This window comes from Amycolatopsis jejuensis (assembly GCF_000717335.1).
Lineage (GTDB): Bacteria > Actinomycetota > Actinomycetes > Mycobacteriales > Pseudonocardiaceae > Amycolatopsis > Amycolatopsis jejuensis.
In genome coordinates this window covers 1-115,343 of the sequence record NZ_JNYZ01000009.1, presented here as the reverse complement: position 1 = coordinate 115,343, position 115,343 = coordinate 1, and the positions used below count along the sequence as shown (strand labels likewise).

102 protein-coding genes and 1 tRNA gene (1 of these 103 running past the window's edge) are annotated in these 115,343 nt (G+C 67.7%); 45 read left to right on the top strand and 58 right to left on the bottom strand.

What is annotated here, in order from left to right; translation table 11 throughout:
* Positions 1-31, bottom strand: partial view of a PPOX class F420-dependent oxidoreductase gene (locus tag OO71_RS13065; protein WP_033290015.1) — the beginning only. Its footprint begins 392 nt before the window's first position; only the first 31 of its 423 coding nucleotides appear in the window; it begins with the start codon at positions 29-31; its stop codon lies off the left edge, out of view.
* Positions 32-307: 276 nt separating this feature from the next.
* On the opposite strand from OO71_RS13065, the gene OO71_RS13060 reads away from it, so the two are divergent.
* The 4 genes from OO71_RS13060 (at position 308) to OO71_RS13045 (ending at position 5,090) form a co-directional block, all read left to right on the top strand.
* Positions 308-835 carry a MarR family winged helix-turn-helix transcriptional regulator gene (locus OO71_RS13060; RefSeq protein WP_033290014.1) on the top strand — a complete coding sequence of 176 codons (528 nt, stop codon included), beginning with the start codon at positions 308-310 and terminating at the stop codon, positions 833-835.
* Positions 832-3,426 carry an MFS transporter gene (locus tag OO71_RS13055; RefSeq protein WP_033290013.1) on the top strand — a complete coding sequence of 865 codons (2,595 nt, stop codon included), beginning with the start codon at positions 832-834 and terminating at the stop codon, positions 3,424-3,426. Before OO71_RS13060 ends, OO71_RS13055 begins: the two co-directional genes overlap by 4 nt.
* The gene (locus OO71_RS13050; protein WP_033290012.1) at positions 3,423-4,247 is read left to right on the top strand and encodes a YceI family protein; all 825 of its coding nucleotides are present in this window, start codon (positions 3,423-3,425) and stop codon (positions 4,245-4,247) included. The genes OO71_RS13055 and OO71_RS13050 overlap by 4 nt, the downstream gene beginning before the upstream one ends.
* 165 nt (positions 4,248-4,412) lie before the next feature.
* Positions 4,413-5,090 (top strand): DedA family protein, encoded by a 678-nt coding sequence (locus tag OO71_RS13045; protein WP_033290011.1) that lies wholly within the window; start codon positions 4,413-4,415, stop codon positions 5,088-5,090.
* On the opposite strand, the gene OO71_RS13040 is transcribed toward OO71_RS13045, so the two are convergent.
* From OO71_RS13040 to OO71_RS13010, 7 genes are all read right to left on the bottom strand, one after another.
* A complete protein-coding gene (locus OO71_RS13040) occupies positions 5,087-5,497 on the bottom strand; it encodes a VOC family protein (RefSeq protein WP_033290010.1) in 411 nt (136 codons plus the stop codon). The genes OO71_RS13045 and OO71_RS13040 overlap by 4 nt on opposite strands.
* A gap of 133 nt (positions 5,498-5,630) precedes the next feature.
* Positions 5,631-6,377, bottom strand: coding sequence for an SDR family oxidoreductase (locus OO71_RS13035; protein ID WP_033290009.1), 747 nt, complete (start codon positions 6,375-6,377; stop codon positions 5,631-5,633).
* Positions 6,374-7,009: a nucleoside/nucleotide kinase family protein gene (locus OO71_RS13030; protein WP_033290008.1), complete on the bottom strand. Its 636-nt coding sequence runs from the start codon at positions 7,007-7,009 to the stop codon at positions 6,374-6,376. The genes OO71_RS13035 and OO71_RS13030 overlap by 4 nt, the downstream gene beginning before the upstream one ends.
* Entirely contained in the window at positions 7,006-7,872 is an 867-nt protein-coding gene (locus OO71_RS13025) for a PfkB family carbohydrate kinase (RefSeq protein ID WP_033290007.1), read from the bottom strand. The genes OO71_RS13030 and OO71_RS13025 overlap by 4 nt, the downstream gene beginning before the upstream one ends.
* A 1-nt stretch (position 7,873) precedes the next feature.
* Positions 7,874-8,692, bottom strand: a complete 819-nt coding sequence (locus tag OO71_RS13020) for an ATP-binding cassette domain-containing protein (RefSeq protein WP_033290006.1) — start codon at positions 8,690-8,692, stop codon at positions 7,874-7,876.
* Entirely contained in the window at positions 8,689-9,678 is a 990-nt protein-coding gene (locus OO71_RS13015) for an ABC transporter permease (protein WP_033290005.1), read from the bottom strand. The genes OO71_RS13020 and OO71_RS13015 overlap by 4 nt, the downstream gene beginning before the upstream one ends.
* Positions 9,675-10,694, bottom strand: a complete 1,020-nt coding sequence (locus tag OO71_RS13010) for a substrate-binding domain-containing protein (protein ID WP_033290004.1) — start codon at positions 10,692-10,694, stop codon at positions 9,675-9,677. Before OO71_RS13010 ends, OO71_RS13015 begins: the two co-directional genes overlap by 4 nt.
* A 142-nt stretch (positions 10,695-10,836) precedes the next feature.
* Between OO71_RS13010 and OO71_RS13005 the strand changes: the two genes are divergently transcribed.
* Positions 10,837-11,856, top strand: coding sequence for a LacI family DNA-binding transcriptional regulator (locus OO71_RS13005; RefSeq protein ID WP_033290003.1), 1,020 nt, complete (start codon positions 10,837-10,839; stop codon positions 11,854-11,856).
* Between the two features lie 779 nt (positions 11,857-12,635).
* Positions 12,636-13,502 carry a LacI family DNA-binding transcriptional regulator gene (locus OO71_RS13000; RefSeq protein WP_033290002.1) on the top strand — a complete coding sequence of 289 codons (867 nt, stop codon included), beginning with the start codon at positions 12,636-12,638 and terminating at the stop codon, positions 13,500-13,502.
* 491 nt (positions 13,503-13,993) lie between these two features.
* Here the strand turns inward: OO71_RS13000 and OO71_RS12995 are convergent, their stop codons facing one another.
* The 11 genes from OO71_RS12995 to OO71_RS12945 all read right to left on the bottom strand — a co-directional run bounded on the left by OO71_RS12995 (position 13,994) and on the right by OO71_RS12945 (position 23,889).
* Positions 13,994-15,028 (bottom strand): glycoside hydrolase family 76 protein, encoded by a 1,035-nt coding sequence (locus tag OO71_RS12995; RefSeq protein WP_051791510.1) that lies wholly within the window; start codon positions 15,026-15,028, stop codon positions 13,994-13,996.
* A gap of 630 nt (positions 15,029-15,658) precedes the next feature.
* A complete protein-coding gene (locus tag OO71_RS12990; protein ID WP_033290001.1) occupies positions 15,659-16,321 on the bottom strand; it encodes a TrmH family RNA methyltransferase in 663 nt (220 codons plus the stop codon).
* Positions 16,322-16,337: 16 nt separating this feature from the next.
* Complete coding sequence (locus OO71_RS12985) at positions 16,338-16,736, bottom strand: DUF2784 domain-containing protein (protein WP_033290000.1); 399 nt, start codon at positions 16,734-16,736, stop codon at positions 16,338-16,340.
* A gap of 687 nt (positions 16,737-17,423) precedes the next feature.
* Complete coding sequence (locus tag OO71_RS12980; RefSeq protein WP_033289999.1) at positions 17,424-17,720, bottom strand: hypothetical protein; 297 nt, start codon at positions 17,718-17,720, stop codon at positions 17,424-17,426.
* On the bottom strand, positions 17,717-18,079 hold the full coding sequence (locus OO71_RS12975) for an Asp23/Gls24 family envelope stress response protein (RefSeq protein ID WP_033289998.1): 363 nt from the start codon (positions 18,077-18,079) through the stop codon (positions 17,717-17,719). Before OO71_RS12975 ends, OO71_RS12980 begins: the two co-directional genes overlap by 4 nt.
* Positions 18,076-18,627 (bottom strand): hypothetical protein, encoded by a 552-nt coding sequence (locus OO71_RS12970; protein ID WP_033289997.1) that lies wholly within the window; start codon positions 18,625-18,627, stop codon positions 18,076-18,078. The genes OO71_RS12975 and OO71_RS12970 overlap by 4 nt, the downstream gene beginning before the upstream one ends.
* Positions 18,618-19,172, bottom strand: a complete 555-nt coding sequence (locus OO71_RS12965; protein WP_033289996.1) for an RNA polymerase sigma factor — start codon at positions 19,170-19,172, stop codon at positions 18,618-18,620. Before OO71_RS12965 ends, OO71_RS12970 begins: the two co-directional genes overlap by 10 nt.
* Before the next feature lie 107 nt (positions 19,173-19,279).
* A complete protein-coding gene (pyrE, locus tag OO71_RS12960; RefSeq protein WP_033289995.1) occupies positions 19,280-19,843 on the bottom strand; it encodes an orotate phosphoribosyltransferase in 564 nt (187 codons plus the stop codon).
* 40 nt (positions 19,844-19,883) lie between these two features.
* Positions 19,884-22,298 carry an ABC transporter permease gene (locus OO71_RS12955; protein WP_033290124.1) on the bottom strand — a complete coding sequence of 805 codons (2,415 nt, stop codon included), beginning with the start codon at positions 22,296-22,298 and terminating at the stop codon, positions 19,884-19,886.
* Positions 22,298-23,044: an ABC transporter ATP-binding protein gene (locus tag OO71_RS12950; protein WP_033289994.1), complete on the bottom strand. Its 747-nt coding sequence runs from the start codon at positions 23,042-23,044 to the stop codon at positions 22,298-22,300. The genes OO71_RS12955 and OO71_RS12950 overlap by 1 nt, the downstream gene beginning before the upstream one ends.
* 77 nt (positions 23,045-23,121) lie before the next feature.
* A complete protein-coding gene (locus OO71_RS12945; RefSeq protein WP_033289993.1) occupies positions 23,122-23,889 on the bottom strand; it encodes an SDR family NAD(P)-dependent oxidoreductase in 768 nt (255 codons plus the stop codon).
* A gap of 61 nt (positions 23,890-23,950) precedes the next feature.
* Here OO71_RS12945 and OO71_RS12940 point away from each other — a divergent pair, with 61 nt between their 5' ends.
* Complete coding sequence (locus tag OO71_RS12940; RefSeq protein ID WP_211260518.1) at positions 23,951-24,793, top strand: hypothetical protein; 843 nt, start codon at positions 23,951-23,953, stop codon at positions 24,791-24,793.
* A gap of 138 nt (positions 24,794-24,931) precedes the next feature.
* Complete coding sequence (locus OO71_RS12935; protein ID WP_211260509.1) at positions 24,932-28,114, top strand: arabinosyltransferase domain-containing protein; 3,183 nt, start codon at positions 24,932-24,934, stop codon at positions 28,112-28,114.
* 40 nt (positions 28,115-28,154) lie between these two features.
* Here the strand turns inward: OO71_RS12935 and OO71_RS12930 are convergent, their stop codons facing one another.
* From OO71_RS12930 to OO71_RS12910, 5 genes are all read right to left on the bottom strand, one after another.
* A complete protein-coding gene (locus OO71_RS12930) occupies positions 28,155-29,036 on the bottom strand; it encodes a type III secretion system chaperone family protein (RefSeq protein ID WP_033289990.1) in 882 nt (293 codons plus the stop codon).
* 371 nt (positions 29,037-29,407) lie between these two features.
* A complete protein-coding gene (gene clpB / locus OO71_RS12925) occupies positions 29,408-32,008 on the bottom strand; it encodes an ATP-dependent chaperone ClpB (protein WP_033289989.1) in 2,601 nt (866 codons plus the stop codon).
* A 96-nt stretch (positions 32,009-32,104) separates the two neighbouring features.
* Entirely contained in the window at positions 32,105-33,292 is a 1,188-nt protein-coding gene (locus tag OO71_RS12920) for an MFS transporter (RefSeq protein WP_033289988.1), read from the bottom strand.
* A gap of 33 nt (positions 33,293-33,325) precedes the next feature.
* Positions 33,326-35,158, bottom strand: a complete 1,833-nt coding sequence (locus tag OO71_RS12915) for an MFS transporter (RefSeq protein ID WP_245633656.1) — start codon at positions 35,156-35,158, stop codon at positions 33,326-33,328.
* Between the two features lie 34 nt (positions 35,159-35,192).
* Positions 35,193-35,666, bottom strand: a complete 474-nt coding sequence (locus OO71_RS12910) for a MarR family winged helix-turn-helix transcriptional regulator (protein ID WP_033289987.1) — start codon at positions 35,664-35,666, stop codon at positions 35,193-35,195.
* Positions 35,667-36,005: 339 nt separating this feature from the next.
* Between OO71_RS12910 and OO71_RS12905 the strand changes: the two genes are divergently transcribed.
* Entirely contained in the window at positions 36,006-37,181 is a 1,176-nt protein-coding gene (locus tag OO71_RS12905) for a globin domain-containing protein (protein WP_211260508.1), read from the top strand.
* Between the two features lie 6 nt (positions 37,182-37,187).
* Here OO71_RS12905 and OO71_RS12900 read toward each other — a convergent pair whose 3' ends face one another.
* The 6 genes from OO71_RS12900 to OO71_RS12875 form a co-directional block, all read right to left on the bottom strand.
* Positions 37,188-37,622: a heat shock protein transcriptional repressor HspR gene (locus OO71_RS12900; RefSeq protein WP_033289986.1), complete on the bottom strand. Its 435-nt coding sequence runs from the start codon at positions 37,620-37,622 to the stop codon at positions 37,188-37,190.
* Positions 37,623-37,627: 5 nt separating this feature from the next.
* Entirely contained in the window at positions 37,628-38,806 is a 1,179-nt protein-coding gene (gene dnaJ, locus OO71_RS12895) for a molecular chaperone DnaJ (RefSeq protein WP_033289985.1), read from the bottom strand.
* A gap of 33 nt (positions 38,807-38,839) precedes the next feature.
* Positions 38,840-39,547, bottom strand: a complete 708-nt coding sequence (gene grpE / locus OO71_RS12890) for a nucleotide exchange factor GrpE (protein ID WP_033289984.1) — start codon at positions 39,545-39,547, stop codon at positions 38,840-38,842.
* Positions 39,544-41,412: a molecular chaperone DnaK gene (gene dnaK, locus OO71_RS12885; protein ID WP_033289983.1), complete on the bottom strand. Its 1,869-nt coding sequence runs from the start codon at positions 41,410-41,412 to the stop codon at positions 39,544-39,546. Before dnaK ends, grpE begins: the two co-directional genes overlap by 4 nt.
* A 233-nt stretch (positions 41,413-41,645) precedes the next feature.
* On the bottom strand, positions 41,646-41,846 hold the full coding sequence (locus OO71_RS12880; protein WP_033289982.1) for a hypothetical protein: 201 nt from the start codon (positions 41,844-41,846) through the stop codon (positions 41,646-41,648).
* Between the two features lies 1 nt (position 41,847).
* A complete protein-coding gene (locus OO71_RS12875; RefSeq protein ID WP_033289981.1) occupies positions 41,848-42,618 on the bottom strand; it encodes a DUF4097 family beta strand repeat-containing protein in 771 nt (256 codons plus the stop codon).
* A gap of 148 nt (positions 42,619-42,766) precedes the next feature.
* Between OO71_RS12875 and OO71_RS12870 the strand changes: the two genes are divergently transcribed.
* Entirely contained in the window at positions 42,767-43,306 is a 540-nt protein-coding gene (locus OO71_RS12870) for a YbhB/YbcL family Raf kinase inhibitor-like protein (RefSeq protein WP_033289980.1), read from the top strand.
* Positions 43,307-43,389: 83 nt separating this feature from the next.
* Here the strand turns inward: OO71_RS12870 and OO71_RS12865 are convergent, their stop codons facing one another.
* The 3 genes from OO71_RS12865 to OO71_RS12855 are packed head-to-tail and all read right to left on the bottom strand — an operon-like array spanning position 43,390 to position 44,726.
* Complete coding sequence (locus OO71_RS12865; RefSeq protein WP_033289979.1) at positions 43,390-43,824, bottom strand: GNAT family N-acetyltransferase; 435 nt, start codon at positions 43,822-43,824, stop codon at positions 43,390-43,392.
* 18 nt (positions 43,825-43,842) lie between these two features.
* Positions 43,843-44,403 carry a TetR/AcrR family transcriptional regulator gene (locus OO71_RS12860; RefSeq protein WP_033289978.1) on the bottom strand — a complete coding sequence of 187 codons (561 nt, stop codon included), beginning with the start codon at positions 44,401-44,403 and terminating at the stop codon, positions 43,843-43,845.
* On the bottom strand, positions 44,400-44,726 hold the full coding sequence (locus OO71_RS12855; RefSeq protein ID WP_033289977.1) for a DMT family transporter: 327 nt from the start codon (positions 44,724-44,726) through the stop codon (positions 44,400-44,402). The genes OO71_RS12860 and OO71_RS12855 overlap by 4 nt, the downstream gene beginning before the upstream one ends.
* Positions 44,727-44,895: 169 nt before the next feature.
* Between OO71_RS12855 and OO71_RS12850 the strand changes: the two genes are divergently transcribed.
* Both OO71_RS12850 and OO71_RS12845 read left to right on the top strand, forming a co-directional pair.
* The gene (locus tag OO71_RS12850) at positions 44,896-47,169 is read left to right on the top strand and encodes a (Fe-S)-binding protein (RefSeq protein ID WP_033289976.1); all 2,274 of its coding nucleotides are present in this window, start codon (positions 44,896-44,898) and stop codon (positions 47,167-47,169) included.
* Positions 47,170-47,231: 62 nt separating this feature from the next.
* Positions 47,232-48,269 (top strand): cation diffusion facilitator family transporter, encoded by a 1,038-nt coding sequence (locus OO71_RS12845; RefSeq protein ID WP_051791509.1) that lies wholly within the window; start codon positions 47,232-47,234, stop codon positions 48,267-48,269.
* Here OO71_RS12845 and OO71_RS53100 read toward each other — a convergent pair.
* The 3 genes from OO71_RS53100 to OO71_RS12830 form a co-directional block, all read right to left on the bottom strand.
* On the bottom strand, positions 48,205-48,507 hold the full coding sequence (locus tag OO71_RS53100) for a CAP domain-containing protein (RefSeq protein WP_342669925.1): 303 nt from the start codon (positions 48,505-48,507) through the stop codon (positions 48,205-48,207). The genes OO71_RS12845 and OO71_RS53100 overlap by 65 nt on opposite strands.
* Positions 48,508-49,003: 496 nt before the next feature.
* A complete protein-coding gene (locus OO71_RS47330; RefSeq protein WP_084144913.1) occupies positions 49,004-55,360 on the bottom strand; it encodes a DUF7507 domain-containing protein in 6,357 nt (2,118 codons plus the stop codon).
* A 63-nt stretch (positions 55,361-55,423) separates the two neighbouring features.
* The gene (locus OO71_RS12830; RefSeq protein ID WP_033289975.1) at positions 55,424-55,894 is read right to left on the bottom strand and encodes a MarR family winged helix-turn-helix transcriptional regulator; all 471 of its coding nucleotides are present in this window, start codon (positions 55,892-55,894) and stop codon (positions 55,424-55,426) included.
* A 72-nt stretch (positions 55,895-55,966) separates the two neighbouring features.
* Here OO71_RS12830 and OO71_RS12825 point away from each other — a divergent pair, with 72 nt between their 5' ends.
* The gene (locus OO71_RS12825) at positions 55,967-57,169 is read left to right on the top strand and encodes an FAD-dependent oxidoreductase (protein WP_033289974.1); all 1,203 of its coding nucleotides are present in this window, start codon (positions 55,967-55,969) and stop codon (positions 57,167-57,169) included.
* Here the strand turns inward: OO71_RS12825 and dcd are convergent.
* Both dcd and OO71_RS12815 read right to left on the bottom strand, forming a co-directional pair.
* The gene (gene dcd, locus OO71_RS12820; RefSeq protein WP_033289973.1) at positions 57,166-57,747 is read right to left on the bottom strand and encodes a dCTP deaminase; all 582 of its coding nucleotides are present in this window, start codon (positions 57,745-57,747) and stop codon (positions 57,166-57,168) included. The genes OO71_RS12825 and dcd overlap by 4 nt on opposite strands.
* Before the next feature lie 37 nt (positions 57,748-57,784).
* Positions 57,785-58,936 (bottom strand): oxygenase MpaB family protein, encoded by a 1,152-nt coding sequence (locus tag OO71_RS12815; RefSeq protein ID WP_033289972.1) that lies wholly within the window; start codon positions 58,934-58,936, stop codon positions 57,785-57,787.
* Positions 58,937-59,056: 120 nt separating this feature from the next.
* Between OO71_RS12815 and OO71_RS12810 the strand changes: the two genes are divergently transcribed.
* The 3 genes from OO71_RS12810 to OO71_RS12800 all read left to right on the top strand — a co-directional run bounded on the left by OO71_RS12810 (position 59,057) and on the right by OO71_RS12800 (position 60,255).
* A tRNA-Gly gene (locus OO71_RS12810) sits at positions 59,057-59,127 on the top strand.
* Positions 59,128-59,280: 153 nt separating this feature from the next.
* Positions 59,281-59,598: a DUF6966 domain-containing protein gene (locus OO71_RS12805; RefSeq protein WP_033289971.1), complete on the top strand. Its 318-nt coding sequence runs from the start codon at positions 59,281-59,283 to the stop codon at positions 59,596-59,598.
* Positions 59,599-59,856: 258 nt separating this feature from the next.
* On the top strand, positions 59,857-60,255 hold the full coding sequence (locus OO71_RS12800) for a MucBP domain-containing protein (protein ID WP_033289970.1): 399 nt from the start codon (positions 59,857-59,859) through the stop codon (positions 60,253-60,255).
* 326 nt (positions 60,256-60,581) lie between these two features.
* Here the strand turns inward: OO71_RS12800 and OO71_RS12795 are convergent, their stop codons facing one another.
* Entirely contained in the window at positions 60,582-61,190 is a 609-nt protein-coding gene (locus OO71_RS12795; RefSeq protein ID WP_245633652.1) for a hypothetical protein, read from the bottom strand.
* Positions 61,191-61,320: 130 nt separating this feature from the next.
* Here OO71_RS12795 and OO71_RS12790 point away from each other — a divergent pair, with 130 nt between their 5' ends.
* Both OO71_RS12790 and OO71_RS12785 read left to right on the top strand, forming a co-directional pair.
* Positions 61,321-61,698, top strand: a complete 378-nt coding sequence (locus tag OO71_RS12790; RefSeq protein WP_033289968.1) for a nitroreductase family deazaflavin-dependent oxidoreductase — start codon at positions 61,321-61,323, stop codon at positions 61,696-61,698.
* Between the two features lie 10 nt (positions 61,699-61,708).
* Positions 61,709-62,239 (top strand): GNAT family N-acetyltransferase, encoded by a 531-nt coding sequence (locus OO71_RS12785; protein WP_033289967.1) that lies wholly within the window; start codon positions 61,709-61,711, stop codon positions 62,237-62,239.
* A 4-nt stretch (positions 62,240-62,243) separates the two neighbouring features.
* Here OO71_RS12785 and OO71_RS12780 read toward each other — a convergent pair whose 3' ends face one another.
* The 3 genes from OO71_RS12780 to OO71_RS12770 all read right to left on the bottom strand — a co-directional run bounded on the left by OO71_RS12780 (position 62,244) and on the right by OO71_RS12770 (position 65,473).
* Complete coding sequence (locus OO71_RS12780; RefSeq protein ID WP_033289966.1) at positions 62,244-62,519, bottom strand: GlsB/YeaQ/YmgE family stress response membrane protein; 276 nt, start codon at positions 62,517-62,519, stop codon at positions 62,244-62,246.
* 164 nt (positions 62,520-62,683) lie between these two features.
* A complete protein-coding gene (locus OO71_RS12775) occupies positions 62,684-64,525 on the bottom strand; it encodes an acyl-CoA dehydrogenase (RefSeq protein ID WP_033289965.1) in 1,842 nt (613 codons plus the stop codon).
* Positions 64,526-64,684: 159 nt separating this feature from the next.
* Positions 64,685-65,473, bottom strand: coding sequence for a response regulator transcription factor (locus OO71_RS12770; RefSeq protein WP_051791507.1), 789 nt, complete (start codon positions 65,471-65,473; stop codon positions 64,685-64,687).
* Positions 65,474-65,917: 444 nt separating this feature from the next.
* Here OO71_RS12770 and OO71_RS12765 point away from each other — a divergent pair, with 444 nt between their 5' ends.
* Positions 65,918-66,406 (top strand): hypothetical protein, encoded by a 489-nt coding sequence (locus OO71_RS12765; RefSeq protein WP_033289964.1) that lies wholly within the window; start codon positions 65,918-65,920, stop codon positions 66,404-66,406.
* On the opposite strand, the gene mug is transcribed toward OO71_RS12765, so the two are convergent.
* Entirely contained in the window at positions 66,394-66,945 is a 552-nt protein-coding gene (gene mug / locus OO71_RS12760) for a G/U mismatch-specific DNA glycosylase (RefSeq protein WP_033289963.1), read from the bottom strand. The genes OO71_RS12765 and mug overlap by 13 nt on opposite strands.
* Positions 66,946-67,309: 364 nt before the next feature.
* On the opposite strand from mug, the gene OO71_RS51260 reads away from it, so the two are divergent.
* A complete protein-coding gene (locus OO71_RS51260; protein ID WP_169776530.1) occupies positions 67,310-67,486 on the top strand; it encodes a hypothetical protein in 177 nt (58 codons plus the stop codon).
* On the opposite strand, the gene OO71_RS12750 is transcribed toward OO71_RS51260, so the two are convergent.
* Complete coding sequence (locus OO71_RS12750; RefSeq protein ID WP_033289962.1) at positions 67,427-68,068, bottom strand: VanZ family protein; 642 nt, start codon at positions 68,066-68,068, stop codon at positions 67,427-67,429. The genes OO71_RS51260 and OO71_RS12750 overlap by 60 nt on opposite strands.
* Positions 68,069-68,459: 391 nt before the next feature.
* On the opposite strand from OO71_RS12750, the gene OO71_RS12745 reads away from it, so the two are divergent.
* Together OO71_RS12745 and OO71_RS12740 are read left to right on the top strand one after the other, a co-directional pair.
* Positions 68,460-70,145 carry a bifunctional metallophosphatase/5'-nucleotidase gene (locus OO71_RS12745; RefSeq protein WP_033289961.1) on the top strand — a complete coding sequence of 562 codons (1,686 nt, stop codon included), beginning with the start codon at positions 68,460-68,462 and terminating at the stop codon, positions 70,143-70,145.
* Between the two features lie 104 nt (positions 70,146-70,249).
* Positions 70,250-70,582 carry an MmcQ/YjbR family DNA-binding protein gene (locus OO71_RS12740; protein WP_033289960.1) on the top strand — a complete coding sequence of 111 codons (333 nt, stop codon included), beginning with the start codon at positions 70,250-70,252 and terminating at the stop codon, positions 70,580-70,582.
* On the opposite strand, the gene OO71_RS12735 is transcribed toward OO71_RS12740, so the two are convergent.
* Genes OO71_RS12735 through OO71_RS12725 form a run of 3 tightly spaced genes read right to left on the bottom strand, consistent with a single transcriptional unit; the run spans position 70,572 to position 74,547 of the window.
* Positions 70,572-72,359, bottom strand: coding sequence for a VanW family protein (locus OO71_RS12735; protein WP_033289959.1), 1,788 nt, complete (start codon positions 72,357-72,359; stop codon positions 70,572-70,574). The two genes, OO71_RS12740 and OO71_RS12735, sit on opposite strands and share 11 nt — an antisense overlap.
* Positions 72,360-72,383: 24 nt before the next feature.
* Positions 72,384-72,716, bottom strand: a complete 333-nt coding sequence (locus OO71_RS12730) for a GroES family chaperonin (RefSeq protein ID WP_033289958.1) — start codon at positions 72,714-72,716, stop codon at positions 72,384-72,386.
* A 1-nt stretch (position 72,717) separates the two neighbouring features.
* On the bottom strand, positions 72,718-74,547 hold the full coding sequence (locus OO71_RS12725) for a thioredoxin-like domain-containing protein (RefSeq protein WP_033289957.1): 1,830 nt from the start codon (positions 74,545-74,547) through the stop codon (positions 72,718-72,720).
* 180 nt (positions 74,548-74,727) lie between these two features.
* On the opposite strand from OO71_RS12725, the gene OO71_RS12720 reads away from it, so the two are divergent.
* Positions 74,728-75,297: a hypothetical protein gene (locus OO71_RS12720; RefSeq protein ID WP_033289956.1), complete on the top strand. Its 570-nt coding sequence runs from the start codon at positions 74,728-74,730 to the stop codon at positions 75,295-75,297.
* Positions 75,298-75,942: 645 nt separating this feature from the next.
* On the opposite strand, the gene OO71_RS12715 is transcribed toward OO71_RS12720, so the two are convergent.
* Positions 75,943-76,398 carry an SRPBCC family protein gene (locus OO71_RS12715; protein WP_033289955.1) on the bottom strand — a complete coding sequence of 152 codons (456 nt, stop codon included), beginning with the start codon at positions 76,396-76,398 and terminating at the stop codon, positions 75,943-75,945.
* A gap of 17 nt (positions 76,399-76,415) precedes the next feature.
* Entirely contained in the window at positions 76,416-78,722 is a 2,307-nt protein-coding gene (locus OO71_RS12710; protein ID WP_033289954.1) for a hypothetical protein, read from the bottom strand.
* A gap of 343 nt (positions 78,723-79,065) precedes the next feature.
* Between OO71_RS12710 and OO71_RS12705 the strand changes: the two genes are divergently transcribed.
* From OO71_RS12705 to OO71_RS12690, 5 genes are all read left to right on the top strand, one after another.
* Positions 79,066-79,575, top strand: coding sequence for a PE domain-containing protein (locus OO71_RS12705; RefSeq protein ID WP_033289953.1), 510 nt, complete (start codon positions 79,066-79,068; stop codon positions 79,573-79,575).
* Between the two features lie 30 nt (positions 79,576-79,605).
* Positions 79,606-80,211 (top strand): DUF3558 domain-containing protein, encoded by a 606-nt coding sequence (locus tag OO71_RS48195; protein WP_156096276.1) that lies wholly within the window; start codon positions 79,606-79,608, stop codon positions 80,209-80,211.
* Positions 80,212-80,213: 2 nt separating this feature from the next.
* The gene (locus OO71_RS12695) at positions 80,214-81,479 is read left to right on the top strand and encodes a hypothetical protein (protein ID WP_033289952.1); all 1,266 of its coding nucleotides are present in this window, start codon (positions 80,214-80,216) and stop codon (positions 81,477-81,479) included.
* Between the two features lie 148 nt (positions 81,480-81,627).
* Positions 81,628-82,227 (top strand): DUF3558 domain-containing protein, encoded by a 600-nt coding sequence (locus tag OO71_RS48755; RefSeq protein WP_084144912.1) that lies wholly within the window; start codon positions 81,628-81,630, stop codon positions 82,225-82,227.
* 681 nt (positions 82,228-82,908) lie between these two features.
* Positions 82,909-83,655, top strand: coding sequence for an ESX secretion-associated protein EspG (locus tag OO71_RS12690; RefSeq protein WP_033289951.1), 747 nt, complete (start codon positions 82,909-82,911; stop codon positions 83,653-83,655).
* 54 nt (positions 83,656-83,709) lie between these two features.
* Here OO71_RS12690 and OO71_RS12685 read toward each other — a convergent pair whose 3' ends face one another.
* Genes OO71_RS12685 through OO71_RS12675 form a run of 3 tightly spaced genes read right to left on the bottom strand, consistent with a single transcriptional unit; the run spans position 83,710 to position 86,374 of the window.
* The gene (locus OO71_RS12685) at positions 83,710-84,483 is read right to left on the bottom strand and encodes an amino acid ABC transporter ATP-binding protein (RefSeq protein WP_033289950.1); all 774 of its coding nucleotides are present in this window, start codon (positions 84,481-84,483) and stop codon (positions 83,710-83,712) included.
* Complete coding sequence (locus tag OO71_RS12680; RefSeq protein WP_033289949.1) at positions 84,480-85,415, bottom strand: amino acid ABC transporter permease; 936 nt, start codon at positions 85,413-85,415, stop codon at positions 84,480-84,482. Before OO71_RS12680 ends, OO71_RS12685 begins: the two co-directional genes overlap by 4 nt.
* 53 nt (positions 85,416-85,468) lie before the next feature.
* The gene (locus OO71_RS12675; RefSeq protein ID WP_033289948.1) at positions 85,469-86,374 is read right to left on the bottom strand and encodes an ABC transporter substrate-binding protein; all 906 of its coding nucleotides are present in this window, start codon (positions 86,372-86,374) and stop codon (positions 85,469-85,471) included.
* Positions 86,375-86,540: 166 nt separating this feature from the next.
* Between OO71_RS12675 and OO71_RS12670 the strand changes: the two genes are divergently transcribed.
* Genes OO71_RS12670 through OO71_RS12660 form a run of 3 tightly spaced genes read left to right on the top strand, consistent with a single transcriptional unit; the run spans position 86,541 to position 90,002 of the window.
* On the top strand, positions 86,541-88,202 hold the full coding sequence (locus tag OO71_RS12670) for a circularly permuted type 2 ATP-grasp protein (protein ID WP_033289947.1): 1,662 nt from the start codon (positions 86,541-86,543) through the stop codon (positions 88,200-88,202).
* Between the two features lie 13 nt (positions 88,203-88,215).
* On the top strand, positions 88,216-89,163 hold the full coding sequence (locus OO71_RS12665) for an alpha-E domain-containing protein (RefSeq protein WP_033289946.1): 948 nt from the start codon (positions 88,216-88,218) through the stop codon (positions 89,161-89,163).
* A complete protein-coding gene (locus tag OO71_RS12660; RefSeq protein WP_033289945.1) occupies positions 89,160-90,002 on the top strand; it encodes a transglutaminase family protein in 843 nt (280 codons plus the stop codon). Before OO71_RS12665 ends, OO71_RS12660 begins: the two co-directional genes overlap by 4 nt.
* 40 nt (positions 90,003-90,042) lie before the next feature.
* Here OO71_RS12660 and OO71_RS12655 read toward each other — a convergent pair whose 3' ends face one another.
* Positions 90,043-91,464: a M20/M25/M40 family metallo-hydrolase gene (locus OO71_RS12655; protein WP_033289944.1), complete on the bottom strand. Its 1,422-nt coding sequence runs from the start codon at positions 91,462-91,464 to the stop codon at positions 90,043-90,045.
* 360 nt (positions 91,465-91,824) lie between these two features.
* On the opposite strand from OO71_RS12655, the gene pdhA reads away from it, so the two are divergent.
* The 8 genes from pdhA (at position 91,825) to OO71_RS12615 (ending at position 100,221) form a co-directional block, all read left to right on the top strand.
* Positions 91,825-93,030 (top strand): pyruvate dehydrogenase (acetyl-transferring) E1 component subunit alpha, encoded by a 1,206-nt coding sequence (gene pdhA / locus OO71_RS12650; RefSeq protein WP_033289943.1) that lies wholly within the window; start codon positions 91,825-91,827, stop codon positions 93,028-93,030.
* The gene (locus tag OO71_RS12645; protein WP_033289942.1) at positions 93,027-94,019 is read left to right on the top strand and encodes an alpha-ketoacid dehydrogenase subunit beta; all 993 of its coding nucleotides are present in this window, start codon (positions 93,027-93,029) and stop codon (positions 94,017-94,019) included. Before pdhA ends, OO71_RS12645 begins: the two co-directional genes overlap by 4 nt.
* A gap of 16 nt (positions 94,020-94,035) precedes the next feature.
* Complete coding sequence (locus tag OO71_RS12640) at positions 94,036-95,397, top strand: dihydrolipoamide acetyltransferase family protein (RefSeq protein WP_033289941.1); 1,362 nt, start codon at positions 94,036-94,038, stop codon at positions 95,395-95,397.
* A 108-nt stretch (positions 95,398-95,505) separates the two neighbouring features.
* Positions 95,506-96,072 (top strand): TetR/AcrR family transcriptional regulator, encoded by a 567-nt coding sequence (locus OO71_RS12635; RefSeq protein WP_033289940.1) that lies wholly within the window; start codon positions 95,506-95,508, stop codon positions 96,070-96,072.
* Entirely contained in the window at positions 96,072-98,024 is a 1,953-nt protein-coding gene (locus tag OO71_RS12630) for an ABC transporter ATP-binding protein (RefSeq protein WP_156096275.1), read from the top strand. Before OO71_RS12635 ends, OO71_RS12630 begins: the two co-directional genes overlap by 1 nt.
* A complete protein-coding gene (locus OO71_RS12625; protein ID WP_033289939.1) occupies positions 98,021-99,202 on the top strand; it encodes a hypothetical protein in 1,182 nt (393 codons plus the stop codon). The genes OO71_RS12630 and OO71_RS12625 overlap by 4 nt, the downstream gene beginning before the upstream one ends.
* 9 nt (positions 99,203-99,211) lie before the next feature.
* Entirely contained in the window at positions 99,212-99,709 is a 498-nt protein-coding gene (locus tag OO71_RS12620; RefSeq protein ID WP_033289938.1) for a P-loop NTPase family protein, read from the top strand.
* A 44-nt stretch (positions 99,710-99,753) separates the two neighbouring features.
* A complete protein-coding gene (locus tag OO71_RS12615) occupies positions 99,754-100,221 on the top strand; it encodes an FxsA family protein (RefSeq protein WP_033289937.1) in 468 nt (155 codons plus the stop codon).
* 26 nt (positions 100,222-100,247) lie between these two features.
* On the opposite strand, the gene OO71_RS48750 is transcribed toward OO71_RS12615, so the two are convergent.
* On the bottom strand, positions 100,248-101,438 hold the full coding sequence (locus OO71_RS48750) for a YDG/SRA domain-containing protein (RefSeq protein WP_162186067.1): 1,191 nt from the start codon (positions 101,436-101,438) through the stop codon (positions 100,248-100,250).
* 117 nt (positions 101,439-101,555) lie between these two features.
* Here OO71_RS48750 and OO71_RS12610 point away from each other — a divergent pair, with 117 nt between their 5' ends.
* Genes OO71_RS12610 through OO71_RS12595 form a run of 4 tightly spaced genes read left to right on the top strand, consistent with a single transcriptional unit; the run spans position 101,556 to position 109,643 of the window.
* Positions 101,556-103,100 carry a TIGR02677 family protein gene (locus tag OO71_RS12610; RefSeq protein WP_033289936.1) on the top strand — a complete coding sequence of 515 codons (1,545 nt, stop codon included), beginning with the start codon at positions 101,556-101,558 and terminating at the stop codon, positions 103,098-103,100.
* Positions 103,097-104,290: a TIGR02678 family protein gene (locus tag OO71_RS12605; RefSeq protein ID WP_033289935.1), complete on the top strand. Its 1,194-nt coding sequence runs from the start codon at positions 103,097-103,099 to the stop codon at positions 104,288-104,290. The genes OO71_RS12610 and OO71_RS12605 overlap by 4 nt, the downstream gene beginning before the upstream one ends.
* Entirely contained in the window at positions 104,287-108,402 is a 4,116-nt protein-coding gene (locus OO71_RS12600; RefSeq protein ID WP_084144909.1) for a TIGR02680 family protein, read from the top strand. The genes OO71_RS12605 and OO71_RS12600 overlap by 4 nt, the downstream gene beginning before the upstream one ends.
* On the top strand, positions 108,399-109,643 hold the full coding sequence (locus OO71_RS12595) for a TIGR02679 family protein (RefSeq protein ID WP_033289934.1): 1,245 nt from the start codon (positions 108,399-108,401) through the stop codon (positions 109,641-109,643). The genes OO71_RS12600 and OO71_RS12595 overlap by 4 nt, the downstream gene beginning before the upstream one ends.
* Before the next feature lie 2 nt (positions 109,644-109,645).
* Here the strand turns inward: OO71_RS12595 and OO71_RS12590 are convergent, their stop codons facing one another.
* A complete protein-coding gene (locus OO71_RS12590) occupies positions 109,646-110,191 on the bottom strand; it encodes an SCP2 sterol-binding domain-containing protein (protein WP_033289933.1) in 546 nt (181 codons plus the stop codon).
* Positions 110,192-110,249: 58 nt separating this feature from the next.
* Positions 110,250-110,885, bottom strand: a complete 636-nt coding sequence (locus OO71_RS12585) for an SCP2 sterol-binding domain-containing protein (protein WP_033289932.1) — start codon at positions 110,883-110,885, stop codon at positions 110,250-110,252.
* Positions 110,886-111,005: 120 nt separating this feature from the next.
* On the opposite strand from OO71_RS12585, the gene OO71_RS12580 reads away from it, so the two are divergent.
* Positions 111,006-111,665, top strand: a complete 660-nt coding sequence (locus tag OO71_RS12580) for a TetR/AcrR family transcriptional regulator (RefSeq protein WP_033289931.1) — start codon at positions 111,006-111,008, stop codon at positions 111,663-111,665.
* Here the strand turns inward: OO71_RS12580 and OO71_RS12575 are convergent.
* Entirely contained in the window at positions 111,654-112,481 is an 828-nt protein-coding gene (locus OO71_RS12575) for a MaoC family dehydratase (protein WP_033289930.1), read from the bottom strand. The two genes, OO71_RS12580 and OO71_RS12575, sit on opposite strands and share 12 nt — an antisense overlap.
* A 3-nt stretch (positions 112,482-112,484) precedes the next feature.
* Complete coding sequence (locus OO71_RS12570) at positions 112,485-113,819, bottom strand: 3-oxoacyl-ACP reductase (protein ID WP_033289929.1); 1,335 nt, start codon at positions 113,817-113,819, stop codon at positions 112,485-112,487.
* Positions 113,820-113,913: 94 nt separating this feature from the next.
* Between OO71_RS12570 and OO71_RS12565 the strand changes: the two genes are divergently transcribed.
* On the top strand, positions 113,914-115,203 hold the full coding sequence (locus OO71_RS12565) for an acetyl-CoA C-acetyltransferase (RefSeq protein ID WP_033289928.1): 1,290 nt from the start codon (positions 113,914-113,916) through the stop codon (positions 115,201-115,203).
* Positions 115,204-115,343: the final 140 nt, after the last annotated feature.

Sequence of the window (115,343 nt, the reverse complement as noted above, 5' to 3'; positions counted from 1 at the left end):
TGAGGTCCAGTAGCGCCGTGTCGTCGGTCATACCCACCTCAAGGCCGCGCGAGCGCGTTCTGTTCCCGACTTGACCAGCGAAAACCCTAGATCAGGAGAAAACGGACGAACCCCATCCGGTTGAAATCTGCTTGCATGCGGCAACTAAAGTGTGATGTGACACAACCTCGGGTCGCGCGCTTGCGGAATCGGCTGGACGGGCACACTCTTGCCTAAGGCAACTAGTTGCACTCGCCAAACAACGATCCACCGCGAGAGCAACACCCGACGCACCACCCCGACGCACCACCACACGAAAGACCCGTACATGGCACCGAACAGCTCCACCGTCAGGCCACAGGCCGAACTCGACCTGGCCGACCGGCTCAGTTACGAGCTGGTCCGGTTCATGCGCTTGCTCACCAAGGTGAAGGCCCAGGTCGCCAAGCAGGGTCCGGACGGCATCGAGAGGGCCGCGTACGCGATCCTCTTCTGCCTCGTCCACGAAGGTCCGCAACGCACCAGCAAACTCGCCGAATTCCTGCACTCCGAGATCTCCACGATCAGCAGGCAGTCGAGCTCACTGGTGCAGCACGGGCTGGTCGAACGACAGGCCGACCCCGAAGACGGCCGCGCCTGCCTGCTCGCCCCGACCGCCGAGGGGCTCCGGGTCTTCGACGAGAACCGCAAGCAGCGGGCCCGTTGGATGGCCGACGTGCTGAGCGACTGGAGTCCGGAGGACCGCGAAACGCTCAACCACCTCCTCGCGCGGCTCAACACAGGTATCGAAACGAACAATCCGTCACTGTCCGACACCGGAGGGGTGTCACAGGCCAAGGGGGCCTCGAACGCATGACGTCCACCGTTGAAAAACCACCTCAGCCCCAAGGGGGAGCGCCCGCCGCAAGCGACGGCGCCATGGGGCTGAGCCACCGCCAGATCGTCACGATCATCAGCGGCCTGATGTGCGGCATGTTCCTTGCCGCGCTCGACCAGACGATCGTGGGTACCTCGATCGTCCGGATCGCCAACGACCTGCACGGCTTCGAGCTGCAGGCGTGGGCGACCACGGCGTACCTGATCACGTCCACGATCGCGACGCCGATCTACGGCAAGCTGTCCGACATCTACGGGCGCAAGCCGTTCTACCTCGCCGCGATCGGCATTTTCGTCGCCGGTTCGCTGGCTTCCACGTTCTCGCAGTCGATGTACGAGCTCGCCGCGTTCCGTGCGGTGCAGGGGCTCGGCGCCGGCGGTCTGATGTCGCTGGCCATGACGATCATCGGCGACGTCGTCCCACCGCGCGAACGCGCCCGTTACCAGGGTTACTTCCTCGCCGTGTTCGGTCTCTCGACCGTGCTCGGCCCGGTGCTCGGCGGCTTCTTCGCCGACTTCGACTCGCTCGGCGGCATCGCAGGCTGGCGCTGGGTCTTCCTGATCAACGTGCCGATCGGCATCGTCGCGCTCTTCGTGGTCGCGAAGGTGCTGAACGTCCCGCACACGAGGCATGACCACAAGATCGACTGGTGGGGCGCGCTCACCATGGTGATCGCGGTGGTGCCGTTCCTGATCGTCGCCGAACAGGGCCAGAAGTGGGGCTGGGGCGACCCCAAGTCCATCATCTGTTACGCCATCGGCGGTCTCGGCGTCGTGCTGTTCATCGTCGTCGAGAAACTGATGAAGGACGCGGCGCTGATCCCGTTGCGGCTCTTCAAGAACTCCACCTTCACCGTCGCCATCGTCGGCGGCGTGATCGTGGGGGTCGCGATGTTCGGTGCGATCACCATGATCCCGCAGTACCTCCAGGTGGTGCAGGGTTATTCGCCGACGCAGTCGGGTCTGCTGATGCTGCCGCTGATGGTGGGCATCATGACCGCGTCGATCGTGTCCGGCCGGATCACCTCGAAGACCGGGCGCTACAAGGTCTTCCCGGTCGTCGGCACCCTGCTGATCGCCGTGGGCGCGTTCTTCTTCGCCCAGGTGGACTACAACTCGCCGCTGTGGCACCCGCTCGTCGCCGCGCTGCTGATCGGCCTCGGTCTCGGCCAGTGCATGCAGACGCTGATCATCGCGGTGCAGAACGCCGGCCCGCGCAAGGACATGGGTGTGTCCACCGCGTCGGCCACGTTCTTCCGGCAGATCGGTGGTACCGCGGGGGTTGCGGTGTTCCTGACGATTCTGTTCAACGTGCTGCCGGGCAACATCACCAAGGCGTTCGGCGGGAACCTCCCGCCGGGGGCCGGCGGCCAGCTCGGCAATCTCCAAAGCAACACCAGCATCATCCAGACGCTGCCGGAAGCGGTCCGCACACCGATCCTGGTCGGCTTCACCGAGTCGATCACCACGGTCTTCTACGTGGCAGGCGGGGTGGCTCTGCTGGCGACGCTCGTGCTGCTGTTCATGAAGGAGATCCCGCTGGCGGGGATGAACCCGGCGGCGGCCGCGGTCGAGGGCGGCGAGGCGTTGCTGGACGACGTCGAAGAAACGCCGGTCGCGGCGGAGAAGCCGGTCGTCGAGGAGCGCGAGCCGGTGCTCGTCGGAGCCGGAGGAAGGCACTCATTGAGCAACGGCCATGGTGACGCCCAGGCGGTCACCGACGCACTGCCCATGCCGATCACCAACTCGATGGCCGACGCCGGCCTGGGCGCGGCGAACGGAGCAGGTGGCCTGCCGGTCACCGGGCACGTGCGCAGGCAGGACGGCAGCCACGTGAGCGCAGCCGCGCTGACCCTGATCGACCAGCAGGGCCGTCAGGTCGCGCGGGCGACCGGCAACGGCGACGGCAGCTACTCGATCCCGACCCAGGGCCCGGGTACGTACGTGCTGATCGTGTCCGCGCCGGGGCACCAGCCGCAGGCCTCCAGCGTGGTGGTCGGCGGGCATCCGGCGAACCTGGACGTCACGCTCACCGGCTCGGGCGAGCTCACCGGCGTGGTGCGCTCGATCGGGACGGCGGCCCCGCTGGCGAACGCCACGGTCACGCTCACCGACTCGCGCGGTGAGGTCAACGGCGCGTTCATCACGGCCGAGGACGGCGTGTACACCTTCAACGGCGTCGGCGCCGGGCAGTACACGCTGGTCGCGAGCGGCCCGCACTACCGCCCGGTCGCGGTCACGCTCACGGTGCCGGACAGCGGCATCCTGCGGCACGACGTCGAGCTGGCCGGTGCGGTGCTGCTGCAGGGCGTCGCGCGGACCGAGGGGGACCGGATCGTGCCGGACGCGCGGATCACGGTGCTCGACGCGAACGGCAACGTCGCGGCGGTCGCGCGCACGGACAGTGAGGGCCGGTACGTGGTCAGTGACCTGCCGATCGGTTCCTACACGGTCGTGGCGAGCGGGTACCCGCCTGCCACCAGCCAGGTCACGCTCAGCGACGGCGAGGCACAGCACGACGTGCGGCTGAGCTACGACCAAGCGCTCGACGAGCTGGTCGACCGCTCATGAGCGGGGGCCTGCGCGCACTGCTGCGCTCGAACGGCGGCTGGCCGGTCGAGAACGCGGTGCTCACGGTCACCGATCTGAACGGACGCCAGGTCGCGCGGCAGGTCACGGACGGCAAGGGGGCAGTGGTCACCGACCCGCTGCCCCCCGGCGTCTACACCGCGGTGATCACCGCGCCCGGGTACACGCCGCTGGCTCGCACTGTGCAGATCGGTTCCGACGGCGCCGGGCTGCTCGGTGACATCGCGCTCGCGCCGGTCGACGGTGCGGTCGAGCTGCCGCCCGCCGGGCCGTGGACGATCGATCCGATGCACTCGTCGGTGGTCGCCACGGCGCGGCACATGGGGATCGCGAGCATCAAGGTGCGGTTCCCGGACCTGGCCGGGCGGATCGACGTCGCCCGGCCGGTGGAGCGGTCGAGCGTGCACGCCGAAATCAAGGCGGGCAGCATCGAAAGCGGCATCAAGATGCGCGACGACCACCTGCGCTCGGCCGAATTCCTCGACGTCGACGCGTATCCGCTGATCACGTTCGAAAGCACCGGCCTGTCCCAGCGCGGGACGGACACCTGGGCGCTCGCCGGAGTGCTCACGCTGCACGGTGAACGCCGGGACGTCGTGCTGGATCTGCGCTACACCGGGCACGGTCCGGACCCGTGGGGCGGCGTGCGTGCCGCGTTCCACGCCGAAACGCAATTGCACCGCAACGATTTCGCGATCAATTACAGCGCGATGGTGCGCGCGGGAGTCGCCGCGATCGGCACGACCGTCAAGGTGGAGCTGGACATCGAGGCCGTACAGGGCGAGTCTCTGCCACAGTTCTGACCCACCCGCGAACGGGCCGCCCGGGAACCTTTCCGGGCGGCCCGTTCGTTGATCAAGGGGAAAAGGGTGAACAACCCGTTTATGGCGGCAATACCCAAAGTCACCGAAGGCGGAGGATTCGATGGTTGCGTGCTGCGGCCGGTTCCGGCCACGTAGGCTCCTCGCGTGAACCTCCACAGCATCCAGCCTGCTCAGGCGTCGGGTCTCGGCCTGAGCTGGCTGGACACGGCCGGGCCGCTGCTCGTGTGGGTCATCGTGCTGTCGTTCGTGTTCATCGAATGCGCGCTGATCGTCGGGCTGTTCCTGCCGGGTGATTCGCTGTTGTTCGGCGCTGGTGTGGTGCTCGCCCAGCACGGGTCGGATCTCAACGCGTGGCTGCTGTCCGCGGCCGCATTGGTCATCGCGGTGGTCGGCAACCAGGTCGGCTACTACATCGGCCGCAGCACCGGCACGCGGCTCATCGCCCGCCGCGGCGGGCGCATCCTCAACCGGCACAACCTCGATCGCGCGCAGAACTTCCTCGACCGCAGAGGGTTCTTCGCCATCGTCGCGGCGCGCTGGATCCCGTGGATCCGCACGCTGGCGCCGCTCATCGCCGGTGCCGCGCGGATGGATTCGCGGCGCTTCCTGCTCGCCACCGCCACCGGCGGCCTGCTGTGGGTACCCACGCTGGTGCTGCTCGGGTACTACGGCGCCGGGCTGCTCGACGCGATTCCGTGGGTCAAGACCGCGGCGCTCTGGGTGAGCGTGGCGTTCTTCGTGGTGGGCACCGCATACGGGGTGCTGCGCTACCGCCAGGAAATGCGCCGTCCGGTCGACGAGACCGAAGACGCGAACGCCTAGGCCGGGTCCGACCAGATTTCCAGCTGGATCCCGTCCGGGTCACGGAACACGATCACCGACGAACCTTCGAACGTCTGCGATTCCGCGGCGGGCAGGTAGGACACGCCGTATTCCTGCAGGCGCTGTTCCCATTCGGCCACCTCGGCGCGCGACGACACCGAGAACGCCACATGGTCCAGACCAGTGCGGCGTTCGTCGAACGGCGGTCGTTCGGTGTCCGGATGCTGGACAAGCACCACCGAGAACCCGTCGCCCGCGGAGCGCAGCACCACCTTGCGGACCCCGGTTTCCGGATCCTCGCGACGGTGGCTCTCCTCGAGGTCGAGCACTCGGACGTACCACGGAACACTGCGGTCCACATCGGTCACGGTGAGCGCCAGATGGTGCACAGACGTGAGCTTGGGCATGACTTTTCCGGCCGTCCTTTCGAAACCCCGGACCCAGCCTGACACACCATGACAACGGCTACGGACGAGTACACCGACATCCGCCACCAATCGTGATCTGCCCGTCTCCGGGCGTCCCACAGTCCGGGATCGATCACCGCCCGCCGCCGACCTCCAGCACCGCGCCCACCGTGTAGGACGCCTCGGGGGACAACAGCCACAGCACGGCCTCGGCGATTTCCGGCGGCTGCCCTGGACGGCGCAGCGGGATGCCGGGAGCGAGCCGGGTCGTCCGGTCCGGCATGCCCGCAGCGGCGTGCAATCCCGTGTCGACCAGGCCGGGAGCGACGACGTTGACCCGGATTCCCTCGTCGGCGACCTCCTGCGCGAGCCCGAAGCTGAGCGTGTTCACCGCCGCTTTCGACGCCGCGTAGTGCACCCATTCCCCGGCCGACGCGGACCGCGCGGCCGTGGACGAGATGTTCACGATCGCCCCGCCGGACCCGCCGTACCGGGTCGACATCCGTCGTACGGCCTCGCGACAGCACAGGAAAACGCCGCCGACATTGACGTCCAGTACGCGCCGCACGGTGTCCGCGCTCTGCTCGTCGAGGCGGCCGGGAGTGTTGCCGGTGATGGCTGCGTTGTTGACCAAAGCGGCGAGCGGCCCGAGCTCGGCGGCCGCCGCAAAGAGGTCGCTTACCTGCTGTTCGTCGGACACGTCCGCGCGGACCGCAAGCGCTTGCGTGCCATGCTCCCGGACCCGCGCAGCGACCTCCTCAGCCGGTGCGGGATCGCCGGAGTAGTTGACCACCACGTCGTAACCGCGGGTGGCAGCAAGCTCGCAGACCGCAGCGCCGATCCCGCGGCTACCCCCGGTGACGACGAGAACTCCGGTCACAGCGCGAAGTTCTGCAGTGGCAGGTTCTCCAGCACCAGGTCGGCGCGGTCGCGGGTGCTTTCGATGAGGTCGGCGTTGCGCTGGTCGGAGCCGAGCGCGCGCTGCCGGGCCTCGACGAGTGACCGTCCGTAGCGGCGATGCCGGGAAACCAGCCGTTCGATGCGCTCCGGCTCGTCCGGCGCGAGGTACCAGGCCTCGGTGAGGTACTGCCGGACGCCGCTCCACGGATCGTCCGGCACCAGCAGGTAGTTGCCCTCGGTGATGACGAGCTGCACCTCCGGCGCCACCGGCACCGCACCGGCGATCGGTTCCTCGATCTCGCGGCGGAATTCCGGCGCGTACACCGTCTCGCGGCCCTCGGCGAGCCGCCGGATGAGGTGCACGTACCCGGCGGCGTCGAACGTGTCCGGCGCGCCCTTGCGGTCGGTGCGCCCGAGCCGCTGCAGCTCGACCTGTGCCAGGTGGAACCCGTCCATCCCGACGACCGCGGCGCGCGAGCCGAGCGCGTTGGCGATCGCCCAGGCCAGCGTGGTCTTGCCGGACGCGGGCGCGCCGATGATGCCGAGCACGTGCCGTTCCCGCGGTTTGGCCAGTCCTTCGGCACGGGCCAGGAGGTCCTCGAACGCCGTCATCGCACTCCTTCGTCTCTGCTCAGTTCTCCGACGCGCGCGGTCCACGAACGCGGACCGACGTGCCGGACCCGTTCCGCGGCCACCGCATTCGCGTATCCGATCCAGCCGGGAACCGATTTTTCCCGCGTCGCCACCGCATACGCCAGCGCGCCGTGCCACACGTCGCCGGCCCCCAGCGTGTCCCGCGCCTCGACGAGCGGTACGGGGACCTGACCGGAATCTTCCCCTACGCGCCAGCGCACCGGCTCCGGACCCGCCGTCGTGATCACCACCGGCACCCCGCGCTCGGCCAAATCCGGTGCGGGCGCCCGGAACCGCGCGGCGCATGCGGCCACGTCCACCAGCGGCAACAGCTTGTCCAGCACGGGTTTCCAGCTGCCTGCGTCGAGGATCACCGGCACTTCTCGCCGTCGTGCTTCCTTCGCGACGGCGAGTGCCAGCTCGGGATGGTGACCGTCCACGAGAACGGCGTCGATGCCGTCGAAAAGTGCCGCTACGTCAGGTAAATCCAACTTCACGGCCTCGGCGGCGTTGCGGGAGACGACCGTCCGTTCGCCGTCTTCATCCCGGACCACAACCGCGCTCACCGGCGGTGCTTGCGTGCGCTGCGGGGCGAGGTCGACCAGGTCGACGCCGCATTTTTCGAGGTCGGCGCGCGCGAGTGCGGCCAGCGGGTGCGTACCGAGCGCCGTCACGAGGGTCGCTCCGGCACCGAGCGCGGCGACCGTCACCGCAGCGTTCGTCGCCGGTCCACCGGCCGCGACGTCCACGCGCAGTGACTGCACTTTTTCGCTCGGTGCCGGGAAATCCGTGACCCGCTGTACGACGTCGACAGTGCACAAACCCGCCAGCAGCACGCGCACGTCAGGTCAACCCGGCGTGCGTGGTGGCCGCGACCTCGACGACGTCGCCGCTCTCGTCGAGCTTCAGCGCGCCGGTCAGGAGGCCGACGACCTGGTTCATGCTGTGCGTTTTCGGCGACACCACGGCGACCCGCTTGCCGAGCCGGTGTACGTGGATCCGGTCGGCGATTTCGAAGACGTGCGGCATGTTGTGACTGATCAGCACCACCGGCAGGCCCCGGTCGCGGATCCGGCCGATCAGCTCCAGCACCTTGGCGGATTCCGCAACGCCCAGCGCGGCCGTCGGCTCGTCCATGATCACCGCTTTGGTCCCGAACGCTGCCGCCCGCGCCACCGCGACACCCTGCCGCTGCCCGCCGGACAGCGTTTCGACCAGCTGGCCGATGGACTTGATGTTGATGCCGAGGTCGTCGAGAATCCGCTGTGCTTCGGCCCGCATGGTCGCGGTGTCGAGCTTGCGAAACCCGATGCCGAACGGTCCCTTCAGCCGCTTTTCCCTGCCCAGGAACATGTTCGACGCGATGTCGAGCGCCGGTGCCACGGCCAGATCCTGGTACACCGTCTCGATTCCGAAGTGCCGGGCGTCCAAAGGGGATTTGAAGTGGACAGTCGCACCGTCCACTTTGATCTCTCCGGCATCCGGAATCACCGCGCCGGACAACGCTTTGATGAGACTCGACTTGCCGGCGCCGTTGTCGCCGACGACGGCGAGCACCTCACCCGGGTACAGGTCGAAGTCGGCGCCGTCGATGGCGGTGACCCGGCCGTAGCGTTTCACCAGGCCGCGCGCGGAAAGGGTGGGCTGCTGCGAATTCGTCATGACTGCTGCTGCCTCCGTGCGATCCGGTCCACCACCACGGCGGCGATCAGCAGCGCGCCGGTGGCGAGGTCCTGGTAGTTGCCGTCGACGCCCATCTGCGTCAAACCCGAGCGCAGTACCGCGACGACCAGCGCGCCCATCAGCGTGCCGAGCACCGAACCGCGGCCGCCGAACAGGCTCGTGCCACCCAGAACCACCGCGGTGATCGAGTCGAGGTTGCCGAGCTGGAACTGGTTCGGGTCGGCGTTCGGGGTGCGGCCGAGCGCCTGCCACGCGGCAATGCCGAAACACAGCCCGGCGACGAGGTACACGGACAACACGGTGCGGTTGACCTTGATCCCGGACAGCCGCGCGGACTCCGGTGCGTTGCCGACGGCGTAAACATGCTTGCCCCACGCGGTTTTCGTGAGCGCGTACCAGACGACGAGGAACATGATCAACGCGAGCGTCATGCCGTACGTGATGGGGATGCCGCCGAAGAGGTACCGCTTCGTGCCGAGCCAGGTGAGCAGGCCGTCGGACACCGGAACCGCCTGTCCACCTGCGATCAGCTTCGCGACCGCGGTGAGGCCGGTGAACGTGCCGAGCGTGATGATGAAGGCGGGCAGCTTGATCCGCGTCGCGAGGGTGCCGATGAAGAGGCCGACCAGGATGGTCAGCGCGACTCCGGCCAGCAGCGCGACGAACCCGTTGGTACCCGCGGCCAGTTTCGCCATCACGAGCGTCGCCACGACCATCGACGACGCGTTGGACAGGTCGATCCCGGCGATCAGGATGATCAGCGTCTGGCCGAGGGCGAGCGTGCCGACCACCAGTGACTGCTGGACCACTGTGGACAGATTGTCGAGGTCGAAGAACGTGTCCGTGGCAAAGGAAAACACCAGGATCGCCACGACCAGCGCGAGCGCCGGACCGATCGCGGGCGCGCGCAGGAAGAACTCGCCGAGCGTTTCCCGTTCCCGGTTGTTGATCGTCGCGGTCGTCATTTCCCGCCTCCCCAGCAGTTCTGCAGACCCCAGGTGGTGTCCTTGCTCGGCACCCCCGGCATCGGCCGGTCGGTGATCGCGGTCGACCCGGTGTTCACGAACCCGCTGGGCTTCTTGCCGGTCTTCGCATATTCGACCGCGGCGAGCACGCCCTGTTCGGCCATCTTCCGCGGGAACTGCATGACGGTGACGGCGAACTGGCCCGCCTTCACGTTCTGCACGCCCTCGCAGCCGCCGTCGATCGACCCGACGGTGAGCTGCCCGGTGAGCCCGCGGGCCTTCAGCGCGGCGTAGGCACCGCGGCCCATCGGCTCGTTCATCGTGTAGATCGCGTTGAGGTCGGTGGTGCGCTGCAACAGGTTTTCCATGCCTTGCTGGGCAAGGCTCTGGTCGCCGTTGGCGCTGGTGTGCCCCTTGATCTGGGGCGCGCCGTCGGTGAGCCCGATGCCCTTGAGGAACCCGCCGTGCCGCTGGGTGTCGACCGAGCTTCCGGCAGTGCCGTCGACCATCAGGAGCTTGGGATCGGCGCCCTTGAGCGCGGCCTTGACGTACGCGCCCTGCTGCTCACCGGCGGCGAAGTTGTCGGTGGCGAAGGTGGCGTCGACCGCGTCCGGCGGATCGGTGGCGGTGTCGAGGGCGATGACCAGGATGCCGGCGTCACGTGCGTCTTTGATGGCCTTGAGCACGCCGGTCGACGAGCTCGGCGTGATCAGGATGGTGTTGACGCCCTGCTGCATCAGGTTCTCGATGGCGCGGACCTGGCCGTCGTTGTCGCCGTCGAACTGACCGGCGAGCGCGCTGAAGTCGGCCCCGTTGGCCTTGGCCGCAGCGGCCGCGGCGCCCCGCAGCTCGACGAAGTACGGGTTGGTGTCGGTCTTGGTGACCAGTCCGACCTTGGCCTTGCCGTCGCCACCGGTTTTCGAGCTGCCACCCCAGTGGCGCTCGACGGTGCACCCGGCGGTGGAAACCGCGACGGCGGCGACCAGCGCCAGCGCGGTGAGACTCCGCTGTCTCATTGGAGATGCCCCTCCCGAGGTTGCCGATGGACCGGAAGGTAGACAGACTCTCCAGGTTGGCGCAAGCGTTTGCGCAAACGCTTGCCGATACTGTTGAGGCTCTTGGTGCGCTTTCTGGTGAAGTTTCTGGTGAAGGACTGACATGCCGCGACCCCGTTCCACCCGCCCCACCCAGCGCGACATCGCCGAGATGGCGGGCGTGTCCATCACGACGGTGTCGCACGTCGTCAACGGCACGCGGGCGGTCGCCGAGGAGACGAAAGCCGCGGTCCTGCGCGCGATCGAGACCACCGGGTACACCGGCGACGCCATCGCCCGGTCGCTGGTCACCGGCGGTACGAGGTCGATCGGGATGGCGATTTCGCTGGTCGCGAACCCGTACTTCGCGGCGCTGATGCAGGCGATCGAGCGGGAAGCGTCGGCGAACGGGTACACGGTGCTGCTCGCGGACACGCACGACACGGTCGGTACCGAGCGAGACGTGGTACGCGCACTGCGGTCGCGCCGGGTCGACGGCCTGCTGATCACGCCCGCCCCCGGCGACGGCGCGGTACTGGGCGAACTCGTGTCTTTGGACGTCCCGATGGTGCTCATGGACCGGCTCACCACCCGGACGGACATCGACCAGGTAGGCGCGGAAAACATCCAGGCAACGTCCGCACTGACGGCCCATCTGGCGTCGCTGGGCCACCGCCGGATCGGCATGATCTCCGGCGCCCCGGGTCTTACGACGAGTGACGAACGTGTCCTGGGCTACCGCCTTGGCTTGGGCCGTTCGGGGCTGACGTGGTCCCCCGATCTGGTGGCCTGCGGTCACTCGTCCCGCGAGGGCGGCAGCCTGGCGTTGAGCACGTTGCTGGCCCTGCCGGACCCACCGTCGGCACTGGTGGTCGCCAACGACAGCATGATGGTGGGCGTCCTGCACGAAGCCCGCCGACGGGGGTTGCGCATCGGCCGAGACCTGCCGGTGGTGGTGTACGACGACGTCGAATGGGCGGATCTCGTGGACCCGCCGCTGACGACGATGGCGCAGCCAATCGAGGAAATCGGCCGCACGGCTGTCCGGTTGCTGCTGGGACGGCTTGCGGATCCGGGTCGAGCGGCGGAAACGGTGAGATTGCCGCCGACTTTGCGACACCGTGAATCCTGCGGTTGCGGGTGAGTTGGTCCGGGGTGGGGTTGGTCTGGTTTTCGGGCCGTGGCCGGGTGGGGTGTGGTCTGGTTTTCGGGCCGTGGCCGGGTTTCCTCGCCTGCCTTACCGAGCCTGCCTACCGAGCCCGACTTGCCAAGACTGCTTTGCCGAGCCTGACTTGCCGAGCCCGACTGGCTGCGCCCCGAGCGGCGCGGGCCACGCCGGGCCATGGCCAGAGGGTGTGATCACCCGGCCGGGAGTGGCAGCGATGTACGCAACCTGCAGGGGAGCCGCCACCTGACTTGCCTGCCGAGCCTGACTTGCCGAGCCTGCATTGCCGAGCCCGACTTGCCGAGCCCGACCTGCCTGCCGAGCCAAGCTTGTCGGTCCGAGCCTGCTTCGCCGAGCCTGCCGCGCCGATCAGGCGCCCCACCCAGCTCCTCCCGGACCCGCCACCGGATCAGGCCTTCCCGACTCGCGCCTCGTCCGCCGCCACCAGGCCCCCGCGGCACCACCCGGGTCGCCGCCTGCCCCGACCCACTTGCCCCGCCGCACCCACCAGAGCCCAGCCTTTCTTGGCCCCCCTTCGCCCCGCCGCCAACACCAGCTCGTCCCCCTCAACAACCCCGCGCCCCGACCAGCCCCGCCTGGCGCAACACCGAACCTCCAACGCATGCCCGCAGTAACCAAGCAGCCCCCGGGGTTCACTCACATCAGTGATTCTCGGAACTCGATGGTCGCGAGCGCTCTCGTCATCCGGCCAACAGTGGCTACTGTTGGGTAGGTATCGACGACGAGGGCCCTGAGAAATGACCGTTCTGGCGCCGGAGGTCTCCCGCAGGGACCTGCCCGTCACCCATCGGTTCGGGGTGGCGTTGGGGAGGCACGCCAGCCCGTACAACGACCAGTTGCTGCGCGCCATCCGCGGCGCCGCGGCGCGGGCGGGGTGCGACCTCCTGCTGGCCGACACCGGCGATTCCGTGCGCGAGGAAGCTGCGGTGCTGCGGGCGCTGCGGGCTGACCGCGTCGACGGAGTGCTGCTCGTGCCCGCGCCGGGAGACGACGCCGTCGTCACCGGGCTGATTCGGATGGGCGTACCCACGGTGCTGGTCGACCGGGTCGCCGGGCGCAACGACGTCGACCAGGTCGGGTCGGAAAACTTTCAGGCCATGTCCGCGCTCGTGCAGCACCTCGCGGCGCGACGGCACCGGCGGATCGCGCTGATCACCGGCGAGGAAGGGGCGACCGTCAGCGAGGAGCGCGCACTCGGCTACCGGCTCGGACTCGGTCGCGCCGGTCTGCGCTACAACTCCGAACTGGTCGCCTGCGGCCAGTCCACGGCAGGCGGCGCAGCACGAGCCGCGGCGAAGCTGCTCGACGGATGGCCGTCGCCGACCGCGCTCGTCGTCGCGGGCGAAGCAATGCTGATCGGCGTGCAGTGGGAAGCACATCGACGCGGCATCCGGATCGGGTCGGAACTGGCAGTCGTCGGCTACGGCGACATGGATTGGGCGCGCACGGTCTCCCCAGGCGTCACCACGATGGCACAACCAATCTCCGAAATCGGGCGGCGCGCAGTACAACTGCTGCTCGCCCGCTGCCGGGAACCGGAACGCCGCCCCGAATCGGTACGGCTCGCGCCACGTTTCCTACACCGCGCTTCGTGCGGCTGCTGACTTTCTCACCCGGCTTCACGGCCGCCCTTGCGCCCCGCTTCCAGCTGCTGACTTTCGCACCCAGCTTCGCTGCCGTCGGGGCCGCGCGTCCTGCCCATCCTGCTTCGCGCAGCACGTCCAGCTGCTGACCCTCGTACCCGCTTCGCGCCGCGCGTCCTGCCGACCTTCGCACCCTGCTTCGCGAAACAAGTCCAGCTGCTGACCTTCGTGCCCAGCTTCGCAGGAGCGCGTCCTGCCGACCTTCGTACCCTGCTTCGCAGCAGCGCGTCCTGCCCGCCTGCGCACCCCGCTTCGCACCCAGCTGCGACCTTCGTGCCCAGTTTCGCGCCGCCGTCGCGCAGCGCGTCCAACAGCCGACCTTCACAATCCTGCACCGCACAACCTGCCGCGCACCTTGCCCCCAGCTGCGCGGACACCCTTGCACCGCGCGCCTCCCACCACTGACTCTCACGCCGCCGCAACCCCTGCGCCGCGCGTCCGGCCACCCGCCTTCACGCGAGCGTCGCGGCTGCCTCCAGCAACATCCACGCTCCTGTTTGGACAGACAGGTCCCGCTCCGGTCCCCCCGGCTTCGACACCGGCTGGGACCATTCCGCACTGAACAGCGGTCCGCCGACCGTTTCCGTTGCGCCATCCCAACAAGCGTCGGCCGATGTCCGCACCAACCGCACGGCCGTATCGGCTTCCTGGCCGGGCAGCCGAGTCGCCGCGAGTGCGAGGTACCTGGCCAGGATAGCCGCGAAAAGGCCGCCGTCGCCACCATTTTGCCCGCGCAGCACACCGTCGGGGGCGAGATGTTCTTCCACTGCACGGACCGTACGCGCCGCACTGTCCCAAGAGGACTGTTCCAGGCAAGCGCCGAGGTAAACCCCTTGGCAATAGGTGAAAATATGCTTGACCAGTTCGCCGGTATCGGCCCGGACTCCGTCCCACACCAGCCCGGTCTGCGGGTCGACCAGAGTGTCGGTGAGCCATTGCGTCATCTCACGGGCGCGATCATGATCACCCACACGAGCGTGAAAGATGGCGGCGGGCCCGTTGGCCGGGGTATTCTTGAAGAAATCGCCACGCCTCCACCAAATACCCCCACCCAGGTCGTCCGTCCATCCTTCATGCAACCGCTCGTCGATGTCCGTGATCGCTGAGTCCACTCTGGACAGATCGAGGTCGCGTACTCGCTGCAGGGCAAGGCCCATCCAGGCAATGTCGTCGTAGTACTCGTTCACCCAGGTGCCGAAGTTGCGCCAGTGCACCGTGGTGACGAACTGCGCGATCAGCCGGGCTCGGTCGGCTGTCGGGTCGCGAAGCTGCGCGTCCACGAGGCTGTCCAGCAGATGGGCCTGCCACCAGTAGTTCCAGTGCCAATGGAGCCGCTGACCAAAGGTGGGTGGCCATCCGCTGCGGCCGAGTGCCGTGCCGGGCATCCCCCAAAGCCGGCGCAGATGCCGGGTGCGCACCGCGCGCTCGGCAGCGGTAGCGCGCGCTGCGGGATCGGTCACCGAAGCGCCAGCGGAGTGGGCAGTCATGAGCCGATTGTGTCTGCATTGCAGCGGTTTCGCCGACCTGGCGGTGCTCGCCTGGGTCCACGAGTGGTCCGTTCGCGCCATTCTGCCGGGGCCGAGTCACCGCGCTGTCCACCCGGGCATCGAACCGACGCCGCTCTCGACCCGAGAACGACATGGCCGGGTCACCTCGCTGTCCGGCCGAACCGTCAAACCAGCACCGACCTGAACCCGACAACGACACGGCCGGATCACAAGGACATCCACCGACGCATCAAACCAGCGCCGACCTCAGCCCGACAACGGCTTGACCGGACTACCGCGCCATCCGGCCAAGCATCGAACCAACGCCGACCTCAACCCAACAACGACATCACCGGACTACCGCGCCATCCGACCCGGGCATCAAACCGACCCCGAACCGGGAACAACAACGGCCGACTAACCGACGCCATCCAACCGAAGCATCGAACCAGCGCCACTCTCGACCCAGAACGACGTGGCCGAGTCACCTCACCGTCTGGCCGAAACAGCAAACCAGCACCGGTCTCGAGTCAGAATGAGCTGTTGCAACCAAAAGGTCCAACATGCGTTCCCTGAACACATGGCGAACGCAACCTCCGCGCGTTGGCAAGGCCCGGCGGGGGAACGGGTTCACCAAGCTTGGGTCAGGTCTGCGTGCTGCCGGATCCACGTGTGCATCACGATGCCTGCGGCCACGCCGGCGTTGATGGAGCGGGTGGTGCCGAACTGGGCGATCGACACCACCTGTGCTGCTGTGGATTGGGCGGCTTCCGAAAGTCCCGGGCCCTCCTGGCCGAACAGCAGGACGCACGCGCGCGGTAACTCGGCGGTTTCCAGCGGTTCGGCACCGGGGGTGTTGTCCACCGCGACGACCGTCAGGCCTTCGGCCGCGGCGAACTCCAGCAGGGCTGCGACGTTCTCGTGATGCCGAACGTGCTGGTAGCGGTCCGTGACCATCGCGCCGCGGCGGTTCCAGCGGCGGCGGCCGACGATGTGGACCTCGGCGGCGGCGAAGGCGTTCGCGGTGCGGACTACCGTGCCGATGTTGTGGTCGTGCTGGAAGTTCTCGATCGCCACGTGGAACGGGTGCCTCCTGGTGTCCACATCGGACACGATGGCCTCGCGCCGCCAGTAGCGGTAGGCGTCGACCACGTTGCGGCGGTCGCCGCCGGACAGGAGTTCGGGGTCGTAGCGCGGGTCGTCCGGCCAGGTGCCCGGCCACGGCCCGACGCCGACCTCGTCACGGCTCACCCATTCGGTGGGGCCACCGGTTTCGTGCGGTTCCGTCGTCACGAACGACGATTCTCGCTCAGCCGAGGCTGACCCGGTGCGCCGGACTGTCGTCGTGGCGGTGCCGCCACCGCACATACGCCCCGATATACGACAGAACCACCAGGCCAAGCGCCACGACCACCACCACCGGCAGCAGCGAACGCGGGATCACCGTGCCGTAGAGGTAGTACTCGTTGAACCCACCCGGCAGATCGCCGAGCCCCTGCTGGTGCCGGAAGAAATCCTCGAGCGCGGTAAGCGGGCACGGAATCGGCGTGACGTTGACCAGCACGCCCCAGATCGCGAAGAACACGTGCACGAAGATGACCTTCGGCCACCGCCACGCGAGGAAGCCGCCGAGGCCGATGAACAGCAGAGCGAAAATGTGGACGGCGACCGTGAGGTCGGCCAGAACGTGCGCAACCGATGCGTCCACTTTCGCCCCCTTCCAGTGCACCTACCAGCGACGTTACTCCGATTCGCCGCACCGGGAGCGCGAAAAAGGGGGACCTGGTGTGATGTTCGACCCACCGGAGCAACGAGTTCACCCGGCAGGTAACGGAGGGATCACTCCGGGTATGAGGGGGTTCAAAGCATGGTCGCGATGAGGGGTCGGGCTCGGCCGGGGGAGGTGGCAGCAGGACGGAATCAGCGGAGCGCGGAAGGAAGGGGTTCGACCCGGGCTGACGGTGGAGGCCCTGGACTCGATCGGAGGAAGCGGCGACGGGGGGGAAAGCCAGCGAAGTGAGGGGGCCCCAAGGCCCACAGCGGGGCCGGGGAGACCGCGACATAACACAGCGAATCGAGGCGGCCCAGCGCCTAGGCCCACGGCGAGGTTGGAGGTGGCGGCAGCACGAGAACCAGCGAAGCAAGGGACCCGGCCCAACGCGAACGGTGAAGCCGGACAGGAGGCAGCGGTGCGAAATCCAGCGAAGCGGAGAGACCCAGCCCGAATCGGACTCGGCCGGAATCGAGGGACGCAGCCCCAGGGCCGACGGTGAAGGCGGACTCAGCCGGAGGAGACGGCGGCGCGAGATCCACCGAAGCGTAGGGGCTCGGGCCGCAGGCTCACGATAGGCAGGACCGGAGAAGGTGGAGCCCGCCAACCGCAGGGGAACCACGCTCAACCCCCGAAAGCGGCCCCATCCACGTCCGTCACCACGAGTCGCAGGTGGGAGCTCGACCAGGCCGTCTCCCTCAACACCTCCCGGATGGCCTGCTCGGCTGACGCCAGCAGCGGCGGGAGCGGTAACTGCGTCGCAAAAAGGCGGACCTCCACCACCTCCGCCGACAGGTCCACTGCGCCATGCCCCGGATCCAGCGGCAGCCAGCCCGCCGCGGCTGTTGTCGCCGGGCGGAGGCCTTCCATGGCGGACACGGCCTCGTAGACCTTTCCGGCTGTCTCGTTCGGGTCGGTCACCGGCGGTCGACCTCTATGTCCAAAATGGACACTCGGACGGCGGCTACCGTGCGGCCCGTCTGGGTGGCGACTTCCCGCCGGACGGCGCGCTGGACCGCCCGGCCGACGGCGGCGGCCTGGTCGGCGCCCGAGACGACCACATCGACTTCCACGGTGAGCTGGTCGTCCTGCCAGCGGACTCGGACGCCGTCCGACGGGGCCGGTTCCAGGCCCTTCCATCGTTGCCGGGCGGCGCGGGTCCAGGCGGTGGCCAAGCCGCGCAGGCCGGGCTCCAGCCGGACGACGCCGGACGTCCTCGCCGCGGCGGCAGCTGCGACGCAGGCCAGCACCGGGTCGGCGATCACGTACTCAGCGGTCATTCGTACACGTCTTCCACCAGCAGGTCCAGCTTCACCAGCGCGAGCCCGACCCGCGCCGCCGCGGCGGCCGACACCAGTTCTCGCACGCGGGCCAACGTGTCTGCGCCGCTGGTGTTCCCGAGGTGCGCTGCAAGGGTGAGTTCGACCTCGACCTCATCGGATCCGTCGGCGGACACTCCGACCTTCCGTACCCGGACGCGGCGAGCCCGCACGTTTCCGGCGGCATCCGCGGCGTAACGCAGCACCACGGCTACCGCCTGCTCACTCACCTCGACGCCGCCCGGCTCCGGCGCAGGCAGCTCCAGCATCTGCCCGCGCCGCACCTCCGCCCGGACCGCCGACATGATCCGCCCGAACAGGTCCGGCGGCGTCGGGTCGGGTTCGTCGGCCAGTTCCTGGGTGGCGGAGCGCAGGGCGGTCAGGCTTTCCCGCGCGGTCCGGCAGTGCGCACAATCCACTTCGTGCTCGTCAAGGCCGACGTCCAGCCGGTCCCAGACCGTCTCCAGTTCCCGGCCGCACGGCAGTGCGTAATCCTGGTTCACCGCCACGGCTTCATCACCTCCGCCAGCTGCGCACGGGCCCGGGCGATCCGCCCCCGGACCGCGGTGGGGTTCGCGCCGACGATGTCGCCGATCTCGTCGTAGGACCGGCCGTGCACCTCGCGCAGCAGCCAGCACGCCCGCTGCTGCGGCGTGAGCGTCCGCAACGCTTCGGTCAGCGCGCCGAGCTGACCGCTGACCTGCGCCGCATGCTCGGGCTGGGTGTCGCGGCGCGGCGATTCGGCCAGGTCGAGGTCCACGTCGGCCTGCGGACGGCGGGCGCGGATCACGTTCAGGCACCGGTTGGTGGTGCTGCGGTAGAGCCATCCGACGAACGCGTGGTCGTCGTTCAGCTGCCCGAGCTTGCGCCACGCGCCGAGGAACACCTCCTGCACCACGTCCTCGGCGTCGCCGCGGTGGTGCAGCATTTTCAGCGCGAGCCGGAACATCGGCCCCTGGTAACGCAGCACGAGCTGTTCGTACGCCCGCACGTCACCGTCCCGGGCACGGCTGACGAGGGTGACGTCGTCGAGCGGCACGCTGGTCGTGGTCACGGCACCCCCTTCCGTCAGGGGGACACCGCAGGGCGGGCATTCGTCACGCACGCATTGTGAGTGACGACGGTCACTCTCGCTCGGCCGAGCGAGGCGGACCAGACAGATCAGTCCAGCCCGAGGTCGTCCTTGCTCAGTACGTACCGGTACTCGAGCCCGGCCTTCTCGATCGCCTCGCGGGCGCCCGTGTCGCGGTCGATCACCGTGGCCACGCCGACCACCGTGGCGCCGCCTTCGCGTAGCGCCTCGATTGCGGTGAGCACGCTGCCGCCCGTGGTGGACGTGTCCTCGACGGCCAGTACCCGCTGCCCACGCACCTCGACGCCCTCGATGCGCCGTTGCATGCCGTGTTCCTTCATTGCCTTGCGGACCACGAATGCGTCGAGCACCACGTCGTCGGCTGCGGCGGAATGCAGCATCGCCAGCGCGACCGGGTCGGCGCCCAGGGTGAGCCCGCCCGCGGCCACGTAGTCCCAGTCGGCGGTGAGCTGCCGCACCAGCTTGCCGATCAGCGGGGCGGCGGCGTGGTGCAGGGTCGCGCGCCGCAGGTCGATGTAGTAGTCGGCTTCCTTGCCAGACGCCAGCGTCACCTTGCCGTGCACGACGGCCAGTTCGGTGACCAGCCTGGCCAATTCGAGCTTCGCACTTTGATCCAACCCGGGGTACGCCACGGCCGAGAGTCTTACACACGGCACCGACAACTTCCGCGCGTCAGTCCTCCGTCGCGACTGCTGTCACCGGACGCGTCCGCGTCGCCGCCCATGCCGGTACCACGGACGCGATCAACGCGAGCACGACGGCGGCCGCCACGATCAGCAGGTAGATTGCGACCGGTCCGTCCGGCAGCACCCGGCCGGTCGCGACGAGACAGAACGGCACGATCGCGCCCGCGGAGACGACTGTGCCCAGCACCACACCGATCGTCGCGATCAGGCCGCCTTCGGCACCGGCCATCCGCAGCACCTGGCCGCGCGTGAAACCGCCTAGCCGCTGGAGACCGAACTCGCGGCGACGCCGGGCGGTGGCCATCACCAGCGTGTTGACCACGGAAATCACCGTGTAGCCGACAATCATGCCGACCAGCAGGTAATTAACCCACGCACCGGTTTCATCGGCCTTCGCATGCGCGGCGGCCAGGACAGCGCGATCGCCGACCGATACCGGAAAACCCGCGGTCGCGACACCGAGGCTCTGCATCAGGTGGGCTTGATCAACCCCAGGCGCGGCCTGGACCAGCACCTGCCGCGGAGCACCCGCGGTCGTGTGCGCGGCGAGCAAATCGGCAGGCAGGAGAAGCTGCTCTGACCGCTGGTGCACGATCGCGACGACGTGAAGGGTCCGTTCGGTCCCGTCGCCGAGTCGGAGCGTGACCGAATCACCGACGTCACGCTGCGCGGTGTCCGGTAACGCGACCGTGTCGCCGGTGAGGTCGGCGAGACTGCCGCGCACGACGGTCGCCGCGGTAGTGCGGGCGTCGGTGAGACCCAGCGCCGGGTAGCCGTGTTTGGTCTGGTTGTCGTCGAACGGTGCGGTGACGAAGGCGGTACTCGCAACGTACGGCGAAGCGGCGGCCACTCCGTCCGCGTGCCGGACGCGGTCGAGCAGCTCGGGGGAGACACCCGTCGGGCCGGCGACCACGGCGTCGGCCCGCAGGTCTTCGTGGAAGGCCTGCTGCGCCGCGGCGGAGGTCGTGGTCTGCAGGTAGATGTTGGCGGTCGCGATCCCGACAGCGAGCATGATCGGCGTGACCGCACCGGCCACGCGAGTCGCCGCGTTGCGGGTGTTCGTCACGGCAAGCCAGCCGGAAACACCGCTGATCAGGCGTACCGGGCCGGGCAACAGCAGTGCGGTCAGCTTCGTGAATCCCGGGCTGAGCATGGCGACGCCGACCGCCCACAACATCACCGCGGGACCCGCCGTGCTCGCCGCGACGGGACCCGTCATCACGGCGAGCGTCACGATCCCCAGCGCGGTGCCGCCGGCAAAGCACAGCACTGCGACGATCAGCCGCAGGGGCGTCAGCCAGCGCCGCGGAACGTCCGCCTCGGCGAGCGCTTCGGTCGGGCGGATGCGGCCGACCCGGAATCCCGCGACCAGTGCGGCCAGCCCGACGGCCAGCAACGCGACGCCGCCCGCGACGACCATCGGGATCCAGCCTTGGTGGAACTGCACCGCGTCCGAGACGAACCCGGCCGCGGTGAACCGGTCGAACAGCCAGCGGCCGAACACCGGACCGAGCACAGCCGCGGCACCGGTCGCCAGCACGCCGATGACCAGCGCTTCGCCGAGCACCATGCGGCGAAGCTGTCGCGGGGTCGACCCGAGCGCGCGCAGCAAAGCCAATTCCCGCTGCCGCTGGCGTACCGACAGCATCAGCGTGCTCGCGATGACGAACACCGCAACCGAAATCGACAGCCCACCTGCAACCCCCGACAACGGGATCAGCCTGCCCCCGCTCGCCTGCGCCGCCGGGAATTCCGCGAGACCGCGTTCGTCGCCGGTCAGGACCGGAAGGCCGAGCTGCAACACACCAGGATCGCTGGTGACCACGCCGAAATAGTCGACCTGACCAGGATGCCCGGACAGCCGATCGGCGTCGGCGAAGAACGCGTCCGGCTGGTCGGTGACACTCGCGACCCGGTACCGGCTCACCGTGCCCTGCGCAGCAAGGTCGACGGTGTCCCCGGCCTTCAGACCGATCGTGGCAGGCAACACGACCTCACCAGGACGCGGCGCGGGCCCAGGCAGCCGGGCCGACTCCCAGCCGTGCGCCTGGAGCTGCTGTTTCCCCAGCAGTACCGGGAAATTCACCTCACCGACCACAGTGGACACTCCGGGCAGGCTCCGGATCCGGTCGCCGAGTGAACGGTCCAGCCGGGCCCGCTCCGGCAGCGTCACGGTCTGCGTTTTCGGCTTGTCCGCGTTCTTTTGCAGCTCGAAGTCCTGCTGCCCGGTGACGACGGCAGTCGCCCACGCGAGCCGGTGCGGCGGGGTGGCCGAACGGATCCCGGTCTCCATCAGGCCCGCGCAGGCGGACACGATCACGGCGCCGAGGAACGCGGCCACGAAGGCAGCGACGAATCCGCCGGCCCGAAATCGCAAAGTACGCAGTGCAAGTCGGAACATCAGAACCCACCGACCGGCGTGCGATCGGCCCACGCGCCGAGGTGCGTCATGCGTTCCGCGACCGCCGCCGCGGTCGGCCGGGCCAGCTCGCCGGCGACGCGACCGTCGGCGAGGAACACCACGCGGTCGGCATAGGAGGCGGCGACGGGATCATGCGTCACCATCACGACGGTCAGGCCGCTCCGCACCGATTCCGCCAGCAGGGAAAGGATTTCCGCGGCGGTGCGGGTGTCCAGTGCGCCGGTCGGCTCGTCGGCGAACAGCACGGCAGGCCGGCTGACGAGCGCGCGGGCAATGGCCACGCGCTGCTGCTGGCCGCCCGACAGCTGCCCCGGCAGGTGCCCGCGCCGGTCGGTCAGCCCGACGTGGCCGAGCATGTCGGCGACCCGCCGCCGGTCCGGGCGCCGTCCGGCCAGCCGCAGCGGCAGCACGACGTTCTGCTCGACAGTCAACGCAGGAAGCAGGTTGAAGGCCTGGAAGACGAAGCCGACCTTGTCGCGGCGCAGCTTGGTCAGCCGCGTCTCCGAAAGCGCGCCGAGGTCGTCGCCGTCGAGCAGGACCGAACCGCTGGTCGGGCGGTCGAGCCCGGCGGCACAGTGCAGGAACGTGCTCTTGCCCGAGCCGGACGGACCCATCACCGCGGTGAAGCCGCCGCGCGGGAACGACAGGCTTACGCCATCGAGTGCCGTGACCCGCCCGTACTCCTTGCGGACGGATTCCAACCGTACCGCTTCGCCAGTCGCCATGCGGAAAACGCTAGAGACCAGCGGCCGGGAACACCCTGGGGTGCGCCCGCCGAGCCGAGGTGGTGCTGGCCCTACCGTCACGTCCGCTGCCGGTTCCCGAACCCGCCCGCCAGCTTGCGCAGCACCGTCCGCGGCAGCGCGCCGCCGAGCGCGACCAGCGCCTTGTACTGCAGGCTCGGTACCGAAATCACCTTGCCGCGCCGCAGATCCGCGAGCCCCTCGTCGACGACCTGCGCCACCTCGAGCCACAGCGCGTTCGGGCCCTCCCGGCGCAGCCCGGCCCGATCGTGGAACTCCGTGTAGGTGAAACCGGGACACAGCGCCATCATCCGCAGTCCCGGCGGCAACGACATCGCGATGCCCTCGGTGAACGACGTCACCCAGTTCTTGCTCGCGGTGTACGTCGACCCGCGGCCGGAGAAGAACCCGGCCACACTCGACACGTTGACGACGTCGCCGCGCCCACGCTCGACCATGCCGGGCAGTACCGCACGGGTCAGCTGGAGCACGGCGGTGACGTTCACGTCGAGCTGCCGCTGCAGGTCGTCGGCCGGGATCTCCCAGAACTCACCGCTCAGGCCGAACCCGGCGTTGTTCACCAGCAGGTCGATGGGCTCCGTGGCAAGCAGATCGGCGACCAGTGCTCGTCCGTCCACTTCGGACAGATCGGCGGGCAGCACGGTGACCTCGACCCGGTGCTCCCGGCGCAGCTGCTCGGCGAGGGTGCCCAGCCGCGTCTCGTCACGGGCGACGAGCACGAGGTCCTGTTTCTCGGTGGCGAGCCGGCGCGCGAACTCCGCGCCGATGCCCGAGGTGGCTCCGGTGATCACTGCGGTCGTCGTCATAAGGGTGAAGCTACCCGGTGATCAGCTGCGTTTGCGCTGGTGCCGCAGTAGGGTCCGGCGCATGGGCAAGCACACGAAGCGAACGCCCGGATACCTGCCCCGGATGGCCGCCGGCGCGGCCCCGCTCGCCCTGCTGCTCGCCGGCCCGGCGACGGCGCAGGCAGACCCCCGAGCACCCCTCGACCTGCACCAGTCCGGTACCTCCGACCTGCATCTCACGCGCGACGAAAAGATCGCCACCCGCGACCTGCCGGTGTCGGCGGCGTCCGCCCTGCACCAAGCGGTCGCTCCGGACACCGTCGGCCAGGCGCAGAGCCACGACCTCCGGCTCGGCTCCCCGGGCCGGGCGTTCACCGGCAACGACCTTGAGGTGCACCACCGGCAGCCGAACGCCGACTCCGACCTCGCCGGTGCCGGTCAGTCGATGCGGCACGGCGTACGCCTGCCACACGGCGTCGACGCGCTGTCGGACAGCACGTCCGGCGCGGACGCCGGGCTGGCCGGCCGGTTCTCCGGCGACCTGCGCGGCGGCGCCCGCGTGCACCGCACGTCCGCCGACGCCGTCGACCTGGGCGAGCTGGGTTCGGTGGTGGCGAACTCCGACGAGAACGTGCTCGGCCAGTTCGCCGGCAACCTCGACGTCACCCGGTTGGAGACGCAGCAGCGGCACGTCGTGGGTGGAGACCTCGGCCCGGCACACGCATTGGTCGCCACCAGCCAGTCGACCTCCGAGCTCGCGGACCGGTTCCACGGCGAGCTGGCGGCCGAAGACATCGCCGCCGTGCAGGCGACCACGTCCACCAACCCGGGGCACCACGCCCAGCAGGTGCGCGTTTCGGCGCTGGGGCAGCCGAGCACCGGCTGGACTCTTTCCGGACCGCCGTTCATTTTCTCGCCGGGTTGATTTCACCGGCCGCGATCTTCACCCATTCGCCGGAATGGACCCGGCGATTACTTACCCAGGGTGGTCCCGACCAGCGGGCGCTGTCGTCGAGAGAGTCCCCGGCGGGAAGCCCATTCCCGTTTGGCTAACCTCCTGGGCGTGGTCGACCTCGAATCTGCTGTAGCCGAAACGGCGCCGCCGGTCGGCGCGGGCAGAAGCCGGTCCGCGCGACGGGTGCGGTTGCTCGCGGCGGTTTTCGGTATTGCCGGGGCAATTCTGGCCATTGCCGTGCCGTTTCTCCCGGTCACGCTGCAGCAGACCACGCTGGAATGGCCGACCGCGCAGGGCACCCGGGCGGTGTCCGCGCCGCTCACCGCGCAGGCGCCGCTGTCGCTCGACGCGAAGGTCCCGTGCGCGACCGCCCGCGCGCTGGACGCCCGTACCGGCGGGACCGCGACGCTGTTCGGCACCAACCCGCCGAACTCCAGCACCGGCGTCGTCACCGGGATGGCCCTGCAGGTCGGTGACGGACAGCTCTCGCTCTCCTCGCGCGGCCAGCAGCTGGGTACCGTGCCGATCGGCGACGGCGCCTGCGCGGTCACCGTGCACAGCGACGCACAGCGCACCACCGCGTTCGTCGCCGCCACCCGCCTCGCCGACGTGACCGGCGACCACCGGCCGCAGGTCACCGGCATTTTCTCGGACCTCACCGGCCAGGACGACACCCGCGGTCTCACCGTGTCCGCACAGGTCGACAACCGCTGGGACAGCACCGCGACCGGCATCAAGCTGGCCGCCATCGTGCTGTCCGTGCTCTGCTTCCTCGGCGCCGTGATTGCGCTGTACCGGCTGGACCGGCTCAGCGGACGCCGGGCGCCGAAGCTCGCGGCCCGCGGCTGGTGGCGGCTGAAGTTCCTGGACGTCGCCGTGCTCGGCACACTCGTGGTGTGGTGGCTGATCGGCGCGATGACCGCCGACGACGGGTACTTCCTCACGATGGCGCGCGTCCGTGGCGACGCGGGGTACATCGGCGAGTACTACCGATGGTTTGCCGCTCCGGACGCGCCGATGGCGTGGTTCGTGGACATCTACGCGGCGATGACGAAGGTCAGCACCCTCATCCCGTGGATGCGGCTGCCGTCGCTGCTGATGGGCGTAGCGTGCTGGCTCCTGATCAGCCGCGGAGTACTACCCCGCCTGGGTAAACAGGTGCGGACCAGCAGCGCGGCCGGCTGGGCGGCCGGCGCGGTGTTCCTGGCCTTCTGGCTGCCGTACAACAACGGCCTTCGCCCGGAGAACCTGGTTGCGCTGCTGTCGCTGATCTCGATCTGCACGGTGGAACGCGCCGTGGCGACGCGGCGGCTGGGTCCGGCCGCGATCGGCCTGACCGTGGCCGCGCTGTGCGTCGCGGTGAACCCGCACGGGCTGATGGCTGTGCTGCCGTTCGTGGTGGGGCTGAAACCGCTGGCGAAAACCGTGCTACGGCATGCGCGTCAGTTCGGCTGGGTTCCGGTGCTCGCGCCGATCGCCGCGTCCGGGCTCGTGATCCTCACGTTGATCTTCTGCGACCAGACTCTGCGCGGGGCTTGGGAATCCGTGCGGCTGCGGTCCCAGCTCGGGCCGACCGGGGCGTGGTACACCGAGCTGAACCGCTATTCGATGCTGTTCAGCGACAGCCCGGACGGCTCGATGACGCGGCGGTTCCCGGTGCTGCTGGTCTTCCTGTGCCTCGCGACCTGCGCGGTGGTGCTGTTGCGGCGCGGCAACATTCCGGGTGCCGCGCTCGGGCCGAGCCGACGGCTGCTCGGAATCAGCGCACTGTCCTTTGTGGTCCTTGCACTCGCGCCGACCAAGCACACGCACCATTTCGGCATGCTGGTCGCGATCGGCGGGCCGCTCGCCGCGCTCACCGCACTGGCCACCGGCACCACGGTTTTGCTGTCCCGGCGTAACCGGGCGGCGTTCTTCGCCGGGCTGATGGTGATCGTCGCGCTGGCGTCGACGGGACCGAACGCGTGGTGGTACGTCTCGGAATGGGGCGTGCCGTGGTTCGACCTGCCGCCGCAGCTCTTCGGGATCCGGCTCAGCACGATGGCGTTGGTGGCGGCCGGGGTTGCGCTGACGGTCGCGGTCATCGAGCACGTGAAACACAACGAGCACGAGCCGTTCGTACCACCGAGGCCGCTGTCGCAGTCCGATGTGGAGAACCGTGGACGCGCATTGCGGCTCGGGCTCGCGCCGCTGTCCACCGTGTGTGCGGTGCTGGTGCTGTTCGAGATCGGCAGCCTCACCAAGGTGATCGAAAAGCGCTCGGACACCTACAGCATGGGCGCGGACAACGTGCGGCAGCTGGCCGGGGCGAGCTGCGGGCTGTCGGACTACATCCAGGTCGAACGCGATCCGCTCGCCGGGGTCCTCACGGCCGGTCCGCAGCCGCAGGCCGCCGCGCCGGGCTGGACGCCGCCGCCGGACACCAAGGCGAATCCGCAGGAGTGGCTCGGCAGTACGCAGGAGGGGTTCGTGACCGGCGGCGGGCTGCCCCCGGACACCGGCAAGTGGAAGCCGCCGTACCAGCTGGGCAAGGGCAATGCGCCGATCTGGGGCAGCTACCACTCCTCCGGCGACAACGCGGGCGACCTCCGTACCGAGTGGTACCCGATCCCGGAGCGCGCGCGAGCCGGTGACGTGCCGATCGTGGTCGCCGTCGCGGGCAAGGCCGACGAACCGAACTCGCTGGTCGCCGAATTCGGCAAGGACACGCCCGGGGGCTTCGCCGTGCTGGGCAGCCAGGAGCTCGGCAAGAAGGGCGGACCGGCGTGGCGCGACTCGCGGGCGAGCGTGCCCGCGGACGCCGACCGGGTCCGGATCGTGGCCAAGAGCCGCGGCCTCGGTGACGACGGCTGGCTCGCCTTCAGCGCACCGCGGGCACCGAAGATCGCGAAAATGACCGAGGTGGTCGGCACTTCGCCCGCGTTCCTGGAGTGGGCGGCCGCGGCGCAGCACCCGTGCCTGCGGCCGTCGTCGATCCACGACGGCGTCGCGGAGGTCCCGAAGTTCCGCATCAGCGCGGGCGAAGACCTGCGCACGGTCGGCCGGTACTGGTCCGCACCCGCGGGCGGCGGCCCGTTCGGCTGGATGGACGTGACGACCACGATGGAAGCCCTGCCGACGTACCTGGAAGGCGACGTCGACCGTGACTGGGGCACGTTGTACGAGGTGAAGCCGGACGTCGCGGCGGCCCTCCCGGCAACCGCGGCCCTGCACGAGCGGCCGGTGACGCATTGGGGTCTGTGGTCGCCCGGCCCGCTGGCCAAGCCCGCCAATCCGACCGGCGAGTCATAAGAAACCGCCCGGCCGCTGGGATGTGCGGCCGGGCGGTTTTTCAGTTCTCTTCGCCGGGATTCTCCACCGGGCGGGGCGGCGGAACAGCACCGGAAGTGCTCGGACCCCCTGGCGGAGTCCGCGGCTCGGGCGGGGACGGCTGCCGCTCGGTGGTACGAGTGTCTGCCGGGGACGGCGCCTGGGTCTCGACCGCACGGCTGTCCACCGGCTGCGTGACCCGGGTGTCCGCCGGAGACGGAGCCGGGGTGCCCGTGGTGGGAGTCCAGGTACCGGTGGAGTCGTAGTCCTCATCGAACGGGTCGACGATGTCGGCGATCTCGCCGAGGTCGCGCAACAACCGCTCGAGCCGGGACGGGCCCGCGCCGGGTACCACGCTCGCCAGCACCCACTCGTTCTCGAGCCAGGCCACGCCGACGTCGCCGCCGAGCTGGTCAGCCGCGTCGACGAGCTCCTGGGTGATGACCTGGCGGGCCCCCTCGGCGTCATCGGCGAACGCGTACCGCTGCCCGATCGGACCGAGCATCTCCGGCATGTTCTCGCGCTGGAACGGCACGCTGGACAGCCACATCTCGACGGGTACCCGATGCGTCTTGTTGCACCGCACGGCCACCACGACCGCAGGCACCTGCCCCTGGGACTCGATGTCGAAGATGAACACGGGACGGCGCCCGTCGGAGGTGAAGGTGGACCCCGCGACGACGTTCACCGCCGCCTCCGCACCGAAGTAGCCGATCGCCCCACCGGCCCACTGCCGCGGCAACCGTTCGTCCTCCTCGACGAACTGCCACCCACGCAGCTGGGCCCAGCGCATCCGCTCACGGTTGCGCGAACCTTCCTTGGCCCGGTCGGCAAACAGCAGGCCAAGGCCCACCACCAGCGCGACGGCGGCGATGACAAACCAGATCCACGCCGAAATACCCACGCCGGTCAGGGTATCGCTGCAAGCCCCAACCACCAGGAGGGCCGCCCCGTGTCGCACGCCCCCTTTCGGCCAAACCCCCACGGTTACGTCGACAAATCGCCTTTCGCTGGCGCCCCCCGCGCCGCCGCCGTTCCGTGAAGGCCACCTTCACGGAATCAGATTCCCTCATGGTTCCCTTCACGGACTTAGGCCACCGCCCGAGCCGCACCCCGCGCACCCCACGAGACCCGGCAGCCAGACCCGGCCCTGCACCCCGATACGAAGCCAAAACACGGTCCGGGGTTGCTTGTCAAGGCATCTTTCCCGCCTTGACAAGCAACCCCGGACCGTAGTCACAATTGGGCTTCGGGGTGCCCCACCGCAACAGTTCCTCAGTCCACCCGGGCAACAGTCAACGTATCCCCAGCCTCGATCTCCGGAATGTCCACCCGAACGGTATCCCCGTCCCGGACCTCCCCGGACAGAAGCTGCTTCGCCAGCTGATCCCCGATCGCCGACTGCACCAGCCGCCGCAACGGCCGCGCGCCGTAAATCGGATCGAACCCGTTGAGCGCCAACCACTCCCGAGCACCGGCCGTGACCTCCAGATGCAACCGCCGCTGTGCCAGCCGCCGAGCCAGCCGGGCAATCTGAATATCCACAATGGACGTCAGCTGCTCGGTACCGAGCGAGTGGAACACGACGATGTCGTCCAGCCGGTTCAGGAACTCCGGCTTGAACTGCCGCTGCACCACGTCCAGCACCGCATCCCGCCGCTGCCGCTCGTCGAGCGCCGGGTCGGCGATCGCCTGCGAGCCGAGGTTCGACGTCAGGATCAGAATGGTGTTGCGGAAGTCCACCGTCCGCCCCTGACCATCCGTCAGCCGGCCGTCGTCGAGCACCTGCAGCAGCACGTCGAACACATCCGGGTGCGCCTTTTCGACCTCGTCCAGCAGCACCACCGTGTACGGACGGCGCCGCACGGCCTCGGTGAGCTGCCCGCCCTGGTCGTACCCGACGTACCCCGGAGGCGCGCCGACCAGGCGAGCCACCGAATGCTTCTCGGAGTACTCGCTCATGTCGATGCGCTGCATCGCGCGCTCGTCGTCGAACAGGAACTCCGCCAGCGCCTTCGCCAGCTCAGTCTTGCCGACGCCGGTCGGGCCGAGGAACAGGAACGACCCGGTGGGCCGGTCGGGGTCGGCCACGCCGGCCCGCGCGCGCCGCACGGCGTCCGCGACGACCTGTACCGCCTGGTCCTGCCCGATCACGCGCCGGTTCAGCTCCTCCTCCATCCGGAGCAGCTTGCCCGTCTCGCCTTCCAGCAGGCGCCCGGCCGGAATGCCGGTCCACGCGCTGACCACGTCGGCGACGTCGTCGGCACCCACCTCTTCCTTCAGCATCACGTTCTGCTTGCTGACCTCGTTCGCGGCCGTGGCAGCCTCGAACTCCTTTTCCAGCGCCGGAATCCGGCCGTACCGCAGTTCCGCGGCCTTGCCGAGATCTCCGTCGCGTTCCGCGCGCTCCGACTCGCCGCGCAGCTGTTCCAGCTGCTCCTTCAGCTCACGGACCCGCTCGATGGAGCCTTTCTCGTTCTGCCAGCGAGCGGTGAGCGCGGTGAGCTCTTCGCGTTTCTCGGCCAGCTCTGCCCGAAGCGCGGTCAACCGCTCGAGCGAGGCGGCATCGTCCTCCTTGGACAGTGCCATCTCCTCGATTTCCATCCGCCGCACAGCCCGTTCGACCACGTCGATCTCCACCGGCCGCGAGTCGATCTCCATGCGCAGCTTGGACGCCGCCTCGTCGACCAGGTCGATTGCCTTGTCCGGCAAGAACCGCGCGGTGATGTAGCGGTCCGACAGCGTCGCCGCGGCCACGAGTGCGGCGTCCGTGATCCGGACGCCGTGGTGTACCTCGTAACGCTCCTTGAGGCCACGCAGAATCGCGATCGTGTCCTCCGGCGACGGCTCGCCCACCAGCACCTGCTGGAAACGCCGCTCCAGCGCGGCGTCCTTCTCGATGTGCTGCCGGTATTCGTCGAGCGTGGTAGCGCCGACCATCCGCAGCTCACCACGAGCCAGCATCGGCTTGATCATGTTGCCCGCGTCCATCGCACCGCCTTCGCCGGTGGCACCCGCGCCGACGATGGTGTGCAGCTCGTCGATGAACGTGATGACCTCACCCGCGGAGTCGGTGATCTCCTTGAGCACGGCCTTCAGCCGCTCCTCGAACTCACCGCGGTATTTCGCCCCGGCCACCATCGACCCGAGGTCGAGAGCCACGACCCGCTTGCCCCGCAACGATTCCGGCACATCACCCGCGACGATCCGCTGGGCCAGACCCTCGACGATTGCCGTCTTGCCGACACCAGGTTCGCCGATCAGTACCGGGTTGTTCTTGGTCCGCCGCGAAAGCACCTGCACGACCCGGCGGATCTCGGTGTCCCGGCCGATCACCGGGTCCAGCTCGCCGGCGCGGGCACGATCGGTCAGGTCGACGCCGTACTTCTCCAGCGCCTTGAACGTGCTTTCCGGATCCGCGCTCGTGATCCGCGCCGACCCGCGTACCTTGGCGAACGCCTCCCGGAGCGCATCCGGCGTGGCGCCGTGCCGCTTGAGCAGGTCGGCGACCTGGCCACCCTCAGTGGCGAGGCCGACGAGCAGGTGCTCGGTGGACACGTACTCGTCACCGAGCTCGGTCGCGAGCTTCTGCGCATGCGTCAGCGACTTGACGGCGTGGGTGTCGAACTGCGGGCTCGACACGGTCGCGCCAGTCGCCGACGGCAGCCCGGCAATGATCGGCTCGAGCTCCTTGTGCACCACTTCCGGGTCCGCCCCGACCGCGGTCAGCAGCGGCGCGGTGAGCCCCTCGCCCTGCGCCAGCAGGGCGCCCAGCAAATGGGCGGCCGACACGTGCGGGTTGCCGGCCATGGTGGCCGCCTGCGCCGCGGACGAGATCGCCTGCTGGGTTTTCGTGGTCGGGTTGAAAGCGTCCATCCCTCACCTCATGCGTGTTCGTGAAAAGTCCCTGATGACCGGCCCGACCAAGGCCAGTCGACAGGTATAACGTCAGCAAACTTGAGTCTGTTCCGCTCAACTCTGAATCGGCGTCACCGCTGCCGCGGGCAACCTCGGTCCCAGCCTGCCGAGCCCCAGCACGGCGAGGCAAGCGCAACCCCCGACCAAGACCCAGGGTAACCACGCTGACACGGAGAACAGCGACACCACCGCCGGGGCGAGCACCTGCGCCACGGTGAACGCGTACTGAAACGCGGCCAGGTAGCGGCCCTTCGCCTCGGGCGGTGCGGCGGCCTCGGCGAGCGCGCCGGAGCGCGGGCCGAACACGAGGTCACCGGCGGCGTACACGAGCGTAGTAGCCAGCAGGTACGGCACCTGCCAGCTCTGCGGTACGAGCAGCACGCCGAGGCTGGCCAGGCACCACGCGGCGAACAGCGCAGACCCGGCACGCATCGCGTCGATCCGGCTGAGCCGCCGGGTGAGCCGCAGTGCGATGGTGCCGCCGATGCTCGTGAGCACGGTCAGCAGGAACAGGATCGCGCCCGGCAGCCAGATCGGCGCGTGCAGCCGGTCGAGCACGAACACCGGGGTACCGATCAGGAAGAAGTCGAGGGAGAGCCCGAACATTCCACTGAGCAGGATCAGCGCGAGGTACGGGCGATTGCGCAGCACTCCGGCGGGCGCGCGGACCGCACGGGCCACCCGCTGAGCCGGGCGCACGAACGCGGCCACCAGAGCCGCGGCGACCAGGAAGGTGATCACGTCCACGACGAGCGCCACGCTGTACCCGCGATCGCCGAACCACGTGAGCAGCCCCGACGACGTCAGCCCGCCGAGCCCGAACCCGCCCGCGCGCACCATCCCGACCTCGGCGAACGGCCGGTCCTTCGGCACGTCCCCGGCGACCTCCGAGATCAGCGCGAACAGGCAGCTGTGGAACAACTGCTGCCCGGCGCCCAGCAGGACAGCCGCCACCACGACGCCGCCGACCCCGCTCGCGAGCAGGTACGCACTGGTCCCGGCGGCCTGGAGCAGTTGTGCCGCAAGCACTCCCGTCCGCGGCCCGGCGCGGTCCACCAGCCGTCCGGCGAGCGGCGGGACGAGCAGCCCCGCCGTGGTCCCCACGGTGACCGCCGTGCCCGCCACGGCGAGCGGGACCCCCAGCACCCGCGTCACGTAGAGCAAGGCGAGCGGGAGGAAAAGGCCGGATCCGAAGTTGTCGATCCCCATCGCCCCGAGCAGCGCGAACCGGCTCCGCGTCACGAATCGACGCTACCGCCGCGCCACGGCCGCAGGTCAGGGCCGGAAGGAGCCTTCGCGTTCGCTCCGAATGACACTCTCAGTAGAGCGCCGGTCCAACAGCAGGTCGTGCCACACCGGGGTGCCTCCGAGCTGCACTGTCGAAACCGCGGGCTGCGACGCGCCTGAAGTTGCGAGAAGCACGTGTTCGCCTGCCGTGTCCGCCGAAAGCTCGTACGCGCCTGTACGTCCTGTACGTCCGACGTCCACCTGACGGCCGGTCGTATCGGTGAGCGTGAGCACGACGCCCGACAGGGGACGACCGTCAGCGGCGAGGACGCGTCCGCGCAGTGCCGTGGTCACCTCGACCGGCGAAGCGACGACCGGCGTGGTGTCCACGTCGAGCGTGCGGCGCAGCGGCACTTCCTTGATGAACAGCACCGCGACAAACGTGACCACTGCAATGAAGGCCGCGAAGAGGAACGCCGTACCCGTCGCGTCGCCGAAGGCCGCGCGCACCACCGGCTGCAACGCAGGCGGCAGCGCGGCGATGTTGAACGCGCCGCCTCCGCCCGACACTGCACCACCGGCCGGCATTCCCAGGTGGGTCAACGAGTTCGCGATGTTCGTGGCCACCCGCGCGGCCAGCACCGCACCCAGCGCGGACACCCCCGCCGCACCGCCGAGCGACCGGAAGAACGTGACCACCGAGGACGACGAGCCGATGTCCTTCATCGCGACGGTGTTCTGGACCACCAGCACCAGGTTCTGCATCAGGAACCCCAGCCCGATGCCGACCAGCGCGAGGTAGCCGCCCATCAACGTCAGGTTCGTCGCGTGGTCCACCGTGGCGAGCAGGAACAGCCCGGCAGGCAACAGAATCCCGCCCGCGACCATGAACGGCTTCGTGCGCCCGGTCCGCGAGATGACCTGTCCGGCACCGGTCGACGCGATGGCCAAGCCGAGCACCATCGGCAGCGTCATCAGACCCGCGTGCGTCGGCGAGAACCCACGGGCGATCTGGTAGTACTGCCCGAGGAACACCGAACCGCCGAACATCGCGGTGCCGACCGCCAGCGACGCGAGCACGGCCAAGGTAAACGTACGATTCCGGAAGAGCCGCAACGGAACCACCGGCTCCGCCACCCGCGTTTCCACGAATACCGCCGACGCGAGTGCAACGAGTGCACCCCCGACGTACGCGGCGCTCGACCACGAAATCCACGGGAAAGTCGCGCCCGCCAGCGAAATCCAGATCAGCAGCAACGCCACGCCGCCGACGAGCAGGGTCGCGCCGAGCCAGTCGATGCGGACTTTCCGCTTCAGCACCGGCAGTTTCAGCGTGCGGCCGAGCACCACGAACGCGACCACGGCCAGCGGCACGCACACCCAGAAGCACCAGCGCCAACCCAGCGGCGAGTCGACGATCAGGCCGCCGATCAGCGGTCCGGACACGGTCGCGACGGCGAACACCGCACCGGTGTACCCGGTGTAGCGGCCCCGGTCGCGCGGCGCGATCATCGCCGCGATCACGACCTGGATCAGCGCCTGCAGCCCGCCGAGCCCGACGCCCTGCAGTGCGCGGTACGCGATCAGCTCCGGCATCGACTGCGCGATCCCGCCGAGCACCGAGCCGAAGGTGAAGACCACGATCGCGACCTGGTACAGCAGTTTCTTGCTGAACAGGTCGGAAAGTTTGCCCCAGATCGGGGTGGTGGCGGTCGACGTCAGCAGCGTCGCGGTGACGACCCAGGTGTACTCGCTCTGCGAACCGTGCAGATCGGCGAGGATCGTCGGCAGTGCATTGGACACGATCGTCGAAGACAGCAGCGCCACGAGCAAAGCGAGCAGCAGGCCGGTGAAGGCCTTGAGGATTTCCCGATGCGACATCGGCTGCCCGGGCGCTGCGGTTTCCACGGTGTTCCTACTTTCCTGCCCCACAGGCCTCGGGAGCACCGAGAGCCGAGCGCAAACCGTCGTTCAGTTCGGCGAGCCGGGAACGGAGCTCGGTGACCCGGTCCTCGTCCCAGCCGCCCAATGCCTTCTCGAAGAATTCGAGGTACTGCTTCCGCCACCGCTCGAGCTGCTCGCGGCCGGTCTCGGACACGCTGATCAGCGACGCGCGCCCGTCCTCCGGGGCGGGGCGGCGGTCAATCAGCCCGGCGGCCTGCAGCTGCGCGATCTGCCTGCTGATCACCGACAGGTCCACGAGCCTGCGTTTGGCGACCTCGGAAGGGCGGGCCTCACCGTGCTTCTCCAGGTCGGACAGCAGCATCGCCGACGCCGGGTGCAGACCGGGTTCGTCCTGCCACGCCTGCATCATCCACAGGTGCTGAAGCTGATTGGAGGTCTTCAGCTCCCGCAGCAGTTCCAGCCGCACGTCGTCAGCAGGGGTCATGGTTCCTCCTGGGCCCGTTGCCCATTTGCTTGTACTGAGCAAGTTTACGTCCGGAAGGTTGCGTAGCACAACTATCTACCTGGTGAGCTGTCCCACGTCCCGAGCGGCCGGTAACCCGACCGGAGCAACGATGCAGGGAATCCGCGCCAGTGCGGCTACTCTGCGGACGAGCCGACGCAAGCCGGCGCGGCGAGCACGTAGTCGACAACGAGGAGCAGGAGTGGCGCATTCCCCCGTGAGACAGCGTCAACCGGTGCCGGTGGACACACTCGCCGCCCTCCCGTGACAATCCCCGCCCGGCCCTCCCGCCTCCGGTCCCGACCAGCGAACGACAGCCCCATGACAGCCGATTCGATCAGCCCGATCCCGCGTTCCTCGGCGCCCCGTCAGGCGCCGGCCGCGGTCGTCGCCATGGTTGCGCTGATTCGTGACACGTGGGCCCGCTCGGAGCCGTACATCCCGGAGATTTCCCAGTTCTTCTACGGAATGCTCTTCACTCTCGCGCCTGCCACGCGTGACTTCTTCCCGATCAACATGGAAGTGCAGCGCGGACGGCTCGTCCGGGCGCTGGTCCGCATCGTGCAGATGGTGGACCGCCCCGACGACCTGGTGCCGTTCCTCCGCCAGCTCGGCCGCGACCACCGCAAGTTCGGCGTGATCCCCAAGCATTACGAGGCGGTCGGCACGGCCTTGCTGGCTGCGCTGAAGAACCATCTCGGCCCGGAGTGGACGCCGGAGGTCGAGCGCGCGTGGGCGGAGGCGTTCACCATCGTCGCGCGCGCGATGCAGGAGGCCGCCGCGGCCGACGAGAACCCCGCGTCGTGGCACGCCACCGTGGTCGAGCACCGGCGGCTCACCTGGGATCTCGCGCTGGTGCGGGTGATTCCGGACCAGCCGGTGCCCTACGTGCCAGGGCAGTACATGAGCGTCGAGGTCCCGCAGCGGCCGCGGCTCTGGCGGTACCTGTCCCCGGCGAACGCGCCGCGCGAGGACGGCGGGATCGAATTCCACGTCCGCGCGGTGGACGGCGGCTGGGTGTCCCGCGCGATCGTGAGCCACACGCAGGCCGGTGACGTATGGCGGCTCGGGCCGCCGCTCGGCCGGATGGCGGTGGACCGCGAACGGTCCCGTGGCGTGCTCATGGTCGCGGGCGGCACCGGGGTCGCGCCGCTGCGCTCGATCCTCGACCACCTCGCGTTGTGGGGCGAGAACCCGAAAACCTGGCTGTTCTTCGGCGGACCGACCCGCGATGACCTCTACGACCTCGAGGAGCTGCGCGCACTCGCCGCCACCAACCCGTGGCTCACCATCACCCCGGTCGTCGAGCGCGGCGACCACCTGCCCGGCTGCGAGCACGGCACGCTCGCCGAGGCCGTGACCCGTTACGGCGCCTGGCCGGACCACGACATTCTCGTGTCCGGCTCCCCGGCGATGATCCGCGCGACGGTGTCCCGGATGCTCGTCGCGGGCAGCGCACTGGGGCAGATCCAGTACGACCCGTTCACGGTGGACTGACGGCCCTCAGCGCCGCTTGGGTTTCCAGACCACCATCGCCGTCTGCTGCCGCAGCGGCACGAGATCCTTGCGGTACGACGCATGCACCGCGGCAGCGGCTTGTTCGGCGGCCGCGTAGGCCGCGGCGAGCTCCTCGGTGAGCTCGTGCAACCGCGAGCGCAGCGCGTCGACCTGGTTCTCCAGCTCGATGATCCGCTTGATGCCCGCCAGGTTGACCCCGTCCTCCTGCGAAAGGCGCTGGACCTCCCGCAGGAGGGCGATGTCGCGCATCGAGTAGCGGCGCCCACCCCCGGACGTGCGGCCCGGCGACACCAGGCCGTGCCGGTCGTACGAGCGCAGCGTCTGCGCGTGCAGCCCGGAAAGCTGGGCCGCCACCGAAATCACGAACACCGGGGTGTCCTCGTCCGCGCCGTGCGGAAGTCCCGGAGTGCCGCCGAACATCGCCCTCACCTGCCTTCGAGCAACTCGGTGATCCCAGGCCGCGGGTCGTGGCCCTTCATCGCCTCGGCGTAGGCCTCGAGTGCCGACCGCGCCTTGTCGTCGAGCTTGGCCGGGACCGCCGCCTCCAGGGTGACCAGCAGGTCACCCTGAGCGCCGTCCCTCTTCTGAATGCCCTTTCCGCGCACGCGCAACACTCGGCCACTCGCGGTACCGGCAGGCACCTTGAGCGACACCTTGCCTTCGAGCGTGGGCACGGTGACCGTGGTGCCGAGCGCGAGCTCGGTGAAATCGACCGGCACGGTGAGCGTGAGGTCGAGTTCCTTGCGCCCGAACAGTTTGTGCGGAGCCACGTGCACGCGGACGTACAGGTCACCCGCCTGCGCACCGCCGCGACCGGGTTCGCCCTGGCCGGCCAGCCGGATCTTCTGGTCGTCCTTCACGCCCGGCGGGATGCGCACGGTGAGCGTGCGGGTGCGGGTGCTGATGCCCTCGCCACCGCACTCCGGGCACGGGTCGTCGATGATCTGGCCACGGCCACGGCAGTCGCGGCACGGCTCGGAGAACGCGAACGCGCCCTGGCTGCGGCTGACCAGCCCGGACCCGTTGCAGGTGGGGCAGGTGCGCGGCGACGTACCCGGCTTCGCGCCGTTACCGCCGCACGTGGCACAGGTGGCCGGGCTCGACAGCCGCAACGGCAGCGTGGCGCCCTTCACCGACTCCAGGAAGTCGATGCGCACGTCGGTCTCGACGTCGGCCCCGCGCTGCGGCCGGTTCGCCGTGGTCCCGGCCGCGCCACCCCGGCCACGGCCGAAGATGCCGCCGAGGATGTCGCCGAGCCCGCTGAACCCGCCCTGCTGCGCGCCGGCCTGGTTGAACAGGTCGCTCATGTCGAACCCGCCCGCGCCGCCGCCACCGGGGAAGCCGCCGAACCCACCGGCCCCGCCGGCGCCGAACAGCGTGCGGGCCTCGTCGTACTCCTTGCGCTTTGCCGGGTCGGACAGCACGCCGTACGCCTCGGACACGGCCTTGAACTTGTTCTCGGCCGCGGTGTTGCCCGCGTTGGCGTCCGGGTGGTTTTCCTTGGCCAGCTTGCGATAGGCCTTCTTGATCTCGTCCGCGGTCGCGTCGGAGGAGACACCCAGCTCTTTGTAGAAGTCCTTGCCGATCCACTCCCGAGCGCTCATCGGGTGTCTCCTCCTTTCGCTTCGAACCGCCTGTTACTGCTGACCGGGCTCATCGACCGATCCGTCGAGCGGCAGCTCACCCTCGACCGGCGCGTCGACCGGGGCCGCCGTGGGTGGGGCAGCCGGCTCGTGGTCGGTGACGCCGACGAGCGCCTCCCGCAGCACGCGATCGCCGAAGCGGTACCCGCGGCGCATGACCAGGGTGACCGTGGGGCCCTTCACGTCCGGCGACGTGGCGTGCTGCACAGCCTCGTGCACGCTCGGGTCGAACTCGTCGCCCTCGGCGCCGAACGACTCGAGCCCCGCCCGTTCCAGGCTGGCGACCAGCTTGTCGGCCACCGCCTTGAACGCGCCGGTGAGGTCACCGTGCTGCTCCGCGCGCTGCAGGTCGTCGAGCAGCGGCAGCAGATCGCCGACCACCGTCGCCTTCGCGCCCTGCACCACGACCTCGCGGTCCCGGTCGACCCGCTTGCGGTAGTTGGCGTATTCCGCCTGCAGCCGCTGCAGATCGGCCGTGCGCTCGGCCAGCTGCTTTTCGATGTCCGAGGCAACCGATACCGCGTCGTCAACCGAATCGCCGAGCGACGGCCCGGCCGCTTCGGAAGGCGCCTTGATGTCCGGCACCTCCTCCGCGGCAGGCCGGCGGACCTCGCCGGTCTGCGGGTCCACCCGCCGCCGATCCCGCACGACCACCGGTTCCTCGGGGCCGGAGCCCTCGGTCTCGGAGTGGCGTGGGGTCACTTCTTCTCGTCCTCCACGATCTCGGCGTCGACCACGTCGTCCGCCTTGGCCTTCGGGGTCTCACCGGCAGCACCCGCACCCGCGCCCGCACCGGCGGCTCCGGCGGCCGCACCTTCGGCGCCACCGGCGTTCGCGTACAGCGCGCTGCCCAGCTCCTGCGAAGCCGTGTTCAGCTTCTCGATGGACTCGCGGATCTTGGCCGAGTCGGTGCCCTTGAGCGCCTCGTTCGCCTCGTCGATCGCGGTGCGCACCTTGCCCTTGAGGTCGTCGGGGAGCTTGTCCTCGTTGTCCTTGACGAACTTCTCGGTCTGGTACACCAGCGTTTCCGCCTGGTTGCGGGTCTCCGCCTCGTCGCGGCGCGTCTTGTCCTCTTCGGCGTGCGCCTCGGCGTCCTTGACCATGCGGTCGATGTCGTCCTTCGGCAGCGCGGAGCCGCCGGTGATGGTCATCGACTGTTCCTTGTTGGTGCCAAGGTCCTTCGCCGTGACGTGCACGATGCCGTTGGCGTCGATGTCGAAGGTGACCTCGATCTGCGGCACGCCACGCGGGGCGGGCGGAAGACCGGTGAGCTCGAACATGCCGAGCTTCTTGTTCGCCGCGGCGATTTCGCGCTCGCCCTGGAACACCTGGATCTGCACCGACGGCTGGTTGTCGTCCGCGGTGGAGAAGATCTCCGACCGCTTGGTGGGGATCGTGGTGTTGCGCTCGATGAGCTTGGTGAACACGCCGCCCTTGGTCTCGATGCCGAGCGACAGCGGGGTGACATCCAGCAGCAGGACGTCCTTGACCTCGCCCTTCAGCACGCCGGCCTGCAGCGCGGCACCCACGGCCACGACCTCGTCCGGGTTCACGCCCTTGTTCGGCTCGCGGCCGCCGGTGAGCTCCTTGACCAGGTCGGCCACCGCGGGCATGCGGGTGGAACCACCGACGAGGACCACGTGGTCGATGTCGCCGACCGAGATGCCCGCGTCGCGGATGACGTTGTTGAACGGCGCCTTCGTGCGGTCCAGCAGGTCCGAGGTGATCTTCTGGAACTCGGCGCGCGAGAGCTGCTCGTCGAGGAACAGCGGGTTCTTGTCCGCGTCGACGGTGATGTAGGGCAGGTTGATGCCGGCGGAGTTGGAGCTGGACAGCTCGATCTTCGCCTTCTCCGCCGCCTCACGGATGCGCTGCAGCGCCATCTTGTCCTTGGTGAGGTCGATGCCGTTCGTCGCCTTGAACTTGTCGACCAGCCACTTGACGATGCGCTCGTCCCAGTCGTCGCCACCGAGGTGGTTGTCCCCGGAGGTGGCCCGTACCTCGACGACGCCCTCGCCGATCTCCAGCAGCGACACGTCGAACGTACCGCCACCGAGGTCGAAGACCAGGATGGTCTGTTCCTTCTCGCCCTTGTCCAGTCCGTAGGCCAGCGCGGCCGCGGTGGGCTCGTTGACGATGCGGAGCACGTTCAGGCCCGCGATCTGGCCGGCCTCCTTGGTGGCCTGGCGCTGCGCGTCCTCGAAGTACGCCGGGACCGTGATCACCGCGTCGGTGATCGGCTCGCCGAGGTACGCCTCCGCGTCGCGCTTGAGCTTCATCAGCACGCGGGCGCTGATCTCCTGCGACGTGTAGTTCTTCCCGTCGATCTCGGTCTTCCAGTCGGTGCCGACGTGCCGCTTCACGGACCGGATCGTGCGGTCGACGTTGGTGACGGCCTGGTTCTTCGCCGGCTGGCCGGTGAGCACTTCGCCGTTCTTGGCGAAGGCGACGATGGACGGGGTGGTCCGGGAGCCTTCCGAGTTGGCGATGACCGTCGGCTCGCCGCCCTCAAGGACGGCGACGACCGAGTTGGTCGTGCCGAGGTCGATGCCGACCGCTCGCGCCATGGTGCTTCCTCTCGTTCTGGACAATGCTTGCTGCTATGGTTCGTGACCTGCGCATACAGTGCACTCTTGAGTGCCCCGCTGGCAGGTTCCCTCGGGTCTGCGCCCGGCCAAGTCCGGCAGACTTGAGCCGACTGCGCTCAACCTTCGTATCAGGATAACGGGCAGGTCCCCGGTCTTGTTCCCGGGATCACCCGTAGATCTCGCCCCGATGGGGTGTGACGCCGCTCATCAGGTCAGGCGCGGCGGACGACCCCGGTTTCGACGGTTTCGACGGTTTCGACGACCTGGACGACGGCGTGCGGCACCGCGACCCCGACCGTGGAGACCGGGGCCGCGGGCGGCTCAGGTGCTTGGCTGATCGCGGCAGTGACGGCGAACGCCCCCACCGCGCCCGCCAGCGCCGCGGCGAGCAGCCGCGTTTCGATCTTGCGCATGTCAGGCGGCCTTCACGGTGACGCTGCCGCTGGAGGTGTTCACGTCGAGGGTCTTCGCGTCCGGACCGGAGTTCTGCGGGATTTCGATCGACCGGTGACCGCTGTCGGTGGTGCCGGTGACCTGGTAGGACCCGGTCGGCACGGTCAGCTCGACCTTGCCGGATTCGGCGCGCACCTTGACGTTGTTCGGCTGGACGAGCTCGAGTTCGACGCGCCCGCTGTCGGCGGAGATGTCGGCGGACCCGCGGACCCCCTTGGCCTGCACTCGCCCGGAGTCGCTGTGCAGCTGCACCTCGCCGACGTTGCGCAGGTCGATCGACCCGCTGTCGAGCCGCAGCTTCACCGGCCCGGCAACATTCGCGACCTCGGCGTGCCCGGAGTCGGCGGTGACGTCGACACTGCCGACGCCGTCGATGTCCAGCGAACCGGAGTCGGAGTTGCCCGTGACCGGAATCCCGGCGGGAACGACGAGGTCGAAGTCGGCGGAGCAGTTACGGCCGCAGTCGGCGAGCACCAGCTGGTCACCCTCGATGCGGTAGGCGTCGCCCGGCTCGCCGCCGAAGTGGTACCGCAGCGTCTCGTGCAGCCGGACCGGACCGTCCCCGGTGCGGATGCGCACGTCCCCGGACCCGGCGGCGAGCTTCACGCCGCGAATCTCCTGCGACAGGGTCGCGTCCCTCGACACGGAGGACCCGAAGCCCCAGCCGAACCCGATCGCGACCCCCAGTCCGATCACCACGATGCCGGCCAGTGCCAGAAGCGGGCGTGCCATGTCAGTTCCCCTCAGTTTGGTTCGTCCCGCGGTCGACGTTAGAAGGAAGGGGGCAGGGGAGACATCCGGTAAACCCCCCGAAACATCCCTGAGGGGCCCCGGGGTCCTAACCTGGCCGCGAGAGCCCCCGCGCGATCAGGAGGACCTGATGCCCCAGCCGCCAAATCCGTACGACCATCTGCCGTCGGTTCCGTCGTTCACGCTGCGCAGCACGGACATCGCCGACGGCGAAACCCTCGCCACGCCCCACCTGTCCGGCATTTTCGGCGCCGGCGGCGAAGACCGCTCGCCGCAGCTGTCGTGGGAAGGCTTCCCGCCGGGCACGCGCAGCTTCGCGGTGACGTGTTACGACCCGGACGCCCCGACAGCCAGCGGCTTCTGGCACTGGGCAGTGTTCAACCTCCCCGCGACAGTGACGGAACTCCGCTCCGGCGCGGGGGACTCGTCGGGGTCCGGCCTGCCGCCGGGCGCGGTGACCTTGAAGGGCGACGGGGGAGCGCGGCAGTTCCTGGGCGCCGCGCCGCCTCCCGGACATGGGCCGCACCGGTATTTCTTCGTGGTGCACGCGCTGGATGTGGAGACGCTGGAGGTCCCGGAGGACGCTACGCCGGCGTTCCTGGGCTTCAACCTGTTCGGGCACACACTGGGGCGGGCAACTTTGACGCCGGTGTACGAGAACAAGGGCTGACGGTTTTCACGTATCTGGCCGAACCCAAGTCCGTGAAGGGAACCATCACGGAATCTGATTCCCTGATGGTTCCCTTCACGGACTTACCGGAGAGGTTCTTCCCGTTCCCTTTCCAGGAACCAGCCTTTCGAATGCTCCGCAAAACCGAACTGCCGGTACAACCCGTGCGCATCCGCGGTGTGCAGCATCCACCGGAACCCCGCCCCCGGGCCATCGTCGATCATCTCGCGCACGATTTCCTTCCCCAGCCCCGTTCCGCGCGCAGCCTCGACCACGAAGACGTCGGCCAGGTATGCCGAAGTCACCCCATCCGAAAACGCGCGCGCGAAGCCGACCTGCTGACCATCAGCCCGCGCATAAGCGCCCACCACTCGCCACGACCCGGCCACCGCTGCCTCCACCTGTGGCCTCGTGCGCCAGCGGCCCCAGTACGCCTCGGTCGACAGGAACTTCCACACCATGTCGAGGTCGAGCCGCTCCCGGCGGTCGTCCACCTCGTAATCACCCACGATCCGCATCCCCGCAAGCTATCCGACTCAGCGCGGCTTCAGGAGGTAATCCACCACCGGCCGCAGCTCGTCCGCGGACGGTGGCTCGTCGTCGATCAGTCCCTGGATCAGCAGGCCGTCGATGCCCGCGAGGAACACCCGGAAGGCGACCTCGTCGTCGTGCCGGACCATCGACGTCAGCACGTCCAGCCACCGGCGCGCGGCGGGCCGCAGCTCGGGTTTGCGCGCGGCCAGCAGGTACAGCTCGTACTCCGCCATCGTGCGCCCGCGCCGCGGGCCGAGCGCCTCCGCGAGCAGCCCGGCCACCTCCTCGGCACCCCGGCTGCCACGCGAGCGCGCGCGGTCGATCATCCAGTACACCTCGGTCGCCATGTCCCGCGCGCACGAGATGAGCGTGGCGACGAGGAGGTCGTCCAGTGACGTGAAGTGGTACGTCGTGGACGTGGTGGGTACGCCGGCTTCCGTCGCGACCGTGCGGTGCGTGACCCCGGCGACGCCGTCGCGTTCGATCACGCGCAGGGTCGCCTCGATGATCTCGGTCCGCCGCTTCTCGCCGCGTGCCTTGCGGCCGTCGACCTGGATTTTCACGCTTTGCTCCCGACCTCGATCAGCACCACCCCGCCGATCACCAGCACCAGCCCGGAAATCATCGCCAGGTTGATCGGTTCCTTCAGGAACAGCACGCCGATCAGCGCCACCAGCGCGACCCCGGCCGCGGCCCAGATCGCGTACGCCACGCCGATCGGCAGCCCGAGCTTCAGCACCCGCGCGAGCGCGAAGAACGCGATCCCGTATCCGACGACCACCAGGATCGACGGCGTGAGCCGCGAGAACCCCTCGGACAGCTTGAGCGAAACAGTGGCAGTCACTTCTGCGGCAATCGCCAAAGCGAGGTACAAGTAAGCACCCATAGTTGAACAAAGTACCTGAACGATCGTCCCACTTGCCAGCGAGGCGTGCACCACATCAGTGGGACTTGGGGCCACTGAACCGGTTACCCATCAGTACCTGGCGTTACCCTGCACCGCACCGGCGCGCTCGCGCACCGGCACCACCACACCGGACGAAAGGCACCCGACGATGGGCGCTGTACAGCTGACGCTCGGGGGGCTCTCCGTCCTCCTTGGCGTCGTCGCCTGGGGAATGTTCGTCGCGACGATCGCCCGCTTCGTGCGGGTGATCGGACTCGGCCAGCCCGACTCGACCCGCAACGGCCCCTTCCTGCCGCGGCTCGGCACGCTGATCAAGGAGTTCGCGGCGCACACCCGCATGGCGAAGTTCCGCCAGGTCGCCCCCTGGCACTGGATGGTCATGTGGGGCTTCCTGATCGGGTCGCTGGCGCTCTTCGAGGCCTACGGCGAGGTGTTCGTCCCGACCTGGGGCTGGCCGGTGCTCGAGGACTGGTCGCTGTGGAGCCTGCTGATGGAGCTCCTCGGCGTCGGCACGGTCGTCGGCGGCGTCGCGCTCGCGATCATCCGCCAGGTAAACCACCCGCGCCGCGCCGACCGGCTGTCGCGCTTCGCGGGCTCGAACTTCAAGTGGGCCTACTTCGTCGAGGCCGTGGTGATCATCGAGGGCATCGGCATCATCGGCGTGCGCGCGGGTAAAGCCGCCATGCACGTCCACGAGACGCCGACCTGGGCCGCCTTCGTCTCGAACCCGCTCAGCGAGCTGCTGCCGTCCAGCGCCGCGCTGGTGTCGGTGTTCGCCTTCATCAAGCTGATGAGCGCGACGGTGTGGCTGATCGTCGTGGCCCGCACGATGACCATGGGCGTCGCCTGGCACCGGTTCAGCGCGTTCTTCAACATCTACTTCAAGCGCGAGGCGGACGGCGGCGTCGCGCTCGGCGCGCTCAAGCCGATGATGAGCAAGGGCAAGGTCCTCGACCTCGAAGAGGCCGACCCGGACGAGGACACGTTCGGCGTAGGCGCCATCGAGGACTTCAGCTGGAAAGGCTGGCTCGACTTCTCCACCTGTACCGAGTGCGGCCGTTGCCAGTCACAGTGTCCGGCATGGAACACAGGTAAGCCGCTGTCGCCGAAGCTGCTCATTACGCAGCTTCGCGACCACGCCTACGCGAAGGCGCCGTACCTGCTCGCGGGTGGCAAGCGGGACATGGCGGGCGACGAAGTCGGCCTGTCCGGCGACAACATGTACGCGGGCATTGACGTCCTCGCGATCGCGGAGTCGCAGAAGGCGCTCATCGGCGATGACGGCGGCGTCATCGACCCGGACGTGCTGTGGTCGTGTACGTCGTGCGGCGCGTGCGTGGAGCAGTGCCCGGTCGACATCGAGCACGTCGACCACATCGTGGACATGCGCCGGTACCAGGTGATGATCGAATCGTCGTTCCCCACCGAGCTCAACGGGATGTTCAAGAACCTGGAGAACAAGGGCAACCCGTGGGGCCAGAACGCCAAGGACCGGCTGCAGTGGACGGAGGACCTGGACTTCGAGGTCCCCGTTTTCGAGGGCGACCTCGGCGACGCGGAGTACCTGTTCTGGGTCGGCTGTGCGGGTGCGTTCGAGGACCGCGCGAAGAAGACCACGCGTGCGGTCGCGGAGTTGCTGCACATCGCGGGCGTGAAGTACACCGTGCTGGGTTCGGAGGAGACGTGCACCGGCGACCCGGCGCGCCGCGCGGGTAACGAGTTCCTGTTCCAGATGCTGGCACAGCAGAACGTCGAGGTGCTGAACTCGGTGTTCGAAGGACGGGAACGCAAGGCGCGCAAGGTGGTCGTCACCTGTGCGCACTGCTTCAACACCCTCGCCAACGAGTACCCGGAGCTCGGCGGGCAGTTCGACGTCGTGCACCACACGCAGCTGCTGAACCGCCTCGTGCGCGAGAAGCACCTGACGCCGGTCGCGCCGGTCGCCGAGGACGTCACCTACCACGACCCGTGTTACCTGGGCCGCCACAACAAGGTCTACGACGCACCGCGCGAGCTCGTCGGCGCGTCTGGTGCGCAGCTGCGCGAAATGCCGCGGCACGGCGACCGTTCGATGTGTTGCGGCGCGGGCGGTGCACGGATGTGGATGGAGGAGAAGATCGGGAAGCGGATCAACGTCGAGCGCGTCGACGAGGCGCTCGGCACCGCTCCGTCGAAGATCGCCACCGGCTGCCCGTTCTGCCGCGTGATGCTCACCGACGGCGTCACCGCGCGTCAGAGCGACGGGCTGGCGAGCGAGAAGGTCGAGGTCGTCGACGTCGCCCAGCTGCTGCTGACCTCCGTGAAGCGCAAGCCGGAACCGTCGCTCGTCGCGGCTGGTGCGCCGTCGCTCGACGACGCCGAACTTCCGGCCAAACCGGACACCCCGGACGACGAAACTCCGTTGCCCGAAAAGGACGACTGACCCGTCGGCGGCCCTCCTGGCTCTTCTGCCGGGAGGGCCGTTTCGCGGTTAGTCTTCCCCGCGTGAGCGATGAATCCGCGGGTGGCGAAAGCACCCTCACCGTTGTCCTGGCCGGTGGGGTGAACCTGGCGATCGCGGTGCTGAAGCTCGTCGCGGGCATCATCACCGGATCGGGGGCCATGCTGTCGGAGGCCGCGCATTCGGTCGCCGACACGATCACCGAGGTCCTGCTGCTCACCGCGCTCAAGCGCTCGGAACGCCCGGCCGACCGGCGGCACCCGTTCGGGTACGGCAAGGAACGCTACTTCTGGTCCCTGCTGGCGGCAGTGTCGATTTTCGCGTCGGGTGCGGTTTTCGCCCTGTACGAAGGTTTCGCCACCGTTTTCGGCGACGGCGGGGAGCAAACGCGACCGATTGTCGGGTACCTCGTGCTGGGCCTGGCTTTCGTGCTGGAGTCGGTATCGTGGACGCAAGCGGTGCGCCAGGTCCGCCGCGACGCGAAAGCCGAGCAGCGGCCGTTCTTCAGCTACCTGCGGATGATCGACGACCCGGCCCCGAAGACGGTGCTGTTCGAGGATTCCGCCGCGCTCGTCGGGCTGCTGCTGGCGTTCGCCGGGATCGGACTGCACCAGCTGACCGGCTCGGACGTGTGGGACGGCCTTGCGTCGATCCTGATCGGCGTGCTGCTGGCGGGCGTCGCGTACCTGCTGGGCAGCACGAACCGCGGCCTGCTCGTCGGCAGGCAGGCCGACCCGCGCCTGGTCCGGGGGATCCACGACCATCTCGCGGCGGCCCCCGAGATCGAGGCCCTGGTGGACCTGCAGACCATGCTCATGGGCACCGACAACGTCCTGGTCTGCGCCCGAGTCGACTTCGACGACGCACTCGGCGCGGCCGACGTGGAACGCACGTGCGTCCGGCTGGCGGAGGAACTGGGCGAGCAGTTCAACGACGTGACGGAGGTCTTCATCGAACCGGTACCGCGGACGGATCCCAAGCTGCGGGCCGCCGTGCTGGCCCGCTATGGCGAGCGGATCAGTAGCCGAAATCCTGCGTCCAGTACCAGCCCGACGTCGCCACTCCCACCCCGATCTTCTTGAGCGAGCAATTCAGGATGTTGTCGCGGTGGCCGCTGGAATTCATCCACATCTGCATCACCTGCTCCGCGCTGGACGCACCCTTCGCGATGTTCTCGGCGCCCGGCCGCGGGTAGCCCGCTTCGGTGATGCGGTCGGCGAAGTCGTCGCCTTCGGGAGTGTCGTGGGAGAAGTAGTCGCGCGCGGACATGTCGTCGCTGTGCCCCTGCGCCGCGCGGTCGAGGTGGGGTTCCTCAGCCACCGGACCGCACCCGGCTTTGCTCCGCTCGTCATTGACCAGCCCGACGACCTGCACCGCCAACGACGGCCGCGCCTTCGCGGGCGCCTTCGAACTACTGGGTGGCGGCTGGGGCTTGGCTGTGGTCGACGAGGGTGCCGGCGGCGGAGCTGGGTTCTCGGTCGCCGAGGACGGCACAGCCGAGGAGGACGCCGGAGCCGACGGGGTGGTGGAACCAGGCGCCGCCGAAGTACTGGACACAGGCGGCATCGCCAGCGCCTCGGTAACCGACGACGCCCCGCCGAGCGGCCCAGTAGCCGGAACACTCAGAGTGGCCCGGTCGGCGGGCCGATGCAGGGCGAGCGTCCCTCCAGCGGCCGCAGCCCCACCCGCGAGCACACTGAGAGTCACAATGACTACGCGAACTCGATCACCAATGGGGGACACGGTCGCGAAAACTATCACGAACTGATTACGGCCGTTACCTCCAAATGGCCCAGCGCTGCCCGTAGTGGTTCGACTAGTGCCCGGCAGGCCTCCGGGTCACGCGCAGCAGCAAAGCGCCAGATCCCATGAGGGCGAGGGCGGCGAGACCAGCTGTTCCGAGGTCGAGGTCCGTGTCCGGCATTGGTTCGGCGGTGTTGTCGGCTGTGTTGTCGTCTGTGTTGTCGACGCCTGCCCCGACCCGGACCGTCGCCGCCGCCCGAGCCGTAAACGGATCGACGCCGATCACCAGCGGCTCGACGTTCACAGCGACAGCGTCAGTGACCTGCCCCTCCTGAGGTGCGATGGCAGTCCGAGTCCACTCCCACCGCTCCCCAGGCAACAGCCGATGCCCAGCGACGGAGAGCTCGGCGGTCCCGGTATTGACCGCAGTCACGACGAACGTCACCGGATTTTCCGGCGCCGCAACGGAATCCGCCCGCTCGACGAGGGCCACACCAGGAACCGTGGTCATCGGACGGACGGGCGCCTCGGCGGCCACAACTCCGGATGCGTCTTGGCGGCTGGGAGCGGGAACCTTGCCGGAGTGTTGCGGATCGGCGTCTGCCTCGCTCTGGCCCGTGGCTGTTCCGCTCAAGCTTTGCGAACCGGCAGGCACCCTGCTTTCGCCCACCTCGGTAGCCCCGCGCGAGCCTTGCGAACCGCCGTCTACCTTGCCGTTGCCCACCCCGGGCGCCCCACTCGAACCTTGCAAATCGCCGTCCACCTTGCCGTTGCCCACCCCGGGCGCCCCACTCGAACCTTGCAAATCGCCGTCCACCTTGCCGTTGCCCACCCCGGGCGCCCCACCCGAACCCTGCAAACCGCCGTCCCCGCGGCGCTCACCCACTCCGGCTGCCCCACTCAGACCGTGCGAGCCCCCGTTCGCCTCGCCCTCACCCACCCCGGCCGTTTCGCTTCCGCCGTCGAGCACTTCCTTGGCTCCCGGGGCGATTCGGCCCGTTGCGGTCACCTTGCCTGGTGCCGTGATCGCGCACGTCAACCCCGGCGCCGACGCTCCGGGGGCCAAATCCACCGGGGCACTCGCGCAACCTGGGCCAACCGCGCGCACGTCGGTCAGCGGAACGTCGCCGGTGTTGGTCACCGTTGCGGTCACGGGCGTGGCGCGTCCTGCCACTACCGGCTGAGGCGGTCCCACCGTGGTTACCGTGAGTCCGGGGCCGGTGACGTCGGTGGTTGTGGTGGTCCCGTTCGTGACGGGGTGGCCGGTCTGGTCGATGGCACTCGCCGTTGTCGACGTGGTCGTGTCCGCGCGGGCAGTGAGCGTGCACGCTCGGGTGACCTGCTCCCCCGGCGCGAGGGTACGCAGTGTGAACGAGCAAGCCGGCTCGGCGTCGCGAACGGTCACCTCGTGCAGTGGCGCGTCACCGATATTGCGGAGCGTGCTCAGGTACGTCACCGGGTCGCCCGGGCGGATCGGTTGTTGCAAATGGTCGCGGCGCAACTCCATCGCGGGGTGGATTACGACGAAATCCGCCCTGGCCGCGGCGGTGATCGGCGGTCCCCATGGCGGCGCGGCGGTAACAGTCGCCGGGGAGGCATCGTCGCCAGCCGTCGCGATGCACGGGTACCGCTGGATTCCGCCGATCGGCAGCTCCGCGAACGTGCGCGTGCACTCGGGGGCACGCACGTCGGACACGTGTACGTCGCGCAACTTCTGATCACCGGCATTGGTGAGCACGACCTCGAACGGCACCGGGTCACCAGCACGAAACGGCCCACCGGCAGCACTCTTGGTGACCGTCAACCCCGGCTTCTTGACCACAAAAGTGGCCTGCGCGGACGCATCGACTGTCCGCTGCGTCGGGTCGGTGCCGGTCACCTTCGCGGTGTTCGTGAAGCCGGACGCACCAGCGATCGTCGTGCACTGGTAGGTCTCCTCGGCGTCCGGGGCGAGCGCCGGAACCTGGTGTGCACACGCCGGCGTCCGATCGTCCACAACGGACACTCCGGCCAGCGGCACATCGCCGATGTTCTTGACCAGCAAGGAGAACGTCACCTTTTCCCCCTGCCGAACCTCGTACGGCTCGACGTCCTTCATGATCGCGATCTGCGGGTGGATCACGTCCACCTTCGCCGACCCGGACGCGGTCACCGAACGGTTCGTCGGATCATTGCCGGTGAGCACGGAGGTGATCGTGAAGTCGTCGGGCGCGGCCTTCACCATGCACTGATAGGTCAGCGCGGCACCGGCTTCAAGACGGTCAAAAGCCTTGACACAGCCCGGATCCTTACTGCTGACCCCAGTGAGTGGCACGTCCCCGGTATTGGTGACGACGACCGTCACAGTGAGTTCGTCGCCAACTCGCGCGACGGCCGGGCTCGCGTTCGTCCGGACCGTGAGGGCCGGGTGGATCACGTCGATCTTCGCCTCGGCGGACGCCGTCAGCTGCGGCCCAGCCGGTGGCGTGGCGGTGACGCGCGCAGTGCTGACCGCATCGTCGGCGGGAGCGGGCACGGTGCAGTCGTAGGTTTCCTTCCCGCTTGGCGCGAGGGTGTCGAACGTCTTCGCGCACGATCCGTCGTCCGTCACCTTCACGGCGGTCACCGGAACATCGCCGGTGTTGGTGACCGTGAGGGTGAACGTGACCGGGTCACCGGCGCGAAAGGGACCACCGTGCACGGTCTTCGTCAACGCCAGCCCCGGATGGACCACCGTGTACGCGGCGTCAGCGGACGCCGTCACCGGCCCCCCGAGTGGGTCTGTCGCGCTGACCTTGACGGTGTTGGTGTAGCCGTCGTGGCCAGCCTGCGCGGTACAGCTGTATTTCTGCTCCGCACCGACCGCCAAAGCAGGGAAGTCGCGCGCACAGGCAGCCGTTCGTTCGTCCACAATGGACGCCTTGGTGAGCGGAACGTCTCCACTGTTGCGCACCGTGACGGTAAAGGTGACTTGGTCCCCTTCGCGCACCTGAGCGGGCGCGACGGTCTGAGTGATCGCCACGGCCGGATGGATCACGTCGACCTGTGCACTGGACGCCGCCGTGACCGGCCGACCGGACGGATCGGTAGCGGTCACTGTCGCCTTGCTGGTGACGTCATCGGCCGCCGGGTGCGTGCAGGTGTAGGTCTGTTTTGCTTGCGGGGCAACGGTTCCTAGCCGTTTCGCGCATTCTGGTACCAATGGGTCGGCGATCGCTGTGTCGTGGAGCTCGACGTCTCCGACGTTGGTCACGGTCATCGTGAACGTCGCAGGCTCGCCGGGTCTCACAACCGTCGGCACCGCACTCTGCGTGATCGTGACCGCCGGATGGATGACATCGATCGCCGCCTCAGCCGCCGCACCCACCGGCGGCCCGACCGGCGGTTTGGCGCTGACCTGCAGAGCCTGGGTCACGTCGTCACCTGGCGCGGTCGTCGTGCAGTCGAACGTCCACTTTGTACCAGGTACGAGCGAATCATGTTGCTGCGCACAGCCTTCCGCGCGAGCGATGCTCGTCACCGCCAGTCCGGAAAGCGGAACGTCGCCCGTGTTCGCCACGACCACCTTTACTGGCACGCTGTCGCGCTCACGGAACGGTCCACCTTGGACTGTCGCCGTCAGACTCACCGCTGGATGCTGCACGGTGAACGCCGCACTCGCGTTCGCCGCGACTGACCGCCCAGTCGGGTCGGTGCCCTTCACTGCAATGTTGCTCGCGAACCCATTCTTCCCCGCCACCGTCGTACAAGTGAATTCCTGTTTCCCTTGTACCGCAATGGTTCCCAGGTTCCGCGCGCACCCCGGCACCAGGTCGTCCGCCACAGCGACGTCATGGATTTCGGCATCACCACTGTTGCGCACAGTGACCGTGAACGTCACCTGATCCCCTTCACGCACCTGCGCGGGTGCGGCAACGGCGGTGACCGCGAGCGCCGGATGAACCACGTCGACCCGGGCGTCGGCCGTCACGCGCTGTGCCCGACCGAGTTGATCCTTGCCAGTCGCGACCACGGTATTAGTGACGTCATCCGGCGGCGCTAACTGTTCGCATTGATAGGTCTGGACGTCGTTCGGCGCCAAGGTGCCGAACTTGCGAACGCAGCCGGGAACGGTGTCGTCAGCTACCGCGACGTCGTCGAGCGGCACGTCGCCAGCGTTACGCACCGTGACAATGAAGGTGACTCGGTCCCCCTCGCGCACGACCGCAGGATTGGCCTTCGCGGTGACGGCGAGGGCCGGGTGGATCACCGTGACGGTGGCCGAGGACTTGGCGGTGACCGGCTGGCCGGAAAGGTCGGTGCCGGTCGCGGTGACGGTGTCCGTGGTGGTGAGGGAGGGATTCGCGGTGCACGAGTGGGTGTGCTCGGCTCCGGGCGCGAGCACGCCGAACGCGCGGGAACAGGCAGGTGTCGCGTCGTCGGTGACGGTGACCGCTTCGAGGGGGCTGTCCCCGGTATTACGCACGGTGACATTCCAGGTGACCTGGTCCCCGCCATGCACAACCGGCGGCGCGGCGGTCTTCGTGACCGACAAGGCGGGCGCGATGAGGGGGACCTTCACGTCGGCAGTCGCGGAGACGACCTTGCCGAGAGGATCGGTCCCACGCACGGTCGCTCCCGCCCCGGCAAGCGCGTAGGGGGCAGGCTTCGCGGACACAACGGTGCTGGGATTGGCAGGGGTGCTCGCGGACGCTGGGGAAGAAACGGCGCTGCGGTCAAGCGCAGCACTCGCAGGCACAGGAGGAGAAACGGCACTACCGCCAAACGCCGCACTCGCGGGATCTGCGGAAGAAACGGCACTGCGGCCAACCGCCGCACTCGCAGGCGCACGAGATGAATCGCTGCCGTCAACCGCTGTGGTCGGCGGCGACGGAGGGGAAGCATCGGCCGACCCACTCGCGGGCACCCCTGGCGAAGGGCTGCGATCACCAGCACTTCGCCCAGGCGACGCAGAAGCCGTGCCCTGGCCAGGAGACTCGCTCACCGACGGGGAAGAGCCTGCGCCACTCCCAAACACCGACGGAGAAGCCACTCCGTCAGTAGCCCCGCGATCCGGTGCACCCGACGTCGCCGGAGCAGAACCTCCCCCCGGTAGCGGAACCTTCGCCGTACACGTCCCCACCACGGACTGGCCCGGTGCGAGAGTCCCGATCGTGCGGGCGCACGCGGGGACTGCTTCATCCGACACCGTCACGTCGTGTAGTGGGACGTCGCCGGTGTTGGTGGTCGTGAGGGTGAACGTTGCCTGGTCGCCGGTGCGGTAGGCGCGTTTGTCCGCCTCCTGGCGCACCGCTACTGCCGGGTGGAGGACGTCCACCCGGCTACTCGCCGATGCCGCAAGCTTGCCGCCGGACGAATGCCCGGTGACAGTCACCGTCTGCGTGAAAGCCTTGTCCGGAGCTGCGGCAGCACACGAATAAGTCGATGTTGCACCACCCGCCAAAGTGCCGATCTTCTTGCCGCACTGGGGAAATTGCTGATCGGCAACGTCCACATCGGACAAGTCAGCCTCAGTGGGGTTTGTCACCCGCACAGTGAAGGTGACCTGGTCGCCCGGATGGACGCGGTGTGGGTCGGCAGTTGTGGTCACCTGCAGGTCTTGCACCGGTACCGAGAAGGCCACATTCCGGGCGACCGCACCGGGAAAGGCCAGTCGAGAACCAGCGGGTACCGCCTCGAACGTCGACGCACTGACGCCCAGCGGCGCCGCGCGGCCGGGAACGGAATGGTCGTCGAGAAGGAAAGCATCCGAGCCCCAGCCGTATCGGGTGACACCCACTCGGGCTTTCGGGGACGCCGCGCGGAAACCGGAGATGGTTGCCAAGGAACCAGGTCCGTCAAACACGTAAACCGCGCGTTTTTCCGGGGCATACTGCGGATTCCGTTGCGGATAGGCGTAGATCAAAGCAACCGACCAGCCGCCTGTACACCCGCGGCCGACCGCTGTCCAGACGTTCGCGGCCGTCAGATCCATCGGACGGCCCGTCGCGACCCCCGCGAAGGCGGACGTGACATCAGCGCCAGCCGAGTAGAAATCCGCGTCTGCCGCGAAGGAAGCAGGCGCAACGTCAACCGAGGAGGAGCCGACGGAAAACCGCACCTGCTGGGAGGGTGAGCCAGCCGGTCGTGAGCAGTCCGGCAAGGTCGAGCCGCCCCAGCTCAACCGGGCGTACGAGACTTTCGCGCCCGGCGGCACGGTGACCTGGGCGCGCGAGGAATCGAACGTACCGGCATCCGAGTCCACATCGGACCATCGCAGCTCAGACCCGGGTCCGCTGCATTCCGCCTCCGCGCACCGGACGACGCTATTACCCGCATAGCGGAAATCGCCGTACACCTCTTCGTGCGCATTTTGCGTGAATGCCTTGACGTTGTCCGCATGCGCAATCGGGGGCAGCAGACTGACCATCAGGCCGAGTACCACGAGCAGACGTTTCCCGGCCGAGACCATGGTCGCGAGTTTCCCACCAACCGGTGACACCGCGACGATTTCCTACCCGGCAGTGGGGTTACCTCACTCCGCTGAGCGACCGGTGAGGCGCACGGTTGACTCGTGGGTGATCGCGGCCGCCCGGCGAATGAACCCGATCACCGTATGGAGTTGCTCGTCGGAGTACTCGGCGGCCAGTTCGTGCATCGCCGCGACGGTGTAGTCCCACAGCGGAGCAGCCTGTGCGACCCCCGACGGATCGACCTGGACGAGAATTTTGCGCCGATCGTCCGGATGCGGCACCCGGCTGACGATCCCCTTGCGCTCGAGCCGGTCGACCATCGCGGTGATCGACGCGGGCGCGAGTCCGGCGTACTCGGCGAGCTCCTTCGGGGTGAGCGGGCCGATCCGGGCGAGGTAGTCCGTCACCTTGCTCTCGATCGTCGAGAGCCCCCGCTGCTCGGCGATGGCGGTGTGGAACATGACCGTCTCGGTGGACAGCACCCGCGACCCGAGCAGCAGCTCAGCGACCAGTTCCTCGCGTTCGCTTGACATGGCCGGGGAGTCTAGCGGACTATTTAGTTCGATAGAACGAATTACTTTCCAAGATATTCGAGGAGTCGAACCATGGCACGAGTCCTGATCGCAGGCGGGGGCATCGCGGGAGCGATCACGGCCATCGCGCTGCACGAAGTCGGCCACGAACCGGTGCTGTACGAGGCGTACGACCGCAGCGCGGAGGGCGTCGGCGCGTTCCTGACCCTGGCCGTCAACGGCCTCGACGCACTCACGCCACTAGGGTTGAAACCGCTGGTCAAGAGCCTGGGATTCGATACCCCGCGGATGACGCTCGGGCTCGGCAACGGCCGCCGGCTCACCGAGTTCCCGCTCGGCGGGCCGCTGCCGGACGGCACGGTGAGCCAGACCGTCCTGCGCTCGGACCTGTACGTCGCGCTACGGGACGAGGCGGCGAGACGCGGCGTGCACACGGAGTTCGGCAAGCGGCTGACGGGCGCCACGCAGACGTCGTCCGGGGTCACCGCGACGTTCGCCGACCGCACCAAAACCGACGGTGACCTGCTGATCGGCGCCGACGGCCTGCGGTCGGCCGTCCGCCGGATCATCGACCCGTCCGCACCCGCACCGAGATACGTGCCGCTGCTCAACACCGGCGGGTTCACGCGCGGTTTGAAGCTCGACGACGAACCCGGCGTGTTGCACATGGTGTTCGGCCACAAGGTTTTCTTCGCGCACGTCATCGCGCCCGACGGTGCGATCTGGTGGTTCGCGAACGTCCCGCACGCCGCCGAACCGACCGAATCCGACCTCGCCACCATGCGCGGCCCCGGCTGGCGGCCGCGGCTGCTCGACCTGGTCCGCAGCGACCGCGCCCGCGCGGCCGAGATCGTCGAAGCGACCGAGACCATTTACGAACCGTGGGCGACGTACGACTTCCCGACCGTCCCGGTGTGGCACCGCGGCCGGATCGGCCTGATCGGCGACGCGGCGCACGCGACGTCACCGGCTGCAGGTCAGGGAGCTTCGATGGCAATCGAGGATGCGGTGACGATGGCGAAGTGCCTGCGCGACGTGTCCGACCCGGCGGCCGCACTGACGGCGTTCGAGACACTGCGCCGCGAACGCGTGGAAGCCGTGGTGGCGCAAGGAAAACGCAACGGCGACGCCAAGGCGCCGGGCCCGGTCGGACGCGTCATCCGGGACTTCTTCATGACGCGCGCCCTGCGCAAACCGTCCGGCGACGACCCGAACCGCTTCATGTGGGAGCACCGCATCGACTGGGCGGCGCCGGTCGCGGTCTCCCCGGTCTAGCGCCAGGTGTCGACGCGGTGGAAGTTCTTGTACGCGCGGCTCGGCGTCGGCCCGCGTTGTCCCTGGTAGCGGGACCCGGCCTCGCTCGAGCCGTACGGGAACTCCGCCGAGCTGGACAGCCGGAAAATGCACAGCTGGCCGATCTTCATCCCCGGCCACAGCGTGATCGGCAGGTTCGCGACGTTCGACAGCTCGAGCGTGATGTGCCCGGAAAATCCGGGGTCGATGAAGCCCGCGGTGGAGTGCGTGAGCAGCCCGAGCCTGCCGAGCGACGACTTGCCCTCGAGCCGGCCTGCCAGGTCGTCGGCAAGCCCGACCAGCTCGAACGTTGACCCGAGCACGAACTCGCCCGGGTGCAGCACGAACGGCTCGTCACCCTCCTTCTCGACCAGCGACGTCAGCTCGTCCTGCTGCAGCTGCGGGTCGATGTGGGTGTACTTGCTGTTGTCGAAGACCCGGAAAAAGCGGTCGAGCCGGACGTCGATGCTGGACGGCTGGACCATCGCAGGGTCGAAGGGGTCGATGCCGAGACGGCCGGCGTCGAGCTCTTTGCGGAGGTCACGGTCACTGAGCAGCACGGATGCAGCCTATCGGGAACGACGCCGCGGGCGCGGTTCAGGCTGCCCGGCCGAACACCGAGTTCATCCGCTGCAGGTAACGGCGCCTGCCGAACGCGCCGAGCGCCTCCTGCACCGCGGTCGCGCCGGGCACGAACTGCCGCACCGTCTCGGCCGCATAGTTGACCCCGGCCGCCGCGAGCACGGCAGCCTGCACGACCGGGTCGTCGGGAAGTTCGAGGAAGTCGGCGTTGTCGCGGCCGAGCACGAGCCGGCTGATCGCGGCATGCACCCGGACGTTGACCTGCGCCAGCACCTTCCCGGCCGCCCCACGCCCTTCGCCGATCGCCGTGTGGCTCTCGACGAGCGCGCGAGCCAGGCGTTTCGAATCGTCGTCCGGGATGAACTCGGTGGCGGCGAGCAGCCACAACAGGCGCCAGGCGTCGTCCTCGTCGGCGGGCAGCAGCTCCTCGGCGACGCCCATCAGCCAGCCGATGTAGCGCCAGAGGTGCAGGATGTCGGCCTTCTCGCGGGCCGAGTAGCGGAGGCCGAGAAGCTGCGTGCCGAAGACGTAGACCAGGGAAAACAGGAGCAGGGTGCCGACCGTCTGGACCTGGTTGATCGGCCGGTCCCAGCGCGCGTAATCCCAGTCGGGCCGGTTGTTCATCGCGCGCCGGACGTGCGCGTGCACGAGCCGGATCCGGAGGGCAGCCTGGTAACCGGTGCCGTGACGGACCATCGCGCCCGGGGTGGTGACGTCGATCCACCAGGTGGCGGTCTCGACGAGCCGCCGGGTGGCGCGGTACTCGATCTCGCCGGTGCCGACCAGGGATTTCGTCGCGCGGGAGGCGAGGTAACCGCCCATCAGGGACATGTCGCCGAGGGGAAAGAGGCCGAGCAGCCCGGCGCGGGTGATGGCCCGGGCGCCGCGGTCGAGGCGTTCGGGGTCGACCCAGTAGGGGGTGGCTTCGACGTGGCGGATGAAGGGTTGGAGCTGCGGCGGGATGTCCTTCGCTCCGGCGAGGGCTTGGTCGAGTTGGGCTTGGTCGCCTGCGGTTGTGTGCAACCAGTCGACGACGGCATCGGCGAGGTCGTCCTGCCGCTGCGCAAACTCCCGGAGCCGCGCGACCTGCGCCTCATCGGCCCGGCGGCCTTGCCTGCGGGCAGCCAGCCGGAATCCGCCTTGCCTGAACAACACGGGGTCGTCCATCACACACCTCCTGCGGCACCCTTGGTTCGACAACAAGTGTTGTCACTTGCTGGCGGAGGCGTCAAGGCGCGCCCCAGTGGACAGGGGGACGGCGGGGTTGTGTATGCTGAGCTTCGCGTTGCGGATGTAGTTCAATGGTAGAACATCAGCTTCCCAAGCTGAATACGCGGGTTCGATTCCCGTCATCCGCTCTCAGAATTGCTTGCACTGTTCAGACCGGGCTTTCCCGGCAGGGAAGTAACCCTCCTGGATATTATGGACATCGGTCGACGACTGTATTTCCGCGTTCTTTCTTCACGCCGTGGGACCGTTGACTTGCCTGGCTTCCATGCCACCGTAAGTCCATGGCATCCGACCCCATCGGCGAACTGGCCGCCGACATCGATGCATTGCTCGTACTCTTCGAGCGCGTCGACGAGCAACACTGGACGCGATGGGCCAGTGCCGTAAGGACCGATATCGCCAACAGCGATGCGCATTGCCTCACCCGAGTCCTGGGTGCATACGGCGGCATGGGCAGCTTCAACGACCTGCTCATCCATCCCCTCAACGGGCACCGAGTCACCCTCAGCGACGTCGATGACGTCAACCGGCAGCTCGATGGCCTCCGGACGCGGATTCGTCAAACCGCCCTCGCCCTCCGACGGCAGCCACGCGGGTGAGGTGCTCCGGCCGCCAAGGCTCCGCTACCTGCTCGACCGCAGGTCGGAGAAACACTTCCGCCCGCACCGCTGGTTCCCAAAGCCGAATACCCTGGTTTGATTGCCCACAACCCGGTCTTTTACCCAAGGCGTTATCGTGCATCCGCGACAACCTGAACGGGCAAGATGTCCTGTGCGCCCGGCGAGACAATGGTGTGACGCGTACGGTCGGCGTGACAGAAACATTACCTGCTATTCGAGAAATCGAAGGTACCGCCGATGATGTCACGAGTCTATTCCACGCGATTCGCGAAAATGCTCGGCGCCGGACTGGCCATCGGTGCATTGTCCGTTATCGGGGCTGCCGGTACCGCAAATGCGGCGCCGGCCGGTGATCAGGGGCTTCAGGTCTGCAAGGTTGCCGGTGGGGACTTCACCGTTCGGGCCTTCATTCCCAATGGGCCGTCCACCAATGCTGTGTCGAGCGGGTGTTCGGACACCATTCAAGGTCCGGTCGGCAAGAATTTCGCCGTGGAGTTCAAGTCCGGCAATACCGTGAAGACCACTCCGGACAATGTCTATACCATTTTTGACGGCGGCACCCAGTCGGTGGTGTGCGGCAGCTTCGACCGGCCCGAGGTCATCAACTGGCGAATGGGCGGCGATCCGCGCTGCTGATCGGCCTTTCCGAATAACGGGCGAAGACGGCGCGTGACAGTTACCGACGACGCTCGCCGCGTTCCCACCAGTCGATCGTTGTTCCGTCTTCTGCCATCTGCCCCAACAGAAAGGCAGCGTGTTCGACCTGCGCTCCGGATTCGCCGCAGAATGTCCACCAGCCGATCGTTGGTAGTGGTGGATGACCTGGTCGACCTCGAATGCATCCAGCCGGCCGGTGCGATGGTGCTCGATCGCATCGGCTACTCGCCTGATCAGCGCACCAAGTTGTTCTTCGTGATAGGCAGCCACTTTCTCGCGAGCCGCACGTCGTTCGGCCTTCGAAGTCACCCCTCCACCAATTCCCACACCGCGCCCGGCTCCGCTCGGTCGAAAACCTGGCCCGGCGCCGCTTTCAGAACCGTTGTCACGTCCGGATACAGCCGGGCCACGTGACCCAATTCCAAGCCCTCCACTTCGAAATTCGAGGCCTCCGGGACCTCGAACCCGACGAACAGCCAGGTCCCGTCCAGTTCGCGCACCACCTGGCGGACCGCGCGGAAAGGCGCGTCCGGGCCGGCGCCGATCTCCGTCAACGCCGTGCTCAGCTGGACTTCATCCATCGGCGACCCGGAGTACGTCCACGCCGCCTCCCGCGCCTGGCGGACCGCGACGTCGGAATCCACATCATCCGAGTCGGACACCGAGCTCAGCAGCCAAGTCACCCGAGGCCTGTCCCAGTCGGCGGCCATGCCGGACGGGACGTCGGCCAGCGCTGCGAGATGGGGTAACAAAACGACCGCCTCGCGTAGGCTCAATGCGCCGAACAGCTGGCGGTTCACCTCCATGTCGTCGGAGAATTCCGCGCCGTTGCTGATGAACCAGTCGTCGTCATCGCCGAGGACGGCGAAGGCCAGCCGGTCCGGGTGGTCGATCAGGTCGTGGGAGATGATCACCGTCGATTCCGGGTGCTGCCTCAGCGGCCACTGCCCGGACGAATTCCATGCGGTCACCCCGACATCACACCAGACGACCCCGACAACTTCTCGGCAGGAAATTCCACAGCTGTTGGATTACGCTGCTTCCATGGTGCTGCCAGAACGTATCGCCCGGTTCAACCGCGTGGTCACGAACCGGGTCACGAAGCCCGTTGCCGACAAGCTGCCCGGGTTCGGGGTGCTCATCCATCGCGGACGGCGGTCCGGGAAGGAGTTCCGCACGCCGCTCAACATCTTCCGCTCGGCGGACGGGTTTGTCGTCGCGCTGACCTACGGTCCCGACACGGACTGGGTGCGCAACGTCTTCGCGGCGGGGGGCGCGGAGATCATCACGCGCGGCCGTAAATACCGCGTGCATGATCCAGAACTCGTGCATGATGAGACTCGCCGGCCGATGCCGCCCGGGGTGCGCCAGTTCCTCGGGCTCGTCGGGGTCACGGATTTCCTGATGCTGAAACGAGAATGAGGGGGAGCGGATGCTCACGGGGAAGCTGGTGCGGTTGCGCGCGCTCGAACCGGAGGACGCCGAATCGCTGTACCGGTGGATCCACGACCCGGACGTCGGCCGGTGGATGAACAACGACCACCCGCGTTCGCTCGCGCAGGTGCGGAAACGGTGTGAGGAACGGAAACCCAACACTTACGGCGAGGTCGTGCTCGGTATCGAAACCGTCGCCGAGGGCAAGCTCATCGGCGTGACCGACCTGCGGGACGCCCGCCCGGAGGACGGTCGCGCCGAGCTGGACATCTACATCGGCGAGACCGGCCACTGGGACGGCGGGTACGGCACCGAAGCGCTCAAACTCCTGTGCCGCTACGGGTTCAACGTGATGCGCCTGCACCTCATCGCGCTGTGGGTCGTCGCCGAGAACGAGCGGGCTCGGCACGTGTACCGCAAAGCGGGATTCGTGGAAGACGGCCGCCACCGCGAATGTTTCCGCGGCAGCGACGGCAAATACCACGATATGTACCTGATGAGCCTGCTCGAACCCGAACTCGACGACTGAGCGGCTACGACTTCACCTGCCGCCTTCCCCAGAGGCTCGCGGCCAGTGTCACGCCGATCGCGGCCAGCACCACCTGCGTGATGATCTCGAGCCAGTCGATGCCCTTGGTGTCGGCGTAGCCGATGCCACGCGCGATGGCGGTGCCGACGAACGCCGCGACGATGCCCACGATGATCGTGAGCCAGATGGGAATGGCCTGCTTCCCCGGCGCGACGAGCTTGCCGAGCAGGCCGAGGATCAGGCCGATCACGACGGCGCTGATGATGCCGGAAACCGTCATCGCGAACTCCTCTGCTGAAGGGGCTGGGCTCGGGCCGGGGGTAACCCGGCACGCGGCGAGCCAAACCCGTCGGATCCGGCATACCGCTCAGACGACGGCACCGCCAGCCGAAATACGGAAAAACCCCCGGTCCATACCGGACCGGGGGCACATTCCGGGAACGATCAGAACGCGGCTTCGGCCACGTCCATGAGCGCGTTGTCCGCGGCTTCCACGATGGCGCGGCGCGCGGTGAGCTCGGGCAGCACGCTCTTCGCGAAGAACGACGCGACCGCGAGCTTGCCCTCGTAGAACGGCTTGTCCTTGGCCGACGCGCCGTTGTCCAGCTTGGTCAGCGCGATCTCCGCCGCCTGCAACAGCTTCCAGCCGACCAGCAGGTCACCGACCGACATCAGCAGCCGCACGGTGTGCTGACCTGCCTTGTTGATGTTCTGCGGGTCCTCCTGCGCCGACGTCAGGTACCCGATCAGCGCGCCGAGCATGCCCTGGGTGTCCTCGAGCGCCTGCTTGAGCAGCGCCCGCTCGTTCTTGAGCCGGGGAGCGGATTCGGCTTCGAGGAACTTCGTGATCTCCCCGGCGACGAACGCAATCGAAGCGCCCTTGTCGCGGACGATCTTCCGGAAGAAGAAGTCCATCGACTGGATGGCCGTGGTGCCCTCGTACAGCGAGTCGATCTTCGCGTCGCGGATGTACTGCTCGATCGGGTAGTCCTGCAGGAAGCCGGAACCGCCCAGCGTCTGCAGCGACTGCACGAGCTGCTCGGTGGCCCGCTCCGACCCGACGCCCTTGACGATCGGCAGCAGCAGGTCGTTGACGCCGTGGGCCAGCTTCAGCGCCGCCTCGTCGCCGTCTTGTGTCCACAGCTGGTCCTGGAACGACGCCGTGTACAGGTAAATCGCGCGCAGACCCTCGGCGTACGCCTTCTGCAGCATCAGCGACCGGCGTACGTCCGGGTGGTGCGTGATGGTGACGCGCGGCGCGGCCTTGTTGAGCATGTTCGGCAGGTCAGCGCCCTGCACGCGCTCCTTGGCGTACTCGAGCGCGTTGAGGTAACCGGTGGACAGCGTGGCGATGGCCTTGGTGCCGACCATCATCCGCGCGTACTCGATGACCTGGAACATTTGCGCGATGCCGTCGTGCACCTCGCCGAGCAGCCAGCCCTTGGCGGGCGTGCCGTGCTGGCCGAAGGTGAGCTCGCAGGTGGTGGACACCTTGATGCCCATCTTGTGCTCGATGTTCGTCACGAAAGCGCCGTTGCGCTCGCCGACTTCGCCGGTTTCCGTGTCGAAGTGGTACTTCGGCACGAGGAAAAGCGAAAGACCCTTGGTACCCGGCTTCGTCTCGATCCCGGGCCCCTCCGGCCGCGCGAGCACCAGGTGCATGATGTTTTCGACCATGTCGTTCTCGGCCGACGTGATGAAGCGCTTGACGCCGTCGAGGTGCCAGGAACCGTCCTCCTGCTTGACGGCCTTGGTGCGGCCCGCGCCGACGTCCGACCCGGCGTCCGGCTCGGTGAGCACCATCGTGGCGCCCCAGCCGCGCTCGATCATCAGCCGCGCCCAGCGCTTCTGCTCCTCGGTGCCGTTCTTGTCCATGATCATGGCGAAGTTCGGGCCCGCCAGGTACATGAACAGCGGCGCGTTCGCCCCGAGGATCAGCTCGGCGGCGGCCCACTGCACCGTCGGGGGCAGGCCGAAGCCGCCCAGCTCGTTGGTGAGGCCCAGCCGCCACCACTCGCCGTCGACGAGGGCGCGGTAGCTCTTCTTGAACGACTCGGGGATCGTCACGCTGAACGTCTTGGGGTCGTACACCGGCGGGTTGCGGTCCGCGTCGGCGTAGGACTCGGCCAGCGGGCCGATGGCGAGGTTGTTCAGCTCGGACAGCACGCCGCGGGCGGTCTCCTCGTCCGACTCGGCGAGCACGCCGTTGCCGAGCCGGTCCTGCACGCCGAGCACCTCGAAGAGGTTGAACTCCAGGTCTCGGACGTTGCTCTTGTAGTGGCCCATGTCGTCACTCCGTGTCGTGTTCGGCTTTCCGGCCGGGCACAGGTTCCCTTACTCGCCGGTAACATCAGGATATTACCTACGAGTAACCAGGGCAAGCGAATCCGCCCGGTCAGGGGTCGCGATTCGCCCGGGACAACGACGTCGACCTGGGGACCTGCCTCACCGGGTGCTGCGCGCCACGACCTCGTGCGCGGCCGCGGGACCGGCACTGTCGTCGAGCTGGGGGACCAGGATTCCGCTGCGGAACGCGATGGTCACGGCGTGTGTCCGATCGCGGGCGGAAAGCTTGCGGAGAATGCTCTTGACGTGGGTCCGCACGGTTTCGACGGACAGGAAGAGGAGCTTCGCGATCGCCGAGTTCTCCAGCCCTTCGGCAACGAGCTGCAGGACCTGGTACTCCCGGCGGGAAAGCGGCATGGCGGCCTTGGGGTGCACGAGATGCGGGTCGGAGGGCGCGGCTCTGGGAGCCGGTTCGCGCTTGGGCCGCGCGGTGAGCGCCGACAACGCGGGATCGATGTAGCGCCGATCGGTGTGCGCGCGGCGAACCGCCTCGGCAAGCCGCCGCGAGTCGACCGCCCGCGGCACGATCGCATGCGCCCCCGCGGCAATAGCGGCGGCGAGGTACTGCTGGGTGCGATTGGTGTCCCGCACGAGCGTGACCAGCACGAGCGCGGGGTCGCCGGTGTTGAGCAGCTTGGCGAGGTGGCAGTTCGGATCGAGCGCGGAGTCGAGGATGACGACGTCCGGCCGGACCTGCTCGCACAACTGCATCGCGGCGTGATGACTCGCCGCCTGCCCGGACCAATGCAGCCCGAGCGTGCGATGCACCATCGCGGCAATGCCCTCACGGAAAATCGGAATGGGGTCGACGACGGCCACCCCCAGGCTACGGCCGCCGGCCGGCTGTCCGGCCGACATGGGCATTCGGTGGGGCTCGATGCCACGCATCTCGGGCCTCCGTCCTCGAGGTCGCTCCCGGTGACCGGCACACCCCCTCGGCGTGCCACCCGGTCCCCCCTGCCGGAACCGGCCGGGAACGACACCTTGTCCCTGGTTCGACTCCACCGGAAGCACCTTGTGACGCGGTTTCCCCCTCATGGCCGTAACGGGCGGTCGCAGCAAACTCTCCGTAGAAAAGTGGGGTGGAGGTGCGGGAATTCGGCCCAGTGGATGGCGGTTTTGACTGGTTGGCGCTACTGAGGGTTTAGCCGCTCAGGTGAATTTCTTCGTGACTCAGGGTGCTCGTTCGGGGGAGGGTTTCGGGCATCGTCGCGGTAGCCTCGTGGGATGAGGACGTGCCGCGATTGCGGCGAGGAATCATCGGGGCCTGATGCGCCGTGCGCTGCCTGCGGGAGTGCGCGGCAGGTGTTGACAGTCCAGCCTCCGACTGCCGTGGTTACGGCGGAGTCGGGTTCAGCTGGACTCGGCGTCACCTTTGCCGAGACCCGGCCCTGGTATGAGCAGTGGCACCTGGTGCGGCAGCAACTCGCCGATGTCGAAGAGACCCTGGCGAATCGTCGGGAAGTCGACCGCGTGAAACGAGTCATCGAGACGTTCTTCATCGCGTGCACGCACTTGGGTGACTGGATAAGCCAGGATCCATCGACCAAAGCGTTGAAGACCGAAGTTGAGCACCTGCCGAAGGACGATCCGAGCTGGAGGATCTGCCGCGCCGTTGCGAACACGAGCAAACACCACACTCGCAACGGCGGCATCACGGCACGAATCCAGAGCATCTCGTTCGCCGAGCATGGAACCACTGCCACCTTCGCGTGGACCGAGCACAAGATCGTGCAAACAGAAGACGCACTGGTGCTTGCCAAGCGGTGTATGGACAGGTGGGAACGCTTCCTCACCGAGAACAACCTTCAGCCGCTCTGAACTGCCCTCCTCAGCAGGGCGAATTCCTCCCCCAGCGTGGCGGGTGTCCAGTGGGCGTTCAGCCCACTCGGGTTCGGCAGTACCCACACCTTCGAAGACCCGATCACCCGCGACTGACGCCCGACAACAGCACGTCGGTCATCGAAAGCCGTGCGGTACGCCGTGATCCCCACCACCGCCAGCCAGCGCGGCCGATACTCAAGCACCTTCCGCACCAGGATCTCGCCACCGGCACGCAGTTCGGCGGCGGACAGCTCGTCCGCGCGGGCTGTCGTCCTCGCTACGACGTTCGTGATTCCCAAGCCCAGGTCCAGCAGGTCCTCCTGCTCACTCGGGTCCATGACCCGCTCGGTGAAGCCACCCGCATGCAGCGCGGGCCAGAAGCGGTTTCCCGGGCGGGCGAAGTGCAGGCCGAGCGCTCCCGAGTACAGGCCCGGGTTGATTCCGCAGAACAGCACGTCCAGGCCGGGTGCCAGCACGTCCGGGATGGTCGTCCCGTGGGCGGCGGCCTGCTGGGCCTTGGTCGGTTTCACCGGCATCCGTTCAGTTTCCCGGCATGCTGGACGCCTCACCGAAGGCGGGCAAGTGCTCGTCGAATGGCATCCGCCCGGGTGGTTCGAGAACGTCGCCGAAAGCACGAACCGGCTCGGTGACGTAACCATCGCCCTGAAAGACCTGAATCGGCAAGGAAATCTGCTGACGGCCACTACTCCCGCGGAGACCGGACCTGGCAGCACCACTTCACCTGCGAAAACTTCGTCCCCACCGAACGACCAACCGGAGCCGGACCGCTGGCTCACCGCTGATCGGGACTGGTTCACCGCACGCGGGGTAGCGAATCCGCCGCTCTGATCGGTAGCCTGTGTGATCTCTCTCGCACAAGGGCGTCGGTGAGGAGGGCTCGTGCAGCTGTGGCTCATTCTCGGTCTCGTCGCGCTGGTGATCGCGGGCGCTTCGCTCATCGTGGTGCTCGAGGATCGCCGCGCGGCTCGGCGGGCTGCGCTTCAGCGGCGGGCGCGGCTAGCGCGTCTTGGCGAGGTCGACCCGCTCGCTCCGGGCAGGCTGCACGTCGAGCGTTGAAGTGACCGGCCGCAGCGCCAGCAGCAGGGCCCCGATCAGCCAGCCGAGGCCGGCGCCGAAGGTGTTGGTCATGAGGTCGTCCACGTCGAAGATCCGGTAGACGAACGGCGCGGTTCCGAAGTTCGCGGTGAGCTGCGTGATCTCGACGGCCAGTGACACCAATCCACCGATCGCCAGCGCGCCGACCAGGCCGCGGCGCCACAGCGTCCGGGCGAAGAAGCCCAGCGGGACGAACAGCAGCACGTTCATCGCGGCCTGCTGGAACGTCTGCGAGCTGAACCATTCGGTCATCGAGAGGCCGTGTTTCACCAGCTCGGAGTGGATGTCAGTGATCCACTGGAACGGCTGCAGCTGCACCGTCTGCTCGAGCCGCCTGCCGTTCGGGCCGGGCAGCGGCAGGAATACGACTGCGAGCGCCATGCACGCGTAGAAGACGACCGCCGCCGTGGCCACGAAGCCGCGCAGCCGCAGGCGGCCGTGCTTCGCGAGCTGAAGCACCAGCTGCGGGACCAGGATCGTCGCCCAGATGGCGAGGAACCCGATGAACCCGTACTGCAGGGCGGTGACCTGTGCGTTCGTCATGCGGAGAACGTTATGGATCTTGCTGCACGACCACTTCGGTCGAAGAGCCGGACGCCGCGGACCCGGCATCGGCCGGATGGCTGAGGTGCGCCGGGCCGATCGGTCAGCGGCTGTCGCCCGAGGGCGGGTCCTCGTCCCGTTCGGAGCGCCACGCGGCGAACACGGTCCCGAGAATCACCAGTAGGACGACGCCGAGCACGACCACGACGAGCTGCGTTTCCATTCGTCCCCTCTCGGTACCCGCCCGGAAATCGCCGCGGAACAAAAGGACGTTACAGAAACATTCACCCACCATCCTGCCTTCTGCCCTGGTCTGGACCGCCCGCGCGCGGCAGACTGCTCCGCCGGGGCACCCGTTCCAGGGGACGACGGGTGCGAGACCGGAGGAAACATGAGGCTCTTCACCCGGCTCGCGGTCACCGCCGCGGCCGCACTGGCCACCGTGGCCGTCACGAGCGCACCCGCCGAGGCGGCACAGACCACCGACGTCCGGATCATCACGCTGAACGATCTGCACGGCAATCTCGAACCGCCGTCCGGATCCGGCGGCCGGGTCACGCTCCCGGACGGCAGCACGGTGAACGCGGGCGGCGCGGCGTACGTCGCCACCCACGTCAAGCAGCTCGAGGCGCAGGTGCGCAACTCGATGGTGCTGTCCGCGGGCGACAACATCGGGGCGTCACCGGTGATTTCGGCGCTGTTCCACGACGAGCCGACCATCGAATTCTTGAACGACCTCGGCGTGAAGGCGTCCGTGGTGGGCAACCACGAGTTCGACGAGGGGTACCGCGAGCTGCAGCGCATGCAGTTCGGTGGCTGCCATCCGGCCGACGGCTGCCAGTTCCGCGACAAGTTCGGCGGCGCGGACTTCCCGTTCCTCGGGTCGAACGTGTACTTCACCAATGGGGTACCTGCCCTGCTGCCGTTCAGCGTGCAGGTCTCCGGCGGTGTCCCGGTGGGCATCATCGGCGCGACGCTCAAGGATCTGCCGTCGGTCGTGACCCCCGAGGCGATCAAGGGCCTCAAGTTCGGGGACGAGGTCGAGGCCATCAACCGGACCGCGAACATGCTGGACCGGTTCGGCGTGAAAGCCCAGGTCGTACTGCTGCACCAGGGTGACGAAGCGCTGCCGGGGAGCGGCCCGGACGACTGCAAGGTGAAGCCGAACGGCGCTGCCGCGACCATCGCGAAGGGCGTCACGCCGAGGGTCGACGCGATCTTCACCGCGCACAGCCACCAGCAGTACAACTGCGTCGTCAACGACCCGGCCGGACAGCCGCGACCGGTCATCCAGGGCGCCTCGTTCGGGCGGCTGCTTTCCGTGGTGGACCTGAAGATCGACCGGCGTACGCGCGATGTGGTGCGGGCACAGACCAAGGCGCACAACGAGATCGTGACGCGCGACGTCACGCCGGACCCGGCCGTGCAGAAGCTCGTCGACGAGGCCAAGACCAAAGCCGCGCCGATCGCGAACAAGCAGGTCGGGACCATCACCGCGGACCTGCCCGCGGCCGGCGGCCCGTCCGGCGAATCGCCGCTGGGCGACGTGATCGCCGACGCCCAGCTGGAAGCGACGAAGTCCAACAACGCCGTGATCGCGATGACGAACCCGGGCGGCATCCGCGCCGACCTCACGTACAAGTCGTCGACCGCGGGTGAGGGCGACGGCGTGGTCACCTACGGCGAGGCGTTCACCGTGCAGCCGTTCGCGAACATCATGCAGACGATCACGCTCACCGGCGCCAACCTGAAGAACGTGCTGGAACAGCAGTGGACTGCGGGTGGCACCAAGATCCTGCAGATCTCGAACACGCTGCACTACACGTATTCGGCGGCTGCGCCGATCGGGTCACGCGTTTCGGCCATCACGGTGAACGGCACGCCGGTGGACCCGGCGGCGAAGTACCGCGTGTCGGTGAACAACTTCCTCGCCGCGGGCGGCGACGGGTTCACCGAGTTCACCAAGGGCACCGACCTGGCGGGTGGCCCGGTCGACCTGGACGCGCTCATCGCCTACCTCGGCGCGCACCCCGGCATCGCGCCGCCGCCTGCGGATCGCATCACCGCGACCCCGTAGACGTCCGTGAAGGGAACCATCACGGAATCAGCTGGCCTGATGGTTCCCTTCACGGACTCCCGTTTCTCCAAGACGAGGCGGAGCGGGCAAGGCACGATGGGGTCATGACGATGACCTGGGAAGACGTGATCGCGCTCGCGCAGGAGGAGCTGCCGGAAACCGAGGTGGCCACCTGGTACCGCACACCCGCGCTCAAGGTGGCCGGCAAGGGGTACGCGCGGCTGCGCACCGAGGCCGAAGGCGGTCTGGTGCTGTTCTGCGGTCTCGACGAGAAAGCCGCGCTGCTCGCGTCCGGCGATCCGGCCTTCTTCACCACCCCGCATTACGACGGCCACGGCGCGATCCTCGTGCACCTCGACCAGGTCGACCCGCAGCAGCTGCGCGAACTGCTCACCGAATCGTGGCGGTCGAAAGCCCCGGCGCGGCTCAGCAAATGACGATCGGCCGCGGCGAGTACGTCGTGGTACGGCTTTCTTCGCGGACCTCGCTGCCGCTCGCGAGGTCGTAGAACACGCGCGTGTCGGTGACGGTGAACCCGGACATGCCCGGCGAGCTCTGACACGTGCCACTTGGCGCGAACTGCACCGGCGGCGGTACCTCGTTCGTCGGCGCGCCGGTCCGGCCCTCGACCCGGAAATGCTTGGTACCCCAGATCTTCACGGTCACCGACCCACCGCTCACGCTCGCCTGGATCGCGAATCCGGTCGGGTCGCCGGCGGCGATCTTGAGGTCGACCGCGTTGCCGGAGCTGTCCACGGCAATCGCGTCGCGACCTGCGGGGTAGCGGTCCAGGTAGTGTTCGTGCGCCGCGTGGCCGCCGTCGCCGAGGCCCGCGAGGTAGGCCGCGTTGTACAAAGTGGACGACAGCTGGGACAGCCCGCCGCCGGTGACCGCCGGACCGGTGCCGTCCTCGTCGACCGGTGCGGACGCGTACCCGCCGCCGCGATAAACGTTGAGGCTGAAGGTTTCTCCCGGCTTCACCACGACGCCGGAAATGCGCCCGGCGAGCGTCGCGACGTTCGGCCCGCTCACCCCGCCGGTCGTGTACTCGCCGATGATTTCCTTGATCCCCAGCGCATTCGCGCCGTCGGTGGTGAGTTTCGGGTGCTGGGCGTCGTAAGCCACCGGCAGTTCGCGTCCGTACGGCTTCGCGAGTGCCTCGGTGAGCTTCTGGAAAGTGTTGCCCCAGTTGATCTTTCGCCCATCCTCGGACGGCTTCACGGCCGGCACGCCGGAATCGAAGGTGATCTGCGCGTCGTGGCTTTCGGTTTCCGTGGCCGCCAGCTCCCCTTGGACGGCCGCGCGCAGCTTCTGCTGGTCGATCCGCAGGTCGAGGCCGCCGCCGTCGCGCGGCTGGAACTGGAACGACGACGCGATCGCCGCCGGTTTCAACACCACGTCCTTGCCATCGCCGTGCAGCACGACCGGACCGGACACCGCAGGCGCGACCACGCTGTCCAGCATCGAGTGCACGGCACCGGAGTTGGTTTTCGGTGGCGTCACAGCCATTTTCAGCGTGACCCCGCGTGGCGACAGCCAATCCGCGACCACGGTTTGCACGGCCGCCTGCACGTCGACCAGCTCCTGACCTTGTCGCGGCTCGATTGCGTACGCCGTGACGCCGTCCGGATCCTTCGGCACGAAGCCGATACTGCCCTCAGTGAGCGGATGGTTAAGCCGTTGGGTGGCCAGTTGTTGCACCGCACGGGCGACGTCCAGCTGGTCGCTTCGGGTGACGACGCCGACTTCGCGCGTGCTGAAGAACGACAGCAACCGCGTGACCGGGCTCCACGGCTGATGCCCGGCTTGAGCGAGCGTGCCCGGCCAGTCGAGGCCGAGGCCGGACTGCGCGGGGACCAGCGACGAGGTGACGTCACCGGCCTGCACGGTGACCGGCCGCGTGAGCCGCGGCTGAAGCTCGCTGTGCAGCTTGGCCTCGGCTTCCGCGTACGACAGCCCGCCGACGTCGACCCCGGCCACCTGCACCCCGCGCGGCACGTCGCCGGCGCTGGTGATCAGGTCGATGGTGTACAGCAGCACGAAAAGCCCGAGCAGGCAGCCGACGATCATGAACGTACGGCCGACGCGTTTGCGGAACCGGCGGAACCGTGTGTCCGGCAGCGGCGGCGCGTCGGCCACCGCGAAGATCTCGGTGGCGAGATCGGGTTCGCTCAGCAGGTCGTCGGCGAAGACCGCCGCCTCTTCGTCACGCAACGCCTGCCTCCCTTGGTACGGGAGCTACAGGTAGAGCCCCGTGCCGTGTTCGGTCCGTTCCGTGGCCACCGCGTGGATGTCGCGTTCCCGCATCACCAGGTGGCCCTCGCCCTGGATCTCGACCTCGAGCTGGTCCTCGGGGTTGAAGAGGACCCGGTCGCCCTGCTTGACGTTTCGCACGCTGTTGCCGACACCCAGTACATCACCCCAGACGAGCCTGCGCGCGACCTGCGCGGTGGCCGGGATCACGATGCCGCCGCTGCTGCGGCGCTCACCTTCCTCCTGCGACAACCGCACGAGCACGCGGTCGTGCAGCATCTGGATCTCGAGCTTCGGCGGCACAGGCACGCCCGCCATGCTACTGACCGGATGCCGCGCCCCTCGGCTCGCCCGCCATCACGAGGTTCAGTGCCTGCCCCCCTCCGCTCTCGAACCGCACCGGAACTCCCCAGTCCTGCCGGGTGATCCGGCACGCCGGGTGCTCGCCGCCGTCGTCGCAGCTGGCCGCCTGCGCCACCACCTGCAGGACGCCCTCGAGCACGTCGTCGGCGAACCGGATCCGGCGCGCCAGATCCGTGCCGACCCCGGCGCCGTCGGCGAGCAGTTCTGGTGGCGACGCGGTGATCTCCAGCCGCGTGGACGGGCCGTACCGCTCGTCGAGCTTCTCGCCCGGCGGCGGGGTGAAGACGACGGAAAACTCCACGTCACCAGGCGCAAGCACAGTCTGCGGCCGCTGGACGGCTTGGCGCGCGCCCGCGATGGTCGTCGCCCGGCCGTCGCCCCCGAGCGGGGTCAGCCGGTTGCCCGCGGACTCGACGACGTACAGCTCGCCGTCGTGGCGCACCAGGCCCTGCGGCTCGGCGAACCCGGTGGCGAGCGTGGTGACGTCGCGGGTGAACGGGTCGTAGCGGCGGATCGCGCCGTTGTAGGTGTCGGCGATGGCGATCCGGCCGTCGGACAGCACGGCGAGGCCGAGCGGATGCTGCAGCAACGCCTGCTCGGCGGGACCGTCGGCGTGGCCGAAGGTGAAGAGGTCCGCGCCGACCGCGGTGTGCACGGTGAACGACTCGCCGTCCGGCTCGATCCAGCGCAGCGCCGAGGTTTCCGCGTCGGCGAACCAGAGTTTCTTGCCGTCCACGGCAAACCCGGAGGTCTGGGCGAAGAACGCCTCGTGCACGTCACCGTCGCGCAGGCCCTCGACGGTGGTCCCGGCGAACCGGCGGATGTCGCCGGACACCGGGTCGAAGACGCTCAGCGTGTGGTTTCCCGCCATCGCGACGACGACGCCACCGGCCGGCCCCCACCACGTGACGTCCCATGGGCTGGTGAGGTCGATGTCGGGCGCCTTGCCGGTGTCGGTGCCGTCGCGCCACTGGTTTCCGGTGCCGGCGACGGTTTTCACCTCGCCGGTGTTGAGGTCGAGGCCGCGCAGGCGATGTCCCGCGGTGTCGGCGACGACCGCGTGGTACCCGGCCCGCTGCGCGACTTCGTTGGGCAGCAAGGCGATTCCCGATGGCTCGGTGAACTGCGCCAGGTCGAAGGGCCCGTCCTGGGTACCGCGGACGCCACTGCCGAAGCGGCGGATCACGGTCTCGCCGTCGGAGGCGAACTCGACGATCGAGTGGTGCCCGGTGTCGGCGACCAGGATCCGCCCGCCCGCGGTGACCACGGCCTTGCTGGGGAACCGCAGCTCGGAACGCTGTTCCTCGGCCGGCACGTACGGATTCCCGCCGCGGCGGAGAGTGCCCTTCGCCTCGTGCCGGACCACCAGGTCGGCGATCACGCGGCGTAGCGCTTCGCCGTGGCCCTCCCCCGCCGCGACGTGCACCACGTACCCCTCGGGATCGACGACGACGAGCGTCGGCCAGGCCCGTACGGCGTACTGCGACCAGAGCGCCATGTCCGGATCGTTGACCACCGGATGGTGCACCTCGTACCGGCGCACCGCGGCCTCGATGGAGCTGCGTTCGCCTTCGCGGCTGAACTTCGGCGAGTGGACGCCCACCGTGACCAGCACGTCTGCGAATTCTTGCTCGAGGGGACGCAGTTCGTCGAGCACGTGCAGGCAGTTGATGCAGCCGCTGGTCCAGAAGTCCAGGAGCACGACGCGCCCGCGCAGGCCGGCGAGCGAGAGCCGGTGGCCGCCGGTGTTGAGCCAGAGATCGCCGGCGAGCTCGGGTGCGCGCACGCGAACCTGCTGTGAGGAAGTCACGAGTCGAGTGAACTACATCCGGTCACGAGGTGTTCCGATATCCACGGCCTGGGAGAAGAACCTCACCCCGCCGAGGGAGTCCCGGTCGGGTAATGCTGGTCAAAGCCGGGTAAAAAGGACGCGCGGGCGCAGGCGTGGCCTACGTACGCTTCGGACATGTCACGAGTTCAGGCGGCCCTTACCGTGGAGGAGGCCCGCACCCTGCAGCAAGACCTCGGCGAGCCCCTGCGGCCAGGGTTGACGCCCGCCGAGCTCGACGATGTCGAGGAGCAGTTCGGGTTCAGTTTTTCTGCGGATCATCGCGTGTTTCTCACGGCGGGGGTGCCGGTGGGGCAGCGGTGGCCGGACTGGCTCCATGGGGACCCTGATCAGCTGCGTAAACGGTTGGACTGGCCGGTTGACGGGGTGTTGTACGACGTCGAGAACAACGACCTGTGGCTCCCGGAGTGGGGTGGGCGACCTCGGGTTTTGTCCAATGCGTTGGCGGTGGCGCGCCGTCATCTGGCGGGGGTGCCACAGCTGGTGCCGGTCTGCGGGCATCGATATTTGCCGGGGGTGCCGGGTGGGGTGGGGTATCCGGTGTTGTCGGTGTATCAGACGGATGTGGTGGTGTACGGGTGGGATTTGCGGGGGTATTTGAGGCATGAGTTCGGGGGTGCGGCGTTGGGGGAGGAACCTGAGGGAGGGGGTCGGGTGGTGGAGTTTTGGTCGCGGTTTGTGGAGTGAGGGGTGGGTTTTTGGGGTGGGTTGGGTGGGCTGGTTCTTTCGCTCGCCTGTCGTCTGCGTATCTGCGTATCTGCGAGCGGTCCCCTCGCTCGATTACTAGCCGAGCGAACGGTCCCTTCGCCCACCCGCGATCCGCACGAGTGGTCCCTTCGCTCGCAACGCGCGCGAATGGTCCCCTCGCTCAACGGTCACCCGCACGAACGGCCCTTTTGACTCGCCTGCCATCCGCGCGAGCTGCCCCCGCACAGCCGACAAGCGCGCGAACGTCCCTTCGCTCGGCCACCTACCGCACGAACGGTCCTCTCGCGCACCACTCGCGTGAACGGTCCCCTCGCACAGCCACCACTTGCACGAACGGTCCCCTCGTCCGCGTCGCGGCGGCCGTCACGCGAAAGTCCCCTTCGTGCAGTGTCAGCCCGGCACGAAAGTCCCCTTGGCACCACTCGGCCGAGCGCGAAAGTCCCGTTCGCGCAGCCGGACCGGCACGACCCACCCAGCCGAGCCCAGCGGGGCACAAACCGAGCCGAACCCGCCCCACCGCACCTCACCGCACTGCACTGCACCGCACGAAGGTCCCCCTCGTGCGCCACGAAGCATGAGGGTCCCCCTCGCACGCCACCTCAAGAAAGGGTGTGAAGGGACCCTTCACTCCACCGCGCTCTTCACCCGAGCCAGGGTCTCCGCGATGTTCGCCCGGTTCGTCGCCGCTCGGTCGCGTACTCCCGTCGCCGCCAGGGCCAGTGGGAGGAACCACGGCGGGCGCCGGTCCCACGTGCTTTCCGTTACCCGGCAGCCTGCGCCGGACGGCTCGATCACGTACTCCCACCGCGAGATCGGCACCGGCCCCAGGTCGACGTTGAAGGCGTAGCGCCGACCCGCGTCCGCGGCGGTGATGGTGACCGTGGTCGTCCAGCGGCGGAGGCCTCGGCGGTTGCTGCCGCGGAAGCGTTCGCCCACCGCCGGGCCGGTAGCGCCGCCGAGCCAGCGGTGCCGCCAGTACTCCGCGGTCACCCCTGCCAGCGCTGCCGGGTCGCTGACCAGCGCGTACACCGCTTCGGGCGACGCATCGACCTCGATCTCACCCGTGGCATCAGGACTCACATACCAAGGGTATGTGATCAGCTGTCCCGCCGCAGCATCCGGCTCACCCCGGCTGCGACGGTCGACGCCAGGATCCAGCCGGACGCCGTGAACCCGGCCGACACCCAGTTGTCCACTCCATGCATGTACCACCTCGACTTGTTACCGAAATCGACAATCGGCACCATGAGGTCGGCGGTATAGATCACCGGATTCCACTGCAGCCCGGTGTCCTGCTGATTGACCACACATCGCGGCCCGTTGACCATGAGCCGGCCGGAATGGTCGTTCACGCAATCGTCCGAGCCGAGGCCGAACCACAGACTGCCCAGAACCAGCAACGTAAACAGCCACCCGAGCGCGCGTACCGGCCGGTAGCCGTACCCGACCATCGACCGCTGCAGCCAGCTCCACACCCGCACCCCGGGGCCGAAGACCTTGAACCCTTTTGCCAGTGCCTCGTAGCGGAATTGCTGTTTGCGCAAGGCAACCGTGGACGCGTGTTCCTCGTTTCCGGCTGCACGCAAAGTCGCGGCGAGCTGGTCGTAGGGCCCGGGGCGGTAGCCGCGCATTGCCTTGCGAAGCAGGTCGATGCGACGGTTAAGGGCTCGGTCGTCGTCGAGGGCGATGCCGTGTTTCAGCGCGTCGTAACGGAAATCGTCGAGCTCGACGCCGTCGCTGGCAGCCCAGACCTCCTCGTTGTCCGCCAGCGCACCGCAATGCGCGCGTCGCAACCGCACCGACCCAGTTGGCGGCTCGGCCGGAGAAAGAATGAATTCGTCGGCCGCGACGTCACTGGCATCAAGTGCAATTCCGTGCGGCGCCAGCGAACCCAGCTTCGCGCCATTCATATCCAGCTTACGGGCAATCTGTGCGCCATCAAGATTGACGCCACCCTCGGCAAGAAAGGGCCGCTCCTTGTTCTCCGTGAGCACGACGTCACGGCCGATCCGCGCGGTACGGATATCAAGGGAAAAACTGCTTGTTTTCCGTTGTCCCGGCTCAGTGAAAAGCGTGCCGTACATGTTTACACTGCCACCGATCTCCGCACCCTGAAGCCGTAGCGTTCCCTGCAGAGTGGCGTCGGTGAGCTGGAAATTTCCGGAAATCTTGGCGCGTCGCGCGGAAAACACGTCACGCCCCGGATGCAGGAACATCGAATTCCATGCGAGAAAATTGCCGCCAACAGTGACGTCCGCCAACCGCAATTGACCCACCGGTACCCGCAGATTGGTTGCTTCGATATCCCCGCCGATCGCCGATCCATCGAGATGCAATGCGCGGTCGTAATAAGGCGTACCACGTCCGCGGGCCATGGTGATTTCGGCGCCGGCGAGCCGCAGCGAACCACCGATCCGCGCGTTGACCATTCGAAGCGTGCCGAATGCCTGCAGACCGTCGGAAAGCTCGAGATTACCGTCGACCTTGAGCCGGTCGGCGACGAGCGCAGGCCGCGGATCGAGGTACGGATCACCGGATTTCCACGCGTCCACGACGACGGGTCCACGCTGGTCGACCGCAAGCCGCGCCTCACGCAGGACGATGTCACTGTCCACAGTGGCGCTCGGCAGGTAGAGAACACCCTTGGCGGAGAACCGTTTCCGCTCGCTCGCCGGACCGTAGTTGTCGACCTCGCACAGCAGACTGCCGCCGATGTGCAGACCATTTCCGTTGAGCGCAAAGCCGTCGGGATTGTCGAAGGTAGCGCCGGAGAAATTGACGTTACCGCCAGTCCGCATACCAGGAAGCCGCACCTCACCGCGGGCAACCATTCGATAAGCGAGCAATGCACCGGTGATGACGAGCCGGTCGCCTTGAATTGCTTTACCATGCGGATGACTGATCGTGGTGCGGGTGAGCACGACGGACCCGTCAATGACGGCGTCGGTGAGATTGACGGCCGCATTGGGCATACCGCGCTCACGATCGTCGCCGCGTTGTACCGAAGTGGTTTCCTCGACCTCGAATTCCTCCGGCGCGACCTCCACGACACTCCGGATCAACCGCAGATCATTACGGCTGCGCAGATTGCGCGCCCGCAACCCGGGCAGCCAGCATTTCCGGAAGACGAGCCCGAGAACGTTCGCCTCCCGCACGTCGGGCGGCTGCTCGAAACGGCAACGCTCGAAGCGGAAGAGGAAGTTGAGATCCGCCGCCCGAAGGTCGAAGGTCCCGGTGATATAAGCGTCCTCGACCTGCACAATCGGCGCATTGGTGGCCTGCCGCCGCCATCGCAACAGCCCACCGGTGCCGGGTTTGAGCAGGTCCGCCGCTTTCACCTCGTACCGCCTGTCGGGCACCCCGGCAAACGGATCAAGCGGCGGCAAGGTCGTATCGGTCGGCACGCTTCTCCCCACAGTGGTCGGCCCCCAGCGAATCGGATCAACGGCGGATGAGCAAGGGGCCTAACGGAGTAGCGGAGGACCCCGCGAAGTGACTCGAGAGAGCCCGGTCACCCAGGGAAAGCGGGCACATTCACACAGTACCGGCCGTGTGATCCACAACTTGCCTGTCAGTGTTGACTACTCACGAGTAGTAACTGCGAGGAATGAATACAACAGGTGATCTTGCCGGAAATTGCCCATGCCACGGTTTGGCTCCTGCTAGAGTTACACATCGGAGCCGACAATGAACAGAGGGTAGGCCACCGCCCAAGGAGGAGTGTGGCCCGTGCGGGGAGGCACGACGATGCCAGATGGAACTACGCGTGGCCCGGAGGGCATTTACCAGGAGACGCTCGCACCGCCGCCACAGGCACCCGCTCCGGGCAGTCCGGCCATGCCGCTGCCGGTTTCCGGCCAGACGGTGACGACCGGAGCACCGCCCGACTACAAGGCACTGGGCGCGAACCAGGCGAAAGCCGACTTCACCGCGGCATCTGCAGGCGCAGGCTGGGAGTTCGACCCCGAAGCGATGGACACGGTGCTCAAGAGCCTCCACGAAACACTCGACAACAACCTGATCAAAGCGCAAGACGATGCCGGGCGCCTGACCGGTATCGATGCCCCCGGTGACGAGATCGCCAGCCATTCGTATGTCGACATCGCAAACAAAACCGGCAAGTCGTACCAGGACTACCTCGCCGGAGCAGTCAAGTTCCTCACGTCGTACGCGGAAACACTGACCACTATTCGCGACGCTTATCGCCGACAAGACCATGCGGCACTGGACGCCCTCCGCACGATCAAGGAAGACTGACTCTCCGTGCAAAGTCGAAAACTCGTACTCATGACAGTGCTCGGCCTCACCGCCATGCTCGGCACTGCATGCACATCGACAACGTCCGGTGCCCCAGCTCCGGCCAACTCCGCAGGCTCGGCACCATCCAGCGGCGCCGACCAGCTGCCACACCACGGCGCGCCTGCGGTGACCACGCCGCTCCAGACCACCGCGATCGAAACCGATCCGTGCAGCGCCATCACGAACGATCAAATCAGCCAAGTCAATGGCAAGGTCAAAAGCAATGCCGTCGAGCAGGATCCGGCCGGCGGCAAGAGGTGCGCATGGACGTTCGAGAACTGGGAACTCGGCAAGATTTCCGCGGGAGTCGATACGATCGACAAAGACGGTCTGAGCCACCTGTACGCGCTCAAAGCCCAAGGTAGCGGGGTCACTACCTTCGAGCCCCAGAGCCCGATTCTCGACTACCCCGCTGTCGTCTTCGCCAATGGCGGAGAAGACCCCAGCCGATGCCAGCTCGCGGTCGGCCTGAGCAACAAGACCATGTACTTCGTGTTCGCGACGCTTCGACAGGAAAGCGCCTACTACAACGCTCCCTGCGACCTGACGAAAAAGGTTGCCGAGTTCGCCATCAAGCACCTCAAGGGAGCGTAGCGATGGTTTACAGCGGCGCCGAAATCTATCAAAAACTGCATGCCAACCCCAGCACCACGCAGAGGCTCGACCTTGCCCAGCAGGCGTCCGAACGCCTCATGAACCTGCACAAGGACCTCGCCAAGTCGCTCACGGACGCGCAAAAATCACTGGATTCCTTCTGGAAGGGAAAGAGTTCGGAAACCGCGGCTGCCGGCCTGGCGCCCCTCATCCAAACCTCGAACACCGCCGCGGAACACTTGAACTTCGTTCAGCTTTCCATGTATTCCCAGCAAGCGAAGTTCCACAGCACCAAAGACGATGTGGTACCTGTCGACAACAACCGACCCGATGACAACAAACTATCGGACTGGATTTCCTTCGGCGCCAGTGACGACGAGAAACGCGCCGCACAGTTCGACTCGGACACCCAGAAGAACAGGGATGTGTACGAGAGCTACTACCAGATGACGACGGGAACCTACGGTCCGGAGGCAACCAAGGACTACCCCGCCGCACACGACCCGAGTGTGGCTGCCGGCGGAGTCACACCCGATCCGATCGTCCCTGGAACGGGGCCTGCGGGCGGCGAGCGCTCCAGCGGGAGTGGCGGCCACTCCTCGAACCCGTCCGGCGGACCTTCGCACAGTTACAGCAGCGGACCGAGCACTTACACACCACCGCACGGCGCCGCGGGAATGCCGGCACCTCCTTCGCCCGGCAGCACTCCGGTCTCGAACATCCCGGCTCCTCCAACGCCGACCCCGGACGATCGGACGAGCGCATCTTGGGCCAATCCCATGCCGACGCCGCCCGGAACACAGCCGTGGCAGAACCCGGCGGGCAGCGGCACCGGCTCAACGGGGTTCGGTCCAGGGAGCGGGAACAGCAATTTCGTGGGCGGATTCGGACCGACCGGGAGTTACGGGCCAGGCGGGAGCGGCGGATTCCAGTCCGGCGGCCGCAGCAGCGGATTCGGGCCGGACGGTTCTGGATCGGGTGCGCGAGGTGGCGGCATCGGGGGTCGAGGGGTCGGTTCAGGTTCCGGAACCGGCTCCGGAGCACTCGGTGAAGGAGCAGCGACCGGGCGCCCGGGCACCGGCGCAGCAGGTGGCACCGGAGCCAAAGGCCAACCTGGTATGGGCGGTATGGGTTCCAGCGGCCGGGGCGGCAAAGGGTCGGAGGACGAAGAGCACCAGCGCAAAATCCTGCTCTCCGAAGACGATCCCGACTCGATTTTCGGCGGGTACGACGGTGATCGGCCAACTCCTCCGGTGATTGGTGCATAGAGCAACAGCGGTGGGCGGGCACGCAAGGGCTGGCTGCGCGGTGGGCGTGTCGACGATCGGTTCGCCAAGACCTCGACGCCGGCTGATGCCATAAGTCTGCCGACCGACTGCGAAACTCAGGCATTGCAATGCGTGAAAAGGGTTTCAGATGCGTCTTCGCTCCGTCTTGTCACTCACCATCCTCAGCCTTACTGTGGCCGTGGTTTCGGCATGTGACGGCAGCGCCAGCCGACGAGCAACCCCGGAGTCGCCTAGCCGCAGCCTGGACACCAACTCTGCGCCTCGGGTCGCCGACCCGATCATGAATACGAAGCCGTACGAATCGGATCCGTGTTCCACAGTCCCTACGAGTACCGTCGAGTCCCTAGGCGGCAAGGTCACCCGCACGGACGTGGACACCGACTCAACGGGAACCAGCTGCGCCTGGATATTCAGCGGCAACGCAGGAAACATCAATGCCGGCCTTGTCACCGGGAACAAGGAAGGGCTCAGCGCACTCTATACAGGTCATCGCACTGGCACGCTGACCAAGTTTCAACCATATGAGAACGTCGAAGGCTACCCCGCTGTCGTGTATGCACGCGGGGGCGAGGGGCAGGGCACTTGCAATCTCGCAGTGGGCGTACGAGACAACCTCACCTACACAGTGGTTGCTTTGCTGCGCACCGAGAGCCCTGCCTTGTCCGACCCCTGTGGCCTGGCCGCCAAAATCGCCGCTGCAGCGGTCGGCACGATGAAGGTGACGTAGATGGCGTTCCCAGCCGATCAGGCAAAGAGCACGCCTGAACGGCGCTTCGTCACGGACGACGCCATGACCGCAACGTCAACGGTTCCGGCGAATTCAGCACCCGAATCCAGGGTTGTCCTGGCACAGCGGAATCAGCATGCAAGCAGTGCATCGGCGACCCCAAAGTGGCGCAAGTAGTGGATACGGCTCTGGAGGCGGCAGTGATGCGCTTCGGGACCCATCCGGCATCCTCAGCGGCGGCTCGACTGGTTACCTCGGCGGACGGGAGTCGGTACGGTCCCGCGAAAGGCTCGTGCTCGAACGTGCCAAGGTGCACTATCCGTCGGACGGGTCGATCGCTGACATGGCCGGGTGATCTTCGTGCGAGCGGCCACATACCGCGTCTACCCCTGCTAATGTTACTTCTTGAAGCTGACTGAGAACTGAGGGTAGGTCACCGCCCGAGCAGGAGTGTGGCCCGTGCGGGGAGGCACGACATGGCGCACGAACACGCCGCCGTACGGTGGGGGCATCTGCTGACTGATCGGGTGGCTGGGCTGTGGCGTTTCAGTCGGCTGGCAAGTGCTGCTCGGTGTTCAAGGCTGACGCTACCGTGTGATACGAGTCCATCCGGCCCGCCCACAAATGCCCGGTTCGAGTGTTCGGGATATTCAGGCCGATTCCGGGGGAAGGGGAGGAACGGTGCTGCGTAAGCCCGTCGAGGTGAGTTTGCGGACTTTTGAAGTTCTGCTGGAACGGCTTAATCTCGGTGATATTCATCCGACCCTCGTGCGGGGTGCGTTGTGGTATTCGCCCGACGAGCGGCGGCAGCTGGCGGCCGATACTGATCGCGAGCTTAGTGAACGTGGGCTGTTGCGTGGTGGGCGGCTCGACGATGGGTTCGTCGAGACGCTCAATCTCTTGCAGCGGCCGGGAGTCGAGTACTACTCCTGGGTCAAGTCGGGGCAAGGGGAGCGCACCGTGCGGGCTGCGGCCAGTGGGCGGGACGCGGCGACCGTCGTGAACATGCAGCAGATGCTGTACATCTCGCCTTGTTCTGCGGACTCGCTTGTCCGGGAGTTCGTCACGATGTTGCCGGAGGCGCCGCCTGCTCGGATTCCGTCGTTGAACTGTTCGGATACCGATCTGAATATGATCAAGAGTGGGGATGTTCCCAGTCGTACGAGTCCCAGTATTCGTGACGCCAAACAGGTGTTGCAATGGCTTGACGCGCCGCATACGTATTTCGGGCGGTTGTACGTTGCGGTTCGGGACAGTCGGGGGAAGCGGCTGCGGAATGAGAATCCGCCGGGGTGGGCTGATGTCGAGCAGGGGCGGATTTTGTTCGGGGTGGACAAGTCCGGGTGGGTCAGTCTGGCGGGGGCTGGGCCGCAGGATCTCATGAACAAGGTTCAGCAGGTGGAGAAAGAGTTGCGGGCCGGGCGGTGAAGAGGATGGGCGGCAAATAGACAGGGCCGCCCGGGAAGCCCGGGCGGCCTGCCGTCAAGCGTTCGGGTTCAGAACCCGGGCCAGGAATGACTTTGTCCGCTCATGTTGTGGATTGCCGATCACCTGGTCCGGCGGTCCGGCTTCCACGACCACTCCGCCGTCCATGAACAACACCTTGTCCGCTACCTCGCGGGCGAATTGCATTTCATGGGTCACCACCACCATGGTCATGCCGTCCTTTGCCAATTGGCGCATGACACCCAATACGTCGCCGACGAGTTCTGGGTCCAAAGCGGACGTCGGCTCGTCGAAGAGCATCAGTTTGGGCTCCATGGCCAACGCGCGGGCGATGGCGACACGTTGTTGCTGGCCGCCGGAGAGCTGGCCGGGGTAGGCGCGGGCCTTGTCGCCGAGGCCGACCCGGTCCAGTAGGGCCAAAGCGCGTTCCCGGACTGCCGATTTCGCTTCCCCGCGGACTTGCACCGGGGCTTCCATCACGTTTTCCAGCGCTGTCATGTGCGGGAAGAGATTGAAGCGCTGGAACACCATACCGATGTCCTTGCGCTGGGCGGCGATCTCTTTATCGCGTAGTTCGTGCAGTTTTTCGCCGCGTTGACGATAGCCGACCAGGACGCCGTCTACGTACAGGCGGCCTGCGTCGATTTTCTCCAGATGGTTGATGCAGCGCAGCAAGGTGGATTTGCCGGAGCCGGACGGGCCGATCAGGCAAAGCACTTCCCGTTCCTGGACTTCCAGGTCGATACCCTTCAGGACGTCCAGGGAACCGAAGCTCTTGCATACCTTCTGTGCGGAAACAACGGGGGTCATCGCTGAACACCCCCGCGGAAGCCGAGCATGCGGGCTCCCCACTTGTTCGGTCGGGTGACCGCCCGCGAAGTGCCGCGGGCGAAATACTTCTCGATATAATACTGCACGACCGTCAGCACCGAAGTCATGAACAGATACCACACCGCGGCCACAATAAGAATCGGCACCGTTTTGTAGTTCTGTGAATAAATCGTCTGCGCCGACACCATCAGCTCGAAATACCCGATCGCGACGACCAGTGACGTCGTCTTGAGCATCGAGATCGTCTCGTTGCCGGTGGGCGGGATGATCACCCGCATCGCTTGGGGCAGCACGATTCGGCGGAGCGTCTTGCCGCGGCTCATGCCGAGTGCGGAGGCCGCCTCGAGCTGACCGCTGTCCACCGACTGAATACCGCCTCGCACGATTTCCGCCATGTACGCCGCCTCATTCAGGCCCAGCCCAAGAAGTGAGGCGACAAACTGGGTGATCAGCGTGTTGGTGTCCCAGCTGATGAAGGTCGGCCCGAACGGGATGCCGAGGCCGATCCTCGAGTACGCCAGCGCCAGGAAGTTCCAGATGATCAGCTGCGTGATCAGCGGAGTTCCGCGGAAGAGCCAGATGTAAATCGACGCCGCACCCGACATCAGCGGGTTCGGGGAAAGCCGCATGACGGCCAGCAGGACCCCGCCGACAATGCCGATGATCATCGAGATCACGGTGAGCAGCAAAGTGTTCCGGACGCCGTTGAGAATCCGGTCGTCGAACAGGAACTGTCCGACGACCGGCCACTGCAGCGCGGAATTCGTGACGACACTGCGGATCACGATGAACGCGAGGAACAGAATGATCACGCCGGCCACCCAGCGTCCGTAGTGCCGGACGGGGACGGCCTTGATCGGGGTGGTGTCGACCTCCTGCCGGGTTTCGGCAGGGCCGGGGAGACTGGACACGGGTAGTTACGTCCTCAGGAGTCGAGCAGGAATCGAGCAGCAATCGAAAAGGGTCAGGAAGCCGCCGGGTTGACTTCCGATTTGGTGATGGCACCGGATGCCGACAGACCCCATTTGTCGAGGATCTTCTTGTACGTCCCGTCGTCGATGAGTTTCTGGATGGCGCCCTGCACGGCCTTTCCGTAATCGCCGCTGCCCTTCGGCAGCACCATTCCGTACGGCGCGGTGTCATACGGCGCGCCAACGGATTCCAGCTGGCCGCCGGTCTGCTTGACCGCGTAGTCGATCACCGGCGAGTCGGCCAGTTCGGCCTGCACGCGCTTGGCGGTGAGCGCAAGGTTGACGTCGGTCTGCGCCTGGAACTGGGTGATGTTGATGGCCGGCTTGCCCGCCTTGGTGCACGCGGCATTGCGCTTGTCGAGGTCGTCGACCTGCGTGGTGCCCTTCTGCACGGCGACGTTCTTGCCGCACAGGTCGTCCACCGACAGCTTGTCCGGATTGCCCTTGAGCACCGCCATCGACGTGCCCGCGCTGTAGTAGGAGACCATGTCGACGGTCTTCATCCGCTCGGCGTTGATGGTGAACGACGAGATGCCCATCTCGTACTTCTTCGCCGCGATACCCGGGATGATGCCGTCGAACGACGAGTTCTGGAACTCCGTCTGCAGGCCGAGCACCTGGCCGACCGCGGTGCCGAGGTCGACGTCGAAGCCGGTCGGCTTGCCGTTCTCGACGAACTCGTTCGGCGGATAGGTCTGGTCCTGTCCGATCACGATCTTGCCGTCCGCCTTCACGTCGGCGGGCACCAGCGCGGCGAGGGCGTCGTCCTTCTTCACGGTGTCCGAGCCGCCGGCAGCCGGAGCGGAGCTCGCGTTCCCTGCTGCGCCGTTGCCGCCCGCGCCGCAGGCCATCGTCAGGCCGACCAGCGCAAACGCCGGGAGAAGGGCGAGCGCCTTCATCTGATGTCCTCGGGCCACTTCGTCACTCCTCGTAGTTCTCAAGGGCTGAGAGCACGCATCCTGCCACTCGAAAGCGGGGATGCACAGCACCGATGCGTCACGGGGAAGTTTCGCACAGGACAGGCCGCCCGACGGGTGTCGCGCACGTTCGAGACCGTGCGTCAGGATGTCCGGTATGAACAGCAACAGCGGTCCCCGGTTGCCGCCGGCCGGGCGACGTGCGCGAACGGTGAAGGGCCGCCGCGCGGCTCGGCCCGGCGCGCAGTTCGACGGGTACCTGGCTCCGGAGCGGCCGTACGCCGGCGCGTACGACGAGATGTTCGCGCCCGACGGCATGGTCCGCGGCCCGTACCGCGCGCTGTACGGCTCGATCGCGGCGCTCGATTCGAGCGATCTCACCAACCGCTCGCAAGCCCTCGACCGGGCGATGGTGGACCAGGGGATCACGTTCTCGCTGTCCGGCCAGGAGCGGCCGTTTCCGCTCGACCTCGTGCCCCGCGTCATCCCGGCGACCGAATGGACCCGCCTCGAACGCGGCGTGGCACAGCGGGTCCGCGCGCTGGAGGCGTTTCTCGCCGACGTGTACGGCGACCGGCAAATCCTGCGCGACGGCGTGCTGCCGCGGCGGCTGATCACCTCGTGCGAGCATTTCCATCGCGAGGCCTACGGCATCAAACCGCCCAACGGCGTCCGCATTCACGTGTCCGGAGTGGACCTCGTCCGGGACGAAGAGGGCACCTTTCGCGTCCTTGAGGACAATCTTCGCAACCCTTCGGGCGTGTCGTATGTAATGGAGAACCGGCGGACGATGGCGCGGGTCTTTCCGGACCTGTTCGCCCGGCACCGAGTGCGCCCGGTCGGTGACTACGCGTCACATCTCCTGCGGGCACTGCGCGCGGCCGCCGCGCCGAACGTCGCCGACCCGATGGTCGTCGTGCTCACCCCCGGCGTGTACAACTCCGCCTACTTCGAGCATTCGCTGCTGGCCCGGCTGATGGGGGTCGAACTGGTCGAGGGCCGCGACATGTTCTGCCGCGACAACGTGGTCTACCTGCGTACCACCGAGGGCGAGCGCCAGGTCGACGTGATCTACCGGCGGATCGACGACGAGTTCCTCGACCCGGTGCACCACCGGCCGGACTCCGTGCTCGGCGTCGCCGGGATCCTCAACGCCGCTCGCGCGGGCAACGTGGTGGTGGCCAACGCGGTCGGCAACGGCGTCGGCGACGACAAGCTCGTGTACACCTACGTGCCGGAAATGGTGCGCTACTACCTGAACGAAAAACCGATTCTGCCCAATGTGGACACGTTCCGCTGCTGGCTGCCCGACGAGTTCGACCACGTCATGCAGCATGTGGACGAGCTGGTGGTGAAGCCGGTCGAAGGCTCCGGTGGGTACGGCATCGTCTTCGGGCCGGACGCGTCCAAAGCGGAGCTGGATGCCTTGCGCCGCAAGGTACGCGCGAACCGGCGCGGCTGGATTGCGCAGCCGGTGGTACAGCTGTCCACCGTTCCGTCCAAGGTGGACGATCGGCTCGCGCCGCGGCACGTCGATCTGCGGCCGTTCGCGGTCAACGACGGCAAGGAGATTTTCGTGCTACCCGGCGGGCTCACGCGGGTCGCGCTGCCCGAGGGCAGCCTGGTGGTGAACTCGTCGCAGGGCGGCGGGTCGAAGGACACCTGGGTGCTCGCGTCGCGGTCGTCGACGTCAGAACAGGAACTGGACCGGCCCGCACTCGGCGAGGTGTCCGTTGTGGACGGTGTCGCGGCCGAGCAGGGCCCGGAGCTTTCCACGTCGCAGCAACAGCAACAACAGCAGCAGAGCTGAGGGAGGGAGCACGATGCTGGCCCGCAATGCGGAATCGCTGTACTGGATCGGCCGTTACGTCGAACGCGCCGACGACACCTCCCGTATCCTCAACGTCTCCGTGCACCAGCTGCTCGAGGACGCGAGCGTCGACCCGGACCACGTCAGCCGTCAGCTGCTCGCGGTGCTCGGCATTCCGTTCGACGCGGGTGACGCGCTCGACGTGTGGAAGCTGACCGAACTGGTCGCGTATGCCAAAGACAACCCATCGTCCATTGTGGGCTCGATCAACTCCGCGCGGGAAAACACCCGTGGCGCACGGGAAGTCGTGTCCACCGAGCTGTGGGAATGTCTCAATGCGACCTGGAATGCGGTGCCGGACCGGCAACGGTACGCCCGGCGCGCCGGGCCGCACGCCTTCCTGTCCTTTGTGGAGGAACGAGCGGCGATGTTCGCCGGGCTCGCGGATTCCACGATGAGCCGCGACGACGGCTGGCTCTTCCTGGTGCTCGGCCGTTCCGTCGAACGCGCCGACATGGTGGTACGCCTGTTGCTTTCGCGGGTTTCGGACCGGGCGTCGTCGCCGGGCTGGATGACCGTGCTGCGCTCGGCCGGTGCGCAAGACACGTACCTGCGCACCAATCGCGGCGCCCTTGATGCGGCGCGGGTGGTGCAATTCCTTCTCCGCGACACGCTATTCCCGCGCTCGGTTTTCCACGCGCTCCGGCAGGCCGAGGATTGCCTACGCCAGCTGGACCCGGGAATCAACGCACGGGGTAACGAAAAAACCGAAGCCGTGCGATTGCTCGGCCGCGCCCGCAGTGAACTGGAATTCCTGCACCCCGACGCGTTGTTCGACGATTTGCCCCGGCGGTTGCGTGGCCTGCAAACGGCGATCAAGGACATCGGGGAAGCAGTGTCCATGCAGTACTTCCACACGTCGCCATGGGTGGCGTGGAGCGGCGCGGAGGTGTCACTGTGACCTGGCAATTGAGGGTGACACACCGCACCGGTTACCGCTATGCGACGCCGGCTACGCAGTCGTACAACGAAGCCCGCCTCACCCCGCGTTCGGACCGGCGGCAAACCACTTTGGCCACGCGCATCGAAACGACACCGGCCACCCGCGCGTATCGGTACACCGATTACTGGGGTACCGAGGTCACGTCATTCGACCTGCATGCGCCGCACACCGAATTCACCGTTCTCGCCACTTCCGTAGTGGAAACGGCTGATGAAGCGGAACCGGTGCACACCGCGACGTGGAAAGATCTGCAAAGCGAAACGGTACGCGATCAACGCACGGAATACCTCACGCCGACGCCGTATACGCCGAATGACCAGGAACTGTCCAAACAGGCCCGTTCCCTGCGCAAGGGGCTCGACCCGGCCGACGCGGTGCTCGCGATCTGCGGGTGGGTCAACGAACAACTCAAGTACCAGCCCGGAACCACCGGCGTACACAGCACAGCCACCGATTCGTGGCGAGCGCGCGAAGGCGTGTGCCAGGACTTCGCCCACGTGACGCTGGTGATGTTGCGCGCCATCGGAATTCCCGCGCGCTACGTTTCCGGGTACCTGCATACGAAACCGGAGGCCAAGCTCGGAGAGAAGGTGGAAGGCGAAAGCCACGCGTGGGTCGACGTGTGGACCGGCGGCTGGTGGGCACACGACCCGACCAACGCCATCCCGGTCGGACCGCGGCACGTGTGGGTGGCGACCGGACGGGATTACGCGGATGTCGCGCCGCTGAAGGGAATCTTCACCGGAGCCAGTCAGTCTACTTTGGACGTTTCAGTGCAGCTGACCCGCTTGGCGTGACGTGTTGCTCCAGGCCGGCGCTTCGGCCTGGAGCAACGTCTCAGGAGCGCGCGTGCGCGTCCAGCAGGTGCGCCACCGCTTCCGTGACCTGTTGTGCGAAGTCCAGGTTCAACCATTCGTCCGGCACGTGGATGTTCGAATCCGGCCCGCACGCCCCGGTGACCAGGAACTGCGCCTCCGGGTACTTCTCGCCGAGCAGGCCCATGAACGGGATCGATCCGCCCATTCCGGCGGCGCGGTGCGGGCGGCCGAACACCTCGTCGTCGACCCGGCGCAGCGCGGCGGTGAGCCACGGCGCCTCGGCCGGAGCATTCCAGCCGTTCTCCGCCTGCTGGTCGTCGGCGATGATGACCTTTGCGCCGTACGGGACATCCGTGGTGAGCGTGCGCTTGATCGCCGCCAACGCGTCGTCCGCGACGGCGGTGGGCGGGAGGCGGAAGCTGAGCGTGAGCGTGGTGCTTTGGCGCAACACGTTGCCTGCCTCGGCGGGCAACGGGAGCCCGTCGCCGCCGATGATCGACAGCGTGGGCCGCCAGCCGTTGTTCAGCAGCAGCTCCAGCGCGTCCTCCGACATCGTCCGGCCGCCGCTGACCAGCGGGAACGCCGTCCGCATCGCATCACCGGCCACCTCGGCGACGGCCTCGACCTCGGCCTGCCGATCAGCCGGTACCTCGACGTTCAGCTCGGCCAGCTTGATCTCGCCGGTCTCGCCGTTCTCGATCCGCTCCAGCAGCTGCCGCAGCACCCGGAACGAACTCGCGACCACCCCGCTCGCCATGCCGGAGTGCTGCGCGGAGGCGAGTAGCTGCACGGTGACCGTCAGGTGCACCATCCCGCGCAGGCTCGTCGTGAGCCACAGCCGGTCGTAGTCCATGCCACCCGCGTCGAGGCACACGACGAGGCCGACCTCGCCGAGCCGCGCGCTGAGGTGTTCGAGGTACGCGGGCAGGTCCGGGCTGCCGGATTCCTCGCCGGTTTCCAGCAGCAGCGCGATCCGCGCGTGCTCACCACCGGCGGCGTGCACTGCCTCCACCGCGGCACTGGCCGCGTACCCGGAGTAGCCGTCGTCCACCGAACCGCGGCCGTACAGCTTCCCGTCGCGAATCACCGGCGTCCACGGGCCCAGCCCCTCGGCCCAGCCGCCGACCGGAGGCTGTTTGTCGAGGTGGCCGTACATCAGCACGGTGCCCTTGTCCGTGGCTCCCGGGGTGGCCGGAATGTCCACGAACAGCAGCGGCGAACGGCCTTCCAGCGTGACGACCTCGAACTGCGCACCCGGCAGGTCGCGGCTTTCGAGGTAGCCCTTCACGTGCTCGACGGCGGCGGCGAGATGCCCGGTGGCCGCCCAGTCCGCGTCGAACGCCGGGGACAACGCGGGGATCGCGACCAGACCGGACAGGCTCGGCGTGACGTCGTTGATCCACGTCGAGACAACGGATTCGCGTACGGATTTCTGCTCCACAGCGCCATCTTGCCACGGTGACCGACGTCACGACCGGGTCCGCAGCCGTGACCGTGGCCACCCGGGCGTGGCCGGTCGCGCTCCGGCGGCGGGCAGGTCGGGCCCGGGATGGCCGCCCGACCATCGCCACTCCGATCCTCGGGCTTCCGAGCGTTTCCCCTGTTCAGCCGGGTTTTCTCAGCAACAAATCAGCACCGGTGGCTCTCCATCGCGGCCGCCTTCGTGCCAGGATGTGCGCACGAACCGTCAACGCCGACGGAGGCCGGGCGCCTCGGACCCGAGGAGCCGGTCCCCGCCGGTGCAGTCTCTGTGACCGCCACAAGCGGCCGTCAGCGGCGCCGACACCGAGGAGAACAACGCATGCCGTCCGAACAGTGGACGCACCCGGAGCCTGGAGACGGGCCGGCCGCCGTAGCGGCCCAGCCATCCCCCGAACAGGTGATCGCCGGTTTGCGAGCAACCAGTGAAGGTGGCGCTGAGCTCACTCAGCTGCTCACCCCCGAGGGCCAGCGGGTCCCGTCAGCCCGCTTCGACCGCTACGTCGCCGACGTGGACACCGAAGCACTCAAGAACCTCTACCGCGACATGGTGCTCGTGCGCCGCGCGGACCGTGAGGCCAATGCCATGCAGCGCCAGGGCCAGCTCGGCATCTGGGTCCCGCTGCTCGGCCAGGAAGCCGCGCAAGTCGGCTCCGGCCGCGCACTGCAGCCGCAGGACATGGCCTTCCCGAGCTACCGCGAGCACGGTGTCGCGTACACGCGCGGCGTCGACATGCGGGATCTGATCGGGATTTTCCGCTGCACCGACCACAGTGGCTGGGACTACCAGGCGCACCGGTTCCACCCGTACACCATCGTCATCGGCAACCAGGTCCTCAACGCCGCCGGGTACGCCATGGGGCAGAAGTTCGAGGGCAAAGTCGGAGACGACGGCGGCGAAGCGACGATCTGCTACTTCGGTGACGGCGCGACTTCGCAGGGCGACGTGCACGAAGGCTTCGTGTGGGCCGCGGTGTACGACGCGCCGCTGGTGTTCTTCTGTCAGAACAACCAGTGGGCCATTTCCGAGCCCACCGAACGCCAGTCGCGACTGCCGCTGTACCAGCGCGCTCGCGGGTACGGCTTCCCCGGCATCCGCGTGGACGGCAACGACGTCCTCGCCTGCCTCGCCGTCACGCGGTGGGCGCTGGAGGAATGCCGGCACGGCAACGGTCCGGTGCTGATCGAGGCGTACACGTACCGGATGGACGCGCACACCACCACCGACGACCCCAGCCGGTACCGGCTGTCCGACGAGCTGGAGGAGTGGAAGCTCAAGGACCCGATCGAGCGGGTACGGGCGCATCTGGCGCGTGGTGGCGGAGCGGGTCAGGACTTCTTCGACGACGTTCAGGCCGAGGCCGACCGGTTCGCGCAGCAGCTGCGTGACCACACGTTCAACATGCCCGAGCCGCCGCCGGAGCGGATATTCTCCAACGTGTACGCCGAACCCTCGGCGGCGCTCGATGCGCAGCGCGAGGAGTTCCTGTCCTACCTCGACGGTTTCGCGACGGCGGGTGAGCACTGATGGACCTGCAGAAGCTCACGATCGGCAAGGCGATCAACCTCGGCCTGCGGCGGGCCATGGAGGCGGACCCGAAGGTCCTGATCATGGGGGAGGACGTCGGCAAGCTCGGCGGCGTCTTCCGGATCACCGACGGGCTGCAGAAGGACTTCGGTGAGCAGCGCGTGCTGGACACGCCGCTCGCCGAGTCGGGCATCATCGGCACCGCGGTCGGCCTTGCCGTGCGCGGATTCCGGCCGGTGTGCGAAATCCAGTTCGAGGGATTCATTTTCCCCGGCTTCGACCAGATTTCCTCGCAGCTCGCGAAACTGCATTACCGCACTCAGGGCAAGATCAAGATGCCCGTGGTGATTCGCGTGCCATTCGGCGGCGGGATCGGCGCGGTGGAACACCATTCGGAATCGCCGGAATCGCTGTTCGCGCACATTGCCGGGCTCAAGGTGGTTTCGGTGTCGAATGCCGTGGACGCCTACTGGGGCATCCAGGAGGCAATTCGCTCGGACGACCCGATCCTCTTTTTCGAGCCCAAGAAGCTGTACCACTCGGGCGCGCTGAAAATGGAGGTCGATACCGAAACGGCGCCGGAGCGGGTGTTTTCGTCGGCCGTCGTGCGCTCGGGCAGCACCGCGACGGTGGTCGCGTACGGCCCGTCGGTGAAGGTGGCGCTCGACGCCGCGGCTGCCGCTGCGGACGAAGGTAAATCGCTGGAAGTCATCGACCTGCGCACACTCTCGCCGCTCGATCTCGGGCCGGTGTTCGAGTCGGTCCGCAAGACCGGACGGCTCATCGCGGTGAGCGAGGCGCCGTCGGAATCGTCGTTGACCTCGGAAATCGCTGCCCGGGTACAGCAGGAATGTTTTTACTCCCTGGAGTCCCCCGTACTGCGCGTGACCGGATTCGACACGCCGTACCCGCCATCGAAACTCGAGGAGCATTATCTCCCCGATCTCGACCGGGTCCTGCATGCGGTCGACCGTTCACTTTCCTGGTAAGGGGGTTCTTCCTGTTATGCCCGAGTACAAGCAATTTCCCCTGTCGGACACGGCGGAGGGACTCACCGAGGCCGACATTCTCGCTTGGCGCGTAAAGCCCGGCGACACGGTCACGGTCAATCAGATCGTGGTGGAGATCGAGACCGCCAAGGCTGCCGTCGAGCTGCCGATTCCGTGGGCCGGGGTGATCACCGAACTGCACGTGGAACCGGGGCAGACGGTGGAGGTCGGGACACCGATTCTCACCATGGACGTGGATCCTGGTGGGACGGCTGCTCCTGCTCCGGCTGCTCCCGCTGTTGTCGAGGCCGAGGAGGAGATGAAGCCGCTGGTCGGCTACGGCTCCAAGGCCGGTGGGACGAAACGGCGGGCTCGAAAGAACCCCAATGTGGCATTGGTTGCATCTGACGCACCCAATGCCACATTGGCTGCGTCGCATGCACCCAATGCCACATTGGGGCGTTCGCCGGAACCAGCGGCACCGGTGACGGCGAAGCTTGGTGGTGGTTACGTTCCGCTGGCCAAACCGCCGGTCCGCAAGCTGGCCAAGGACCTCGGCGTCGACCTGCATGCGCTCACCGGCAGCGCGGACGGCGGCGTGATCACGCGCGAAGACGTCGAGCGTGCGGCCAACGGGTCCGCCGTCCCGGCCGTGGTGGATGCCGGATACGACCCGGCGACCCGCGAGCGGCGGGTACCGATCAAGGGCGTCCGCAAGGCGACCGCGGCGGCGATGGTGCAGAGCGCGTTCAGCGCACCGCACGTCACGGAGTTCCTCACCGTCGACGTCACGCCCATGATGGACATGCGCGAGAAACTCAAAAAATCGCGCGAGTTCAGCGGGGTCAAGCTCACGCCGCTGGCGTTTGCGGCCAAAGCGGTGTGCCTGGCGGCGAAGCGGACGCCGGACGTCAACGCGGTGTGGGACGAGGCCGCGCAGGAGATCGTCTACCAGGATTACGTGCACCTCGGCATCGCGGCGGCGACCCCGCGCGGGCTCGTGGTGCCGAAGATCCGTGACGCGGATTCCTTGTCGCTCAAGGAGTTGGCGGTCGCGCTCACCGAGCTCACCGACGTCGCGCGCGAGGGCAAAACCACTCCCGCGGCGATGCTGGGCGGCACGTTCACCATCACCAACGTCGGCGTGTTCGGCGTCGACACCGGTACGCCGATCATCAACCCTGGTGAGTCGGCGATCCTGGCGGTCGGCGCGATCCGCGACACGCCGTGGGTGGTCGACGGGGAGATCCAGGTGCGCAAGGTGATGCAGTTGTCGCTGAGTTTCGACCACCGGGTGGTCGACGGGCAGCAGGGGTCGGAGTTCCTCGCCGACGTCGGTGCGCTGCTCGCCGATCCGGCGGTGGCGATCACGTACTGACCCGGAAGGCCGCGTCGTCCAGGCGCGGCCTTTCGCTTGCCCGGTTGACGGAGTGAGCGCTCACTCCGTACGGTGGTCGTCGTGGAGACGAGAAAACGTGCGCCGGGGATGGCGCCCGACGACCGGCGGCGGATGATCGTGCGCGCGGTGCTGCCGCTGGTCGTCGAGCACGGCCGGGCGGTCACCAGTGCGCAGATCGCCAGGGCGGCCGGGATCGGCGAGGGCACCATTTTCCGGGTGTTCCAGGACAAGGACCAGCTGGTCGACGCGTGTGTGGTGGCCGCGCTCGACCCGGCGGAGGCGTTGGAGATGATCGGCGAGATTCCGGCCGAACTGCCGCTGGAGAAGCGGTTGGCAGAGGCCGCCGAGGCGTTGCGCGCGCACCTGCAGCGGATCGGCGCGGTGATGGCGGCGACGATGAAGGGCGGGCAGCGCGCGGAGGAGCTGCGCAACCGCCGGGCGCCGACCGGGGACAGCAGGCGTGAATCGTTCGAGGCAATGCAACGCGCGGTGCGGGAACTGTTCGTGCCCGACGCCGAACGCTTGCGGCTGCCGGTGGACAAGGCTGCGTCGCTGTTCTTGTCGCTGCTGTTCACGCATTCCCGGCCGGTGCCGGGTACCCCGACGACCGACGAGATGATCGACGTCTTCCTGCACGGCTCGGTGCGGAAGTGATGCCGGGCGGGCGGGATGCCGCCCTGCTCTTCGCCGGCCGCCGCGGTCGCCGCCGTCCACCGCAGACGGTGCCGGACAGCGGGCTCACCGGCCCGGTCGACATCCCCGAACCGGAGCAACCCGACCAGCCTCGCGACCTGAGATCCCGGCTGACGCGAATGCGGACGTCGATTGCGGGTACCGTGCGCGGGTTGCCCAAGGTCGTGAAACTGACGTGGCAGGCCAGTCCGGCGTTGACCATTCTGCTCGCGCTGGTCACTTTGGTGTCCGGGCTTTTGCCGACAGCGACGGCGTATATCGCGAAAATCCTGCTCGATTCGGTGGTCGCCGCCATTCAGCACCGGGGGACGACCGGGGAAATCGTCCGGATCACATTGTTCCAATTCGGCGTACTGGCGGCGACTGCGATCAGCAGCGCGATCACGTCCATTGCGCAGTCCCTGTTGCAGGAACGGATGACGCTCACCATCCGGCACCGGGTCATGCAGCATGCGAGTGATTTACACCTGGCGTATTTCGAGGGTTCGGCGTCTTACGACATGCTGCGGCAAGCGGCGCAGGAAGCGCCGACGCGGCCGTTGTCGATGATGAACTCCGCACTCGGCCTGGTCCGGACCATGATCACGTTCGCCAGCATGATCGCCCTGCTTGTAGCCATCAGCCCGCTGCTCGCGCTGGTCGCGTTGCTGGCCCCAATCCCGGCTTTCGTGTCGCAGTCGAAATACGGGTCACGCGCATTCTGGCTCACGTTCCTGATGTCGCCGATCAAACGGCGGATGGATTATCTGTCTTCTTTGGTCACCACGGACACGTACGCCAAGGAGACCAAACTCTTCGGCCTTGGCCCGTATTTCGTGGACCGGTTCCGGAAACTGGGCGTGGTGGCCTACGAGCGGCAGCGGAAGCTGACCGTGAAACGCAATGTCAGCTCGACGTCGTGGGGTTTGCTGAGCACGTTCGCCGGGTCGGCAATTGCGTTGTACATCGCCTTGGAAGCCGTCGGCGGACGGCTCACGCTCGGCGATCTCGCGTTGTACACCGCGGCGGCGACTTCCGTGCAGACGTCGGTGACCGGGTTGTTCACCGCATTTTCCGGAATGTATGAGAACAATCTGTACCTGGACACGCTCTACAAGTTCCTGGACACGAAACCGGAGATCACCAAACCGGCCCGGCCGCGGCCGTTGCCGTCCACTGTGGAGGGTCACATCCGGTTCGAGTCGGTGAGCTTCAGCTACCCGGGTGCGGACGAACCCGCGCTGCACGGCGTGAGTTTCGAGATCCGGCCGGGCGAAACGGTGGCCGTGGTCGGGCGCAACGGCGCAGGCAAGTCGACGTTGTTCAAGCTGCTGTGCCGGCTGTACGACCCGACGGCAGGCCGGATCCTGCTCGACGGCGTGGACATCCGCGAGTACGAACCCGACGAATTGCGTACCCAGATCAGCGCGATGTTCCAGGATTACGTGACATACCAGGGCACCGCTGCGGAAAACATCGGTCTCGGCGACCTCACCCGCCTGACCGACCGCACGCACATCGAGGACTCCGCCCGCCGCGCCGGCGCCGACGAACGCATCACCCGCCTGCCGTCGGGGTACGACAGCCCGCTCGGCCGCTGGTTCGACCAGGGCGTCTCGCTGTCGGGCGGCGAATGGCAGAAAATCGCGCTGGCGCGGGCTTTCCAGCGCGAGGCCCCGATCCTGATCCTGGACGAGCCGACGTCCGCCCTGGACGCCCAGGCCGAGCACGACTTGTTCGCCCGGCTGGACAGTCTGTCCGACGGCCGCACCACGCTGTACATCTCGCACCGGTTCTCGACGGTTCGCCAGGCCGAGCGAATCCTGTTGCTGGACCACGGAAAGGTAGCGGAGTATGGGACGCACGAGGAATTGATGGCTGCTGGGGGAGGGTATGCGGAGTTGTTCACCTTGCAAGCGCAGGCGTATGTGTGAAGCGTCCTGACCTGGTCCTGTCGCTGGTGATCGCGGCCGGAATCCTGGGGTCGCCGTTCTACAACACCGCTCTGGTGCGGGAACAGCTGATCGGCTCCGCGCCGGTGAGCGCGCTCGGCAGCGTGGTCGTACTGTGCACCGGCCTGGCGCTGGCCTGGCGGTCAACGCTGCGGCGCGGGTACCTGTGGGCCCAACCGGCCACGCTGACCTGGGGCGATTTCGACGGCCGCCGCCCGGTCGTGCTCACTCGGCGGCTCCTCTTGGATTGGGCCGCCCGATTCGGCGTGGCCGCGTATTTCTTCGCCGTTTCGGGAATGCTCATCGGGTTCCCGGCATCGCTGCTCGGTCCGATCGCCCTGTACCTCACGGTGGCCGCGCTGGCGCTGGTGATGGGCCGCCGCCCGCCGTTTCCGGGCGAATCACTGCTGCCGCTCACCCTGGCCTTCGCGCTGGTGGTTCCACTGTGGACGTACGCGCTGGCAGCCGGTCTCGCCGCGGCCGCGCTGGCCTGGTCGCCGCCGCGGCCGCACACCGCGTGTCGGCGGACCTTGGTCCGGCAGTTCACCGAACGCATGGTGCGCCGGACGTCGGCCGCCTTCCTGGACGTCTGGGCGCTGCTCCCGGCCGGACGCCCGGTCCCGTGGCGAATCGGCCTGGCCGGCCGGTTCGTGGTGACGCGATACGTCGTGATGGGGACCCTCGCGCGCCGGCATGCGCTCGGTCTGCCGGTGTTCCTGGCCCTCGCGGTACTCGCCGCGCACGTGACGTTTCCCGCGGTCAGCGCGGTCTGGCTGCTCGGACTCGGCGGGTACCTCGCGCTGCTGCCGTTCACCGCCCCGGTCGCCCAGCTGCATCGGGTACCCGCATTGCGGCGGTGGCTGGATGTCCCGAACCTGCGCCTGCATGCGGTGACCTGCGGCTTTCTGTCCTTGTTGGCTCTGGCGTGGGCCGGGGTGGTGCTGCTGCTGGGGGTACCGGTGCCGGCAGGCGCGCTGGTGGCAGTGCTGGTCGCCGCGCTGTCCGCGGTGCGCTCGGTGACGCGGGGCCCGCTGGACTTCAGCTCGATGGGGATGGTGTTGTACGAGGGAGTCCTGATCCCGGCCGGCCTGGTGCGGCAGCTGGTACGGGGGCCGGATCTGCTGGTGATCGGGCTGGTCGTGGCGAGTCTCGTTTTCTAGGCTGGCGGGATGGGTCGGCGCATTGTGGTGCTGGGTTGTTCCGGCAGCGGGAAGTCCACATTGGCCCGGCAGCTGGGCGCGACCCTCGGCGTGCCGGTCACCCATCTGGACCGGCTGTTCTGGCGCCCGGGCTGGGTGCAAGCGCCGTTCGAGGAGTTCCGCGCCGGGGTCGCCAAGGCGGTGAGCACGGGCGCTTGGGTCATCGAGGGGAACTACAGCAAGACCCTCGATTTACGCTTGCCGCTCGCCGACACCGTCGTGTTCCTGGACCCTCCGCGCGCCGTCTGCATGGTCCGGGTACTGCGCCGCCACCTGCGCGAACGTGGTCAGGACACGCAGGCCGCCGGATGCGTGTCGAAGGTGGACTTCGAGTTCGTCAAGTGGATCTGGCACTGGCGGCGCACCCACCGGAGCGCCCTGCTCCACCGCGTCGCAACCTCGCGGACGAGACAGGTACTGCTGCAGTCCCCCCGCGACGTCGCCGCATTCCTCGCTGACCTGCACTGATGCCGGTTCGGGAGCAAAACCGGGGCATCGTTCGTTCACTGGACATGGCTGTCGTGTTCCTGCTCTACGTCCTCGCCGAGGTCGCCGCGATCTGGGCGGTGGGCTCGGTAGTCGGTGTGCTGGGCACGATCGCCCTGCTGATCGCGGGCGCATTCGCGGGCTCGTGGCTGGCCCGCCGAGAAGGCGGCAAGGCGATGCGCGCGTTCGTCACCACGGCACAATCAGGCCGCAACCCGGAAAAAGAACTGACCGACGGCATGCTCGTCGCAGTGGGTGGCGTATTGATCATGCTACCCGGCTTCGTGAGCGACGTGCTTGGCCTGCTGTTCCTCCTCCCGCCGACCCGCTCGGTAGCCCGCCGGATGTGGCTCCGGAGGGCGGAGAAGCGCGCCATCAGGTACGCGAACCAGCGGAGGGGCCCGGTGATGGTGGTGGACAGCGAGGTAGTGACGGAGGAGCCCAAGCCGAAGGCGGCCCATCCGGTGATCGAGGGCCGGATTGTGGAGGGTTGAGCGAGCAGGCGGCAACGACCCAGCCGTCACGTCTTCAGCGCCGTCCTTCGGGCCGCTGCTCGATGGTAAGCGACGCTCTTCATATCAATTTCATGACCTGGCAACACGTGCAGTGAACCTGCCGGTGAACCATTTCGAATAAGTGACAGGTCATCCCGAATAATGATACCGCCCAAGTCAAAGAGGGCGTGGCAGTTCGGACAAAGACACAGCATGTTCCTCGGTTCGTCGTCGCCATTATGGGGGCTGCCGAGCGCTTTGATATGCGCACCCTCCGAATAAGTTCGATCACCCACCGCCAACTGGACTCGACACATCTGGCAGGTATCGCGGTACATGAGCTTGATCCCGCGCGCCACTCGAGTGACTCGGATCACCCGCTCGGCGACAACCGTCCGTCGGCCAGGCTGAGATTTTCCCGGAGGTAACGAGACTTCCTCATCTGTGGCTGATATCTCCACCGGAACCAGCGGTCCACTGAGCACATCAACGGTGAGAGTGGACATCCAGAAAAGGCAACGAACAAAACCATCATCGAGCCGAACCTGCTCGGCATGGTCCACCCGAAACAAACCATCGTAGCGATATCCAGATTTCGGTGCATAATCCGACCCAGGATGCGCGCCACGAACCACCCGGACAGAAGCGCCGGTAGTGCAACTGTTCAGCAAGGCCGCGTTACCGGGAGCAGCGAAGCTCTGATCGGCGATTTGCTTCTTGGAGTTCTTAGCGCGCCCACCGTGCCCGACGTAGAGAATCACGGAACCATAGTCCTGGTCGCCGTAACCGCCGGAAACGACGATCGACTCAGCGCCCGTCTGACCGGTGCCAACAATGCCAGCCTGCCCAGCCCGATGCGTGCCCCGTGCCTGGGCCGCACGTCGATCTACGAACGTCGTGCCCTCCGGTACCCCCGGAATCTCCCCGAACCGGGGAGCTGTCTCCCGATCGATGACCTCAAAGCCCAGGTCCGTCAGGCAAGTAAGGAACAACGCGATGGCTCCGTTGGCCTGGCTTGTCGGGAGCTTACCTCCGGTCGCCAAGTGATACGCTCGGCAGACAATCGCCCGGGCAGGGTAGGCGTATGGCTCAACCAGCAGGTCGTACCGTTTGTCCGACGGGAGCCCATACCGGGCAAGGAATTCGCCCTGCTGCAGCCGCTCAAACTCGACGACGGCGGCCCGCACGTGGTCGGCCCGAATGTCTGCAAATGCCATGCGCATCACTCTATGGCGGGACGCCGACAGAAGCCGCCGAGACTGACCGCCCAGCACCTCGGGATTCTGTCGGTGGTCACCCGTACCCTCTTAGACAGGCCGAGAAGAGGAGCCGAGGTGCAGGAATTCCAGCCGTTCGCGCACCTGACCGCACCCAACAGCACCCTCTACCGCCAGCTCATGCACGCATTCGTGCAGGCCAAGCGTCGCTTCACGGTGCACCTTCGGCCGGAGGACGTGCACGAAACGGTCACCGGGACCGAGCTCACCGCGGTCGCCGATTCACTCGCCCGGTTGGTGGAGTGGGGGAACCTCCGCGCGGATCCGGACACGAGCCGGGTCACCACGGTGGAGGACTTCCACCGGGCCCGATTCCTCTACCAGCTCACCGAACGTGGCGAGGCTGCCGAGCAGGCGATCGCCGCGTACGACGAGGCGCTTGGCCGGCGTGGCGCATTGCAGGCCGTCGCGTTGTCCGACATCGCCGGCCAGCTGCGGGCGTTGCTCGAGCTCGCTCGGCAGTCTCAGCCCGATCCGGCAAAAGTGCACCTGCTCCTTCGTGCACTGGTCGACCGATTCACCGACCTGGCGAGCAACGCGCAAGCGTTCATGGCGTCCCTGCAACGCACGATCGATCTGCACGACGCCGATGCCGACGCTTTCCGCGCCTACAAAGACCGGTTGATCGACTACCTCGAGCGATTCATCCGTGACCTGGTCGGCACGGGTGGCAAGATCACCGCCCTGATCGGCGAAATCGAGGAGCTCGGCGTCGGCGCGCTGCTTGACCTCACCGCCTGGCGTGAAGCGGAGGACGCCGCACCGGGCGAGGCGGCCGGTGTCGACGACCCCCGGCAGGTTGAGTTCGAACGTCTGCTGCCGCTGTGGCGGGACCGTTGGCAGGGCGTGCGTAGCTGGTTCATCAGCGAACAGCAGCACCCTAGCCAGGCGAAACTTCTCCGGTCACAGGCCAGGGCGGCTATTCCGCAGCTGCTCCAGGTCGTCGCAGCGCTCAACGAACGCCGGGCCGGACGGTCGGATCGGTCCGCCGATTTCCGCAGTCTGGCGAAATGGTTCGCACAGGCACCGGACGAGACATCAGCGCACCGGCTCTGGCGCTCGGCTTTCGGGCTGTCCGCCGCCCGGCACCTGACCGTGGACTCGGACACCCTCCGGGCCCGCGAAGAGAATCCGGTCCCAGCGAGCACGCCGTGGGCACAGGCACCACCGCTGGAGATTAGCCCTCGGCTGCGCAAGACCGGCAGTTACGAGCGGCGGGGCAAGCCGAACCGGGTGGTCGACCGCAGCAAACAACGTCGATACCTGGCCGCACTTGCCGCCCGCGAGGCAGCGGAGACCGCGGCCGCCCGAGCCGCGTTGGTCACCAGCCGGCCAACCCGGCTCGCCGACCTCGGCGAACTCGATCCGAACACCTTTCGGCTGTTCCTGACTCTGCTCGGGGACGCGCTCGCCGCCCGCACGCCGGGGCGGCGCAGCGTGGAAACCACGACCTCAGACGGCAGTATGTCCATCCGGCTGACAGCTGTCGACGGCGCTGGAGACGCCGCGATCAATACTCCACATGGCGTGTTCCGCGGACCGGATCACCTGGTGGAGATCGTCGACCTCACGGCGACCGACATCGAAGAAGCGGTCGGATGAGTTCGCTGGCTGATGCACTGTCCGCCTCCCACGTCGACGACTTCCGGCGGGCGGCACGCGCGCTCCTGCGCCGCCCGATCGTGCGGGCATCCGGTCCGGGTTCTGACGACTTCGCCGCGATCCGGCGGCACGCGAGCGAGCTGCGCGCCTGGTTCGACCGCAACACCGGCTGGCGCCTGCTTGTCGACAGCGAGGTCGCGCGCCTGGTCAAAACCGCAGCGACGACCACAGATCACACCCACCCAGCTCGGGACGTACGTGCCAAGCAGCCGTTCGGCCGCCGTCGGTACGTGCTGCTCTGCCTCGCACTGGCCACCCTCGACCGCGCGGACGCACAGATCACCCTCGGCCGGCTCGCCGAGCAAGTCGTCCTTGGCGCGGGTGATCCGGACCTGGTCGACGCCGGAATCGAGTTCACCCTGCGGGGCCGGGAAGAACGCGGCGACCTGGTTTCCGTAGTCCGGTTCCTGCTCGACCTCGGGGTACTCAGCCGCGTCGCAGGCGACGAGGACGCGTTCGTCAAAGACACCGGAGACGTGCTCTACGACGTAGAACGCCGCGTGCTGGGGGCACTGCTGGCCACACCGCGCGGGCCATCCACGATCCAGGCGGACAGCTTCGAAGCTCGCCTCGCCGCGCTGACCGGGGAGCTCCCACCCACCACGGAAGACTTGCGCAACCAGCGCATCCGTCACCAGCTGACCCGGCGCCTGCTAGACGAACCAGTGCTCTATTTTGACGAGCTGACGGAAGCGGAACTCACCTACCTCACCAGCCAGCGCGCCGCGATCACTTCCCGGATCGGGGAACTGACCGGGCTGGTCGCCGAAATTCGCGCCGAAGGCATCGCCATGGTCGACCCGGTCGACGACCTCACCGACGTCCGCATGCCCGAAAGCGGCACCGAAGGCCATGCCACCCTGCTGCTCGCGGAATATCTAGCCGGAACCGGTAATCGCCAGGTTCCGTTGCCCGAACTGCATGCCAAGCTCCGCGAGTTCGCTGCCATAAATCGCACCTACTGGCGTCGGGCCGCCGCTGAACCCGGCGCGGAAATCGAGTTGACGGCGCTTGCGTTGTCCCGGCTCGCAGCCCTGCGGCTGATCAGTCTGACTACCGAAGCGGCCACCGCTCGGCCTGCCCTGTCCCGGTACGCGCTGGCCGAAGTGACCATCCAGGAACGCCGATGACCCGAACTCTGCCTGAGCCGTCCCTGGAACGCTGGCAACCGTTGCGCGCCGGACTAGTCGACCTCTTCTACTACGACACCGAAGAGTTCCGGTTCCGCGATGGACGTCTGCTGCTGCGCGGCAACAATGGCACGGGCAAGTCCAAAGTGCTCGCCCTCATGCTGCCGTTTCTGCTCGACGGCGACCTGTCGCCGCATCGGGTCGAGCCGGATGCAGACCCGAAAAAGAAGATGGAATGGAACCTCCTGCTCGGTGGGGCACACCCCTACCCGGAACGGCTCGGGTACACCTGGCTCGAGTTCGGCCGCATCGACGACGACGGGATGCCTCGGTTCACCACCCTCGGTTGTGGGATGAAAGCGGTGTCCGGGAAAGGGATCGCCCGGCATTGGTACTTCGTCACCGAGCAGCGGGTCGGCGCTGATCTCGAGCTGGTCGACGCGACTGCAACAGCGTTGAGCAAGGATCGTCTCAGCGACGCGCTCGGCGAACACGGCACAGTCTACGAGCGCGCCCGCAACTACCGGCGCGCCGTCGACGAAGCGCTGTTCAGCTTCGGCGAACAACGATACGACGCGTTGGTGGACTTGCTCGTGCAGTTGCGGCAGCCTCAGTTGTCCAAGCGCCCCAGTGAAAAGGCACTGTCCGCAGCACTCACCGAAGCGTTGCCACCGCTTGATCAAGCCGTGGTCGCGGACGTTGCAGACGCGTTCCGCAGCCTCGAAGAAGACCGCAACTCCCTCGTCGCGATGACCGAAGCGCACCAAGCGGCGAATACGTTCCTGAGCCATTACAGCCGCTACGCGCGGATCGCCTCGCGGCGCCGAGCCGCGCTTCCGCGGGCAGCCCAAGTCACTTACCGGCGGGTCAGTGAAGACTTGACTGCCGCGGAAAATGCCTATGAACAGGCGAAAACGGCACTGGCTGCTGCGGAGGCGACGCTGGCCGAGCTCACCGCGACACGCAACCAATTGCAAACGCGCGACGCCGCCCTGCGTACTGGCCCCGAGATGCGCAGTGCGCAAGAGCTCGCGCGCGCCGCCGAAGACGCCCGTAAGGCCGGCGATGAGAAGACTCGACTCAAGGTCGCCCAGGACAAGGCCACCACCAAGTTCGCCATTCGTCGTGCCCAGGAAACCCGCGCAGCGGAACAATTGTCTAAAATCGACGCTGCGCTCAGCGATGCCCGGGAACACGCGAAGAGCGCCTCGACCGTGGCGAGGATCGACGCCCTGCATGCTGAACGCATCAACTCCCCGCTCGACACCGAACCCGAGGTTGCCCGGCTACGCTCGGCCGCCGATCAACTGGCCAAGCGGCAACAGCACGCCATCGAGCAAGTGACGAGGCTGATTCGCGCCGTCGATGCGGCCCAACGCACACTGGCCGAAACCCGACGCAAGGCCACCGACCTGGATGCGGAGGCAACTGAACTCGCGGAGCGGCGGGTCGAGGCAGAAAGCCGCATCGTCGAGTGCGGGCGAACGTTGGTCACGGCGATCCGCGAGCACCTCGACGGCGCCACCGAACTGCACCTTGTCGACCCGGCAAGCACGTTCGCCGAGCTCGAGCTCTGGATCGAGACGATGGCGGATGTAAATCCCGCCGCCGCCGCGGTGACCACTGCCGGACAAGCAGCAGCTGCGAACCTTGCCCGCACGGACGCCACACACGAAGCCGAGGAGCGCACCACGCGCGAGCGATCCGGCGAGCTCGTGGCGGAGATCGAACGGCTGGAGCGCGGTGAGGACAACGCCCCACCGACGCCCTACACCCGCCGGCACGCTGCCCGATCCGCTCGCTTCGGCGCCCCCTTTTGGCAGCTGGTCGACTTCGCGGCCGACGTGGCGCCTGCCGACCGCGCGGGCCTCGAAGCAGCGCTCGAAGCCGCCGGTGTCCTCGACGCCTGGGTCACCCCTGCAGGCGAGCTGCTTTCGCCAGATACCGAAGACGTTGTCCTCAGCCCGCGGCACACGATCGACGGCACGAGCCTGGCCACGGTGCTGACCCCCGCGGTTGATCGAGAAGATCCGCTGGCCGATGCGGTTTCCGACGCAACGGTGGCCGAACTGCTCGGCGCAATTGGGCTGGACGGGAGCGGCGAAACCTGGGTCAACACGGCCGGGGAGTACCAGATTGGTGTGCTGCGCGGAGCCTGGCACAAGCCGGCCGCGGAGTACGTCGGACGCGGCGCCCGGGAGGCCGCCAGACGGGCCCGGCTCGAGACACTGCTCGCCGAACTTGCCGAGGTCGAAGCAAAACTGAGCGCGCTCGCGCAGGAGCGAGGCAAGCTGCGGCAACGTCAGCACACGCTCAACAACGAGGTGTCCGGCATGCCGTCCGACGCTACCCTGCACGATGCACACTCCGCAGCCCAACGACTGGCCGACGATGTGCACCGGATGACGATAAGACAGTCGGACGCACAGGCCGCTGTGGTCGCTGCGAGCGAGGCCGCCGAGACGGCCCGGGCCACGCTCGCCGAGTCCGCAATGGACACCGGCTTGCCAACGACCAGCGCTGCACTCTCCGAAGTGGAGGATGGCCTTTCCGACTACCGGGTCGCGCTCGCTGGGCTTTGGCCCGTGCTCAACGCGGTTGCCGAGGCACGCCGCGCAGCGCAGCAAGCAACCGAAGAACGGGAAGAAGCCGATGCGGACCTCGCCGAGGTGGCGGACCGCGCGGCGACCGCGGAACAGACCGCGGCCACCACCGCTGAGCACCACCGGACGCTGCGCGAAACCGTCGGGGCGGCCGTCGCGGAGCTCGAAGCACGCTTGGCCGCAGTAGCGAAAGCCATAGCGGACAACGAAACTGCTGCGACCGGCGCCGGCCGGGAGCGTGACGTCGCGATCGATGCCCGGGGCAAGGCGGACGCTCTCCGCGGAAAACTCCGCGAGGACTTGCAAGGCGCAACCAAGGAACGCGCTGCAGCGACTGAATCCCTACGACGATTCGCACGGACCGGCCTGCTCGCGGTGGCGCTGCCCAACTTGCCGATCCCGGATCCGCTCGAAGCATGGGCGCCTGATCCGACCGTCCGGCTCGCCCGGCGGGTGAACGAGGAACTCGCTGACACCCCGGACGACGACAATGCCTGGGATCGCACGCAGAAGCAGGTCAACGACGAGCTCAAGAGCCTCACCGACACGCTGTCGCGCCAAGGCAGCCGGGTTTCCGGCGACCTGCTCGAAGACGGTCTGGTGGTCGAGGTCGAGTTCCGCGGAAAGCCGGCAACCATGCCGGAACTGACCACTGCGCTCGCCGCCGAGGTGGCTGACCGGGAGCGGCTGCTGAACGAACGCGAGCGGGAAATCCTGGAAAACCACCTGGTCAACGAAGTGGCGAGTACTCTGCAGGAGCTCATCACCACCGCCGAAGCCCAGGTCGCGCGCATGAATGTGGAGCTCTCCGAACGGCCGACCAGTACCGGGATGCGGCTGCGGCTTCAGTGGCGGCCCCGCGAGGACGGCCCGGCCGGGCTGGCCGCTGCCCGGGAGCGGTTGCTGCGCCAGACCGCCGACGCCTGGTCCGAGGAGGATCGAGCGGCCGTCGGCGCATTCCTGCAGGCCAGGATTGCGGAGGTGCGGGCACAGGACAGCTCCGGCACCTGGCTCGAGCACCTGACCACGGCACTGGACTACCGGGCCTGGAACCGGTTCGTCATCCAGCGCCACCAGAACGGCCAATGGAAACCGGCGACCGGCCCAGCCTCGGGCGGAGAACGGGTGCTGGCGGCCAGCGTGCCGCTCTTCGCGGCCGCATCGTCGCACTACGGCTCCGCCGGCAATCCGCATGCGCCGCGGCTGGTGACCTTGGACGAAGCATTCGCCGGCGTCGACGACAATGCCCGCGCGAAGTACCTCGGCCTGCTCGCCGCATTCGACCTCGACGTGGTGATGACAAGCGAACGAGAATGGGGCTGTTACCCGGAAGTGCCGGGCCTCGCCATCTCGCAGCTGTCCAGGACCGACGAAGTCGCCGCGGTACTCGTCACTAACTGGGAATGGGACGGCCGGCGGAAAATACTGGTCGAGCCTTCACCCACAGCGGCCATGGACGACCTGTGGAGCGACACCGATCAGCTCGCTCCGGACGACGAGCAGCAATGAACCATCAGCACCCCCCAGCACCTGCGGTCGACCGGGCGCGGCTGGCCCGGCTTCTCGGTACCGAACTGACATGGCTGGTCGAGCGCGTACGACGAAGGCTCGAACGGGGCGAAACGCTGGACACCACCATTACGCTCCCCGATGCCACCCTCGCTCAGCGCGACGCGGTGCACCGCCTGCTCGGACGGCGACCGCGGGCGGGAAACGCCCTGACGGTGGCGCTACCCGCGGTCGACGAAGTGCTCCGACGCTCCGGCGCCAGCCGTGAAGGACTCGTCGCTGCGGTGGTCGCGCTCGGCGGCCCGATCGTCGACCGCAGCGCGCACCGTGCCGCGGTGGAAACGGCCTGGCAGCAGGCTTTCGTCCCGGTTGCGGCGATCGTGCAGACGCGGCCGGAACTGGAAAGGTGGTACGAACGCCAGCACGCGACCGGGCTCGTCCGCAGGCTGGCTGTCACCCCGGAGACCGCTGCCCAGCTGCTCGCCGACCTCGCCAAGGTTCTCACTGAACTACCCGCATCCGGTGAACCTCTAGGGCACCTGGCCGCGCGCACCATCCAGGACGCGCACGGCCTCGACGACGGCAAACCTCTGGCCACACTCGCGCTGAGCGCCGCACGAGCGCTTGCCGAGGTATCCGACACCGCGACCAACCGGGAGGTCTGGGCCGCCGTCGGGGTGCTGCGCGATGAGGTGTCCAGCACCGTCCTCACCCTCGGCCTGTCTGGTGACCCGCAGACCACGACCGGCCAGGCCCTCGCTGCCTTCCACGCCGCGGGCGAGCCCGCGGTCCTGACCCTGCGTCAGCTCGTCCGGGACCCACCGCGGTTGACTGACCAGCTCGTCTTCGTCTGCGAGAACCCGGTCGTGGTCACCGCAGCCGCGGACCGCCTCGGGCCAGCCTGCCCGCCGCTGGTCTGCACCTACGGCCAGCCGGGAACGGCGGTCATGGCGCTCCTTCGAGCGCTTGCCGAGACCGGTGCCGAACTACGCCACCACAGCGATTTCGACTGGGGCGGCATCCGCATCGGCAACGTCCTTTTCGATCGGCTGCCGGTCCGACCGTGGCGGTTTGACGCCGCCGCATACCGGCAGGCCGCACGGCGTCCGAGCGCCGCCCTCAGCGGATCGCCGGTAGTGGCCCGTTGGGATCCCAAGCTGAGCGTCGCAATGACTGAGATCGGCAGCAAAGTCGAGGAAGAGATGGTGCTCGATTGGCTTCTCGACGACCTCGCCGGGTGAGCTCAGCCCGCATCACTCGGCTTCGGAATGTCGAAGTACCCCGACAATCGAACAGCCGGTGCGTACTCCCCCTTCACCTTCACCTTCCCCGTGACAAACATCGCCGCCACCGCTGCATTACCCGTCGCCATGCGGATGAAATCCTCGACTGACACCGTGATCGTCGTGTCTGGCGTGCGGGTCAGGTCGGTGCTCGACACGCACAAGCCGTCTTCGATGACCGTCTGGTAGCGGTCGTATTCGGCGCCGTTGGGGAAGCGCCAGGAGACCACGATGTCGATGTGGCGGGCGCGGTCCGGGCGGAAGTGTTCGGACATGCGGCGGAAGATCTCGTCCAAGAAGACTGCGCGCAGGTCCGCGTGGTCGGAGATGGCCTTCAGCTGGTCGCGGGTCGCGGCGGCTACCACGTCTACCAGTGCTTGCGTGGTGAGGGAGCTCAACTCGATGCCGGCGCCGGCGGTGCCCAGCATGTGCAGCGTTTCCAGGACCTGCACGAACTGTTCGGGGGTCAGCTTCCCGATCGACAACGAGCGCGCGAAGCCGTTCACCGCGTGCTCACCGGGGGAGCGCGCGGCGCGCGTGCGGGAACGCCAGCGGGGCACCGGGTCAGGCCGGTCGCGGGAGGTCGAAGTGGCTGGTGAGGCCGGCGGCGAAGGCCAGGTCACCCTTCACCTTCAGTTTCCCCGTGACGAACAGGACCGCGGGGGTCGCCTGGTGGGTGATGATGCGGAAGAAGTCCACTGGGGAAAGCGTGATCGTCACCCGGGGTTTCTCGCGCATTTCGCGGGACACCGTGCACGAGCCGGAGGAAATCACTGTCTCGTAGCGGTCATAGCCACCGGCGCCGGTGCCGCCGGACAGGCGCCAGTGCACGACCGCGTGCAACGAACGCGCACGGATGTGCGCTCCCATGCGCGCGAAGATCTCGTCCAGTACCCGTTCGCGCAGCGTGCGCTCGGCGACCACGGCTTCCAGCTGTGCCCGTGACGCGCGCGCGACCAGCGTGGCGAACCTCGTCGGGTCGACCTTTTCCAGTGCGAACGCGGGTGCGCGCTCGGCCAGCCGGACCAGAGTGGCCAGCAGCCTGCTGACGTCGTCGCGGCCGAGTTCGCGGGGGTCGATGGCGTCGGCGACCGCGTTGACGTCCAGGTCGCTCACGTCGGCGCGCTCCAGTGCGTCCAGCAGCGCGACCCCGCGCAGGCCGGCCAGGTCGACGCTGGTCGCCTCCGGGTTGTCCGCCATCTTCCACCCCTTCCGGAACTTTCCGACATAAGGCTACCGATGAGTAGGTAGCCCGGCAAGCACGCTGGGGGCAGGGCGCCGGGTACCGTTTCCTGCCAGCGAGAGGGAGGTCGAAGCACTGTGCCCGACGAAGATCAGCGCCAACCCGAGCGAGCCCGGCGGCTGCCGCGGGCGGTCCGCGAACGGCAGATCCTGGACGCCGCGGTGCAGGTGTTCTCCCGGCACGGCTACCACTCGGCGTCGATGGACGAGATCTCCGAGGTCGCGGGCGTCTCCAAGCCGATGATCTACACCTATCTCGGCTCGAAGGAAGACCTCTTCGGCAAGAGCATCCAGCGCGAGGCGACGCGTCTGCTGGAGGCCATCCAAGCCGGGGTACAGCCCGACCTCCCGCCGGACATGCAGCTCTGGCACGGCCTGCGCTCGTTCTACCGGTTCGTCGCCGAATACCGCGAGTCGTGGACGGTGCTGCATCGCCAAGCCCTCACCGTCGGTGGCACGTTCGCGGCGGAAATCACCGCGATGCGGATGCGGGCGATCGAGCTGGTCGCGGCCCTCGTGGTGGCCGCGGGTACGCGCAAGGGCCTCGGCGAACAGGCGGAGTTCTCGGGCACCGGGTTGGCCGCCGCGCTGGTCGGCGCCGCCGAATCCCTTGCCGACTGGGCACTGGACCACCCGGAAATCTCCGACGGGGTCCTCGCGTCCTGGCTGATGAACCTGGTGTGGCTCGGGTTCAACGACCTCGTGGAAGGGCAGGTCTGGAAACCGTCAGAGGGGTGAAATCACCCCGTCCAAATGCGGTTTCTCCCCCCGCCAAAGCTCAAACGCCCACCCCTCCGCGGTCTGCCACGTCGTGAACTCCGCGCGGGCCGGGAGTAGTACCGGCTGCTTGAACCGCACCGCAACGCTGAACCCGTCCGGCAGCCGGCCCTCGAACGACGCCAAAGCATGCGCCTTCGTCCACATTCCGTGCGCGATCGCCCTGGGAAAGCCGAACATTCGCGCGGTCAGGGCGTGCAGGTGGATCGGGTTTCGATCGCCGGACACCTCGGCGTAGCGGCGGCCGATGTCGGCCGGGACGTGCCACAACGCGGTCGGCGCCGGGGGCGTCAGCTGGGTGCGCCTGGCCGACGCGCCGGTACCCGAGCGGCGCAGGTACGTCGACACCTCGGTCCACACCGGATCGACGCCGGAAAAGACCTCGCTCACCATGTCGAACTGGCGGCCTTTTTCGTGCGCACGCAGGTTTTCCGCGCGGACGCTCACCCGGAACGTCTCGCCCAGCTGCAGCGGACGGCGTTGCGTGATCCGGTTCTCCACGTGTACCAGGCCGAGCAGCGGGAAGGGGAAACCCGGCTCGGTCATCAGCGCCATCTGCAGTCCGAACACCAGCATGTGCGGATACGTCACCGGCAAGGTGTCCGAAAAACGGAATCCGCAGACCTCGTTGTACGCCGCGACGTGCGCCGGGTCGACGACGACTTCCGGGCGCACGAACTCGGTGTCCGGTAAGGAAGAAGAGCCGCCGCGGCGAAGCAAGGCTTTGGGGTACAGCGTGGCGAGGCTCGGGGCGCTCGTCAGCTCACGAACGGACATGGCTCACGCTCCCAGCAAAGCCTGGCCGCACACGCGCACCAGGTTTCCGTTGACCGCCGCCGACGCCGGGCTTGCGTACCACGCAATCGTTTCCGCGACGTCCACTGGCAGCCCGCCCTGACCGAGGCTCGACAGCCGCCGTCCGGCTTCGCGGATGAAGAGCGGCACCGCGGCCGTCATCTTGGTCTCGATGAACCCCGGCGCGACCGCGTTGATCGTGCCGCCGTACTCCGCGAGCTGCGGCGTGCCGACGTTCACCATCCCGATCACGCCCGCCTTCGACGTCGCGTAGTTCGTCTGCCCCACATTCCCCGCGATTCCGGCGATCGACGACACCCCGATGATCCGGCCGTTCTCGCGCAACACCTGGTCGCCCAGCAGTTTGTCGTTCACCGCGAGCTGTGCGGACAGGTTCACCGCGAGGACCGCGTCCCACCCGCTTTCGGTCAGGTTGCCGAGAGTCTTGTCGCGCGTGATACCCGCGTTGTGCACGACGACGTCGACGCCACCGTGCCGTTCGACCAGGTATTCGGCGAGCTTCGCGGGCGCGTCGGCCGCCGTGATGTCCAGCTGCAGCGCCGAACCACCGATCCGATTGGCCACTGTGGACAGATCGCCGCCCTGCGCCGGGATGTCGAGCGCCACGACGTGGGCACCATCGCGGGCCAGGGTTTCGGCAATCGCCTCGCCGATCCCTCGCGACGCGCCGGTGACCAGCGCGACCTTGCCGTCCAGCGGTTTGTCCCAGTTTTCCGGCGCGGGCGCGGTCTTGACGTGCGTGCCGACGCGGATCACCTGCCCGTCCACGAACGCCGACTTCGCCGACAGCAGGAACCGCAGCGTCGACTCGGCGGCTTCCTCGGCGCCCTCGGCCACGTACACGAGCTGCGCCGTCGCGCCGCGCTTGAGCTCCTTGCCGACCGACCGGACGAACCCCTCCAACGCGCGCTGCGCAATCCGCTCGCGCCCCTCGGCCAGCTCCGGCGGCGTGCCCAGCACGACGACCCGCCCGGACGCCCCGACCTTGCGGATCACCGGATGGAAGAACCTGTACACCTCACGCAAGCCGGCCGGGTCCGTGATGCCGGTGGCGTCGAAGACGAGTGCCGCGTGCCGGTCTGCCGGTGCGGAGAGCACCTCGATCCCGGCTCCGGTGAGCTGGGCGCGGACGGTCTTCTCCAGCCTTCCGCCGGGCGCCGCGCCGAGAAGTGCGGGACCCTCGAGGGCGGGCTGGCCGGGACGGTACCGGCGCAGCGTCGCGGGATTGGGCAGGCCGAGCTTCGGCACCACGAACTTCCCCAGCGGGGTCTTCGTGAACTGCTGGTACCTGTCCGCCATCACGTGCCTCCCGTGCTGTCTGCGTCACGTCGCAGTCTAACCTACTCGCTAGTAGGTTACAGTGTGAAAGGGACGACTCAGAGAGGTGGACGTCATGGCGACGAGGAAAGCGCCGGCCGTACGCAAGGTCGCGATCGTCGGCGGGAACCGGATCCCGTTCGCGCGGTCGAACGGGCCCTACGCGCGGGCCTCGAACCAGGACATGTTCACCGCCGCGCTCGACGGCCTGGTCAGCCGCTTCTCGCTGCAGGATGAGCTCATCGGCGAGGTCGCCGCGGGGGCAGTGCTCAAGCATGCCAAGGACTTCAACCTCGCCCGCGAAAGCGTGCTCGGCAGCAGGCTTTCGCCCGCGACCGCGGCGTCGGACGTCCAGATGGCGTGCGGCACGGGACTGCAGGCGGTGATCAACGTCGCCCACAAGATCGCTCTCGGGGAAATCGATTCGGCGATCGCGGGCGGCGTGGACACGACGAGTGACGCCCCACTGGCGGTGAACGCCGACCTGCGGCAGATCCTCGTCCGGCTCAACGCGGCGAAGACGCTGGCCGACCGGCTCAAGCTGGTCGCGAAGATCCGGCCCGGGCACATCGTGCCGGAGATCCCGCGCAATGCGGAGCCGCGGACCGGGCTGTCGATGGGGGAGCATGCCGCGCTCACCGCGGCGGTTTGGGACATCACTCGCGAAGCGCAGGACGAGCTCGCCGCGGCCAGCCACCGCAACCTCGCCGCAGCTTACGAGCGTGGCTTCTTCGACGACCTGGTCACGCCGTTCCTCCGACTTACCCGCGACCAGAACCTGCGTGCGGATTCAACGGTCGAGAAGCTCGCCAAGCTCAAGCCGGTTTACGGCGGGGCGAACGGGACCATGACGGCGGGCAACTCGACGCCGCTCACTGATGGCGCGTCGACGGTGCTGCTGGCCACTGATCAGTGGGCCAAGGCGCACAAATTGCCGGTGCTGGCGTATTTGACGTTCAGCCAGACTGCGGCGGTCGACTACGTCCATGGTGCCGAAGGGCTGCTGATGGCACCTGCGTATGCCGTGCCGCGGATGCTCGAGCGAGCTGGATTGTCGTTGCAGGACTTCGATTTCTACGAGATCCACGAGGCGTTTGCGTCACAGGTGCTCGCCACGCTCAAGGCGTGGGAGGACCCGGCCTTCGCCAAGGAGAAGCTGGGGCTGGACGCGCCGCTCGGTTCGATCGACCGCACGAAGCTCAACGTGAACGGCTCGTCGCTGGCGGCCGGGCACCCATTCGCCGCGACCGGCGGCCGGATCGTGGCGACGCTCGCGAAACTGTTGCATGAGAAGGGATCCGGCCGCGGCCTGATCTCCATCTGCGCGGCCGGCGGCCAGGGCGTGACGGCGATCCTGGAGAAGTAGCGCTCCCGCCGGTTCCCTGAAACCCACGTCCGTGAAGGGAACCTTGGGTTTTAACGTCGGGGTTGTGGGTGGTGGCCCTGGTTGATCATGGGTGCAGCCCTTGGTTGATGATCTCTTCTTGTCTAGGGAAGAGGGTCGAG

What these genes read in the sequence shown, in the direction of transcription:
- OO71_RS13060 (WP_033290014.1), top strand. Translation starts at nt 308, where the DNA reads ATGGCACCGAACAGCTCCACCGTCAGGCCACAGGCCGAACTCGACCTG.
- OO71_RS13055 (WP_033290013.1), top strand. Translation starts at nt 832, where the DNA reads ATGACGTCCACCGTTGAAAAACCACCTCAGCCCCAAGGGGGAGCGCCC.
- OO71_RS13050 (WP_033290012.1), top strand. Translation starts at nt 3,423, where the DNA reads ATGAGCGGGGGCCTGCGCGCACTGCTGCGCTCGAACGGCGGCTGGCCG.
- OO71_RS13040 (WP_033290010.1), bottom strand. Translation starts at nt 5,497, where the DNA reads ATGCCCAAGCTCACGTCTGTGCACCATCTGGCGCTCACCGTGACCGAT.
- OO71_RS13030 (WP_033290008.1), bottom strand. Translation starts at nt 7,009, where the DNA reads ATGACGGCGTTCGAGGACCTCCTGGCCCGTGCCGAAGGACTGGCCAAA.
- OO71_RS13020 (WP_033290006.1), bottom strand. Translation starts at nt 8,692, where the DNA reads ATGACGAATTCGCAGCAGCCCACCCTTTCCGCGCGCGGCCTGGTGAAA.
- OO71_RS13015 (WP_033290005.1), bottom strand. Translation starts at nt 9,678, where the DNA reads ATGACGACCGCGACGATCAACAACCGGGAACGGGAAACGCTCGGCGAG.
- OO71_RS13010 (WP_033290004.1), bottom strand. Translation starts at nt 10,694, where the DNA reads ATGAGACAGCGGAGTCTCACCGCGCTGGCGCTGGTCGCCGCCGTCGCG.
- OO71_RS13005 (WP_033290003.1), top strand. Translation starts at nt 10,837, where the DNA reads ATGCCGCGACCCCGTTCCACCCGCCCCACCCAGCGCGACATCGCCGAG.
- OO71_RS13000 (WP_033290002.1), top strand. Translation starts at nt 12,636, where the DNA reads ATGACCGTTCTGGCGCCGGAGGTCTCCCGCAGGGACCTGCCCGTCACC.
- OO71_RS12995 (WP_051791510.1), bottom strand. Translation starts at nt 15,028, where the DNA reads ATGACTGCCCACTCCGCTGGCGCTTCGGTGACCGATCCCGCAGCGCGC.
- OO71_RS12975 (WP_033289998.1), bottom strand. Translation starts at nt 18,079, where the DNA reads ATGACCGCTGAGTACGTGATCGCCGACCCGGTGCTGGCCTGCGTCGCA.
- OO71_RS12955 (WP_033290124.1), bottom strand. Translation starts at nt 22,298, where the DNA reads ATGTTCCGACTTGCACTGCGTACTTTGCGATTTCGGGCCGGCGGATTC.
- OO71_RS12950 (WP_033289994.1), bottom strand. Translation starts at nt 23,044, where the DNA reads ATGGCGACTGGCGAAGCGGTACGGTTGGAATCCGTCCGCAAGGAGTAC.
- OO71_RS12945 (WP_033289993.1), bottom strand. Translation starts at nt 23,889, where the DNA reads ATGACGACGACCGCAGTGATCACCGGAGCCACCTCGGGCATCGGCGCG.
- OO71_RS12940 (WP_211260518.1), top strand. Translation starts at nt 23,951, where the DNA reads ATGGGCAAGCACACGAAGCGAACGCCCGGATACCTGCCCCGGATGGCC.
- clpB (WP_033289989.1), bottom strand. Translation starts at nt 32,008, where the DNA reads ATGGACGCTTTCAACCCGACCACGAAAACCCAGCAGGCGATCTCGTCC.
- OO71_RS12915 (WP_245633656.1), bottom strand. Translation starts at nt 35,158, where the DNA reads ATGTCGCATCGGGAAATCCTCAAGGCCTTCACCGGCCTGCTGCTCGCT.
- OO71_RS12910 (WP_033289987.1), bottom strand. Translation starts at nt 35,666, where the DNA reads ATGACCCCTGCTGACGACGTGCGGCTGGAACTGCTGCGGGAGCTGAAG.
- OO71_RS12905 (WP_211260508.1), top strand. Translation starts at nt 36,006, where the DNA reads ATGACAGCCGATTCGATCAGCCCGATCCCGCGTTCCTCGGCGCCCCGT.
- OO71_RS12900 (WP_033289986.1), bottom strand. Translation starts at nt 37,622, where the DNA reads ATGTTCGGCGGCACTCCGGGACTTCCGCACGGCGCGGACGAGGACACC.
- dnaJ (WP_033289985.1), bottom strand. Translation starts at nt 38,806, where the DNA reads ATGAGCGCTCGGGAGTGGATCGGCAAGGACTTCTACAAAGAGCTGGGT.
- dnaK (WP_033289983.1), bottom strand. Translation starts at nt 41,412, where the DNA reads ATGGCGCGAGCGGTCGGCATCGACCTCGGCACGACCAACTCGGTCGTC.
- OO71_RS12880 (WP_033289982.1), bottom strand. Translation starts at nt 41,846, where the DNA reads ATGCGCAAGATCGAAACGCGGCTGCTCGCCGCGGCGCTGGCGGGCGCG.
- OO71_RS12875 (WP_033289981.1), bottom strand. Translation starts at nt 42,618, where the DNA reads ATGGCACGCCCGCTTCTGGCACTGGCCGGCATCGTGGTGATCGGACTG.
- OO71_RS12870 (WP_033289980.1), top strand. Translation starts at nt 42,767, where the DNA reads ATGCCCCAGCCGCCAAATCCGTACGACCATCTGCCGTCGGTTCCGTCG.
- OO71_RS12865 (WP_033289979.1), bottom strand. Translation starts at nt 43,824, where the DNA reads ATGCGGATCGTGGGTGATTACGAGGTGGACGACCGCCGGGAGCGGCTC.
- OO71_RS12855 (WP_033289977.1), bottom strand. Translation starts at nt 44,726, where the DNA reads ATGGGTGCTTACTTGTACCTCGCTTTGGCGATTGCCGCAGAAGTGACT.
- OO71_RS12850 (WP_033289976.1), top strand. Translation starts at nt 44,896, where the DNA reads ATGGGCGCTGTACAGCTGACGCTCGGGGGGCTCTCCGTCCTCCTTGGC.
- OO71_RS47330 (WP_084144913.1), bottom strand. Translation starts at nt 55,360, where the DNA reads ATGGTCTCGGCCGGGAAACGTCTGCTCGTGGTACTCGGCCTGATGGTC.
- OO71_RS12830 (WP_033289975.1), bottom strand. Translation starts at nt 55,894, where the DNA reads ATGTCAAGCGAACGCGAGGAACTGGTCGCTGAGCTGCTGCTCGGGTCG.
- OO71_RS12825 (WP_033289974.1), top strand. Translation starts at nt 55,967, where the DNA reads ATGGCACGAGTCCTGATCGCAGGCGGGGGCATCGCGGGAGCGATCACG.
- OO71_RS12815 (WP_033289972.1), bottom strand. Translation starts at nt 58,936, where the DNA reads ATGGACGACCCCGTGTTGTTCAGGCAAGGCGGATTCCGGCTGGCTGCC.
- OO71_RS12805 (WP_033289971.1), top strand. Translation starts at nt 59,281, where the DNA reads ATGGCATCCGACCCCATCGGCGAACTGGCCGCCGACATCGATGCATTG.
- OO71_RS12800 (WP_033289970.1), top strand. Translation starts at nt 59,857, where the DNA reads ATGATGTCACGAGTCTATTCCACGCGATTCGCGAAAATGCTCGGCGCC.
- OO71_RS12790 (WP_033289968.1), top strand. Translation starts at nt 61,321, where the DNA reads ATGGTGCTGCCAGAACGTATCGCCCGGTTCAACCGCGTGGTCACGAAC.
- OO71_RS12785 (WP_033289967.1), top strand. Translation starts at nt 61,709, where the DNA reads ATGCTCACGGGGAAGCTGGTGCGGTTGCGCGCGCTCGAACCGGAGGAC.
- OO71_RS12780 (WP_033289966.1), bottom strand. Translation starts at nt 62,519, where the DNA reads ATGACGGTTTCCGGCATCATCAGCGCCGTCGTGATCGGCCTGATCCTC.
- OO71_RS12775 (WP_033289965.1), bottom strand. Translation starts at nt 64,525, where the DNA reads ATGGGCCACTACAAGAGCAACGTCCGAGACCTGGAGTTCAACCTCTTC.
- OO71_RS12770 (WP_051791507.1), bottom strand. Translation starts at nt 65,473, where the DNA reads ATGCGTGGCATCGAGCCCCACCGAATGCCCATGTCGGCCGGACAGCCG.
- mug (WP_033289963.1), bottom strand. Translation starts at nt 66,945, where the DNA reads ATGCCGGTGAAACCGACCAAGGCCCAGCAGGCCGCCGCCCACGGGACG.
- OO71_RS12750 (WP_033289962.1), bottom strand. Translation starts at nt 68,068, where the DNA reads ATGACGAACGCACAGGTCACCGCCCTGCAGTACGGGTTCATCGGGTTC.
- OO71_RS12745 (WP_033289961.1), top strand. Translation starts at nt 68,460, where the DNA reads ATGAGGCTCTTCACCCGGCTCGCGGTCACCGCCGCGGCCGCACTGGCC.
- OO71_RS12740 (WP_033289960.1), top strand. Translation starts at nt 70,250, where the DNA reads ATGACGATGACCTGGGAAGACGTGATCGCGCTCGCGCAGGAGGAGCTG.
- OO71_RS12730 (WP_033289958.1), bottom strand. Translation starts at nt 72,716, where the DNA reads ATGGCGGGCGTGCCTGTGCCGCCGAAGCTCGAGATCCAGATGCTGCAC.
- OO71_RS12720 (WP_033289956.1), top strand. Translation starts at nt 74,728, where the DNA reads ATGTCACGAGTTCAGGCGGCCCTTACCGTGGAGGAGGCCCGCACCCTG.
- OO71_RS12705 (WP_033289953.1), top strand. Translation starts at nt 79,066, where the DNA reads ATGCCAGATGGAACTACGCGTGGCCCGGAGGGCATTTACCAGGAGACG.
- OO71_RS48195 (WP_156096276.1), top strand. Translation starts at nt 79,606, where the DNA reads ATGACAGTGCTCGGCCTCACCGCCATGCTCGGCACTGCATGCACATCG.
- OO71_RS12695 (WP_033289952.1), top strand. Translation starts at nt 80,214, where the DNA reads ATGGTTTACAGCGGCGCCGAAATCTATCAAAAACTGCATGCCAACCCC.
- OO71_RS48755 (WP_084144912.1), top strand. Translation starts at nt 81,628, where the DNA reads ATGCGTCTTCGCTCCGTCTTGTCACTCACCATCCTCAGCCTTACTGTG.
- OO71_RS12685 (WP_033289950.1), bottom strand. Translation starts at nt 84,483, where the DNA reads ATGACCCCCGTTGTTTCCGCACAGAAGGTATGCAAGAGCTTCGGTTCC.
- OO71_RS12675 (WP_033289948.1), bottom strand. Translation starts at nt 86,374, where the DNA reads ATGAAGGCGCTCGCCCTTCTCCCGGCGTTTGCGCTGGTCGGCCTGACG.
- OO71_RS12670 (WP_033289947.1), top strand. Translation starts at nt 86,541, where the DNA reads ATGTCCGGTATGAACAGCAACAGCGGTCCCCGGTTGCCGCCGGCCGGG.
- OO71_RS12665 (WP_033289946.1), top strand. Translation starts at nt 88,216, where the DNA reads ATGCTGGCCCGCAATGCGGAATCGCTGTACTGGATCGGCCGTTACGTC.
- pdhA (WP_033289943.1), top strand. Translation starts at nt 91,825, where the DNA reads ATGCCGTCCGAACAGTGGACGCACCCGGAGCCTGGAGACGGGCCGGCC.
- OO71_RS12640 (WP_033289941.1), top strand. Translation starts at nt 94,036, where the DNA reads ATGCCCGAGTACAAGCAATTTCCCCTGTCGGACACGGCGGAGGGACTC.
- OO71_RS12635 (WP_033289940.1), top strand. Translation starts at nt 95,506, where the DNA reads ATGGCGCCCGACGACCGGCGGCGGATGATCGTGCGCGCGGTGCTGCCG.
- OO71_RS12630 (WP_156096275.1), top strand. Translation starts at nt 96,072, where the DNA reads ATGCCGGGCGGGCGGGATGCCGCCCTGCTCTTCGCCGGCCGCCGCGGT.
- OO71_RS12620 (WP_033289938.1), top strand. Translation starts at nt 99,212, where the DNA reads ATGGGTCGGCGCATTGTGGTGCTGGGTTGTTCCGGCAGCGGGAAGTCC.
- OO71_RS12615 (WP_033289937.1), top strand. Translation starts at nt 99,754, where the DNA reads ATGGCTGTCGTGTTCCTGCTCTACGTCCTCGCCGAGGTCGCCGCGATC.
- OO71_RS48750 (WP_162186067.1), bottom strand. Translation starts at nt 101,438, where the DNA reads ATGGCATTTGCAGACATTCGGGCCGACCACGTGCGGGCCGCCGTCGTC.
- OO71_RS12605 (WP_033289935.1), top strand. Translation starts at nt 103,097, where the DNA reads ATGAGTTCGCTGGCTGATGCACTGTCCGCCTCCCACGTCGACGACTTC.
- OO71_RS12600 (WP_084144909.1), top strand. Translation starts at nt 104,287, where the DNA reads ATGACCCGAACTCTGCCTGAGCCGTCCCTGGAACGCTGGCAACCGTTG.
- OO71_RS12595 (WP_033289934.1), top strand. Translation starts at nt 108,399, where the DNA reads ATGAACCATCAGCACCCCCCAGCACCTGCGGTCGACCGGGCGCGGCTG.
- OO71_RS12585 (WP_033289932.1), bottom strand. Translation starts at nt 110,885, where the DNA reads ATGGCGGACAACCCGGAGGCGACCAGCGTCGACCTGGCCGGCCTGCGC.
- OO71_RS12575 (WP_033289930.1), bottom strand. Translation starts at nt 112,481, where the DNA reads ATGTCCGTTCGTGAGCTGACGAGCGCCCCGAGCCTCGCCACGCTGTAC.
- OO71_RS12570 (WP_033289929.1), bottom strand. Translation starts at nt 113,819, where the DNA reads ATGGCGGACAGGTACCAGCAGTTCACGAAGACCCCGCTGGGGAAGTTC.
- OO71_RS12565 (WP_033289928.1), top strand. Translation starts at nt 113,914, where the DNA reads ATGGCGACGAGGAAAGCGCCGGCCGTACGCAAGGTCGCGATCGTCGGC.